This window comes from Variovorax sp. Soil_C_17, from assembly GCF_057657265.1.
Genome location: NZ_JBDGIT010000005.1, coordinates 111,227 through 223,580 on the forward strand (window position 1 = coordinate 111,227; position 112,354 = coordinate 223,580).

At 66.3% G+C, this 112,354-nt stretch carries 99 protein-coding genes and 3 pseudogenes (2 of these 102 cut by a window edge); 37 read left to right on the forward strand and 65 right to left on the reverse strand.

Annotation, left to right across the window (positions count from 1 at the left end):
* The 5 genes in view from AC3A6Y_RS23350 to AC3A6Y_RS23370 are tightly spaced (at most 13 nt apart) and all read right to left on the reverse strand, a layout consistent with a single transcriptional unit that may run on beyond the window.
* A protein-coding gene (locus AC3A6Y_RS23350; RefSeq protein WP_487870627.1) for an ABC transporter substrate-binding protein crosses the window boundary here: on the reverse strand, positions 1–697 show its 5' portion. Its footprint begins 500 nt before the window's first position; 697 of the gene's 1,197 nt are visible here — the first part of the coding sequence; it begins with the start codon at positions 695–697; its stop codon lies beyond the left edge, outside the window.
* Between the two features lie 13 nt (positions 698–710).
* The gene (locus tag AC3A6Y_RS23355; RefSeq protein ID WP_487870628.1) at positions 711–1,493 is read right to left on the reverse strand and encodes an ABC transporter ATP-binding protein; all 783 of its coding nucleotides are present in this window, start codon (positions 1,491–1,493) and stop codon (positions 711–713) included.
* 4 nt (positions 1,494–1,497) lie between these two features.
* Positions 1,498–2,262: an ABC transporter ATP-binding protein gene (locus tag AC3A6Y_RS23360; RefSeq protein WP_487870629.1), complete on the reverse strand. Its 765-nt coding sequence runs from the start codon at positions 2,260–2,262 to the stop codon at positions 1,498–1,500.
* Positions 2,259–3,332 (reverse strand): branched-chain amino acid ABC transporter permease, encoded by a 1,074-nt coding sequence (locus AC3A6Y_RS23365; RefSeq protein WP_487870630.1) that lies wholly within the window; start codon positions 3,330–3,332, stop codon positions 2,259–2,261. The genes AC3A6Y_RS23360 and AC3A6Y_RS23365 overlap by 4 nt, the downstream gene beginning before the upstream one ends.
* Positions 3,333–3,336: 4 nt before the next feature.
* Entirely contained in the window at positions 3,337–4,209 is an 873-nt protein-coding gene (locus tag AC3A6Y_RS23370) for a branched-chain amino acid ABC transporter permease (protein WP_487870631.1), read from the reverse strand.
* Between the two features lie 207 nt (positions 4,210–4,416).
* Here AC3A6Y_RS23370 and AC3A6Y_RS23375 point away from each other — a divergent pair, with 207 nt between their 5' ends.
* Positions 4,417–5,007 carry a TetR/AcrR family transcriptional regulator gene (locus tag AC3A6Y_RS23375; protein WP_487870632.1) on the forward strand — a complete coding sequence of 197 codons (591 nt, stop codon included), beginning with the start codon at positions 4,417–4,419 and terminating at the stop codon, positions 5,005–5,007.
* An 89-nt stretch (positions 5,008–5,096) separates the two neighbouring features.
* On the opposite strand, the gene AC3A6Y_RS23380 is transcribed toward AC3A6Y_RS23375, so the two are convergent.
* Entirely contained in the window at positions 5,097–5,336 is a 240-nt protein-coding gene (locus AC3A6Y_RS23380) for an aconitase family protein (protein WP_487870633.1), read from the reverse strand.
* Between the two features lie 370 nt (positions 5,337–5,706).
* Here AC3A6Y_RS23380 and AC3A6Y_RS23385 point away from each other — a divergent pair, with 370 nt between their 5' ends.
* On the forward strand, positions 5,707–5,895 hold the full coding sequence (locus AC3A6Y_RS23385; RefSeq protein WP_487870634.1) for a hypothetical protein: 189 nt from the start codon (positions 5,707–5,709) through the stop codon (positions 5,893–5,895).
* A gap of 128 nt (positions 5,896–6,023) precedes the next feature.
* Here the strand turns inward: AC3A6Y_RS23385 and AC3A6Y_RS23390 are convergent, their stop codons facing one another.
* On the reverse strand, positions 6,024–6,476 hold the full coding sequence (locus tag AC3A6Y_RS23390; RefSeq protein ID WP_487870635.1) for a cupin domain-containing protein: 453 nt from the start codon (positions 6,474–6,476) through the stop codon (positions 6,024–6,026).
* A 9-nt stretch (positions 6,477–6,485) separates the two neighbouring features.
* On the reverse strand, positions 6,486–6,884 hold the full coding sequence (locus AC3A6Y_RS23395) for a tautomerase family protein (RefSeq protein ID WP_487870636.1): 399 nt from the start codon (positions 6,882–6,884) through the stop codon (positions 6,486–6,488).
* Positions 6,885–6,995: 111 nt separating this feature from the next.
* Between AC3A6Y_RS23395 and AC3A6Y_RS23400 the strand changes: the two genes are divergently transcribed.
* Positions 6,996–7,940, forward strand: a complete 945-nt coding sequence (locus AC3A6Y_RS23400) for a LysR family transcriptional regulator (RefSeq protein ID WP_487870637.1) — start codon at positions 6,996–6,998, stop codon at positions 7,938–7,940.
* 46 nt (positions 7,941–7,986) lie between these two features.
* Here the strand turns inward: AC3A6Y_RS23400 and AC3A6Y_RS23405 are convergent, their stop codons facing one another.
* The 6 genes from AC3A6Y_RS23405 to AC3A6Y_RS23430 are packed head-to-tail and all read right to left on the reverse strand — an operon-like array spanning position 7,987 to position 14,482.
* On the reverse strand, positions 7,987–11,295 hold the full coding sequence (locus AC3A6Y_RS23405; RefSeq protein ID WP_487870638.1) for a pilus assembly protein: 3,309 nt from the start codon (positions 11,293–11,295) through the stop codon (positions 7,987–7,989).
* Positions 11,296–11,314: 19 nt separating this feature from the next.
* Entirely contained in the window at positions 11,315–11,854 is a 540-nt protein-coding gene (locus AC3A6Y_RS23410; protein ID WP_487870639.1) for a pilus assembly PilX family protein, read from the reverse strand.
* Entirely contained in the window at positions 11,851–12,918 is a 1,068-nt protein-coding gene (locus AC3A6Y_RS23415; RefSeq protein ID WP_487870640.1) for a PilW family protein, read from the reverse strand. Before AC3A6Y_RS23415 ends, AC3A6Y_RS23410 begins: the two co-directional genes overlap by 4 nt.
* A complete protein-coding gene (pilV, locus tag AC3A6Y_RS23420; RefSeq protein WP_487870641.1) occupies positions 12,915–13,523 on the reverse strand; it encodes a type IV pilus modification protein PilV in 609 nt (202 codons plus the stop codon). Before pilV ends, AC3A6Y_RS23415 begins: the two co-directional genes overlap by 4 nt.
* A complete protein-coding gene (locus tag AC3A6Y_RS23425) occupies positions 13,524–13,973 on the reverse strand; it encodes a GspH/FimT family pseudopilin (protein ID WP_487870642.1) in 450 nt (149 codons plus the stop codon).
* Between the two features lie 23 nt (positions 13,974–13,996).
* A complete protein-coding gene (locus AC3A6Y_RS23430; RefSeq protein WP_487870892.1) occupies positions 13,997–14,482 on the reverse strand; it encodes a type IV pilin protein in 486 nt (161 codons plus the stop codon).
* 292 nt (positions 14,483–14,774) lie between these two features.
* On the opposite strand from AC3A6Y_RS23430, the gene AC3A6Y_RS23435 reads away from it, so the two are divergent.
* Positions 14,775–15,014, forward strand: a complete 240-nt coding sequence (locus tag AC3A6Y_RS23435; protein ID WP_487870643.1) for a hypothetical protein — start codon at positions 14,775–14,777, stop codon at positions 15,012–15,014.
* Positions 15,015–15,183: 169 nt separating this feature from the next.
* On the forward strand, positions 15,184–15,510 hold the full coding sequence (locus AC3A6Y_RS23440) for a GYD domain-containing protein (protein ID WP_487870644.1): 327 nt from the start codon (positions 15,184–15,186) through the stop codon (positions 15,508–15,510).
* Positions 15,511–15,606: 96 nt separating this feature from the next.
* On the opposite strand, the gene AC3A6Y_RS23445 is transcribed toward AC3A6Y_RS23440, so the two are convergent.
* From AC3A6Y_RS23445 to AC3A6Y_RS23490, 10 genes are all read right to left on the reverse strand, one after another.
* A complete protein-coding gene (locus tag AC3A6Y_RS23445; RefSeq protein ID WP_487870645.1) occupies positions 15,607–16,230 on the reverse strand; it encodes a hypothetical protein in 624 nt (207 codons plus the stop codon).
* Between the two features lie 189 nt (positions 16,231–16,419).
* Positions 16,420–18,090 carry a putative bifunctional diguanylate cyclase/phosphodiesterase gene (locus tag AC3A6Y_RS23450; RefSeq protein ID WP_487870646.1) on the reverse strand — a complete coding sequence of 557 codons (1,671 nt, stop codon included), beginning with the start codon at positions 18,088–18,090 and terminating at the stop codon, positions 16,420–16,422.
* Between the two features lie 88 nt (positions 18,091–18,178).
* Positions 18,179–19,636, reverse strand: coding sequence for a sensor domain-containing diguanylate cyclase (locus AC3A6Y_RS23455; RefSeq protein ID WP_487870647.1), 1,458 nt, complete (start codon positions 19,634–19,636; stop codon positions 18,179–18,181).
* Positions 19,637–19,744: 108 nt separating this feature from the next.
* Positions 19,745–22,810, reverse strand: coding sequence for a cellulose biosynthesis protein BcsC (locus AC3A6Y_RS23460; protein ID WP_487870648.1), 3,066 nt, complete (start codon positions 22,808–22,810; stop codon positions 19,745–19,747).
* Complete coding sequence (bcsZ, locus tag AC3A6Y_RS23465; RefSeq protein ID WP_487870649.1) at positions 22,786–23,997, reverse strand: cellulose synthase complex periplasmic endoglucanase BcsZ; 1,212 nt, start codon at positions 23,995–23,997, stop codon at positions 22,786–22,788. The genes AC3A6Y_RS23460 and bcsZ overlap by 25 nt, the downstream gene beginning before the upstream one ends.
* Entirely contained in the window at positions 23,994–26,312 is a 2,319-nt protein-coding gene (bcsB, locus tag AC3A6Y_RS23470; RefSeq protein WP_487870650.1) for a cellulose biosynthesis cyclic di-GMP-binding regulatory protein BcsB, read from the reverse strand. Before bcsB ends, bcsZ begins: the two co-directional genes overlap by 4 nt.
* Positions 26,312–28,630 carry a UDP-forming cellulose synthase catalytic subunit gene (bcsA, locus tag AC3A6Y_RS23475; protein ID WP_487870651.1) on the reverse strand — a complete coding sequence of 773 codons (2,319 nt, stop codon included), beginning with the start codon at positions 28,628–28,630 and terminating at the stop codon, positions 26,312–26,314. The genes bcsB and bcsA overlap by 1 nt, the downstream gene beginning before the upstream one ends.
* A 519-nt stretch (positions 28,631–29,149) precedes the next feature.
* Positions 29,150–29,470 carry an RES family NAD+ phosphorylase gene (locus AC3A6Y_RS23480; protein WP_487870652.1) on the reverse strand — a complete coding sequence of 107 codons (321 nt, stop codon included), beginning with the start codon at positions 29,468–29,470 and terminating at the stop codon, positions 29,150–29,152.
* A gap of 35 nt (positions 29,471–29,505) precedes the next feature.
* Complete coding sequence (locus AC3A6Y_RS23485) at positions 29,506–29,691, reverse strand: RES domain-containing protein (protein ID WP_487870653.1); 186 nt, start codon at positions 29,689–29,691, stop codon at positions 29,506–29,508.
* Complete coding sequence (locus tag AC3A6Y_RS23490) at positions 29,669–30,103, reverse strand: DUF2384 domain-containing protein (RefSeq protein ID WP_487870654.1); 435 nt, start codon at positions 30,101–30,103, stop codon at positions 29,669–29,671. The genes AC3A6Y_RS23485 and AC3A6Y_RS23490 overlap by 23 nt, the downstream gene beginning before the upstream one ends.
* 223 nt (positions 30,104–30,326) lie before the next feature.
* Here AC3A6Y_RS23490 and AC3A6Y_RS23495 point away from each other — a divergent pair, with 223 nt between their 5' ends.
* The 3 genes from AC3A6Y_RS23495 to AC3A6Y_RS23505 all read left to right on the forward strand — a co-directional run bounded on the left by AC3A6Y_RS23495 (position 30,327) and on the right by AC3A6Y_RS23505 (position 33,026).
* The gene (locus AC3A6Y_RS23495; protein ID WP_487870655.1) at positions 30,327–31,151 is read left to right on the forward strand and encodes an alpha/beta fold hydrolase; all 825 of its coding nucleotides are present in this window, start codon (positions 30,327–30,329) and stop codon (positions 31,149–31,151) included.
* A 16-nt stretch (positions 31,152–31,167) separates the two neighbouring features.
* A complete protein-coding gene (locus AC3A6Y_RS23500) occupies positions 31,168–32,556 on the forward strand; it encodes a tetratricopeptide repeat protein (protein WP_487870656.1) in 1,389 nt (462 codons plus the stop codon).
* Positions 32,557–32,651: 95 nt separating this feature from the next.
* Positions 32,652–33,026 carry a helicase SNF2 gene (locus tag AC3A6Y_RS23505; RefSeq protein WP_487870657.1) on the forward strand — a complete coding sequence of 125 codons (375 nt, stop codon included), beginning with the start codon at positions 32,652–32,654 and terminating at the stop codon, positions 33,024–33,026.
* Here AC3A6Y_RS23505 and AC3A6Y_RS23510 read toward each other — a convergent pair.
* A complete protein-coding gene (locus AC3A6Y_RS23510) occupies positions 32,927–33,649 on the reverse strand; it encodes a DMT family transporter (RefSeq protein WP_487870658.1) in 723 nt (240 codons plus the stop codon). The two genes, AC3A6Y_RS23505 and AC3A6Y_RS23510, sit on opposite strands and share 100 nt — an antisense overlap.
* Positions 33,650–33,672: 23 nt before the next feature.
* Positions 33,673–34,671: an SLAC1 anion channel family protein gene (locus tag AC3A6Y_RS23515; protein WP_487870659.1), complete on the reverse strand. Its 999-nt coding sequence runs from the start codon at positions 34,669–34,671 to the stop codon at positions 33,673–33,675.
* Between the two features lie 108 nt (positions 34,672–34,779).
* Here AC3A6Y_RS23515 and AC3A6Y_RS23520 point away from each other — a divergent pair, with 108 nt between their 5' ends.
* A complete protein-coding gene (locus AC3A6Y_RS23520; protein ID WP_487870660.1) occupies positions 34,780–35,733 on the forward strand; it encodes a GlxA family transcriptional regulator in 954 nt (317 codons plus the stop codon).
* A 40-nt stretch (positions 35,734–35,773) separates the two neighbouring features.
* On the opposite strand, the gene AC3A6Y_RS23525 is transcribed toward AC3A6Y_RS23520, so the two are convergent.
* Together AC3A6Y_RS23525 and AC3A6Y_RS23530 are read right to left on the reverse strand one after the other, a co-directional pair.
* Positions 35,774–37,552, reverse strand: coding sequence for a Rieske (2Fe-2S) protein (locus AC3A6Y_RS23525; protein ID WP_487870661.1), 1,779 nt, complete (start codon positions 37,550–37,552; stop codon positions 35,774–35,776).
* 104 nt (positions 37,553–37,656) lie between these two features.
* A complete protein-coding gene (locus tag AC3A6Y_RS23530; RefSeq protein WP_487870662.1) occupies positions 37,657–38,949 on the reverse strand; it encodes a flavin-containing monooxygenase in 1,293 nt (430 codons plus the stop codon).
* 193 nt (positions 38,950–39,142) lie between these two features.
* Between AC3A6Y_RS23530 and AC3A6Y_RS23535 the strand changes: the two genes are divergently transcribed.
* On the forward strand, positions 39,143–39,517 hold the full coding sequence (locus tag AC3A6Y_RS23535) for a hypothetical protein (protein WP_487870663.1): 375 nt from the start codon (positions 39,143–39,145) through the stop codon (positions 39,515–39,517).
* Between the two features lie 29 nt (positions 39,518–39,546).
* Here AC3A6Y_RS23535 and AC3A6Y_RS23540 read toward each other — a convergent pair whose 3' ends face one another.
* From AC3A6Y_RS23540 to AC3A6Y_RS23550, 3 genes are all read right to left on the reverse strand, one after another.
* Positions 39,547–40,968, reverse strand: a complete 1,422-nt coding sequence (locus AC3A6Y_RS23540) for an FAD-binding oxidoreductase (RefSeq protein ID WP_487870664.1) — start codon at positions 40,966–40,968, stop codon at positions 39,547–39,549.
* A 312-nt stretch (positions 40,969–41,280) separates the two neighbouring features.
* Positions 41,281–41,592: a polyhydroxyalkanoic acid system family protein gene (locus AC3A6Y_RS23545; RefSeq protein WP_487870665.1), complete on the reverse strand. Its 312-nt coding sequence runs from the start codon at positions 41,590–41,592 to the stop codon at positions 41,281–41,283.
* A 214-nt stretch (positions 41,593–41,806) separates the two neighbouring features.
* A complete protein-coding gene (locus AC3A6Y_RS23550; protein WP_487870666.1) occupies positions 41,807–43,327 on the reverse strand; it encodes a GMC family oxidoreductase in 1,521 nt (506 codons plus the stop codon).
* 330 nt (positions 43,328–43,657) lie between these two features.
* Between AC3A6Y_RS23550 and AC3A6Y_RS23555 the strand changes: the two genes are divergently transcribed.
* The gene (locus tag AC3A6Y_RS23555) at positions 43,658–45,244 is read left to right on the forward strand and encodes a sialidase family protein (RefSeq protein ID WP_487870667.1); all 1,587 of its coding nucleotides are present in this window, start codon (positions 43,658–43,660) and stop codon (positions 45,242–45,244) included.
* Positions 45,245–45,377: 133 nt separating this feature from the next.
* On the opposite strand, the gene AC3A6Y_RS23560 is transcribed toward AC3A6Y_RS23555, so the two are convergent.
* The 3 genes from AC3A6Y_RS23560 to AC3A6Y_RS23570 form a co-directional block, all read right to left on the reverse strand.
* The gene (locus AC3A6Y_RS23560) at positions 45,378–46,073 is read right to left on the reverse strand and encodes a hypothetical protein (RefSeq protein WP_487870668.1); all 696 of its coding nucleotides are present in this window, start codon (positions 46,071–46,073) and stop codon (positions 45,378–45,380) included.
* A gap of 178 nt (positions 46,074–46,251) precedes the next feature.
* The gene (locus AC3A6Y_RS23565) at positions 46,252–46,737 is read right to left on the reverse strand and encodes a RidA family protein (RefSeq protein WP_487870669.1); all 486 of its coding nucleotides are present in this window, start codon (positions 46,735–46,737) and stop codon (positions 46,252–46,254) included.
* Positions 46,738–46,757: 20 nt separating this feature from the next.
* Positions 46,758–47,180: a cupin domain-containing protein gene (locus AC3A6Y_RS23570; protein ID WP_487870670.1), complete on the reverse strand. Its 423-nt coding sequence runs from the start codon at positions 47,178–47,180 to the stop codon at positions 46,758–46,760.
* 130 nt (positions 47,181–47,310) lie between these two features.
* Here AC3A6Y_RS23570 and AC3A6Y_RS23575 point away from each other — a divergent pair, with 130 nt between their 5' ends.
* A complete protein-coding gene (locus AC3A6Y_RS23575) occupies positions 47,311–48,855 on the forward strand; it encodes a winged helix-turn-helix domain-containing tetratricopeptide repeat protein (protein ID WP_487870671.1) in 1,545 nt (514 codons plus the stop codon).
* A gap of 1,096 nt (positions 48,856–49,951) precedes the next feature.
* On the forward strand, positions 49,952–50,248 hold the full coding sequence (locus tag AC3A6Y_RS23580; RefSeq protein ID WP_487870672.1) for a hypothetical protein: 297 nt from the start codon (positions 49,952–49,954) through the stop codon (positions 50,246–50,248).
* A 671-nt stretch (positions 50,249–50,919) separates the two neighbouring features.
* Here AC3A6Y_RS23580 and AC3A6Y_RS23585 read toward each other — a convergent pair.
* A complete protein-coding gene (locus AC3A6Y_RS23585) occupies positions 50,920–51,810 on the reverse strand; it encodes a LysR family transcriptional regulator (RefSeq protein ID WP_487870673.1) in 891 nt (296 codons plus the stop codon).
* Positions 51,811–51,912: 102 nt separating this feature from the next.
* Here AC3A6Y_RS23585 and AC3A6Y_RS23590 point away from each other — a divergent pair, with 102 nt between their 5' ends.
* Both AC3A6Y_RS23590 and AC3A6Y_RS23595 read left to right on the forward strand, forming a co-directional pair.
* On the forward strand, positions 51,913–52,890 hold the full coding sequence (locus AC3A6Y_RS23590; RefSeq protein WP_487870674.1) for a Bug family tripartite tricarboxylate transporter substrate binding protein: 978 nt from the start codon (positions 51,913–51,915) through the stop codon (positions 52,888–52,890).
* A 30-nt stretch (positions 52,891–52,920) separates the two neighbouring features.
* Complete coding sequence (locus tag AC3A6Y_RS23595) at positions 52,921–54,246, forward strand: MmgE/PrpD family protein (protein ID WP_487870675.1); 1,326 nt, start codon at positions 52,921–52,923, stop codon at positions 54,244–54,246.
* 696 nt (positions 54,247–54,942) lie between these two features.
* Here AC3A6Y_RS23595 and AC3A6Y_RS23600 read toward each other — a convergent pair.
* Positions 54,943–55,950: an NAD(P)H-dependent flavin oxidoreductase gene (locus AC3A6Y_RS23600; RefSeq protein ID WP_487870676.1), complete on the reverse strand. Its 1,008-nt coding sequence runs from the start codon at positions 55,948–55,950 to the stop codon at positions 54,943–54,945.
* 115 nt (positions 55,951–56,065) lie between these two features.
* Here AC3A6Y_RS23600 and AC3A6Y_RS23605 point away from each other — a divergent pair, with 115 nt between their 5' ends.
* Positions 56,066–56,950: a LysR substrate-binding domain-containing protein gene (locus AC3A6Y_RS23605; protein ID WP_487870677.1), complete on the forward strand. Its 885-nt coding sequence runs from the start codon at positions 56,066–56,068 to the stop codon at positions 56,948–56,950.
* Between the two features lie 189 nt (positions 56,951–57,139).
* On the opposite strand, the gene AC3A6Y_RS23610 is transcribed toward AC3A6Y_RS23605, so the two are convergent.
* Positions 57,140–59,311 carry a TonB-dependent receptor gene (locus tag AC3A6Y_RS23610; RefSeq protein WP_487870678.1) on the reverse strand — a complete coding sequence of 724 codons (2,172 nt, stop codon included), beginning with the start codon at positions 59,309–59,311 and terminating at the stop codon, positions 57,140–57,142.
* 559 nt (positions 59,312–59,870) lie between these two features.
* On the opposite strand from AC3A6Y_RS23610, the pseudogene AC3A6Y_RS23615 reads away from it, so the two are divergent.
* Positions 59,871–59,975: pseudogene (locus AC3A6Y_RS23615) on the forward strand (ESPR-type extended signal peptide-containing protein); the annotation flags it as partial.
* A 136-nt stretch (positions 59,976–60,111) separates the two neighbouring features.
* Here the strand turns inward: AC3A6Y_RS23615 and AC3A6Y_RS23620 are convergent.
* Complete coding sequence (locus AC3A6Y_RS23620; RefSeq protein ID WP_487870899.1) at positions 60,112–60,552, reverse strand: hypothetical protein; 441 nt, start codon at positions 60,550–60,552, stop codon at positions 60,112–60,114.
* A gap of 20 nt (positions 60,553–60,572) precedes the next feature.
* Here AC3A6Y_RS23620 and AC3A6Y_RS23625 point away from each other — a divergent pair.
* Positions 60,573–61,583: pseudogene (locus tag AC3A6Y_RS23625) on the forward strand (autotransporter family protein); the annotation flags it as partial.
* A gap of 20 nt (positions 61,584–61,603) precedes the next feature.
* Here AC3A6Y_RS23625 and AC3A6Y_RS23630 read toward each other — a convergent pair.
* The gene (locus tag AC3A6Y_RS23630; RefSeq protein ID WP_487870679.1) at positions 61,604–64,669 is read right to left on the reverse strand and encodes a PAS domain-containing protein; all 3,066 of its coding nucleotides are present in this window, start codon (positions 64,667–64,669) and stop codon (positions 61,604–61,606) included.
* Positions 64,670–64,900: 231 nt separating this feature from the next.
* Between AC3A6Y_RS23630 and AC3A6Y_RS23635 the strand changes: the two genes are divergently transcribed.
* The 4 genes from AC3A6Y_RS23635 to hmpA all read left to right on the forward strand — a co-directional run bounded on the left by AC3A6Y_RS23635 (position 64,901) and on the right by hmpA (position 70,900).
* The gene (locus AC3A6Y_RS23635; protein WP_487870680.1) at positions 64,901–65,989 is read left to right on the forward strand and encodes a TRAP transporter substrate-binding protein; all 1,089 of its coding nucleotides are present in this window, start codon (positions 64,901–64,903) and stop codon (positions 65,987–65,989) included.
* Positions 65,986–68,964 (forward strand): bifunctional diguanylate cyclase/phosphodiesterase, encoded by a 2,979-nt coding sequence (locus AC3A6Y_RS23640; protein ID WP_487870681.1) that lies wholly within the window; start codon positions 65,986–65,988, stop codon positions 68,962–68,964. The genes AC3A6Y_RS23635 and AC3A6Y_RS23640 overlap by 4 nt, the downstream gene beginning before the upstream one ends.
* Positions 68,965–69,162: 198 nt before the next feature.
* Positions 69,163–69,375: a hypothetical protein gene (locus tag AC3A6Y_RS23645; RefSeq protein WP_487870682.1), complete on the forward strand. Its 213-nt coding sequence runs from the start codon at positions 69,163–69,165 to the stop codon at positions 69,373–69,375.
* Between the two features lie 310 nt (positions 69,376–69,685).
* On the forward strand, positions 69,686–70,900 hold the full coding sequence (gene hmpA, locus AC3A6Y_RS23650) for an NO-inducible flavohemoprotein (RefSeq protein WP_487870893.1): 1,215 nt from the start codon (positions 69,686–69,688) through the stop codon (positions 70,898–70,900).
* Positions 70,901–70,919: 19 nt separating this feature from the next.
* Here the strand turns inward: hmpA and AC3A6Y_RS23655 are convergent, their stop codons facing one another.
* The 7 genes from AC3A6Y_RS23655 to AC3A6Y_RS23685 form a co-directional block, all read right to left on the reverse strand.
* Entirely contained in the window at positions 70,920–71,390 is a 471-nt protein-coding gene (locus AC3A6Y_RS23655; protein WP_487870683.1) for a DM13 domain-containing protein, read from the reverse strand.
* A 195-nt stretch (positions 71,391–71,585) separates the two neighbouring features.
* Positions 71,586–71,969: a cupin domain-containing protein gene (locus AC3A6Y_RS23660; protein ID WP_487870684.1), complete on the reverse strand. Its 384-nt coding sequence runs from the start codon at positions 71,967–71,969 to the stop codon at positions 71,586–71,588.
* Between the two features lie 53 nt (positions 71,970–72,022).
* A complete protein-coding gene (locus tag AC3A6Y_RS23665) occupies positions 72,023–72,838 on the reverse strand; it encodes an alpha/beta fold hydrolase (RefSeq protein WP_487870685.1) in 816 nt (271 codons plus the stop codon).
* A 359-nt stretch (positions 72,839–73,197) separates the two neighbouring features.
* Positions 73,198–74,169, reverse strand: a complete 972-nt coding sequence (locus AC3A6Y_RS23670) for an enoyl-CoA hydratase/isomerase family protein (protein WP_487870686.1) — start codon at positions 74,167–74,169, stop codon at positions 73,198–73,200.
* 120 nt (positions 74,170–74,289) lie between these two features.
* Positions 74,290–74,526, reverse strand: a complete 237-nt coding sequence (locus tag AC3A6Y_RS23675) for a tautomerase family protein (RefSeq protein WP_487870687.1) — start codon at positions 74,524–74,526, stop codon at positions 74,290–74,292.
* Between the two features lie 26 nt (positions 74,527–74,552).
* Entirely contained in the window at positions 74,553–75,263 is a 711-nt protein-coding gene (locus AC3A6Y_RS23680; protein WP_487870688.1) for an SDR family NAD(P)-dependent oxidoreductase, read from the reverse strand.
* A gap of 114 nt (positions 75,264–75,377) precedes the next feature.
* Positions 75,378–76,523 (reverse strand): alpha/beta fold hydrolase, encoded by a 1,146-nt coding sequence (locus AC3A6Y_RS23685; protein ID WP_487870689.1) that lies wholly within the window; start codon positions 76,521–76,523, stop codon positions 75,378–75,380.
* Between the two features lie 493 nt (positions 76,524–77,016).
* Here AC3A6Y_RS23685 and AC3A6Y_RS23690 point away from each other — a divergent pair, with 493 nt between their 5' ends.
* Positions 77,017–77,622, forward strand: a complete 606-nt coding sequence (locus tag AC3A6Y_RS23690; protein ID WP_487870690.1) for a DUF6130 family protein — start codon at positions 77,017–77,019, stop codon at positions 77,620–77,622.
* A 32-nt stretch (positions 77,623–77,654) separates the two neighbouring features.
* The gene (locus tag AC3A6Y_RS23695) at positions 77,655–78,308 is read left to right on the forward strand and encodes a VOC family protein (RefSeq protein WP_487870691.1); all 654 of its coding nucleotides are present in this window, start codon (positions 77,655–77,657) and stop codon (positions 78,306–78,308) included.
* Between the two features lie 23 nt (positions 78,309–78,331).
* Here AC3A6Y_RS23695 and AC3A6Y_RS23700 read toward each other — a convergent pair whose 3' ends face one another.
* The 5 genes from AC3A6Y_RS23700 to AC3A6Y_RS23720 form a co-directional block, all read right to left on the reverse strand.
* Positions 78,332–79,030 (reverse strand): LuxR C-terminal-related transcriptional regulator, encoded by a 699-nt coding sequence (locus AC3A6Y_RS23700; protein ID WP_487870692.1) that lies wholly within the window; start codon positions 79,028–79,030, stop codon positions 78,332–78,334.
* Between the two features lie 178 nt (positions 79,031–79,208).
* The gene (locus AC3A6Y_RS23705) at positions 79,209–82,010 is read right to left on the reverse strand and encodes an ATP-binding protein (protein WP_487870693.1); all 2,802 of its coding nucleotides are present in this window, start codon (positions 82,008–82,010) and stop codon (positions 79,209–79,211) included.
* Between the two features lie 62 nt (positions 82,011–82,072).
* A complete protein-coding gene (locus tag AC3A6Y_RS23710) occupies positions 82,073–83,047 on the reverse strand; it encodes a LysR family transcriptional regulator (RefSeq protein ID WP_487870694.1) in 975 nt (324 codons plus the stop codon).
* Between the two features lie 13 nt (positions 83,048–83,060).
* A complete protein-coding gene (locus AC3A6Y_RS23715) occupies positions 83,061–84,287 on the reverse strand; it encodes an FAD-dependent monooxygenase (protein ID WP_487870695.1) in 1,227 nt (408 codons plus the stop codon).
* Position 84,288: 1 nt separating this feature from the next.
* Entirely contained in the window at positions 84,289–85,038 is a 750-nt protein-coding gene (locus AC3A6Y_RS23720) for a glutathione S-transferase family protein (RefSeq protein ID WP_487870696.1), read from the reverse strand.
* Between the two features lie 327 nt (positions 85,039–85,365).
* Between AC3A6Y_RS23720 and gorA the strand changes: the two genes are divergently transcribed.
* From gorA to AC3A6Y_RS23735, 3 genes are all read left to right on the forward strand, one after another.
* On the forward strand, positions 85,366–86,724 hold the full coding sequence (gorA, locus tag AC3A6Y_RS23725; protein ID WP_487870697.1) for a glutathione-disulfide reductase: 1,359 nt from the start codon (positions 85,366–85,368) through the stop codon (positions 86,722–86,724).
* Between the two features lie 66 nt (positions 86,725–86,790).
* On the forward strand, positions 86,791–87,699 hold the full coding sequence (locus AC3A6Y_RS23730; protein ID WP_487870698.1) for a LysR family transcriptional regulator: 909 nt from the start codon (positions 86,791–86,793) through the stop codon (positions 87,697–87,699).
* On the forward strand, positions 87,696–88,451 hold the full coding sequence (locus tag AC3A6Y_RS23735; RefSeq protein WP_487870699.1) for an IclR family transcriptional regulator domain-containing protein: 756 nt from the start codon (positions 87,696–87,698) through the stop codon (positions 88,449–88,451). Before AC3A6Y_RS23730 ends, AC3A6Y_RS23735 begins: the two co-directional genes overlap by 4 nt.
* Here AC3A6Y_RS23735 and AC3A6Y_RS23740 read toward each other — a convergent pair.
* Entirely contained in the window at positions 88,445–89,629 is a 1,185-nt protein-coding gene (locus tag AC3A6Y_RS23740; protein ID WP_487870700.1) for a Bug family tripartite tricarboxylate transporter substrate binding protein, read from the reverse strand. The two genes, AC3A6Y_RS23735 and AC3A6Y_RS23740, sit on opposite strands and share 7 nt — an antisense overlap.
* Positions 89,630–90,091: 462 nt before the next feature.
* Between AC3A6Y_RS23740 and AC3A6Y_RS23745 the strand changes: the two genes are divergently transcribed.
* Both AC3A6Y_RS23745 and AC3A6Y_RS23750 read left to right on the forward strand, forming a co-directional pair.
* A complete protein-coding gene (locus AC3A6Y_RS23745; RefSeq protein ID WP_487870701.1) occupies positions 90,092–90,265 on the forward strand; it encodes a hypothetical protein in 174 nt (57 codons plus the stop codon).
* Positions 90,266–90,268: 3 nt separating this feature from the next.
* Positions 90,269–90,622: a cytochrome C gene (locus AC3A6Y_RS23750; protein WP_487870702.1), complete on the forward strand. Its 354-nt coding sequence runs from the start codon at positions 90,269–90,271 to the stop codon at positions 90,620–90,622.
* 249 nt (positions 90,623–90,871) lie between these two features.
* Here the strand turns inward: AC3A6Y_RS23750 and AC3A6Y_RS23755 are convergent, their stop codons facing one another.
* From AC3A6Y_RS23755 to AC3A6Y_RS23795, 9 genes are all read right to left on the reverse strand, one after another.
* Positions 90,872–91,327 carry a universal stress protein gene (locus tag AC3A6Y_RS23755; RefSeq protein WP_487870703.1) on the reverse strand — a complete coding sequence of 152 codons (456 nt, stop codon included), beginning with the start codon at positions 91,325–91,327 and terminating at the stop codon, positions 90,872–90,874.
* Positions 91,328–91,384: 57 nt separating this feature from the next.
* Positions 91,385–92,134 (reverse strand): EthD family reductase, encoded by a 750-nt coding sequence (locus AC3A6Y_RS23760; protein WP_487870704.1) that lies wholly within the window; start codon positions 92,132–92,134, stop codon positions 91,385–91,387.
* Between the two features lie 10 nt (positions 92,135–92,144).
* A complete protein-coding gene (locus tag AC3A6Y_RS23765; RefSeq protein WP_487870705.1) occupies positions 92,145–92,954 on the reverse strand; it encodes an SDR family NAD(P)-dependent oxidoreductase in 810 nt (269 codons plus the stop codon).
* Positions 92,951–93,970, reverse strand: coding sequence for an NADP-dependent oxidoreductase (locus tag AC3A6Y_RS23770; RefSeq protein WP_487870706.1), 1,020 nt, complete (start codon positions 93,968–93,970; stop codon positions 92,951–92,953). Before AC3A6Y_RS23770 ends, AC3A6Y_RS23765 begins: the two co-directional genes overlap by 4 nt.
* Before the next feature lie 19 nt (positions 93,971–93,989).
* The gene (locus tag AC3A6Y_RS23775) at positions 93,990–95,180 is read right to left on the reverse strand and encodes a serine hydrolase domain-containing protein (protein ID WP_487870707.1); all 1,191 of its coding nucleotides are present in this window, start codon (positions 95,178–95,180) and stop codon (positions 93,990–93,992) included.
* A gap of 71 nt (positions 95,181–95,251) precedes the next feature.
* A complete protein-coding gene (locus AC3A6Y_RS23780; RefSeq protein WP_487870708.1) occupies positions 95,252–96,238 on the reverse strand; it encodes a Bug family tripartite tricarboxylate transporter substrate binding protein in 987 nt (328 codons plus the stop codon).
* Positions 96,239–96,317: 79 nt separating this feature from the next.
* Positions 96,318–97,166: a TauD/TfdA dioxygenase family protein gene (locus AC3A6Y_RS23785; protein ID WP_487870894.1), complete on the reverse strand. Its 849-nt coding sequence runs from the start codon at positions 97,164–97,166 to the stop codon at positions 96,318–96,320.
* A gap of 88 nt (positions 97,167–97,254) precedes the next feature.
* Positions 97,255–99,954 carry a winged helix-turn-helix domain-containing protein gene (locus tag AC3A6Y_RS23790; RefSeq protein ID WP_487870709.1) on the reverse strand — a complete coding sequence of 900 codons (2,700 nt, stop codon included), beginning with the start codon at positions 99,952–99,954 and terminating at the stop codon, positions 97,255–97,257.
* A gap of 136 nt (positions 99,955–100,090) precedes the next feature.
* Complete coding sequence (locus AC3A6Y_RS23795) at positions 100,091–101,158, reverse strand: beta-keto acid cleavage family enzyme (RefSeq protein WP_487870710.1); 1,068 nt, start codon at positions 101,156–101,158, stop codon at positions 100,091–100,093.
* 331 nt (positions 101,159–101,489) lie between these two features.
* Between AC3A6Y_RS23795 and AC3A6Y_RS23800 the strand changes: the two genes are divergently transcribed.
* The 3 genes and pseudogenes from AC3A6Y_RS23800 to AC3A6Y_RS23810 form a co-directional block, all read left to right on the forward strand.
* Complete coding sequence (locus AC3A6Y_RS23800; RefSeq protein ID WP_487870711.1) at positions 101,490–102,092, forward strand: RBBP9/YdeN family alpha/beta hydrolase; 603 nt, start codon at positions 101,490–101,492, stop codon at positions 102,090–102,092.
* Between the two features lie 11 nt (positions 102,093–102,103).
* Positions 102,104–103,075: a quinone oxidoreductase family protein gene (locus AC3A6Y_RS23805; protein WP_487870712.1), complete on the forward strand. Its 972-nt coding sequence runs from the start codon at positions 102,104–102,106 to the stop codon at positions 103,073–103,075.
* Positions 103,076–103,086: 11 nt separating this feature from the next.
* A pseudogene (locus tag AC3A6Y_RS23810) lies at positions 103,087–104,339 on the forward strand (AMP-binding protein); the annotation flags it as partial.
* Positions 104,340–104,381: 42 nt separating this feature from the next.
* Here the strand turns inward: AC3A6Y_RS23810 and AC3A6Y_RS23815 are convergent.
* From AC3A6Y_RS23815 to AC3A6Y_RS23825, 3 genes are all read right to left on the reverse strand, one after another.
* Positions 104,382–105,626 carry a porin gene (locus tag AC3A6Y_RS23815; RefSeq protein WP_487870713.1) on the reverse strand — a complete coding sequence of 415 codons (1,245 nt, stop codon included), beginning with the start codon at positions 105,624–105,626 and terminating at the stop codon, positions 104,382–104,384.
* A 6-nt stretch (positions 105,627–105,632) separates the two neighbouring features.
* A complete protein-coding gene (locus AC3A6Y_RS23820; protein ID WP_487870714.1) occupies positions 105,633–105,764 on the reverse strand; it encodes a hypothetical protein in 132 nt (43 codons plus the stop codon).
* A gap of 208 nt (positions 105,765–105,972) precedes the next feature.
* Positions 105,973–106,887: a LysR family transcriptional regulator gene (locus AC3A6Y_RS23825; RefSeq protein WP_487870715.1), complete on the reverse strand. Its 915-nt coding sequence runs from the start codon at positions 106,885–106,887 to the stop codon at positions 105,973–105,975.
* A gap of 225 nt (positions 106,888–107,112) precedes the next feature.
* On the opposite strand from AC3A6Y_RS23825, the gene AC3A6Y_RS23830 reads away from it, so the two are divergent.
* The 5 genes from AC3A6Y_RS23830 (at position 107,113) to AC3A6Y_RS23850 (ending at position 111,810) form a co-directional block, all read left to right on the forward strand.
* Positions 107,113–107,766, forward strand: coding sequence for a hydrolase (locus tag AC3A6Y_RS23830; protein ID WP_487870716.1), 654 nt, complete (start codon positions 107,113–107,115; stop codon positions 107,764–107,766).
* A gap of 23 nt (positions 107,767–107,789) precedes the next feature.
* Complete coding sequence (locus tag AC3A6Y_RS23835) at positions 107,790–108,068, forward strand: DUF1427 family protein (RefSeq protein WP_487870717.1); 279 nt, start codon at positions 107,790–107,792, stop codon at positions 108,066–108,068.
* Positions 108,069–108,168: 100 nt separating this feature from the next.
* Positions 108,169–110,058 (forward strand): amidohydrolase, encoded by a 1,890-nt coding sequence (locus tag AC3A6Y_RS23840; RefSeq protein ID WP_487870718.1) that lies wholly within the window; start codon positions 108,169–108,171, stop codon positions 110,056–110,058.
* Positions 110,059–110,063: 5 nt separating this feature from the next.
* Entirely contained in the window at positions 110,064–110,225 is a 162-nt protein-coding gene (locus tag AC3A6Y_RS23845; RefSeq protein WP_487870719.1) for a hypothetical protein, read from the forward strand.
* Complete coding sequence (locus AC3A6Y_RS23850) at positions 110,218–111,810, forward strand: MFS transporter (RefSeq protein ID WP_487870720.1); 1,593 nt, start codon at positions 110,218–110,220, stop codon at positions 111,808–111,810. The genes AC3A6Y_RS23845 and AC3A6Y_RS23850 overlap by 8 nt, the downstream gene beginning before the upstream one ends.
* Positions 111,811–111,892: 82 nt before the next feature.
* Here the strand turns inward: AC3A6Y_RS23850 and AC3A6Y_RS23855 are convergent, their stop codons facing one another.
* Positions 111,893–112,354: the 3' portion of an NAD-dependent protein deacetylase gene (locus AC3A6Y_RS23855; RefSeq protein WP_487870721.1), read on the reverse strand. It continues 369 nt past the right edge of the window; only the last 462 of its 831 coding nucleotides appear in the window; its start codon lies beyond the right edge, outside the window; the stop codon is at positions 111,893–111,895.

Consider the following 112,354-nt stretch of genomic DNA (forward strand, 5'->3'; position numbering starts at 1 on the left):
TGAGATCCACGCCCGCGGCCTGCATGCGTGCGACGTGCGAGGAGAAATCGAGATCGCCGACCTTGTAGCTGGCTTCGGCGGCGAGCGGCGCGCCCTTGGTCGCGAGCGCGGCCTTCACGCCCTTGCCGACCAGGTCGCCGAAGGGGCCCTCCTGGTAGATGAAGCCGACCTTCTTGCTGCCCAGGTTGCCGGTCGCCCACTTCACGGCGGCCGATGTCGTGCTGTCGTAGTTCAGGTTGGTCGTGAACAGAAGCGGCGTCTGGCCGGCCGCCTGGCGCACGAGACCGGAGGCCGCATAGGGCGCGAAACAGATCACGCCGGCGTCCACCGCCTTCTTGACCGTGGCCACGTTCGGTCCCGAGCCGAAGGGGCAGAGCAGGGCGAAGACCTCGTCCCTGCGGATCAGCTTGTCCACGGCGCGCACGGCCTGCGAGGGCTGGCTCGCGTTGTCCTCGATGACCAGCCGGAGCTTGCGGCCATTGATGCCGCCGGCCTCGTTGGCCTCGTCGATGCGCATCTGGATGCCATTGCGGATCACCGGCATGGCGATGGCCACCGGTCCGGAAAGGTCGAGATGGGTGCCCAGGACCAGTTCTTTGTCGCCCACACCCGCTGCGTGCGCGGATGTGGTCCACAGGGCGCCCGGCGCCGCGGCGGCAAGGGATGTCTTCAGGATCGTTCGACGATTGAGTGGCATGGCAGTCCTTTTCTCAGTTCCAGGAAGGGCGTCGCCGCGCCGGTCGGATCCCGCCAGCGACACCTTGCGGCAGGTGGTGCGATGCGCCACCCAGGTAAAACTCCTTGATGTCTTCGCGCTGGGAGAGGGCCTCGCAGCTCCCGGCCGCAGCCACGCGTCCCAGTTCGATGACATAGCCGTGGTCGGCGGTGGCCAGCGCGATGGCCGCGTTCTGCTCCACAACGAGTACGGCGGTTTGGGTCTGCTCGCGGATGCGCTTGATGATGGCGAAGATGTCCTTGGTGAACAGCGGCGACAAACCCAGTGACGGCTCGTCCAGCAATAGCAGGCGAGGCCGTCCCATGAGCGCGCGGCTGATCGCCAGCATCTGCTGCTCGCCGCCGGAAAGCAGGCCCGCCTGCTGCCGCTGGCGTTCGCGCAAGCGCGGGAACCAGTCGTACATCTGGTCCATGTCTCGCGCGATGTCCGCATCCCGCCTTGCGAACGCACCCATGCGCAGGTTCTCCGCAATGGTGAGGAAGGGAAATATCTGGCGGCCTTCGGGCACCAGCACCACGCCGCCGCGAGCAACGTCATCGGCGTCTTGGCCGCCGATCGGCCGGCCCTCGAATTCGACGGTTCCGTTGGAAGGTGCGAGCACGCCGGCAATGGTGTTGAGCAGCGTCGTCTTGCCGGCACCGTTGGCGCCCAGCACGGTGACGATCTGCGCGGCATGCACTTCGAGGGTCACGCCGTGCAGCGCACGCACGGGGCCATACCATGTCTCGAGATTGCGGACAGACAGCAGCGGAGTCATGAGATCAGGTCCCCAGATAAGCCGCGATCACGCGCGGGTCGGCTTGCACCTGTGCCGGCGTGCCATCGGTCAGTACCTGTCCCTGGTCCATCACCACCACGCGATTGGCCACGGCGGCAACCAGCGACATGTCGTGTTCCACCATGACCACCGTGACGCCGAGTTCGGCCTGGATGTCTTCGAGCCAGTACGCGAGGCGGCGCGTCTCCTCGGGGTTCAATCCGGAGGCGGGCTCGTCAAGAAGCAGCAGACTGGGCTGCGCTGCAAGTGCGCGGCCGAGCTCGACGACCTTGCGCACGCCGTAGGGCAGTTCCGCCACGGGCCGATGTCGGAACGGGGCGAGATCGAGCAGGCGCACGACATCTTCGACGCGCTCGCGCGAGAGGGCTTCCGCGCGCTGTACGGCCGGCAGGTTGAACATCTGAGAGAAGAAGTTGCCGTGGTTCGCGCGATGGCGGCCGAGCAGCAGGTTCTCCAGCACCGTCGCGCCTTCGAACAGTTCGATGTTCTGGAACGTGCGCGCAATGCCCTGGCGCACCACGTCGTGCCGTGCCAGTCGCGAAATGTCGTTCCCGTTGAAGCGGATGCTGCCGCTGGTGGGATCGAACACGCGCGTGATGAGGTTCAGCAGCGATGTCTTGCCCGCGCCGTTCGGACCGATCACCGCGAGAATCTCTCCCGCGCGGATCGAGAAGCTCACGTCGCGAACAGCCTTGACGCCGCCGAACGACAGGCTCAGCCGCTCCGCCTCGAAGAATGCCGCGCTCATCGGTAGCGCTCCGATTTCATGTAGACCTTGGTCGTGTGAACGCTGCTCTTGCGCACCCAAGGGAACTCGGCCAGGACCTTGCGGATGCGAACCCAGCGGGAGTTCAGTCCGCCCGGCTCGAGCAGGACGAAGAAGCTCAGCACGGCGCCGTAGACGAAAAGCTCCAGGCCGAATTGCGCGCCCAGCCTGGCGGGCAGCGCCTCTTTCAGCGATGAGATGAACGAGGGCAGGAGGCCGATCAGAATCGCGCCGAGGATGGCTCCGCGCAGGCTGCCCAGTCCGCCAATGAACACCATCAACACGAGTTGCAGCGACAGCGCCAGGCCAAACGCTTCGGGCGTGATGTGCTGCATCTGGTGGGCGAGCAATGCACCGGCGAGCCCCGAACACGCCGCTGAAACACTGAAGGCAAGCACCTTGGTGCGCGCGACGTCGATGCCCAGGCCCTGCGCCGCCGCCTCGGAGTCGCGAATGCCGATGAAGGCGCGGCCGGTGGCGGACCGCATCAGGTTGACCAACAGGATCAACACCACTGCCAGCACCACCAGACAAAGAAGGTAGAAAGCGCGTGGGCCGCCAAGGCTGAGCCCGAAAAGGGCAGGGTCCGGGACGGCCATCCCGCTGTGGCCCCCGGTGACGCTTTTCCATCGGCCGAGCACGTGTTCGCACACGATGGCAAATGCCATGGTCACCATCGCCAGATGCAGCCCTGACACGCGAATGGCCGGCATTCCCACGAGCAGCCCGCCGAGCGCAGCGCCCATGGTGGTGAGCAGCAGCGACGCCGGCAGCGGCACGCCCTGGGTCAGCAGGATGGTGTGGATGTAAGCGCCGATGGCGACGAATGCCGACTGGCCGAGCGACACCTGTCCGGTGAAACCGGTCAGTATCATGAGGCCGAGGCTCGCGACGCACATGATGAGGATGAATGTCGCCTCGCCGATGTGATAGGCCGGCAGCACCCATGGTGCGACCACCAGGGCCAATGCAAGCAGGCCGTATGCAAGCCGCTCGTGCTTGCCGCGCAGCAGGCGCCGCCCGGCGTCGAATCCGGTTTCGTAGCGTGCCATGGGATCAGACCCTCCGGCCGTGGCTTTCGCCGAGAATCCCGCGCGGATACAGGATGAGAACCGCGATGAGCACCAGGTAAGGCGCCACATCCTTGACGCCGTCCGCCAGGTAGACGCCCGCGAACTGTTCGATGAGGCCGATGAGGAGTCCGCCGATGACGGCGCCCGGCGCGCTGCCGAAGCCGCCGAGAACCAAGGCCGCCAGCGCCTTGAGCATGACGAACCACAGGCCCAGGTCGACCAGCGTGATGGGGGCGAGCAGCAGGCCGCACAGTGCGGCGATCGCACCGGAGATGGCCCACACCAGGGAGTTCAGACGCTTCACGCGCACCCCGCAAAGGTAGGCAGCGAGCTGGTTCTGTGAACTCGCATGAATGGCAATGCCGAGCGTGGTGCGGCGCAGGAAGTAATAGAGGAGTGCCGTTACGCCCATTGCGGCGCCGACGATCACCAGGTTGAGTTCGGCCACCACGCTGCTGCCGAGCTGCATGGATCGGCCTGTCCACGGCGTGGGATAGCTGCGCGACTCCGGCCCGAAGAACATGCTCACGCCGCCGCGGATCATGAAACCGATCCCGATGGTGAGCATGACGCCCGAGAACTGGGGGCGGCCGACGATCCTGCGCATGATCTTGGCTTCCAGCAGAAAGCAGAGGGCGGCCGAGATGCACAGCACAACGACGAAGCTGAGCCAGAAAGGCAGGCCGGCGGCAACGACGAGACCCCAGCCGAGGAATGCGGAAAGCATCACCACGTCGCCCTGGGCAAAGTTGAGGACCTCGGTCGCCTTGTAGCTGAGAACGAGGCCGAGCGCGACGAGCCCATAGATTGCACCGCTGGAGATGCCTTGCACGATCAGCTGGGTCAGTTGCGTCATTACATCATCCGCTTGGCGTTAAATAACGTTCGTTTGGTAAACGGTGGTGAACTATAGGTTTGCAAGGACGGCAGCGTCAACACGCTGAACGGGCTTTGCAGCAGGGAGAAACCCTCGCCCAAAGGTTGATTGGCTGATGGAAGCACAGCCGTTTACCAAACGATCGAAATGCTATGATGGTTGCTCCACGTTCTGTAGAGGCCATTCATGCGCTATCCGGCAAACCACAAAGAGGAAACCCGCAAGAAGCTGCTCGCGAATGCCCGTGCAATCGCCAAGAAGGGCGGCTTCGGTACAACCGGGGTCGATGACCTGATGGCGAGCATCGGCCTGAGCGGGGGCGCCTTCTACGGCCATTTCCCATCCAAGGAAGCGCTGTTCGCCGAGCTCGTCGAGCTCGAAGTCTCGAACAGCGCCGAGATGCTCGGCGGCGACCGCGAGTCGCCGCCGGATCATGTCGCGAAGCGGTTGCGAAGCTATCTCAGTTCGTATCACGCGCTGCATCCGGAAACCGGGTGCGTCTTGCCGGCACTTGGGCCGGAGATCGCAAGGGCGGCGCCCGAAGTGCGTGCGGCCGTCGAGGACGGACTGAAGCGCTTGCAGAAGAGCTGGAGCTCGCGCATTGGCGACCCGGATGCGGCGTGGGCGCTGATTGCGCAATGCGTCGGCGCACTGGTGCTGTCCCGCGCGGTCGAATCCGAGCGCACCCGCAAGGAAATTCTGGCCTCCAGTCGCCGCTTTATCGACCAGACGCACGCACTGGACGAAGCCCCCGCAAGGCCGTCCAAGGCGTCCTGACAGCATGGCTGCTGCAACGCCGGCAAGGTGCGGCGGTGCGGCTGCGTTCTTGGATTTTCTGGCGAGCCGGCTCACGGCGAGCCAAACAGTCATCTCTCGTCTTTAAGTCTCGAGAACGAAACGACGTAGCCCGCCAGAGCGCTTGCTGCCACGGTAGAGGGACTGCCCAGCCACAACGACCCTGGGCTTGAACGGCCTGGGAAATTGCGGTTGATGGCGCTGATGGTGACCTGCTCTGCCCGACTCGATGCGCCCGGGCCTGCGTTGATGCAAGCACCGCAGCCAGGTTCGACAAGCTGGACGCCCATTTGCCGAGAGACCTCTGTCATTCCTGCGCGATCGCTGCGTTCCCGCACGTCCTGGCTGCCGAACCGCCATAGGCGATGTCGATCGCCACTCTCTCGGACAACTCAGATACGGCTACGCCCCTGCCAGGGCGGTCGCCGGGTCGCGCGACCACCGGTTCCAAGGTCGAGCAAGCGAGTACAACACCACGTCCTTGGCATTGACGTCCGGCCGCAGCTGGCCATTGAGACGCACCCGGCACGCCTTGAGCGGCGCGACCCTCACGCGGCATCGCCGACACACATTCGCTTCGCAGATAAATGAAAAGATCACAAAAGCGAGACCTGTTGTCCATCTTTCAGTACTACAAATGGCTACACTTTCCGCAACACAACCATCCCACCATCCGCAGCCATGGCAAAGAGATTCAGCGATCACAACCGTTTTGCGGCAGCTTTAGACACCGGCCCCACCCAGCTCCAGGAGCTGTCGGACTTTGATCAAGAGCAGGGCAAACCACATGCGAGGGGCGGGCGCCGCCATCTGTTCTTCATCGCGCTGGCCATCGTCATGGCGGTGGGGGCCATGGTCGTACTGTGGTGAAGAGCGTCCCCGGCATCGCCTCAAGCCCGTAAGGGGGCGGCCGATCGTCGGGCGGATCACGCAGGCGCAGCGCACGGCAATGCGCGCGTGGAGGCGGTGGACGATTTCGGCAATCCTGGCACCGCGGGCTAATCCAGCTTGCGAGGCTCGACGCCCATTGCTGCGCATGCTCTGCGGTAGTCCGCGATGCGGTCGGCGGCGGTGATCCGCTGCAGCACGCTGCGGTGTGGCCCGAGATACTCGACGCTGCCCTTGACGACCACGTGCACAAGGAGCTCCTCGTCCCCGATGGCTTCCCACCAGTCCACGTTGCCGGCAGGCTCGTGAATGTAGTCGCCGGCGTGGACGGTGCGGCCGTCATTCAGGCGGCGTACGCCCGCCAATGTCAGCGCATGAACCTCGCCGGTGTGCCGGTGCAAGCCCAATCGAACCCCGGGCTTGAGGCGCATAAGCTCAACCCATCCGGCGCCCTCGGGGAGGAACTGAAGCGGGAGCGACCATTTGCACTCGCCTTCAGCGATCCAGGAGTCGAGACCGGCACGGCGCATTGCCGTGGCCACGATGATGTTTGCCAGTTCCATGGTGACCTCTCATTGATCGGGATGCTGGTGGCGGAACTCCTGGGTCTTGCCGCCGTAGCCGTAGGCCGAGGCTCGGACATCCTGCACGTACACGTAGCTCTCAGGGTGCAGTTCCCCGAGGAGCCGCCCGAACGCCTCGAAGGCCTCGGCCACATAGCGGGCCTTCTCCGCCTTGGTGTTGGTCTCGTCGACCACCTTGACGTCGAAGTAGAAGCTCGCCTTCTTCAACTCTGCCAACGACTTGCCGCCGACAAACCAGTCGCTCGGGTCGACATAATCGATCGCCACCGCCGTCAGGTCGCGCCGCTTGCCGAGCACACGGCTGGTCAGTTCAAGCAGAGTTTCGGTGATGCGGCCGGACAGTTCGGCTGAGCGATGTGCCGAGACCTTGACGTTGAGAATGGGCATGGCTGCTTCCTTGGGTGTTGAGTGAGTGTCTTGACTTTAGAAAAGGCGCCTCCGCCCGGAAACGACTCGGCGCAATAATCGGTTTTGCTCCCCACGCAAAGGCGCCCGCGAATGAGTCACTTCCTCCCAGACCCCTCCGACTTGCGTTGGCTCGTCCGCTCGCTCGACCTGGGTTCGTTCTCCGCGGCGGCGCGCGAGCTGGGTGTTGCAGTTTCGGTCGTGACGCGTGGCGTGGGTCGTCTGGAGGCCGGCTATGGAATCACATTGCTGCGTCGCTCGACCCATAGCTTGTCGGCGACACCGGAAGGTTTCGAGTTGGCGCAGGAAGCGCGTGCGCTGCTGGCCCAGTTGGAGGACATTTCCGCCGCGCTGTCGAAGCAGCGAAGTCGCGTGAGTGGCACGCTGCGCCTGGCCTCCAGCCAGGAGATCTGCGAAGAGCTTCTGGTGCCGCGTCTGGCCCAGCTACGAACGCAGCACCCGGCATTGCGGATCGAACTGGTGGCCGAGGATCGCGTCGTTGACCTGGTGACAGAGGGCATCGACGTGGCCTTGCGCACCACGATCGGCAACAGCGAATCGGTGGTCGCTCGCCCCCTGGGGTCGTTTGGGCGGCGCCTGTACGCCTCGCCGGGCTACCTGCGCCTCCATGGCGAGCCGGCCTCCCCTCATGAGTTGCACCAGCACCAGACCGTTACCCATACCGCGCAGGGACCTGCCGTGACCTGGGCGTTCTGCAAAGCCGGCAGGCCGGTAGACGTCACGGTCAGGCCGCAGCTCGCCGCCAATACCTCGGCCCTGGTGCATCGCGCAATCCTGGCCGGAGCGGGGATCGGAGTACTGTCGCGTCCCCTGGCGGCGGCCGATGTGGCCAAGGGCAACTTGGTGGAAGTTCTGGCGCCGTTTGCTTCCACCGCGACGTACACGATGTACGCTGTTTCGTTGCCGAGCCGTCGCAACGCGGTCCGGGTGCGCGCCGTGATCGACTTTCTCGAAGAAGCCGCCCGTGAGCAGTGGGCCTTGGCCTCGCCCGAGCGCCGCCGCACTGCGCGGCTGTGAGCGATGCGTGCAGGAAACCGAAGTCCTGCGCTGGGTGTCCGCTTCCTCAGCGGTCGGTCTCCCGGTACCAGTAGGTTCTCTTGCGGATGTTTTTGGTGGGGATGACCGGCTTTTGCGCCCCCAGGCCGGACCTGCCGTCTGCCCCGGAGCCGCCGCCGCCGCCGATCAGGAAGGGCACCTGGCGATCGGTGCCGCCCACGTTGACCGTGACGATGCCGAACACGGGCGACGGCACCAGCCCGCCGCCATCGAGCTGGCGGATGTTCGAAGCGCCGGTGAGGAAGTGGACCGAATAGCTGCGCGCCGTACCGAGGTTTGCCTGGCAACTGGTAGTGCTGGGGACGATGGGTTGGTTGGTGCCGAAGTAGACCAGGCCGCCGACGGTGGTCGGCGCGTTCACGCCTTTTTCGCCGGCGCCGGCCAGGGTGACGTAGAAGCCGCTCAGTGAACCGTCGTACGGAATCGTGTTGGTGGCCCTGAACAACGACGTGGGCACGAGGTCCGCGCTGCTGCTGGTGTCGTCGCGCACGGGCGTCCAGCCGGTCGCGCTCATGCCGACCTTGGTGTCCTTGATCATGTAGAAGCGGTTCACGATGCTTCGGGACTGGTGGGTTAGGAGCGGATGCTCCCGGTCCCCGGTGATGTCCAGCACGACGTCGTAAGTCTTGGTCAGAACCACGTCCGGCGGGAAGAAGAACTTGCGCCGGGTGGCACCGCTTCCGCCCAGGGCTGCAAGCTGGGTCGCCTGCCAGGTGCTGACGTCGCCACTGCCGGTGGGCTGAAGGTCCACGCGCCAGATATTGCCGCCGGTGTCGGCCGCATACAGCCGGTCGATGCTGCCGTCGAAGTCGCGATCCACCAGCGTGATGTCGGCCGGGATCGAATAGGTCATTTCGGCCAGTCTGCATGGATTGCCGGTGCAGCTGCTGCCCGTGCCGCCGGGGCCGGCCTGCCAGAGCATGTCGCCGGTCACTGCGTCGAGGATGAAGATTCCCCGGCCCATGGTGTCGGCATTGGGTGGCTCGGCATCTTCGTTGGTGTCGTAGCCGGCACCGAAGATCAGCACGGGGTTGGCATGGCCCTTGATCATCGCCACCTTGGGCTGCGACCAGGTTTGCCCGAGTTCCGCGAAGCCGCTGTCTGCATTGCTGCGCTTCCACATGAACTTGGGTTGCGTGGGATCGCTCACGTCGAGCGCATAGAGCAGGCGTCCGCCGCGGCGCGCGGACAGGAAGAGATAAGCCCTCCCTGTCGCGCTGTTGTGATAGACGCTGGGCGCGCCGTCGAAGAAATAGGTCTTCGGGCTTCCGGTGGTCAGGGTACCGAGCTTGAGGCTCGGACTGTTCTGATACAGCCTTTGCAGCCCCGGATAGAACTCCGGCGGGACGAAGCTCCACAACTCGCCGCCGGGTGGAACGCTGGTGTTGGCACCGGTGGCGTCCTTGATGCTGAGGGAGCAGGTCGACGAGACCGTGCAGTTGCCCTTGGGCTTGCTGCTGTCGGTGGGGTTGTTCGGCTGGTTGCCGTTGACGGCTCGCAACAGGCCGTCGTTGGCGCCGTAGAACACCACCACGCCGGTGGTTCCCCCATAGTTGATCACCGCCGGGCGGGAATGCAGCACGTCGCCATGCACGGAGCCGCGGATCGTGATGCTGGCGTCGGGCGGGCTGCTCGATTCCCGGCCCGCGGCCCCATCGCCTGCCGCGTAGGTGTCTTGCCCGCGCACCCAATTGATCAGGTTGGCCGCGGTCATCGTGCTGGACGTGATGCCCAGGTCCGTCGAGCTCAGGTTGCCGGCCTTGAATGGCATCGTGCTCAAAGCAGCGTTGGCGCTACAGCCGCTGCCGAAGCAGGTGAACACATTGCGCGTGGTGGCGGTGGCTGTCGTGGTTGCCGCGCTGGCCGGGTAGCTGTTGGTGAGGTGCTTGAGGCGAATCTGTTGCGCGACGCCGCCCTTCTCCACGATCTGCCCATCCGCCCAGTCAAAGCCGTCGGCGGCGCCCTGGGCCTTGAACGCATTGAGCCAGAAGCCGCCCTGGGAATCGGGCAGGGAGCCGGTGGCCTTGGAGGTCCAGAAGCTCACGGCCGAGGGCGAGATGAAGCCGGTGCCCGCTGCGCTTAGCGCACGGTTGGCGTTGGTGCCGATCGAGTACGTGCCCCAGGACGCGTCGGCGAGGAACAGCTGCGGCGCGGATGGGTCGGTGATGTCGACGCCGAACTGGTACTGCTTGAGGTTGCCCATCCAGCGCGGGTTGACGTCGCTGTCGGGGCGGAACATGCCCATGTAGATCTGGTTCAGGTAGGTGCCCTGCGTGTTGGCGCTCACCGGCAGCACGGGCGCCGCGAACACGCTGTTGACCGCCTGCACATCGGTGAAAACCTTGCCGATGGCGTCGATCAGGGCCTGGACGTCCCCGAGCCGGACCATGAAGTACTGGCCGCCACCCTGGTTGGCCATGCTGACCATGAGCTGCTCGTAATCCGGATTGCTGCCGTCGCTCAGGATGATGGTGTAGGTGGTGATGCCCGGGTACGTGGTCGCCAGGCTGGGCGAGCTGCCGGTGTACATGAAGTTCGCCCACTCGTCGGAGTAGTCGCTGCGGTACTTGGCCGAGGCCGTGCTGTTGGGCGAGAGGGGCGACTTCCAGTTCGGCAATGTCACTTGCGCCGGCAGTGCGCTCAGGCCTGCTGCGGCCTGCAAGGAGGTGCCGCCCAGGTTGGCGCCGTCCTGGGGCTTCTGATTGTTGGTCGCGAGCGTGATGTAGAGAACGAAATTCCGGCCGCAGGCCTGCTGGTTCGCCAGGCCCGGGTAACGGGTCCCGGAGAGGCCGGTCTTCCCCTGGTAGAAGGCCCAGGCTTCCTGCATTGCCTGTGCAATCTGGTTGTTGTTGCCCTTGTCCTGACTGAGACTGATCGACTCGATGCGCCGGAGCATCTTGCCCACGCCCTTGCTGTCATCGTTGCTGTTGCCGTCCATGAGCAGCAGCGAGTCGGGCGCCGGCGAGGCAGCGGGCAGGACGAAGGTGCCTCCGTCGGTGGGGCCGCCCGGAAAGTACATCAGGCCCAGGTTGATGTTGCCATTGAGGGCGGCGTTGGTCCCGATGGCGGAGACGGCGCCGTGCAGGCCGCATTGCTCGAACCCCAGGTTCTTGCTGGGATCGTTGACCGTCAACCCTGGGCACGAGAAGCTTGAACTCGCGCTGGCCGCTGCCGCATTGTCCAGAATGATCAGCATGTTCGGGGCCGCGCCGGTGGTTGTGCCCTGATAGATGTCGATGTCCTCGGCTTGCACTGCGGTGCCGGTCAGCGCCAGAAGGGCTGCGGCGCCTAGTCGGAAAAGGTAGGGGGGGCGCATCTGTCCTGCTCCTGATTGATCAGCACGCGGCGCCAACGGCCACGCGTACGGCAATGCCCTGGTGCACGGTCGGTGTCGGATCGCTGGCGGGCGGCGTGGCGGTGGCATTGACTTCCCAGTTCGAGTTCGAGCACAGCGAATTGCCGCTCGTGCCCGAGCCGACGATGCCCGTGTTCTGCGCGGCGCCGCTGGCATAGCAGGGCTGGTCGTCCGCGTTGGTGGCGTCCAGCTCGCTCAGCTTGATCGCCTTGATGCCGGTGCAAACCGGCGCCGGCACGGCAACGGTGTAGGCCGAGACGGCCTGTCCGTTGTCTATCGCCCAGGTGCTCGGTGTCGGCAGCGCAGTGAAGTCGCTGCTGATTGCTCTCTCGATCGCCTGCTGCGCCGCCGCGTCGGCCTCCTTCTGGGTCTGCATGTTGCCGACCAGCTTGGTGTTGACATTGACGGTCTTGATGGACGAGGTGACGATCAGCGTGATCACCGCCAGGAAGATCATCGCAACCAGCAAGGTGGCGCCTGCCTGCTCGCGCGGCGCGGTGCCGCGACCCAACGCCTTCATGGTGTTTCCCTCTGGCCCGAGCTGTTGTAGAGCCGCGCGACCGTGCTGTAGACGTGGCGCTTGATGTTGTCGTTGAAGGGGCCCGCGTCCGTGGCCAGCCCCATGGCATAGGTCCTGGCGTCCGTCCAGCCGCCGCTGCCGGCGGTATTGCGCGCCAGCACATGAATGCGCACGGCCATGACGTTGGTCCAGTTGGTCATCGCAGCGGTCCAGTCGTAGGGCGGCGTGGTTTGCGGGCACACCGCAGCGGCAATCTGCGCGGCCGGCGGGCTGCCTGGGTTGCTCGTGTAGCAGTCCGGGGACCCATTGCCGTCCATGTCGACTCCATAGTCCAGCTGCAGGTTCTCGATGCCCTCGACCAGCGGCGTGATCACCATCTCGCCGTTCAGATACTCGGCCATCTTGAGCGTGGGAATGGTGTCGGTCCCGCACGCATTGCAGGTGCTCACGAAGTACACGCGTTGCATGATCTTGCGCAGCGGCGCGAGATTGCTCGACAGGCAGTTCTTCTGCATCAGCGGGAAACTCGCGGCCGACGCGCCGGAGGCCGCCGCGAACGGCAGGGTGTCGTTTGCACAGGTGGAGACCTGCAGGTAGGCCTCGGTCGCGACCGCCGCCGCAGGACTTACGACGTTGGTGTTGACGCGCGTGAGGACCAGCATGGCGGTGCCCGCCATGACATTGCTGATACAGGCCGGCGTGCTGTTCAAGCCGTAGATCGGCAAGGGAACGGTGGACGTGCCCGGGCTCGTCATTGCAAAGTAGCCCAGCGCGGCGACGTTCGTGGGACAGGCCACAGGCGCGACGGTCGCGAAGGTGGTGCTCGAAGACGCACCGACGAAGCCGGCCATCTGGATGTCTTCACTGAGCAGCTGGAGCGCGTAGCGTCCGTTCTCTATCTGGCGCCCGGTCTTGTCGAGCTCGGAGCGCGAGTTCACGGTCGAGACCAGCAAGCTGATCAGGCCGATCATCAGGAACAGGCTCAGCACGATGGCCACCATCAGCTCGATCAGCGTGAAGCCGAGGCTGTGCACAGGACGGCGCAATTGTTGGTGCGCTCTCATGACAGGGCCCCGATGCGAACCTTGGTGGAGACGACCCGGTGCAGCTTTTCATCGCCGTAGGCGCCGCTGCCGCAGGGAAATGCGGTGCTGCCATCTGTCAGCGTGGGCGCCACTGTCTTGTGCAGGCCTTGCCAGGACACGGCGATCAGGTAGACATTGTTGGCGGCGTCGTCGAGGGTCACGCAGCCGATGGCGCCGATCATGGCGCCGAGCTTCGTGCCCGACTGCGTTTCGGCTTGGCCACTGATTAAATCCTTCCAGGCTGCGAGATCGGCAATCGCCTGCGTTTGCTGTTGCACGTTGCCGGCAGTGCAGGTGGTTGGGGTGGTGCTGCTCAGGCTCAGTTCCACGCCGATGGTGCCATTTGAATAGCAGCTCGCGACCTTGCGGTTCGCGTTCAGCCGATCGGCCATGTCCTGCAACAGCTGCAGAGCCTGGATTCGCTGGTAGGCTTCCATCTCGGCGAGACTGGCGCGGCTGCTCACGCCTGCCAGCCCGAGCAAACCGAAGAGCAGGATCACCAGCGTGACCAGGACTTCAATGAGTGCGATGCCCCGCAGAGAGGCTGCCCCACGACGCACGCGAACCGGGACACGCCGCGCCATCTAGCAAGCTCCCATGCTGCTGCTCGGCAGCCCGTTCAGGCCGACCGAAATGCAGCGCGAGCTGACACCTGCGATGGCGGTCGTGGGCGCGATGGTGAATTTGGTGCTCGTGGTCACGGTGCGACCGTCCTTGCCATAGGTGATCACGCCGAGGCCGCTGGAGTCGCTGATAGCGAGATCCTTGTAGGCTTCCTGGCTGTGGAATGTGCGGGTGCCTTCTTCCACCGTCCAGCCGCGGTCCCATGAAGTACCGCTCCTCTTCAGGTCGACACTGCGGTTGCGCGTCACGGCTTCGCTGCGCGCGAGCGTAAGTGCGGCCATCAGGTCGAAGGACCCGTTGCGAATGCGCTGGTTCGCAACGAAGGCGCGGAACGAGGGGAGCGCGAGGGTTGCGAGGACACCCATGACCGTGATCGCAGCAACCAGTTCGATGAGGGTGAAGCCGCGCACACGGCGCCCGGCGCTGCGACGACTTACCAGCATCCTGACGCTCCGCTGGTGCCGGACGCACTCTTGGCGCCCGCTTCGTCGATGCTCAGCGTCGCGCAGGCGGTGTCCCGGGCAAGTTGATTGCCGATGGGCGTGGCCGTGATCGTGAAGCCAGGCAGTGTCGTCCCGGTCTTCAGGGCCGTTGCGATGGTGTAGTTGGACTGCACATTCGCTGGTACGGTCCAATTCAAGGCCGCAACGTTGGCCGCGTAGGTCCTCGCGTCCAGCAGATGGCGCTGCTGCAAGTTGCTGAGCTCGAGCATGACCCCCTGCGCCGCCGAGCGGTTCGAGCGAACGATGTAGTTGGTGTACGACGGATAGGCGACGGCGGCCAGGATACCGATGATGGCCACGGTGATCATCAATTCGATCAAGGTGAAGCCACGTGATGGCCCTCGCCTGCCGTAGCAGCGCGCCCGCGAGTTCACGGGCGTGAAGCCGGGCGGCGGTTGGTACGGAAGCTGATACATCGGAAGCGAGTCCTTTTCACCGGACAGCAATCTTCAGACTGCTGCTAATAGTGACGATATGTTACCTGTGAAGAAATCACATTCTCAAGAAGTTGTGGTCGGCCATGGGCATTTCGGCACAAATTCGCGGCTGCGAACACCCCTTGGGAAACGTGCGCGGCAATGAGTGAGGCGAAAAGTACTCACGCGTATCCGCCTGGCGCGAGTCGGCGAGCAAACCAGAGCCATCCATCAAGTTAAACAGAACTCAGCCTGAGCTTGCTGCAACTCAGTGTCAGACAAGGAGAACGACATGGAAGACGACCATCGCCCCGTGACCGTCATTCGTGCTGAACTGGTTCGCGCGATTGATCAGCTTGCCGCTTCGGGCCCCAACCCCGAGAGCACCGCCCATGGCTTTGCCCGTCACCGCGTCATGAGCCTGTCCGAGGAACTCCGCGCTGCGGAGGGCGCAGCCGAAAGCCTGGCAGAGACGGTTGCATTGAAGTGGATCTGTCGCTATGCCGTCCTGCCCTCAGCAAGCACATTTTGAACAGCGAGGGCAGCGCTCAGGCAATCGCATCCCGTGCAGCCGTTGCCGGACCAGCCCTGGTTCAGCGCGTCAGACGCCCAGTGACCTATCGCTACCCAGCCGGCGGGGCTAGACTCTTCATGCTCGCGCATTGCGAGCGGTACGAGACGCTGGAAGGAGGGTTGTGGCCATGGCCTTTTATCTGACGCGCTTCAGCTATTCGCCCGAAACCTGGGCTCGCTTGATGAAGAAGCCCGAGGACCGCCGCGAAGCCGCGCGCAAGTACATCGAGTCGGTCGGCGGCAAGTTGCACGGCTTCTGGTACGGCTTCGGCACCTACGACGGCTTCAATCTCTGGGAGGCGCCTGACAACGTCTCCATGGCCGCGGTGGCCATTGCGATAGGCGGGGGCGGTGCGTTGTCGAAAATCGAGACGACGCCGCTCCTCACCGTCGAGGAAACCCTGGAGGCTCTCAAGCGGGCGCAGGCGGTCGCCTACCGGCCCCCCGGAGCCTAGCGTCGGCGTCCCCGCTTCAGCCAGGCGTCTGGCCGGAAGCGCCACAAGCAGCTTTGAATCGGGCGTCCCATCGCTCAGGCAAGGCCTCACGGCGATCTACCTGACCGGTGCAGCAATGAACTGTTCCCGGGCAACCGCCAGGGGACTGCGATGTCCGTCCGTCTCGAGCCGCTCGATGGCACATCGGGCAATTTCGTCGGGATCGATCTTGCCGTCCGCCAGCCGCCGCAATTCCTCCGAGAAGGCGAGCAGCCAAGCTTCGTCCGGTGTCGGCGTTCGCGGATCCCAGGCGGGCCCCTCGGGTGCTGGATGGGGCCGTTGCCCCACACCGCCCGAATCCCGGACGGCAAAGGCTCGGACCGAAGCGGCGAATGCCCAAGCCTCCCGTTGGTCCTCATCGAGCGTGGATGGTGCCGGGGTCCCTTCGTCGCGTTGACTGGCGGCAATCGCTTCCAGATCAGCCGAAGTCAGGGCACCGACCCCGTGCGCACGAACCGTGAGCGCCACCTCCAGCGCAAAGCCCCAGTTGGATGGCACCAGCGGATCCTTGCGAAGCATTCGTGAAGCCAGCTTTGCCGCCTTGGGGCTCAGCAGTTGGACCTTCTCGTAGCATTCGTTCCATCGCATATCCGAACCTCCTCTGTCGTCTTCAGCCAGGGCAATCGGCGTGCCCGATACGAGCCGGGGCAGCAGCGTCGGGCTGAGCAACAGGAAGTCCATGCGCAAGCCTGCGTTGCGCCTGAATGCGGGCTTGCGCGTCGGTGTGATCCCCGGGCAGGCCGCGGCGCCGTTCCCGAGGCGTGGCACCGCGAGCGAGTCAGCCCAGGTAAATGTTGCCGCAACCCTGCGAGTCGGCGGCGGTCATCCAGCATTGGAGAAAGAATTGGCCGAAGAAGGCGTGGCCCTGGTTCAACCAGCGGCCGTCCTGCCCCAGTGAGGCGAGCGCTCGAACCCGGCAATCCATTCCGGGACCTGATCCGCCGGCAAAGGCTTTGCGATGCCGTAGCCCTGGCCGAGCGTGCAGCCGAGCGCCATGAGCGCGTCGCCGTGGCCGACCGACTCCACGCCCTCGGCGATGGCTTTGCGTCCCAGGCCTTGGGCCATTACCAGGATGCCCTCGACGATGGCTCGATCTTCTGCGTCATCGAGCATGCCGCGCACGAAGGACTGGTCCAGCTTGAGCGCCGCCACGGGCAGTTGACGCAGGTAAGTGAGCGAGGAGTAGCCGGTACCGAAGTCGTCCATGGTGACCGGCACGCCGAGCGCCTTGCAGGCCCCGATGAACTCGGCGACCGCAGCGAAGTCCTTGATCGCGGTGGTTTCCAGGATCTCCAGTTCGAGCACACCGGCATGCAGCTGTGGAAAAAGCCTGAGGTGGAGTTTCAACCGCTCGATGAAATCGGGACGCAACAGGTGGCGCGGACTGATGTTGACGCTGACCGAGGTCTTGACGCCCGCCGCCAGCCAGGCCGCTGCCTGGCGAACCGCCTCGCCGATGGCCCAGTCCCCGAGCTGTTCCACCAGTTCGTGGTCCTCGATCAAGGGCACGAACGCGGCCGGCTGCAACAGACCTCGTTCGGGGTGCTGCCAGCGGATGAGCGCTTCGACGCCGATGACCAGGCCGCGGCGCATGTCCACCTTGGGCTGGTAGGCCAGGATGAACTCGTTTTGCACCAGTCCTTCCTTGATGCGCTGCCGGATCAGCTGCTCCTGCTGCTCCTCCAGGGCCTGCGCGGCATCGAAGAAGTGCACCTGGCTGCCACCGGCGCGCTTGGCAAAGAAGACCGCGTGCTGGGCGTGCTGCAGCATCACCTCCGTCGGCTGTTCGCCCTGCGTCATGAGAGCCGCGCCCACGCTGATGTGCAGGCGCGCCGATCGATTCTGCAGCCGATAGGGATGGGCCAGGCGCGCGAGAAGTTGCTGCAGCAGTTCCTCGCACTGCTGCCTGCTGGTGACGGGCAGTACGAGCGCGAACTCGTCGCCGCCGACCCGTGCTGCCACGGCGTCGTGCGGCAGCGCCGTCTTGAGACGCCGGGCCACTTCGCGCAGCACCGCGTCGCCCCCGATGGGGCCGAAGGTGTCGTTGATGTCCCGGAGTCGATCGATGTCCAGATAGAAGACCGCCAGCAGGCGGTCTGGATCACCGGCGTGCGCGTAGGGCGTCTGATTCAGCTCGTCGAGCGTGGGAATGCGGTTCGGCAGCCGTGTGAGGGCGTCATGCCGGGAGAGCGCGTCGAGCCGCTCGCCCCGAACGCCTCGCGCCGTCAGGCCGAAGGTCCACAGGATGCAGCGGTCGTCCATGCGCTCGCCGCGCATGTCGACCTGGATGCTGCGCTCGTGGTGGGCGCGCAGCTGGACCCGGTGGACGTCGATGGCGCCACGCGCGGGCACCTGCATGTCACCGGTCGCAGAAGCCTCGGGATCCACCTTCGAGCCCGGCCGCAGTGCGAGCACGTCTTCGAAGGGCATGTCGGTCAATGCGCCGAGCGGGTAACCGAGCAGGTGGTGCGCATCTTCGTCGGCCCAGAGGATCAGTCCATCGCAAATCTTGAGATGGCCGGCAAGCGTGCGAGCGGGCATGGTAATAGTTGTCGGAAGGGCAAAAGAGGCGCAGCCGCGTACATTCGGATACGCCGCTATTGTTCACTGAAACGAGGGCCGCTGCGCTTCAACGTTGGCGGCGCTCGCCGCCCAGGTCGCGGTAGTAGCTGGCCTTGTTCTCGTACATGGCCCTGTCCGCGCGCTGCAGCGCGCCATCCAGCTGATCGCCGGGACCGCAGGTTGCGAGGCCGATCGCCAGCTTCAGGACATGCCCGCTCTGCCCGGCATAGAACTGATTGTTCAGCTCCAGCATCGACACGATTCGGTCTCGTACTGCCTCGGCGCCGCGCTCGTCGGTCTTCGGGAGCACGACGGCGAATTCGTCCCCGCCGATGCGCGCAGGCCAGCCGGGCTCATCGACTGCCTTGCTCAGCACCTCGCCCACTCGGCGCAGCAGCGCATCGCCGGCGGCATGGCCTTCCTCGTCATTCACGGGCTTCAGGCCGTTCAGGTCGATCACCAGCACCGACACCGGCCACGGGCCCTTGCGCGACAGCCGGTTCAGTTCTTCCGTGAAGAAGCTGCGGTTGCGCAGCTGCGTCAGCACGTCGTGCTTGCCCAGGTATTCGAGGTAGGTCTCAGCCTTCTTCCTGGCGGTGATGTCGATCAGCGAGACCAGCACGAGGTCCCAGGTGGCGAGCCGGTCTTCCAGCACGGCAAACTGCATGTGGATGTTGATCGGGTCGCCCGAGAGCGAGTAGTTGACGACCTCTCGCTGCTGCTGCGTCCTGCCTTCCCAGAGATCCTGCAGCTGCTCGGCGAAGGAGTCGTGCATTTCGTCGCGAAAGATGTGCGAAACGTTCTCCAGCAACATGTCCTTGTCGGTCGCTCCGAACATGCGCAGGGTTTCGCCGTTGACATCGATCACGCGAATTTCCTTCATGCAGCGCGACACGAACTCGGGATGCACCTTGATGAAGGTCGTGAAATCCCGGATGCCTCGCGCGCGTATGTCGTCGAGCAAGGCCTTGACCGAACTGAAATCCTCCACCCACAGCGACACCGGCGAATGATCGAACAGGCCGCGCGCATAGCGCTCGCTCTCCCGGCGCAACTGCTCGGCGCGTACGCGCTCCGTGATGTCGTCCAGCGAGACCAGCACACGGTCCCAGGTCTTTTCATGGCCGGGCAGCACCTGAACGCGCACCTGGACGTCCAGCCGCCGGCCGTCCAGGGCGTAGTTGACGGTTTGGTTCTCGAAGAAGAGATTGCCGCGCCAGAGTTGGTCAAGCTCACGGATGACCGGTGCGGCCATGTCGTCGCGAAAGATGCTGTCGAGCCGGGACAGCAGTTCGGCCTGGCTTTGTGCACCGAACAGCGTGAGCGTGCTCTGGTTGACGCTCAGCACCCGCCACTGTGCCATGCATTCGCGTACATGCTGCGGATCGGCAGTCAGGTGCTCCACCAGATCCAAGACACCGTCCCGACGCCATCTATCGAACAGCTGTTTGAGGCCGCTGTAGTCCTCCAGCCAGAGAGAGATAGGCGCGAAATCGAACATCGATTCGAAATCGGTGGAGGACATGAGCTCTTCTCCTTTGTCATTGGTTTTCCGTCTTGCCATCCCGCAACACGGCGGGCGACACCGCCTCTCCGAAAAGAGCCGGTCGCGGCGCGCCTCTTCGTCTCCGACCTACAACAGCGGCGTGTACGGCGAGCTGAACGGCCTGAGCGTCACCCCGCCGGCGGGCGCGCCCTTGGAGCCGGGACTGCCGAACACATAGCGCAGATAGGCGTTGCCCGTGAACTGCCGATAGTCGCGCGCGTTGCTGAATCCGAGCGCGCCGCCCAGAAAGAGCTGCGGCGCGATCTGGTACTCGATGATCGCGGCGACGTTGTAGGCCACGCCGGTGCGGCGGTTGCCCGGAGCCGCGAGCAGCGGTGTGCCGCCCGCGGCGGAGTCGGTGACGGGATCTTCCCTGAAGGACTGCACGCCGATCGATGCGTTCAGCCGCCACGACAGCCGCCGGTCGCGGCCGCTCCAGTCGAGCGGGAAGGTGAGGCTGGCATAGCGCTGGGGGCTGAAGTAGCCGCCTTGTCCATGCGTGAACCGGCTCAGGTTCTTGTCGTAGGAGAGTAGGTCCAGGTTCACGCCCATGGTCAATGCGGAGTCCGCGCTTCGCAATACGGGCACGTACGTGCCCGCACCGAGCTCGTAGCGGGTGTTGCTCGTCACGTTCTTGCCGGTGATCGAATGGGCCGAGCCGTAGCCGTAGATGCCGTGCGACCCGAAGTCGCGGGCCAGGTCCAGGCGGCCGCCGGTGGCGACCACACCGCCCCACTCGATGCCGGTGCGCGGATCGCGCGTGCCGGCGAAAGACAGCAGGCTGTCGGTCACCGGACGGCGCGACAGATCCGCCTTCAACGAGACGTCGTTGGCGAATTGGCCGCTGTAGGTGACATTGCCGATGACGTTGGTCACTGCGAAGCCGATGGGCGTGGTCCCGATGCGGGCATCGAGCTGATCGCTTGCAAAGCCGACGCCGAGCCCGACCCCGCGCGCGTTCTGCGCGCCCGGCGGGGCGACAGCGCCGAGCGACTGCCGCTGCGCGGCGGGCGCTCCGCCGCCGAAGCGACTGGCGCTCGTGGGGTCGGTTGCCAACGTGCCGGCATCGAGCTCGGTCGGCGTCACGCCCAGCACGAGCCGGCCTTCGCCCAGGGGAATGCGCGCTTCGATGGGTATCTGCTTGTCCGACAGCCGCCCGAGTCCCGCCTCGCCGCTGCGGCGTCGATACACCGCGCCGGCCATGAGGGTGGCGCCGCGCTCGGCCTCGACGCTCGCGGCCGCCGGCCGGGCATGGGCTTGGCGCGCCTCCTGGCCGATGCGCAGGGCGTCGAAGTCCTGGCGCTGCGCGCCTGTCATGTCGGCCGCCTGCAGCCGGTCCAGCACCGCCGCCAGCTCGCCGTCCTCACGGGCCTTGAACAGCAGGGACGCGTGGAGCAACTGGTCGGCCGTGGAGGGCGGCCCGTCGCTCGCCACCAGCCGTCGGCTCAAGGTCAACGCGCGCGTCAGGTCGCCCGCATCGCTCCAGGCCAGCGCGAGCGGGCCCAGCGCCGGGCGCGGAAGATCGGCACCGAGCGTCGACTCGGTACTCGCCAGCAGCACGCGTGCCGCGTCGACCTGCCCCTGGCGCACCAGATCGACAGCCCGCCGCGTCCGGTCGAGCGTCCACAGGCGGCGTTGCAGCGCCGTCGTGTCCGGCGTTCGCGCTTCTGCGGGCAGGCGTTCGAGGTACTGCAAACCCTCCGCCGGTTCCCCGGCATCCGCTGCCAGCAGCGCGCGCGCATGGAGCTCATCCGGCGTACCGCCCTGCGCGGCCGGCAAGCCGTCCATGGCATCGCGCGACTTCGCGGCCAGTCCCTGGCGGCGATATTCGAGCGCGAGGTCATGGCGGATCCAGACGCTGTCCGGATCGGCGGCCAGGGCCTCTTCGAGTGTGCGGCGCGCGTCGGCGGGCCGGTCCGCCTCGCGCTGCCGCCGGGCTTGCGCACGCGCTTGGTCAATGCGGTCCTGCCGCAGCTGCGCCAGTGCAGATCGGCCCGCGGCCTCGCCGGGATCGAGCTGCACGGCGCGTTCCAACAGGCTGCGAGCGGTGGCCGGATCGTTCCTGCCACGCGCAGTGTTCGCCTGTCCCAGCAAGTTCCAATAGGTGGCGCTTCGAAGCGCGGAAGCCCACTTTCGGGCGCCCCCCTTCGAAGCCTGCTGCAGAAGATCCTGGGCTTGCGCGAAACGCTGCTGGCGCAGGCGAACGAGGCCGAGTCCGCCCAACGCGTCGGTGTGGCCGGGCCGCAGCCGCAGTGCGTCGCGAAAGCGCCGCTCGGCCGCGGAGAGATCGCCGCGCTCGAGGGCCGCGAAGCCCGGGCCCGTCGGGTCGGTCGCAGGGGGCGCAGCGGCCGCGGGCCGTGCATCGGCCAAGCCCTCCAGGCGCTGGGCCAGCACGGTATCGGCTTGCAGCGCGAGAAAATCGCGGTAGAGCGACGCATCCGCGGCGCGCGCATCGAGCCAGAGCAGTGCCTGGCGCCAGCTGGCGCGCGCCGCGGCAGCAGTGGCGGGCTGCTTCGAGAGATCCGCGAGGCTGCGGATGCCCTGGCGCCGGGTCGGTTCCCGGTAGGTCTGGAGCTGTGCGAGCGCGAGCCTGTAGTCGAGGTTGTCCGGCTTGCGCCGCACGAGTTGCTCGAGCCCCGTGAGGGCCTCGTCCCATCCGTGCGGACTGCCGCCGAGCAACTGGTAGAACTCGGCCGCGAGCGGCTCGGGCGGCGGCCGGTTGCCGAACATCGCGCGATACAGCTGCAGCGCCTCGGCGGTGCGTCCCGCGCGGGCGGCCGAGCGCGCGGCTTGCAGGTCGGTAGTCTGCCCGCCGGGCTGGCGCAAGCGCGCTTCGAACCGACCTGCCCTGGCGTCGCCGGGATGCGCCGCGCGCAAGCGGGCGATCCAGCCGCGCGCTGCCTCCGTGTTGCCCCGCGCCAGCTCGACCTGCGACATGCCGTACATCGCATCGGCCGACCGAGGATCGGCACTGAGCAGCTTGCGCCAGCTTGCTTCGGCGAGCTCGAGGCGACCCAGGCTCAGCCAGTAGACGCCCTGTTCGGCCAGGGCGGACCTGGCGTCGATCTGGGCGGCGGCCGGTCCTGCCGCAGCGAGCACACCCAGCGCGGCCTGGCACGCCAGCCGTCTCAGGCGAGTTGCGTCGAAGGGCACAAAAGCCTCCAGTTCGGCTGCAGTTCGCCAGCTCGGTCGAACGCATAGCGGCCGTCGAGCCATGCCTGGCCGAACAGCAGCAGCATTCGCTCGTAGTAGGGCAGCGGCGCCGAGGCGGGCTGGGCCGGGCTCGGCGCGCGTTCGCGAATCCGCGCGATCTGCGTGCCGAGCGGGCCTTGCAGCCCCTGCGCCTTGAGGTAGGGCAGGAGGGCGCCTGCAAAGCCGACGGGTGCCCTGCCGCGTGCCGCGCCAGTGTCCGTGTCCACGAATTCGGGCAGCGGCTTGCTCTGCAAGAGCAGCGTGCGAGGGCCGTGCAGCGCTCTCAACAGTTGGGGGCGCGCCGGATCCTGCGCATGCAGCATGCCGGCCCAAAGGTAGACGCGAATGGCGTCGTAGCCGCCCACGGTGCTCTTCTCAGGGTCGGCCACGAAGGTCTGTTCCTTCTCGGACCACGCACACCAGTCGGGAGCGAAGCCGCGCGGCGCGACGACGCCCAGCATCCGAACCGTGTTGTCCGCCATCTCGCGCCAAGGCCCATGGGCGTCCTCCTGCTGGAAGCGGCGCATCAATTGCAGCGGCAGGTAGCTCGGATTGAGGCGCCACAGCGGCCCGTGGGCGATCGAGCGCGGCCAGGGCAAGAGCATTCGGCCCAGCCCGGGCAGCGAAACGATCTCCTCGCGCGTCGCGTTCGAGAGCACGCTGCGTCCCAATGCCTTGTAGCCCGGTTCATTCCAGAGGCGCCCGGCCTCGAGCAGCGCATAGGCGATCCAGAGGTCGGCATCGGATGCCGGGTTTTCGTCGAGCACACCCCAGCCGCCATCGGCCTTGCGGCCCCATCGCCAGGCAGGCAGGCGCTGCGCGAGCTTGCCGGCAGCGAGATTGAGGTCGGTCCACCGGAGAACCCGATCGAAGGTGGAACGGTCGTTGTGCACCAGCGCGAGGAAGAGGCCATAGGACTGTCCTTCCGACGTCGAGTGCTGCTCGGCCGTGTCGAAGTCGATGACCCGGCCGTCTCGCTGGATATGGCGCTCCACGAAGCTGGTCCAGTCCGTCACGGCGAGGCATGCGCTGGCGTTCGCATGCGCCAGGGCCGGCATGCCGGCCAGGAGAGGCGAGAGCGAGAGCGCGGTGAGCAGGCGGCGCCGCCGGGCGTGAGGCGCGGTCGAAGGGCGCTGGAGCCGCGTCATTGGTGATTCACGATGTCCGTTCGCCAGCGCAGTCGTCGCCGCGCGCGCAGCTGCAGGCTGAGATACGCCGCGCCGGCGCCAACGAAGGCGAGCGCCACGATCAGGGCGGCCAGCAGCAGCGGGCTGCGCGAGAGATTCCACTGCAGCCAGGCGATGGGCGGCAGATGGCCGACATAGTAGGTCTCTCCCGCGAGCAGGCTGTGGACCTGTGCGTCTCGCACGATCGACGTGCTGCCCTGGATGCCCTTCAGCAGCTCGGGCGACATCAGCGCGTTCAGCAGCGCCCGCTGGGAGCCGGCATTGGCAACCACCGCCACCACGCTGCGTCCCGGTTCGAGCGGCGATTCGAACCCTGACAGCACGGCGTCGCTGCCGTCGCTCGCGACGGTCATCTGCGTGCTGGACGGCAGATCCTCGCGCTGGCGCGTGCCGGCGACGAACTTCAGCGTGTCCTCGAGCCAAGGTCCCAGGCGGAATTCGCGCGCGCCGTCGGCGCGTTTGAGCGGCATCCGATCTGCCCACTGGGCGAAGAGCGGCTGGCTCTGGAGACCGCCGATGACCAGCAGGTCCTTGTTCGCCCACTGCGACACTTTCGAGGCACCGCCGACCGCAACCCTGAGCGCCGGATAGCCGGTGGCGTTGCCGAGCTGTCCCATCAGCGCAAGGTAGGTCTCCAGCTCCGTCGACGCCGGCTGGTCGGGCAGCACCACCGCGGTTTCGGCCAGATCGGCGAGGCGCGTGAAGGGAAACCCGCCGTTGGCGAAGGCCGCCAGCTCGGGCATCGCGAGATAGTGTGGGAGCTTCGAGATGTCGATGGTCGAATTCGCCTCGATCCCGCCGCGCACGTTGTCGAGCAGCGGCTTGCAAGGGGCCGACGCGGGTTGGAAGTAATAGTGCATGCGCAACTGGCTGCGCGAGCCCAGCGCGAGCGGCGGCAGGAGGATCGTCTTGCGCTCGCCGACCGATCCATCCGGCAGCAGCCGACGCGCGAGCGGGTTCCACCAGCGGTCCTCGGCCGGGTTCGCAGCCCGTAGCGGCAGCGAGCTGACGAAGGTATTGCCGAGGCTGAGATTCAGCGTCGACTGATCCGCCTGCACGCGCGGCGTGTAGCGGTAACCCAGATCGAGCGGAATGCCGCGCGCGCGCCAGGTGAAGAGATCGGGTGGCAACTGCAGATTGACCTTGACCACATCCGGCGTGTAGCCGGCGACCGTGAGATCTTCCGGCGCGGCCAATTCGCCGAGCTGAACCGGGCGGTCGCTCGCGACCCAGCGCGGCGCGTCGTAGGGTCGGCGTGCGGCAGGCTCCCGGAAGCTCGTGATGGCGGCAGAAGCGCCGGTGAGTGCGCGGCTATTGAGGGCCAGCGCCGAACTCGCGGTACGCAAATCGGCCGCGTTGCGGCCCATGACCAGCAGAAGCCTGTGTCGCGCGTCGCCGGGGTGGTCGACGACGGCAAGCGCCGGGCCATTGATCGGAGGGAGCGCAAGACCGGCGACAGAGGTGCCGGGCAAGGCAAACACGACGGCGTTGGTCCCGGGCGGAAGCGCGCCGCTCGATACCGGGAAGACGGCGCCGCGGTAGCCCGCGAGCGCGCCGAACCACGAGGACACGATCCCTGCGGCCTCCAGCGTGGAAAAAGCCGCGTCGTTGCCGAATACGAAGGGCAGTTGGAGCCGGCGCACGTCGCGCGGGTCGAAGAAGGGCTGCGGCAATGTCGCGAGATCGGCATGCACCTTGAAGGGTTCGACCGTGAGGCGCAGCGTGCTCGACGCATCCACCTTGGCCCACAGGCTGGTGTGCGCCGGATCCTCGCATTCGCGCGTGTAGTGCCCGACCAGCTCGATGTTGATGCGGTTGAAGTCGGTCACCAGCCGCCGGTCGATGGGGATCAGGGCGCTTTGCGGCTTGCCCGCGCCGGCGCTCGGCACCGGCAAGGTGGACACGACCACATCGTTGACGCTCACGTTGAGATGCGACAGCTCGGGAATGAGCGTCGGCGAATAGGAATAGTCGAGCTTGAGCGACGCGGCCGTGACCAGCTCGTCGCCACGCACGCTGAACGGTATGCCCACCGTCGCGCTGGTCCCGCGCAGGGTGATGGCGTAGTCGATGCCCAGCTGGGTGAGGTTCATCTCGCGCACGCTGACGCTCTGGCTGGGTGCGGATGGCGTGCCGGAGGGCAGCGCAGAGGGGCCCACCACCGCAGCGCTTGCAGGCGCTGCGGGCGTGGGCTCGCGCAGTCCCTGCGCCGAGCCGCCGCCGCAGGCCCAGGCCAGGAAGAATGCGGCGAGCCGCCCTGGATGGATCGCCCGCATCAGGTGGATTCCCCGCTGCGAGGAGCGCTCGCGACGGCCGTTGAAGGACGCAGCCTGCGCGCGATGGCTCGGCCATAGTGGCCAAACATGTCCTTGAATCCGACCGCGCTGATGCGGGCAATGTGCAAGAGCACCTGATGTGCGGCGACACGAGGGTGTTTGCCCCAGCGCTCTGCCCAGATGTCAGGGCGCGAGATCGTGCATTGCACGAGGGCCTGTTCCTGGGCCAGCGTGAGCGCTTCGAAGCGCAGGCCCAGCCGCTTGCCGCGGCTGAAGCGGACCGTGGCCGGAAGACGATGTTCGACGTCGCCTTGGAACAGCGACACCTCGAGCGGCGTGGCATGCGCACAGCGCATTTCGTTCGGCAGGTCGACGCCCAGACCGCCGGCGGAAAAGTCGAAGGTTTGGCAAGGAATCGATGGCTGGCCAGCAAAATGCAAAGTGGCCGGCATGCGCAGGTCGACCCGGTGAGCGGTGCGCATCTGGCGCGACTCGTTGGCCGCGGCGACGCAGGCGCCGAGGATCACGAGATTGTAGAGCGTCCACGCCAGGTTGAGCCAGACGGTGGCGATGCGCTCTTCATCCACCCAGGTGAGCCGCCACAGGCCGAAGCCGACGCCGATGAAGTTGAACAGCAGCAGGAGCAGGCTGGCCTTGGCGATTTGCGTGTCGAAGTACTTCTTTTCGATCAACCCGCCCTTGGCCGTGACGTTGAAGGCGCCCAGCTTGGGATTGATCAGCGCCACGAGCGTCGGGCGGAAGATGTGCCAGGCGAGCACGGCTTCGTACACCTCGTTCCAGAACAGGTAGCGAAAGCGCCCCTGGATCCGGCTGTTGGTCAGGTTGGCGTGGAGGATGTGCGGCAGTGCGTAGGCGAAGATCATCGCGGCCGAGGCGTGGATCACGCTCGCCCCGAACACGAGGTAGGCCAACGGCGCCGTGAGATAGATCAGGCGCGGCAGGCCGTAGAGGAAGTGCAGCATCGCGTTGAGGTAGCACAACCGCTGCGCCCAGCTCAGCCCGCGGCCCAGCAGCGGGTTGTCGGTGCGGAAGATCTGGGTCATGCCGCGCGCCCACCGGATGCGCTGGCCGACATGGCCCGACAGGCTCTCGGTGGCGAGGCCTGCTGCCTGCGGAAGTGCCAGGTAGGCGGTGGTGTAGCCGGCGCGGTGCATCTTGAGGGCCGTGTGCGCATCCTCGGTCACCGTCTCCACCGCGATGCCGCCGATCTCTTCGCAGGCGGTGCGACGAAGCACCGCGCACGAGCCGCAGAAGAAAGTGGCGTTCCACAGGTCGTTGCCGTCCTGGATCAGGCCGTAGAACAATTCGCCCTCGTTCGGCACCGTGCCGAAGGTGCCGAGATTCTTCTCGAACGGATCGGCCGAGTAGAAGTGGTGTGGCGTCTGCACCATGGCAAGCTTCTGATCGCGGCCGAACCAGCCCATGGTGACTTGCAGGAACGATCGCGTCGGCGTGTGGTCGCAGTCGAAGATCGCGATGAACTCGCCGCTTGTGTTCTTCAGCGCCGCGTTGATGTTGCCGGCCTTCGCATGCCGGTTGTTGTCGCGCGTCACGTGCGCCACGCCGGCCTGTTCGCAGAATTCCCGGAACTGCTCGCGGCGGCCGTCGTCGAGCACGAAGATGTTGATCTTGTCGCGTGGCCAGTCGATCGACAGCGCGGCCAGCACGGTCGGGCGAACCACCGACAGCGGCTCGTTGTACGTGGGAATCAGGATGTCGACCGTCGGCCACAGCGCCCGATCGGCAGGCAACGCAAGCGGCTTGCGCTCGAGCGGCCAGGCGGTTTGCACATAGCCCAGCAGCAGCACCACGAATGCGTAGATCTCCGCCATCAGCAGTCCCGACGCCAGCACGAGATCCAACACATTGCTCATGTACATCGTGTCGGTGATGCGCCAGTACAGGTAGCGCGACGACACCACGACAGACAGGAAGATCAGCGCCAGCGTGGGAAAGCGGCCGGGAAAGCGGTTGATGAACAGGGCGGCGATGAAGATCACGACCGACAGCGTGAGCTGCTGGTGCAGCGTCATCGGCGTGATGATCAGAATCGGCAGCGCTGCCAGCGTGACGACCCAAGTCACTGCGCGGAACACCACAGGTCCCGCGGCAGTGGAGGCTGAACGCTCGGGGTGCTTCGGCTTGCTCACCAGAGAGGCGGGGGCGCAGCCGCCGCGATGCGAAGGGCGGTGGGTTGAACCGGGCGCGCCGCGCTTTGGCGGGGGGCGGCGTGATAGGGGGACGCTTTGTTGTCTTTCATCGGAGCTCGCGACGATTGTGGCGGCGCCAAGTTTCATTGACAATCCATAAGCGCATCGCTGTGGCGCGGATGTGATGGAGAGATCGTCAATGCACCCACGCGAAACCTCTTTCAGCCACGGGCGAGGGCGGTAGGAACTGCATGCAAGAGGCGTTTAGTTTGCGTTTTTCTTGTTAGTACAAACCACCTACCATCGCTCCCATCATGAGGTGCTTGCCAATGAAGCGCCTTCACTCCGGCGCCATGTGCAAGACGCCAGGTCCGCGTGCTGCTGGAGCCAAGCTTCGCGGTGACGAGACTTCTACCACGTCCAGGACGTCTCCAACTCGGAGGCTGCCGCAGGAGCCGGGGAGGTCGCGGATCACCGCAGCAATCGTTGAAAGCAGCGAGGGGCCGAGCCGGTTGCGAGTCGAGCGAAGACGCTGAAGTGCGCTCCACTACACGGTCGGTGATAGGTCACGCACAGACAGAGCGCGAGGCTGCGGGATGACTGCACAGTTGTAAAAGGCTGCTAGTCACGTTGCCGCACTGGCGCGAAGACGCGGCGGTCTCCTTGCTATGTCGTATTCCGGGACGATTGATCGACAGGAAGATCGCGACCGGGATCATTGACCTTCAGTGTGTCGCTCGGCGCCACGCTGGCGCTGTAGATCACGAGATGGATCCCGCCCGGGTGCGCTACGGAGGGAAACAGGACGCCTTTTGCGCCCGCATCCAGCACGAGGTCAGAGAGCACCCAGCTCGGCGGTTCAACGTAGTCCGCGATCGCCAGCTTACGCCAGTCGCAGAAGAAGTCCTCCCACGACGGATCCCACTGGCCGGGCACATAGCCCCCGGTGAAGTCCACCACCGGTTGCAGGGCCACGTCGTAGCTCACGATCGTGCCCGGTGGCAGCAGGGATGAAACTGCTGCTACTCGGCCAGCGCGGTCTGTGCGTCCGCAGCCAGGTACAGCGCGTGCGTGCCGGGACGGTTCAGACGTCCCCCTGCCTGGCAGCGCCAGCGCCGCTGAGTGGTTGGAATGCCCAGCTCGGTTTGTGAACCCTGAAGTAGGTGCCGTTTGCCTGGCCGACCCTCATCCAGCGGCACCTGCGTCATAGGACTGCAGCAACCGGATCACGTCGTCTGCGCGGCCATCGGCCACCAAGGTCTCCGCCGTCTTGTACTCAAACTCCCGCAGCGGCTCGTTCCTGAACCAGAAGATGGCGCGCTTGATATCCCCGGCAGCCACGTCGCTGGCGGCGCGCAGCACCCTCAGGTTGTCGCGGATGTGCCCTTGAACGCCCGGTGATGTCGGCGCCCGAGCCACCGTGTTGCGATGGACCTTCGCATTCCGCGCGAAGGTGCCGACGTCAAGATGCATCACCTCGATGAATTTCGTCGGCGACAGGTGGTCGTCCTCGCGGAGCTCGTCCAGGAGCGCGAACGTGCCCCAGAGGCCGCCCCCGGCGGCACCCACGGGATGCTGGGGGGCCTTGCCCCGGCTCTTCAGCTGAGATGTTCGTTCCATCCTGACATGCTACTCTTTTGGCACTTTCTATGCACCATTTAAGCATCTGGTAGCTGTCTTTAGTTCGGGCGCCCAGGGTCGCCGGTCGCCGCGTTGCGGCCTACACGTTGACAACAATCAGAGAACAAAGTCCGGCGGCCCCGAAACATGCGCGATACGCCCGCGGACGAGACTTTCGGCATGGACTTCTCCTCTCAACACCGCCGCTCCTGAGGACCCCACGATGAAACTCACCCTTCGCCAGATCCAGCTCCCCGGTCGCGTGCGGCTCGAATTCGCGGAACAGGGCTCCCGCTCCGGCACGCCGGTGATCGCCCTGCACGGCGTCACCGACTCGTGGCGCTCCTTCGAGCCGGTGTTGCCCCACCTACCATCCGACCTGCGGGTGATGGCGCTCACCCAACGCGGCCATGGCGACAGCGACAAGCCGGCCGGTGGATACCGGCCGGCCGACTTCGCCGCCGACGTGGCGGCCTTCATGGACGTGATGGAGATCGAGCGGGCCGTGATCGTCGGCCACTCGATGGGGAGCATCAACGCGATGCACTTCGCGACCCACCACCCGTCCCGGGTCTCTGGCCTGGTGCTGGCCGGCACGATGCCGTGGTTCGGCCGGCCGCCCGAGCTGGTGGCGTACTACCGAGAGCAGATCGTGCCGCTCGCCGATCCGGTGCCCGGCGCCTTCGCCCGCGACTTCCAGCAGAGCACGCTGGCCCGGCCGATCGCCGCCTTGATGCTCGACCGTTTCGTCGCCGAGAGCCTGAAGGTCCCGGCGCGCGTCTGGCGTGCCGCCTTCGCCGGCTTCATCGGCGACGACTTCTCGCCGCGCCTGCGCGAGATCGAGGTGCCCACGCTGATCGCCTGGGGTCGGCACGATGCGTTCTGCTCGGCCGCGGACCAGGAGGCGATGCTGGGCCTGATCCGCACCGCCCGGCTCGTGGAGTACACCGACGCCGGGCACGCGATGCACTGGGAGGAGCCGCAACGCTTCGCCCGCGACCTGAGCCGCTTCGTCGCCTCGGTCGCCACCGGCACGGCGATCGCCTGACCTCGGAGGATCGACGATGACCGCTCTGATCGACACCCTGGGACATCCGGTGAGCGGTGCCACCGCCGCCGCGATCGACCACTACGATCAGGCCGCGCACGAGATGCGCTGCCTGATCGGCGACCCGCTCGCGACGATCGACCGTGTGCTCGCCGAGGCGCCGGGCATGTCGATCGCGCACACGCTGCGGGCCTGGTTGCATCTGCTCGGGACCGAGGCGCCGGCGATCGCGACCGCGCGAGAGGCGGCTGAGGCCGCGGCGCGCCACGCCGGAACCGACCGCGAGCGGATGCATGCGCGCTCCGCCGCGCTCATCGCCGCCGGCCGCTGGCGCGACGGCGCGCGCTTGCTGGAGGACCTGTCGGCGCAGCACCCGCGCGACCTGCTCGCGCTGCAGGCCGGCCACCAGGTGGATTTCTTCACCGGCGATTCGCGCATGCTGCGCGACCGCATCGCGCGCGTGCGGCCCCACTGGAACGATGCGATGCCGGGCCACCATGCGGTGCTCGGCATGCACGCCTTCGGGCTCGAAGAGACCGGCGACTACACGCAGGCCGAGCGCACAGGACACCGGGCGATCGAGTTGCAGCCGCGCGACACCTGGGCCTGGCATGCCGTGGCGCATGTGCACGAGATGCGCAATGCACCGGAGCACGGCATCGCCTGGCTCGAGCCGAATGCGGCGCATTGGTCGCGCGACAGCTTCTTCGCCGTGCACAACTGGTGGCACCTGGCGCTGTTCAAGCTCGAGCAGGATCGGCACGACGAGGTGCTCACGATGTACGACACGTCGATCGGCGGGCCAGGCTCGGGAGTCGTGCTCGACATGATCGACCAAAGCGCACTGCTGTGGCGCCTGGCGCTGCGCGGCGTGCATGTCGGCGACCGCTGGCGGCCGCTGGCCGAACGCTGGGCGCCGCATGCCATGGGGGGCAACTATGCCTTCAACGACCTGCACGCGATGATGGCCTTCGCGAGCGCCGGGCGCAGCGATCTCGCCGCGCAGCTGCGCGAGACCCAGCGCGCCGTGCTTGCCGGCGACGGCGACACCCGCGCCTTCGCCGCCGAGGTCGGCGAGGCAGCGACATGTGCCGTGCAGGCCTTCGTGGCGGGCGACCACGCGACGGTCGTCGCGCTGCTGCGGCCGATTCGCTCGATTGCGCATCGCTTCGGCGGCAGCCATGCCCAGCGCGACCTGCTCGACCTGACGCTGATCGAGTCGGCGCTGCGCAGCGGCGATCGGCCACTCGCCGCGGCGTTGTCGGCCGAGCGAGCCGCGATGCGACCGGCAAGCCCGCTCGCTCAGCGCTTCGTCGCGCGCGCCGCGGCGGCGGAACCGGAATGCGGCCGCACGCGATCCGTTGGCGGCAAGCGCTTGAAGGGCCGGATTGTTTCCACGACATGAACGCCGAGGTGCGAAAACGCACATCCGCGAGACCCCTTGCCGGCGCAAACTTCATCCCACAGCAACCCATTCAACCCGTTGAAAGGACTCCGACAATGAACACCGCTTCCAAGCTCCTCTCCGGCTTTGCGCTCGCGATCCTCGCTGCCGCAGGCGTTCAGGCAGAAACCTATCACGGCGTGGCCAAGGTCACATCGACCCAGAGCCGTGCCGCAGTCCGCGCTGAAGGCGTCGTGGCGGCACGCAGCGGCGACCCGTTCAGCGACGTGGCCGGGCAGGGCGTCACCCGTATCGCCGGCTCGATCGAGCGCGCTTCGGTTCGTTCGCAAGGCATTCTGGCTGCTCGCAGTGCGAACCCCTATGCCGAAGGCTACGGCCAAGGCGTGACGCGCATCGAATCGCCTGTCGACCGTGCCAGCGTGCGCGTCCAGGCCCGCGCAGCGGCGCGCGGCGATCGCCTCGCGATCTGAAGCGCGGTGCTCCAGAAAGAGCCGGGCTGAGCCCGGCTTTTTGTCGTGTGTTTCTGTGCGCCGGGCGAAGGCCTGCGTCCAAGCGATGCCGCCTCGGCATCCAATGCCCGGAGTTGGCCGGGTTCGTCTGGAAATGGACCCACAGCGCAGCGGGCGCACGCCCGGCCCAATCGCTTCGCCACGAAGGGGCACCGCGCACTTTGTGGGCGCCCAGGCTGCCGAGATCGAATGCAACAGCCTCGGCATGGCGTTGGTGAATCTGGCGGACGGCGGTTCAAGATGCAACAGGAGCGAACTAGCCCGCCATCTGCAAACCGATCACACCGCCGACGATCGCCGCGATGCATGCCAGGCGCGTCGCCGTGACCGGATCGCCGAGCAAGACGATGCCCCGCGAGCGCTGTGCCGGCCGCACCGATCCCGGTCCAGACCGCGTAGGCGGTTCCGATCGGGAGTTGCCGCAGCGCCGTTGAAAGCAGGACCAGGCTGCCGAGCAACGCGGCGCCCGTTGCCAGGGCTACCCAGGGCCGCTGGAGGCCGTTCGAATGCTTCAGGCCGATCGCGAAGACGATCTCGAGCAGGCCGGCGGCAGCCACCAAGACCCAGGACATTCCGAGGCTCATGACAGCGATTCCGTGCGTCGTGCTCAGGCATGGAGCAGCTTGCCGTTGAGCGCGATGCGCACCGTGCGCACGGTGAGCACCGCCAGCGCGACGCTCAGCACTCCCAGCAGCAGCGCAGCGATCATCCACAGCGGGCCGGTGGCGCGGTCATCCGCGTACTTCAGGGCCGCATTGACCAGCGCCGCCATCGGGAAGCCGATGGCCCACCATGCAGGGGAGAACTTGACGCTGCGCCGGAACACCTTTGGCGCGATCACGACGAACATGAAGAGCGCAAAGTAAAAAAGCAAGGCCGCAAAACGGTCGACGCCGCCCGCGATGTTCGTATACGCCAGGAAACCGACGGCAAAGGGGGCCACCAGGATCATCAGCGAGGGCGTCATGCCCTGCGCCAGCGGTTCGTGGTGCACCAGCCGCCCGATGATCAGCACGAAGAGAACCAGGGCGAGCACCGCGCCGACCGCGCCCGCGAGCAGGTTGATCTCGGCCGCCCAGGCCATGGGCATCTGCGCACCGGTCACGACGATGTCCAGGGTGGCGACGCCCGGTATCAACCAGGCCGGCACCGCATGCGTGGCGTCTACCCGCCCCTTCAACAGGCGTGAGACCACCACGAAGCTGAGCAAGAAGGTCGCGAGCACGCCAACCGTCCACACTGCGCGCCCCGCCATCGCGCTGTACGGTGCCACCACAGCCGACAGCAGCAGGATCGAGATGGCGATCGTCCCGAAGAAGTTGCCGGCCACGGGATGCCGGAACTCTGCGCTCACGGCGTCGGGATGCCGGGCGAACTTGACCAGATAGCCGAGTGCAATCAGCACGAAGACGCCCAGCGCAAACGCGCCGATGGCTTCGCCGACGAGGGCTGGCGCGCCCAGGGCGCCGTGCGCCAGGCGCCACGCCAGCGCCAGTCCGGACAGGCCCATCACCGAGCCGAAGAGGTTGACGGGCAGATTGCGCACGGAGACTTCGTCGGGCGGCGAGAAGACCGGAAAGGTGGTGTTTAAGGGCACAAATTGCATGAATGATTCCTTGGCCGAATGTGTAGATATGGCGATTTTCAGCCATACTCTTTGCGCCGTTCACCCCGTGGTGCGGCGTTTTCTGCCAATGAATGAGCCCTCACAGCCATGCGTGTCGCCATCCTTGCCTTTCCCCGTGTCCAATTGCTCGACGTGGTCGGTCCCGCGGACGTATTTGCCGAGGCTTCGCGCCAGCTGGGCCAACCGCGCGCGTACCAGACCCAGTTGATCGGCACGGTGCCAGGAGTGCTCAAGAGCAGCAGCGGCCTGCGGCTCGCGGTGGATGCCACGGTCGCCGAACAGCGCGGGCCGATCGACACCTTGCTCGTGGCCGGCAGCCCCGACGTGGAGGACGTCGCGAAGGACACGCAACTGCACCAATGGCTCCGACGCCAGTCACGCACGGTCCGCAGGCTCGGTTCCGTCTGCAGCGGCGCCTTCGTCCTCGCGGCCGCGGGCCTGCTGGACGGCAAACGCGTGGTCACCCACTGGAACTCCGTCGAACGCCTGGCAGCGCAGTATCCGAAGGCCCAGGTCGAGCCGGATGCCATCTACGTCAAGGACGGCAAGCTCTTCACGTCCGCGGGCGTGACGGCCGGCATGGACCTGGCGCTCGCGATGGTGGAAGAGGACCACGGACGCGAGCTCGCCCTGCGCGTGGCGCGGGAGCTGGTGATGTTCCTGAAGCGGCCTGGCGGACAGAGCCAGTTCAGTGCGCATCTGGCGGCACAGACCTCCGAACGCTCGAGCGTCCGGCTGGTGCAGGACCATGTGCTCTCGCATCTGAAAGACGACCTCTCCATCCCCGCGCTGGCATCCCGTGCCGGCATGAGCGAGCGCAACTTCGCGCGGATCTTCAGAAGCGAGACCGGCACGACGCCAGCCGAGTTCGTCGAGAATGCCCGCATCGACGCCGCCCGCCGCCTGGCCGAAGAATCCGACCTGCCCCTGAAGCGCTTGGCCGATGAGGTCGGTTACGCGAACGTCGACGCTTTCCGACGTGCCTTCGGCCGGCGACTCGGTGTGAGCCCGGGAGAATATCGCCGGCGCTTCGCAACGTAAGGGCGGAGCCGCTCTACATGCGTAGAGCAAGCGCGCTGCACTAGTACAGCTTCTCGCCACGCGCCAGCTTGCGCGCGACCTCAGCGGTCTGCAGGTCGGCCCGCTCCGTCGGCGAGTGGGCGGCGAGGTAGCGCGCGGCGGCGTAAAGAATCCGTCGTCCTTCAGGCGTGGGGCCCCAGTCGCGGAACTGCGCAATGCTGGCCTCGAGCATCTGGTAGCTGTGGAAGCCCGCATCCTCCCGCAGCACCGCCCGTACCAGCGTAGCAAGGAGCGCTTCGGCATCGTGGCCGAGGGTGAGGTGGCGGGCCAGGTAACGCGCAGCCATCTCTACCCCGCCGTGCCGGTCGAGCGCGTCGAGGAATCCGCGCTCGAGCGCGTCGTTGTCGGTGGGCAGATCGTCGAGCCGGTCCTCGCCTTCGCCAGGCAAGCGCGCGGGTGGCACGTTGAGAAAACGCAGCAGATAGACGTGCATTGCACCGTGCAACACCGCGCGAAGGCTTTCAGCGGCCGGTGGGCCACCGCCGCGCGCAAGGCGCGCCAGCATGCGCTGGGTCGCATGCGCGTAAGTGAAAGCGTGATGTGCCGCTTCCCAGTCCGAGTGCTCGTTCGAGGTTCCAAAGCGGGCAAGCCGCAACGCCGCAGCGTAGGCGAGGGCGCGGCCGAGGTCGGGTGGCGCGGCACCTTCGGCGATCGCGTCGATCATCGCCTGCCCAATGGCGCCGGGAGTGTCTCCGAGGAATGCCTCGGCAAGTGCAATGGTGCCCGCCCACCGGTGGGCGCTGCGTGCGCCGATCGCAATCGCCGACGGGAACTCGGCCGCCACATCGGCTGCAAGCGAAACGAGATCGACCGGATGGCGCCAGGCGGTCGACTCCTCCGCGCCTCGGGCGCTCGCGAGATGCTCGACCACCGTGGGCAGTACAGCGGCTGCGTGCGCCCAGCCGATCAGATCCAGGAGCTCGAAGGCCTTGTTGATGAAGTCCAGTGTGTGGCCGCCGTCGGCAAACACGCGGTCGGTGGCGGCGGCGAGCAGCATCTCGGCGAGGGCGGCGGGAGCCAGCCGAGCCGAGATGCCCGCGAGAACGGTTCGCTCGATCGCATCGCGGTGACGCACTGCAGTCCAATGGCGCAGCCACCGCGCCAGCGTCTGGGCCGGCGGCGGCGGCTCCAGCGGCTGGCCTGGGCGCCTTGCGGGCCGCCCCGCACAATCCTCGGCGACTTTCGCGATGCCCTTGTAGAGCGCGAGATAGCTCGATTCTTCCGACAGCTCGGGCAAGAGATTGCCGAGCGCAGTGAGCACCGTGAGCCCCGCTCCCCAATCCGCACGTCCGCGCGCTCCGAAGAGCGCCGCTTCGCGGATCAGGTCGAGCGGCGGCACGCCTTGCGCGCGCAAGCCGAGGATCGCCTTGGCGATCACCAGGCCGAGATCGTGCGCCATTCCGTCACGCAGCCGATTGCGCCAGTGCGCCTGCCCGTCGGCATGGCGCAAACAGGTCGACACCCATACGTCGCCGTCACGCACCTCGACCGCGGCGGTCGGCAGGTCGTCCGCCCACAAGTCGAAGCCGCCTCCGCTCGCGACATCGAAGCGCGCATGATGCCAATGACAGGTGAGGATGCCGTCTTCGAGCGTCCCACGCTGGAGCGGAAAGCCCAGATGCGGGCAGCGGTTGTCCACGGCGTAGCACCGCGAACCGTCCGCGATCACGAGGAGCGGCGTATGAGCGCCGCTCACGATGGTCATACGCCGCGCGGCGAGCTCCTCGAGTGTGCCGACGCGGACGAACCGGTCACCCTCTTTGGTCTCGGCTTCATTCATCGCTCGTACCTCCGGCGGTCCAGCCGTCCGAGTCGTCAGCTTGCCTCATGCCAGTTGAAGAGGCAATTCCGATTTGCCGTCGAGCTTTCCCTGCCGCCCGGATTTCAGAGCAAGGGGTACGGCTGGTCGTCCGGCGCACTCAGTGCCAGGTCGCGATAGAAGTTCCAATCCCGTTCTCCGCCGTACGTGCCCGAATCCCGTTCGGCGAGATGGCGCACGATGTCGAAGTGGTTGAGCCTGCAGGCGAGGGGCTCCATGTCCAGCTGCGCCGTGCCGCGGATGTGCGACATGACGGTCCGGGCCATCAGCATGAAGGCCCACGGCGCGGAGCCGATGCCATCCAGCCCCACGCCTGGGAAATACAGGTCGGGCGCATCCAGGCTGCGGAAGATGCACGCGCAGCGCGAGGCCAGTTCGCCGACGGTGCGGATGCTCGCGATGCGCGGCTCTTCGAAGTACGAGAGGTCGGTCTGGTAGCCCGTGCCCCACAGGAGAACATCCACCGCCAAACGCGTGCCATCCGACAGCATCACGTCGCGCCCCTCGATGGTCTCGACGGTGCCCGAATGCCGCTCCAGCTCGCCGAAGCTGGCCAGCATGCGAGCGCGGCCCGGAATGAGTTGGTCTTGCCGCACATCCAGCGCTTGTCGGGGCCGGATCGACTGGATGCCGAACTTTTCGTAGCGGGCCAGCAGGTCGGCGCCGATCATCGCGTTCTGCTGCGCGACGGTCATGCCGTTGACCTGCATCTTCGCGTAGGGCCGCACGCTGCCGGCGATGGTCTTCGGCTTGCCGGTCGGGGTGAACCAGCGCAAGCCCCGGTACGCCCAGACGATCCGGCGCGCCTTGTACTCGAGGCACAGGTCCAGCAAGTCGAAGGCCGAGGCGCCCCCGCCGACCACCAGCACCTCGCGCCCGGTCAGTTCGGCCGGATTGCGCAGGGCGCTGGAATGCAGTTCCCGCACCGCGCTTTCGTGCCGACGCACATCTGGAATCGCAGGCGTGTTGTGGCCCCCGGTGGCCGCCACCAGATGACGGGCGAGCACCGGGCCCTGGAGCGTTTCGAGTTCCCAGCATGCGCCGGTATGACGCGCGCGAGACACCGGGGTGCCGAGGCGGATGCGCTCAGCCAGGCCGAAGCGCTCGACCCAGGCCTCGATGTTGGCGAGGATGTGGGGCTGCTTCGGGCCGCCCAGCGGCAGATCGCCAAGGGCCCAGTCTGCCGGGCTGATCTGGATGTCCTGCCACTGCGGAAGCTGGCGCCACAGGCCACCGACGCCGCCCTGTTTTTCGAGTAGCAGCGCATCCAGGCCGGATCGTCGCGCGTAGTGCAGGTGAATGACGCCGGCAACACCTGCGCCAATGATGGCGAGGTCGAGCAAGGGGGGCGGTTGCATGGGTGCTCCTTCGCATTGGCAAGGCCCGGGGCAAGGCGACGGACCCCCGCGCCCCTTCGCCAGGGCCGCGGTGAATTGGGGTGCTTTTCCTACCTCTTGCCACCGTTCGACAGGTCAGATTTGCGTGTTTTGGGCAACTCTCCAAACTCGAGAAAGGCCACACATGTTGTCAACGTTCAGCCTTGATTCATCCATGCTTGCGACCCTGGGCGGCGCCTTTTATCCCGACGGGTATTCCATGGTGATGTTCCCGGATGAGGCCAGCGCCATCGACGTCGCCAAGGCCCTGAGCCTGCAGAAGCCGGAGGTCCAGATCTTTCACCTGCCGCCCGCCTCGATCCTCTCCCAAATCACGCCCACCGTGGCCGATTCGGACAACCCGCTGCCATCGGCAGGCTCCGAGGGTGCCACGGTGCGGGCCTATACCAAGCTGGCCCGGGAAGGCCACCATGGGCTGTTGGTCGAGACGCCGGACGGGGAATCGGCCGAATGGCTCATGAGCGCCGTACGCAAGGTGCCGTATTCCATGGCGCAGCGCTATCGCAAGCTCGTGATCGAAGACCTCTGACCCGCCGTGCGCGCCTGCTTCACGATGGCTCAGGCCTGGGGCCGGATGTTCTGGTTCTGGCTGAACAGGTTTGCCGGGTCGTACCTTGCCTTCAGCGCGGCCAGCCGGGCATAGTTGGCGCCATAAGCGCCGGCCGCCACGCGCTGCATCTCGTCGTCCGACATGAAGTTCACGTAGACGCCGCCGGTGGCGTGTGGCGTCAGCGCATCGAACAGTGCACGCGCCCATTCGATGCACTTGCGATCGTCGCCCCCGTCGCGCCAGCGCGTATGCACGTTGACAACAAACTCGGCGTCGCGGTGCGGGTAGGCCGTGTCTGCGGCCTTCACCCGATTGATCTGGCCGCCGAGCTGGCCGATGAAGGTCTCGCACTCGTCGCCCGGCAGCTGGGTGGTGGCGTCGCACACGATACGCTCGACATCGGCGTTCAGCGTGTTGAAATCGTGCGACTTCCAGTAGTTGCGCGCGCCCGGCTGCAGCAGCGGGTCGAAGGCGGTCTGCCAGCCGGCGAAGGGCATCGGCCCGACGTGCTCGCCCGCGGGCGTGCCCCAACTGCGCAGCGACCTGGCGAGCGCCTCGCCCTGGCCGAGCTCGCCGATCCAGCAGAAGGCAATCACGACCACCTCCTTGCCATGCATGTCCGGCGGCAGGAACGGCAGCGGGGGCGCCTTGCGCAGCACCATCCAGGCCGTCATCTCGTCGCTCGCCTCGGCGGTGAACTTGCGGTAGCCGTCGAACACCTGCTTCGCCTGGGCGAGCGGATAGACGATCAACCCGGCCAACACTTCGGGGCCGAGGGGGTGCAGCCGATACTCGAACGAGGTGACCACGCCGAAGTTGCCGCCGCCGCCGCGCACCGCCCAGAACAGGTCGGCGTTCTGCGTTGCGCTCGCCTGCACGAACTCGCCGGAAGCGAGCACCACATCGACGCCCGTCAGGTTGTCGATGGTCAGCCCGTGCTTGCGGCTTTGCCAGCCGAAGCCGCCGCCGAGCGTGAGCCCGGCCATGCCGGTGGTCGAGTTGATGCCGGTGGGGGTGGTCAACCCGAAGGCCTGCGTCTCGCGATCGAAGTCGGACAGCAGCGCGCCGGGTTCCACGCGCGCGACGCGGGCCATCGGGTCCACACGCACCGATTTCATCGCCGACAGATCGATCATCAGGCCGCCATCGCAGGCCGCCTTGCCGGCGATGTTGTGGCCACCGCCCTTGACCGCCAGCAGGAGCTGGTGCTCGCGCGCAAAGTTCACGGCCCGGATGACGTCGGCTGCGCCGGCGGCGCGCACGATCGCGGCCGGCCGGCGGTCGATCATGCCGTTCCATAACGTGCGCGATACGTCGTAGCCGGCATCGGCGGGCAGCAGCAAGGCGCCGCGCAGCGCCGCGCGCAGCGTTGCGATGGGCTCGTCGGCGACGCCGATCGTGCCTCCTTGGGAGGTGCGAAAGTCAGGCATGGAACGGTTCTCCTCGAGGTCCGGCCGGGAGAGGGTGCGTCCATCGCACAGCGTCCGGCCGCGCTGGCGAAGCGGCAGGAGCGCCGCCGATCGGACGTATCCAGGTCTGCGCCGGGCGGGCGGATGGCGGCCCACCGACGGCGTGAAGCGAAGTCTGCGAGGGATTGGTATTCACCGAATGTCGCGGCGCCGCGCCTTTGTATCGGACAGGTATCCGCCGGTGGGGGTCTCGGCCGGCGGCCGACATGCTGCGGCGCCTCCTCCACCATGCGGCGGCGGGGCTTCGCAGACGCCGATGATTCTGATCCGGCGCTATTTTTTTGTCAGCAGCAATTGCCCCATTCTCTGCAGCCTTCCCTTGAGACCGCCGGCGATCACGCCGAGCACACCGGGCAGCTCGATTTCCATCGTGACTGCGGCGTCGAGCACTTCGATGACACCGGAGACCGTCTGACCCATCGCCGCGACGCTGAAGATGAGTCGGTCGCCGTCCCAGCGCTCGCTGGAGGCCCCGCTGCTGCCCGGCAACAGGTTGATGATTTTTGCAAAACCGGTTTCGATGCGACGGCGCGCCTCGGCGCGGCCGAGCTGATGTGGAATGCTGATGACGATGGGCGCCGCCATGCACATAGGGTGCCGCGAATCCGCGCAGCGGGCAAGGGTCTGCGGAGGGGAGAAACGGCTTCCGAGCGGCGCGTGCGCTGAACCATTCGGCGGGCAGCAATGGGCCCCTGGACCGGTCCTTCACCAACGTGGGCTTCCTGCATCGTGTTTCTCGAGCAGCTCGCGCAGCTGTGGGAGCGGGCGCTGTGATTGTCTCTGCCCGTTCACCCATTCGCTAGCCCCGAATCAAGTCAGCCGCCTTCTCGGCAATCATGATGGTCGGAGCGTTGGTGTTGCCGGATGTGATCTGCGGCATCACCGAGGCGTCTGCGATCCGAAGCCCGAGCAGCCCGTGCACCCGCAAGTCGGCATCGACCACCGCATCGGAGCCGGGGCCCATCCGGCAGGTGCCGACCGGGTGAAAGACGCCAGCGCCGGTGTTGCGCGCGTGGCGCTCCAGTTCCGCATCGGTCTGTGCGCCGAGGCCGGGTATCGACTCGCCATTCAGCTGCCCTGCCAGCGGCTCCGCCGCCGCGATGCGCCGCGCCTCGCGCAGTCCCTCGATCAGCAGGGCGAGGTCTGCGGACTCCGTCATGTAGGCTGGGTCGATGATCGGCGCGTCCAGCGGGTCGGCTGACCGCAACGCGACACTGCCCCGGCTGAGGGGGCGACAAGCGAGGACGTTGATGCTCATCAATGGCGTTGCCCCCTGTGCCGCCGCCACGAGCGGCGCCTGCGGCAGGACATGGAATTGGATGTCCGCCGCATACTCGTCGCTCGAAGCGACGCTCTTCATGAACAGGCCGGCCTCCGCGAGGTTGCTGTTGGCGTGGGCTGGCACTGGGGCCTTCAGTGCCAGAACAAGGCCGGCCGTCGGGTGGTCGCACAGGTGTTGGCCGACCGAGGGCAACGCATGCTTCACGCCGATGCCATGCGAGCGCAAAACTTGGGGCGCGCCGATACCGGACAACATCAGCAGCTTGGGCGAATCGATGGCGCCGGCGCATACCAGCACTTCGCGCGCTGCGGCGATGCGTCGCACCTGCGCTCCATCGAAGATGTCCACCCCGACCGCCCTGTCGTGGTCGAGCACGATGCGCAGGGCCCGCGCCTTCGTGATCACGTTCAGATTGCGCCGCGCCATCGCCGGCCGCAGATAGGCATCCGCGGTGTTGCAGCGAACACCGTCGCGGATCGACAGGTGGTACAGGCCGGCACCGTCGCGCCGCTCGCCGTTGAAGTCCTGGTTGCGGTGGTGTCCGCAAGCCACTGCAGCGTCGACGAATGCGCACGCAATGGGGTTCGGAACCTCCGGCGGCATCACTGCGAGAGGCCCGCGCGCCCCATGCCATGCGGACCCGCCGAGGACATGGTCCTCCGATCGGATGAAGTAGGGCAACACGTCGCGCCAGCCCCAGCCTGGGTTGCCGAGATTGCGCCAGTGGTCGAAGTCGTGCGGGTCGCCCCGTATGACGATCATGGCGTTGATCGCGCTCGATCCACCCAGACCCTTGCCGCGTTGGCAGAGAATGCTGCGCAGCGCGTAGCCGGGCTGCACTGCGGTCGAGTAGGCCCAGTTCACCTCGCTGTCCCAGAGCAGCGGCCACTTGTTCGGCTGGCGTACCACGGTCGAATTGGCATCGCCACCGGCCTCGATCAGCATCACCCGGCAGCTCGAGTCTTCCGACAGCCGGGCGGCCAGCACGCAGCCGGCAGAGCCCGCACCGACAATCACGATGTCCGACTCGCTGGCCATTGCGTTCTCCCGCGGCGGAGACGCGCGCGACCGTCGTCCGCGTTGCGCTCCGGCACGGTGCATTTGACTCCCGCAAATACCTGAACGCAAACGACGATGAACGGCTGCCGAGGCCCTGTCGCCGCCGAAGCCGGCTCTGAGCAGCTCCTCGTAGATCACCGAGCAGTTCGCCGCTTCGCCCATGTCGAGCAGGCGCTCGGTCGCGGCGCGTTCGCAGCGCAGGGAGGCCCGAACAGGGTGAGCTGCGGGCCCCCAGGGGCAAGCCATCGGCTGCCCGCACCGCCTACGCGGCACCGTGGCTTGACATGGCTTTCGAGGCGAGCGCACGATGTGGCCTCCTTCGACAAGGCAGGAGGAAGGTATGTCACAGCTTCCTTGGCTTGGGCGCGGATCGACATTCCTGGGCGCGGCAGTGCTCGGTTTGATGCTCGCCGGCGTGCCCGACGCGGCGCGCGCGCAGTGGCGATCAGCGGGCTGAGTTCCAACCCCGACAGCGGCAACCCGAACGACCCACTTGCAGTCACCGCGTGCAATGGCGCGCCGCAGCTCGGCGTCGTCTATCGCAACAGCGAGACCGAACCCCACCTGGCGGTCAACCCGCACAATCCGAGCAACATGATCGCCGGCTGGCACCAGGACCGCTGGAGCACGGGCGGTGCGCAAAGCCTGGGCGCCGCGTACACATTCAACGGCGGGGCGACCTGGCAACAGGTGACCATCCCGTTCACGCGCTGCTCCGGAGCGGCGCGCGGCTCGGCCGGCGATTACGAGCGCGGCAGCGATCCGTGGATCAGCTTCAGCCCGAACGGCACCGCGCACTTCATGGCACTGGTCGACGATACGTCGGTCAACGAGAACGCAATGATCGTCGCCCGTTCGACCAACGGCGGCATGACGTGGTCTCCCCCGATCGTCATCGCGCGCAATGCGGGCCGGGACCCGGTGTTGCGCTCGCTGTTCCACGACAAGAACACGCTCACCGCCGATCCCTTCGATTCCCAGCTCGTGTACGCGAGCTGGACGCTGTTCAGAACCGGGATCAGCTCGCTCGTTTTCGCACGCTCGGTCGACGGCGGGCAGACGTGGTCGCCGGCGATCCCGATCGCCACGATGGGCAATGCAGCGCCTGCGGAGCAGGCCGTGTTCCGCCAGGGCGCGCAGATCGTCGTGCTGCCGGACCGCACGCTCGTGAATGCGTTCTACCGCCTCCTTTTCGACGAGACCACGGCTCGGCTCACGTACGAGCAGGCGATTCTCCGCTCGACGGATCAGGGCCGGCATTGGACACGGGTCGACACGCGGGTCGCCTCATTCGCAAGCGTCACGGCGGTGGACCCCGAACTGGGCATTCCGGTGCGCGACGCGCAGGAGCTGCCGACGATTGCCGTCAACCGGGCAACCGGCCAGCTCTACATGACCTGGCAGGACGGCAACGCCAACAGCGGCGGCCGCGCCGGCATCGTCGTGGCGCGCTCGAACGACGGCGGCACCACCTGGTCGACGCCGGTGCGCGTCAACCAGGGGACGGCGGCCGACGTGCAGGCGTTCCTGCCGGTCGTTGCGGTCGATGCGCAAGGGCGGGTCGGCGTGCTCTTCTACGACTGGCGCAACGACGTGCTCGGCGACCCGGGCTTGAGTACCGACGTGTGGTTGTCGCTGTTCGACGCCGACCTGAACTACCTCGGCGAGCGCCGGCTCACGCCGCAATCGTTCGACATGCGGCAGATGGTCATCACCGGTCCGCGAGGCTTCTTCCCCGGCGACTACGTTGGGCTTTCGACCGTGGGCACCGATTTCGTCGCCGCCTTCACCGTCGCCAACAACCTGGGCCTGCCGGTGGTCTTCCCGCAGAACAACGACGGCGTGTTCGTCGACAGCCACGACCGCCAGAGCATCGTCTTCGTCCGGCAGCCCTGACGAGGGCCGCTTGCGAACGGTCCGGGCTGTCCTTTCGATCGGGGCGCAGCGGCAGCAGACCCGCATCGTGAATCGGGCGAATGGACCCTGCGCGCTCTTCGATCAAGTGGCATCTCGGATGCCGTCTCGAATCTCAGCGCCGATTGGCCAGCAGGCAACCGGCTGCGAGCCCGATGGCGAATGCGCCATACATGGCAGCCATGGCAGGCCTCGACAGCCGGTGCTCGAAGCCGGGTCTGAGCCGTTCCGGCGTGACGGTGTAGTCGACCACGCAGGAGACCGCGGCCGCTGCCGTGGCGCCCGCCAGTGCAGCAGGAACTGACTGCGCCTTCGGACGGTTGCCGTACAACCACGCATACAGAATTGCCCAGAAGGTGGCAGCAAGATGGTGCGTCACGTAACCCACAGCGGTGTGACGAAGGCTCGCGCGATCCGCAACGAGGGACTCTCGACCCCATAGCCAGTGACTGGTCGCATTGGTCGGCGCAAAAACACTGCCGGTCTGGCGTCGACCTGCCAGCATCAAGACCGCCGTGGACAGCACACTCGCGCCGGCTCCGGCCATGAGACCGGTACGCAGCGCTGGCCGCCATCGCGAATCCTCGAATCGCCGGGAAGCGGGCTGCGAATCTGCCGGGCGGCCGCTCGCGCGGGGCGCGGACCTGCTCACGCTGACGGACACCGGATCACTGGCGGGAAAGGATTCCTCGACGCCATGATCCAGCGCCGATTCGGTCGGCTGCTGTTCCAAGTAGTCTTCCACGCGGGAGCGTGTGTCATGGTTGTCGGCCGTAGGAAACCGGAACGGCTCGGGAGGACTTTGTGCCATGCTCGGACTCCTTTTCAGAGTTGCCAAGGTTGCGCGCACATGCGGCCCGGATGTGTGAGGCGTAACGACCTTCTGCGTAAGGTTTTTTCGATGATTGCTCGGGGCTGCCGGGGCTGCGCCTTTTCAAGGGCCGGAGGCGAATCAAGAGTCGCCCACGACCGGACGCTGTTCGCAGCTTTTATCCCCCGTCGATCTCCACCTCTGCCTCGCAATTCACCGGCGCATTGAGCGGAATCATCATCCCTATGGAAGAACGGGCGTGCGCGCCGACATCCGGTCCGTAGAGCTCGAGAATGAGGTCCGAGTAGCCGTTGGTCACGCGCGGCGTCTCGTTGAAATCCGGGGCGACGTTGACCATCGCGAACACTCTCAGCCAGGCGGTCACGCGATCGAGGTCGCCCAGCTCGCGCTTCAGGCTGGCCAGGTGGGCCAGCGCGACGAGCCTGGCCGCTTGATAGCCCGCTTCGGGCGAGACCTCGGCGCCCACCTTGCCGAGCGGCTTCGCGATGCTGCCGTCCAATTCGAGGGGGATGTGCCCGGAGATGAAGGCCCGCCGCCCCCGCACCCGGACCCATGCGAAAGGCAAGCGGATGTTCGGCGGTGCCTGCAAGGGCTGCGGAAGCGCCAGACCCATCTGCGCGAGACGTGCTTCAATTTTTGCCATGAACGATCTCCTTCGTTTCGTTAAGGGACGAGGCCATCGAGATCAGGTCGCATCATGACGCTTTCCTGCGCGGTCGGCTCGTTTCGCGATCCGATGAACACCGCGGGCTGCGAGCCGCTGCGGTTGACCGCCACATGCGGCACGCCGGCCGGAATGAACAGGTAGTCTCCGGGCTGCGCCACCGCTCGCTCCTGCAAGCGATCGCCCGTCCACAGCTCCACCTCCTCACCGCTCATCATGTAGAAGGCGGATTCATGCCGTGCGTGGACATGCGCCTTCGTCCGCTCTCCAGCGGGGAGCGTCACCCGTCCCAGGAAGAGCGCCGCGGATCCCACTGTTTCGGCGCAGATCCCGGGTGCGTAGACCGTCCCCTGAGCGCTCGTGTAGGGCTGCGAACCACGAACGACGTGTCGTGAGCCCGTGCCTGTTGTCGTCGTGTTCATGTCAGCTCTCCAGAGATCAGAGATGGCCTGCTTGGATGCCTTGCCACCATGCATCAAATGGCCTTGACAGTCACTGAACCCCGTCCGAAAAATTGCGAAATACTCCAAACGGCCACCAGGCCATCGTTCGATGGGAACGCGATTCGCTTTCGGCCCCCTGCTCCTCGATGCCAGGCTGGGCACCCTGTCGCATGACGGTCGCGTCCTCCCCGTCGGCCAGCGCGGTCTGCTGATCCTGCAGACGCTGCTCGAGGCGCGCGGCGAGGTGGTGGCCAAGTCGACCCTGATGGCTGCGGCCTGGCCGGGTCTGGTGGTCGAAGACAGCAACCTCTCGGTTCAGATCGCGGCGCTTCGGAAGTTGTTAGGCACGACCTCTGAAGGCGCGCAATGGATCCTTACCGTGCCGCGCGCGGGCTATCGCCTCGTGGAAGCGATTGCAGTGGACGACGCCGCGCCGCCTGTGCCGGCGGACGCAGCCGGTGCGGATGGCGGCACGCGACCGTCCATCGCGGTGCTGCCTTTCGTCAATCTCAGCGACGACGCGGCGCAAGAGTACTTCGCCGACGGCGTCACCGAGGACGTCATTGCCGCGCTCACGCGATTCCGGTGGTTCTCGGTCACGGGCCGCAACACCAGCTTCGTCTACAAGGCCAAGGGCGTCGAGCCGAAGGCAGCCGCGCGCGAACTCGGCGTGCGCTACCTGCTGGCCGGCGCCGTGCGCAGATCCGGCGACAGGATCCGCATCTCGGCAGAACTCGTGGACGCCTGCGACAACCGCTGCATCTGGGCTGGGCACCACGATTTCGCCCTCCTGGAAATGTTCGAAGTGCAGGACACGATCGCGCAGCAGGTCGCAGGCTCGATCGAGCCCGAGCTGCTCAGGAGCGAGGCCGGCCTGGCCGCCCGAAGGCAGCGCTCAGGCAGCGTGACGGGCTGGGATCTCGTCGCGCGGGGCTCATGGTTCTTTCATCAACTGACCGGGCCGACGCACCTGAAAGCGCGCGCGTTGTTCCGCCAAGCCCGCCAGCTCGATGCCGGATTGCCGGAAGCGAAAATGTGGCTCGGCCGCGTCGATGCCGGCCTGGTCGCGTATGGCTGGAGCGAGGATGCGGATGCAGACCTCGCCGAAGGCTTGGAGGCTGCCTTGCAGGCGGTGCAGATGGACGAGAAGAGTCCGTATGCGCACTATGCACTGGCGATCGTCAGCGTGTACATGGATGCCTTTGCGCTGGCGATCCGGGCCGCGGAGAAGGCGGTGGAGCTCAGCCCCGGCTTCGCGCTCGGCCATCTCGTGCTCGGCATGGCGCGTCTTTTTTCGGGCGATGCCGGCAAGGCAGTCGAGTCGCTGGAGTGCGGGCTCCATCTAAACCGATACGACCCGCAGAACTTCATCTGGTACCACGTCCTGTCCCTGGCCTACCTGTTCAGCGGCGATGCAAGCGAGGCGCTGCAACGCGCAGCAGCCGCGCTGAAAGTGCGGCCGACATGGCGTTCCGCCATGGAAACAGCCGCCGCCTGCTGCGCAGCTTTGGGCCGCACCGATGCGGCGCGCCAATGGATCGACCAGATGACCAAGCTGCCGAGGCCCTCCGGGGACGCCCTGCAGCCCTTGTGGCGATCCCAACCCCGCTGGGCCTGCCAGATGCAGTTGCTGTTGGATACAGCGACCGGCTAGGTGCATCGCCGCAGTCTTGCGATGAACCCGATGCGAACGGCGCGGGGCAAGCGCGCTTCCTGATGGATGGCATCGAACACTGGACAAATCATTTGAAACTAATACCATTGCATTACATGCAAAATTCACACGTGCTCACCGCGGAAAACGACGGGCTTCCGTCGGCAGCGCCGCGCGCGGGACGCTGAACGCAATGGCAAGTCGCCCAAACGAAGCCATCGAGACTGATGCACGTGAGGCGTGGCTTGCCGCGGCTCGGGCCCGAAACGCGATACAGAATCGAATCGTTCTGGCCTTCAGGAAGCAGATCCAGGGGACAGGGCGGGGGCCTGCCGAGTCCGATCTGATGCTGTTCGCGAAGGCTGCGGCTGCGGAGCGAAGATTGCGTTGCCGCCTCGCTCATCCCACCTCCCCGGGCGGGGGTGGCTGGGACCAGAAAGGCACCCAGCTGCCGAGGGCCCTCGGCGAGACGACGAGTTGAGCGCAGCCTGTTCCATGAAGCCAAGAGAACGTGACACAAAGAAGTCGTCAGCAATACCTGAAGACACAAGCGTTCCCGGCTCCCAGGAGGTCGTAGTCCTTTCGCGCGCAGCCTGTGAAGTCCTGGCCGAGCGTACCGGCGTGCTCGCGCCGGGGACGCCGCTGTCGGACGAACTCATGGCATTTGCCGAGGCGGTCGCCAGGATGGCCGTGCATGGCGGCCATGGTGAAGGTGGCACGGGGTAGGGGACCTGCAGATGTCAAGCGTGCCGGCCGTGAGGTGCCGCATCGCCTTGCCGGATGCGTGCCGGATGAGGCAACAGCCAGAAAAATTCTGGCCATGAAGGCACGCACTTCGTCAAGCCTTGGCCCCGTACCGGTGAGCAATCGCTCGAGACAGCACAGCTAGTTCGTTCAGGTTATTGACGCCGGCGGCTCAGTGCCTAGTATGCAACGGCAGAGGCGTTCGAGCCGACCCGAACATCCCATGGACTTTCGGTGCCGCTCTCAAGCTGTTGCCATCGCGGTTCAACATCTTCCCTGGCGCCTTGCGATTGGAACGTTGGCTAGGAGGTGGACCGTGCATGCAGACCGACGCGTTTCGATCCTTGCCGCCATGTTGCAGCTCGTCTTCGCGGCATCGGTGGCATCTGCTCAGACGGGCACCGGCACACTCGCTGCGTTGCCGATCGATCAACTCAAGCGGATCTACCTGGCGTGTGATCTGGCGGCATCGCGCCAGGTGCTCGACATGACCTCGGCAGCCTATTGCTCGTCCGTGGGCGAGACATTGCAGCAGCGCGCCTTCGACGGCAGCTTCGATCGCCTGCTGACATGGTGGCGCACAGAGAAACTGTACGCCGTGTCCGCTTCCCAGGCCTCTGCGCAACCCAAGACATGCGAAGGTTGTTGAGTTCGGACCGACTAGGCCGTTCAGAATATTGTCTTGGCTGAAGCTCTCCATAAGATGATGAATGCGTCGAAAGCTGCGATCGACGCTGCCAGGGCACTGGCTCTGGCGAAGTCTGCATGCAGCCCCAACAATCGCCGTCTTGCGAGATTGCCAAGCGGCAACAAGGGGCCGTTCACGCCTTGATCCTCAAGGCGTCGACCTCTACGAAGCCATCGCCGGGTTCGACAGGCTGCAGGAGGCCTTCAGCCCGGCAGACTGACTGCGCGTCGTGGCGCAGTACCGCGCGCAATGTGTCGTGCTTTGGCAATCGGGTGTGCGCTCTGGGCGGATGACGTCCTGCCCAGTCGCGTCGCTGCCGCTTCATCCAAACTTTCCGGCATCGCCATTGCCGAGGAGGTCGTCATGCACCTACTCAGGGTCATTCATGCATTGCAGCTCGTGTGCGTTGGAGTCGCCGTTTCTGCCTGCTACCAGCACAGCAGGCAGTCGCTCGAGACTTCGAGAGCCGTTGAAAAGATTCAGGCCGTGGACGCGCAGCCAGCCGAAGAGCGCCTCGACGCCTTCTTTGGCGATCGGTTCTCGGAGGTGCAGAAGGCACTCGCTTCCAGGCCCCCGGAGCCGGATGTCCCCAGCTTCTGAGGGCAAGGCCCGAAGCGACCTGACAGATGCGACTACTCGGCCGCCATCGTCCTGAGCAGCTGGATCAGCCGCAGAGCGGCAGGAGACCGATAGGAATCCTTTCGATAGATCACGCCGAAGGCACGACGCCACTTCAGGTGCTCAACCGGAAGTTCCTTGACCCGCAAACGCGGTCCGGCAAGTTCCAGAGATCGTCGGGCGTTGAAGCTGAGCAGACGCGTCGATGCACAGATCTGAAGGCGCAGGCGCAGCGGCCGCGCTTCGATTGCTACCCGCGGCGGCGGCAGGCCGCTTGCCTGCAACGTGCGATGAAGGAATTGCACGTTGAGCACGGAAGGAACCGAGAGCGTCCACAGTTCGTCGGCGAGGTCGGCCATCGCCAGGCGTCTGCGCTTGGCCAGAGGGTGGTCGGCGGCTGAGCAGACGACAAACACATCTTCGAAAAGACGCTCCTGTACACACCCGGCATACGGCGAATCGGGGAGCACATTGAAGATCAGGTCGAGGTCCCCGTTGGCCAGCGCTGGCACCATCACGTCGTTGTCGGCGACGGTGATCTGCACGCTCAGGGCGGGGGCTTGCTGCAAGAGAGGAGCACAGCAGTGCGGCAGGTCCTCGACCGTGGTGGCGCCCACGCCGAGGCGCAGGTGGCCTGCGCGGCCTTCTGTGAGGTCTTCCGCTTCGCGCCGGATGTCCATCAAGGTGACGCGGAGCCGATGGACCTGCGCCAGCAGTGCCGCCCCGACCGAAGTCAACGCCACACCTGTGGGCGTCCTCTCGACCAGCTTCGCATGCATCGACTCCTCCAGCCGGCGCAAGCTCTTGCTCAGCGCGCCGGGGCTCAACCCCAGTGCTTCAGCGGCGCGCCGAACGCTGCGGTGTTCCGCAATGACGGCAAAGTATTCGATGTCCCTCAGCTCCACGTGTTTCCTGAGATTCAACGATCGATCAAAACCAGATAGTTGCAGGAACCCCTACCCAGGGTCAAGATGCAAACCAGGTTCTCGTCAGAAGGGGGAAGCACCATGCGATACATCGTTCAGGCGTTCGCCCTCGCGCTTTGTTTGTCGTGTGACGCGGCGGGCCTCGCGTTCGCACAAGCCTATCCGGCCAAGCCGGTGCGGATGATCGTGCCCTTCCCGCCGGGGGGCGCTGCCGACTTGATCGGCCGCGTCCTTGCACAAAGGCTGTCAGATCATGTGGGGCAGCCGGTGATTGTCGAAAACCGTGCCGGCGCCAGCGGCAACATCGGCGCCGAGGCCGTAGCCAAAGCGCAAGGCGACGGCTACACGATCTTGATGGGCGCCCTCACGTCGCACTCGATCAACCACACCTTGGAGCGAAAGGTTCTGCGGTACGACTTGGAACGGGACCTGAGCCCCGTGATGATCGTGGCCACGGTGCCTTACGTGTTGGTGGTGCATCCGTCTGTCCCGGCCCGGTCGATGCAGGAGTTCATTGCCCATGCACGGGCGAAGCCGGGCCACTTGACCTACGGATCCTCGGGTGCCGGCGCGCCGCAGCGGCTGGCGGCCGAGATGTTCAAGTCGAGAGCCGGCATCGACATGCTCCACGTACCGTACAAGGGCAGCGGCCAGGTCATCAACGACCTCGTCGGCGGCCAGGTGCTTGCGGCCTTCGAGTCCGTGCCGGCGGCCCTGCCGCACATCCGCGGGGGAAGACTGCGTGCCCTCGCCGTCACGACGACCCGGCGCATCCCCATGCTCCCCGATGTCCCGACCGTCGAAGAGACCGAATCGTTCACCTTCGAAGCGAGCTCGACCTTCGGCATCCTGGTGCCGGCCGGAACACCCGCCGCCGTCATCGAGCGTCTGCACTCGGCGCTCGCCGACACCGTGCAGCTTCCCGACGTGAAGGAAAGGCTGCTTCAGCAAGGCGCGTTCGCCGAGTCGACGACAGCTGAAGAGGCGGCCCGGCGAATCCGGTCGGAGATCGCGATGTGGGCCAAAGTGATCAACGAAGCCCACATCAAGGCCGACTGAAGCCGTCCGCACCGGCTTGGAGGAGCGTCGATGGCTGCCACCGAAGTCTTTGCGCGCCACGCTGCGCGCTTTCGCCATCAACCGCTCCGCCAGGACGTGCTGCACCACGCCAAGCGCGCCGTCATTGATTGGCATGCATCGGTGTTCACGGGGCTCGATGCGCCGGCCGTGCAGGCACTCGAAGGCGTGCTCGCCGACGACCTGGGCCATGGTGCAGCCCGCCTCGCTTGTGGACGTGCTGCCACGGCACGTGCGGCAGCGTTGATTCACGGCACCGCTGCGCATGCGACGGAGGTGGACGACAGCTTCCGCGATGCCATGCTTCACCCTGGCGCCGCGACCATCGCCGCTGCGCTCGCGGCCGCGCATGTCGCAGGTGCCGATGGCTTCGGCTTCCTGCGCGCGGTGGTGTTGGGCTATGAGGTCTCCATACGCATTGGCCTCACGATGGGCCGAGCGCACTACAAGTACTGGCACAACACCGGCACGATGGGCAGTTTCGGCGCTGCGGCCGCTGCCGGTGCCTTGCTGGGCTTGGACGAGCCGGCCTTTGCCCATGCGCTTGCCATCGCAGGCACCTTCACCGCGGGTCTTCAGCAGGCGTTCCGCCTCGAAGCCATGGCCAAGCCACTGCACGCGGGTCGTGCTGCCGAAGCCGGGCTGCTGGCGGCGCAGCTCGCGGCCGGGGGACTGCGCTGCTCGCTCGACGTGCTGGACGGTGAAGCCGGCTTGGGTCGTGCGATGAGCGCCGGTCCGGACTGGTCGCAGGTCGGCGCGACGCTGGGGCAGGACTTCCACATCATGCGACTCACGTTCAAGAACCACATCGGCTGCGGCCACACCTTTGCGGCGATCGACGGCGTGTTGGAGCTTCAGCGCCGGCATGGCTTCACGCACGCCGATGTCGAACGGCTGCAGGTCGCAACGTACAAGCCGGCGCTAGAGATTGCCTGTCGTGCGCGGCCGCGCAGCGCCGCCGAGGCACGCTTCAGCTTGCACTATGTCGTTGCGACCGCGCTCGTGCACGGCAGCGTGCGCCTGGCCGCCTATGAGCCGGCCAGGCTCGAAGATCCAGCCACCCGGGCATTGATGTCGCGGATCGCCGTGGTGGTGGACCCCGAGATCGACGCCGGCTTCCCGGACCGCCGCGCCGCGCGCGTAGAGGTTGTCTTGCGCGACGGCCGCCGCTTCACCCAGTTCCAGCCTCACCGCAAGGGCGACCCGGAACTGCCGCTGTCCGACGCAGAACTCAGCGACAAACTGTTGGAACTGACGGCACCGGTGATCGGGAATGGCGCGGCGCGTGCGCTGCTCGACAGGCTGTGGATTCTGGACACCTGCGATGAGCCGCCGTGAGCCGCCTGGCGGACGTCTTGCCGTTCGGAAGTACTTGGCGCAGCAGTCAAGACCCAACTGGTCGAGGCACGAGCCCTCTCAATCGGTGTTCTTCCTACAAGCTCTCGCAGCTGTGACCCACGGCCTGCGGCGCACCAGGTCAGCGACATTTGGCGCCCCACCATTCAAAGGATTCCAGATGAAACTCCAGCGACGGTCCATTGCGCCTGCTCTACTTGCCCTTGTCCTTGGCGCCGGCATCGCGCCTTCGATCTACGCAGCCGGTGGGGGAGGAGGTGGCGGCGGCGCAGGTGGCGGGGGCGGTGGCTCTGGTGGTGGGGCCGGTGGCGGAGGCGCCGGCGCATCTGGCGGCGGCGCTGGATCCGCCTCGTCCTCTGGAAGCGGCCCCGGCAACTCATCGAGCTCCAATGCGAGCGCCACCGGAACAGCCAACGCGGCGACGCCCGCCACGCCGGCAACCCCGGCGACTCCTGCGACAGCGACTTCCCCAGCAGTGCCCGCCACGCCTGCGACCCCGGCCACCCCCTCAGCCGCATCGACGAAGAAATAGTGCTGTGGTTCCTGGTGGGCTTTCGATTCAGTACGTCGCGCGGGGCCTGCAACATTGGTGCCCAGCTCGTCGCCAAGGCCCGTGCGGAAGGCTACACCTGGGGCTTCAGCGAATGGCTACCAACATGCGCATGCACGGCAACTTCGCTATCCGTGCGGCGACTCACGGCCGGAAGCCCGGCACAAGTGATTGGCTCCGCTGCAGAGCAACTCGCTCGCTGTGCTGATCATCCGCGTGATGACGTCGGCCGCGTTGGGGATGTCGTGGATGAGTGCCGCCGCTTCGCCTGCAATCACCGCCGCGGTCCCGAAGTCACCAGCTGCGCGTGCCGCAGCGTACCGTGGACCTTCAATGTCGATCGAGCGCATCAAGTCCAGCTCTCGGCCGGACCAGCGCTTCAGATGCTCGTTGAGCAGACATCGACCCGTGAACGGCGTGGGCCACACATTCCTGCGGGAGATGTCGAACACAACGCTTCGCATGCTGTCGTCTCCAGTGGCTCCGACGATGCGCTGCTTGGCTGCCTGGAACCCAGCGGCTTCGACCGTCGCATAGAAGCGCGTGCCCAGCGCGACGCCTGCAGCGCCGAGCATCAGGCATGCCGCCAGTCCGCGTCCGTCGGCAATGCCACCCGCTGCCACCACCGGCACGTGCGGGCCAGCAAGGTCTGCGACGGCCGGCACGAGCGTCAACGTGCCTCGACTGACACCGTGACCGCCAGCCTCCGCGCCCTGCGCAACGAGGATGTCGGCCCCCGCATCGAGGCAAGCTTTCGCCATCGCCTCCGTCTGCACTTGGCACACCAGCTTCGCACCCGCCGCCTTGATCTGCGGCGCGAACGGCGCCGGGTCACCGAAAGAGAGCCAGATCGCGCCCGCGCCTTGTTCGAGCGCGATATCCAGCAGAGCCGGGTTGCGCGCGAGGCTCCAGGTGATGAAGCCGACACCAAAGGGAAGTTTCCGCTCGCGGGCGGCGCCGGCGAGGTCGGCGAGTTCCCGACTCAGCCATGCTTCGTCGCCATAGCCCCCACCCAGGAAGCCGAAGCCGCCGGCGTCCGCGACTGCCAGCGTCAGGCGTGCGTCTGCGACGATGTCCATCGGCGCCAACAAGATCGGATGCTCGACTCGGAGCATCGCATTGAGCGTGGTTTGCATTGCCATGGTGACCTCTGCCGAGGGTGATGACGAGGGCATCACTTTCGGCTTTCGCTGGCATCTAGAAAAGCGAATATTTAAGATGTCTGCGTTCAGGAATTCAGATGGGGGCAGCATGGACGCGACCGCTCTCGCAACTTTTCTCGCCCTGGCCCGGCAGGGCTCCGTCACCGGCGCTGCACTCGAGCTCCACACCGTTCAGTCGAACGTCACGGTGCGCATGAAACAGCTCGAAGCAGACTTCGATGTCCCGCTGTTCGTGCGACACAGCCGTGGCGTGACGCTCACGCCGGCCGGAGCGCGGCTGCTGGTGTACGCCGAGCGCCTCCAGGCGCTTGCGGCCGAAGCCCGTGCGGTGGTCTCCGATGTCGGCGTGGTCCAGGGTAACCTGCGCATCGGCTCCATGGAGACCACTGCCGCTGTCCGGTTGCCCAAGTTGCTGGCCGACTTCTACCAGGCCTATCCCGAAGTGCAGATCGAGGTCCGCACCGGTCCGACCACCGAATTGCTGGAGCATGTCCTGGCCCATCGCCTGGATGGTGCCTTGGTCGCGGGGCCGATCGATCACCCGGATCTCGTGACCCGGTCTGCCTTTCGCGAAGAGCTCGTGTTGGTGACTGCGCGGGGCACGACCACCATAAGAGAACGGCTCGCACAGGGTGGATTGACGGTCATCACGTTCCGGCAGGGCTGTTCCTATCGCCGACGCCTGGACGCAGAGTTCATCACGCGCGGATGGCTGCCTTATCGGCGGCTGGAAATGGGCACCGTGGAAGGCATTCTGGGATGTGTCGGCGGCAACGTCGGTGTAACTGTGCTGCCGCGTAGCGTCGTCGAGGCCAGTCAGAGCCGTTGTGCGCTGCGCATGGAGGCGTTTGTGCCGGAACCGCTCTTCGTCGAAACCCTGTTCGTGAGGCGGAGTGGTACCCCGGCGGGCACGACGGTGTCCGCCTTCGAAAAGCGACTGTGTGCATCCGACGCTCTCGCACATCAGGCTTGATCTTTGAGGACCGAGACGGGGTCGCGCTGGTCGTCGGAATTTGGGCTGTGATCTTGGCCACGGCCGAGATCTCCGCACGCGAGAACGACCGCGAGCCCGAACTCGCAAAATCACTTGGCAAGAATCGCCGCACGTTGCCCAGGACACCTGCGCGCAGTCATCCTGCGGATGCAAGCGCCCAGGTTCAGCCTAGAACTTCGCGCGCAGTGTGAGCTGCAGTTCGCGCCCAGGCCCCGGCAAGATCAGGTTGTCCACGGTGCCGTGGGCCGAGAGGTAGTGCTTGCGGTTGGTGATGTTCTTCAGGTTCAGCGCGATCTCGTAGCGATCGGTCTTGTAGCCGGCCGCGAGGTCGGCCGTGAGGTACGAAGGCAGTGTCACCAGATTGCTCAGCGAGGCGTACCGGGCGCCAACGTAGTTCAGCCCGCCGCCGGCGCTGAAACCGTGACCCAGGTCCTTCATGGCCCAGATGAAGGCGGAGTGGCGCGGCGTGAGGGCGGCGGTCTTGCCCTGGACCGGGATCGGAGCACCCACCGGCAGTTGCAGCGAACTCACGGTGGCCACGGACTTCACCATCTCGGCATCCAGGTAGGCGTAGCCGCCGCTCACGTCCCAGCGCCCCTGCAGGCGGCCGTTGAGCGCGATCTCCAGCCCATTGGTGCGCTGCGTGCCCACGTTGATCTGGCGGCGCGGATTGTTCGGGTCGGTGTTCTTGATGCCGGAGCGCTCGAGATTGAACAGCGCGGTCGTCAGATTCAGTGCCCCATCCAGCAGATCGAACTTGGCGCCGATCTCTTTGTTGACCGTGATCTCCGGCTCGTTGTCGATGTTGCCGGTGGACAGCGCGAAGTTCTCGCCCGAAGGTTGGAAAGAGCGGCTGTATGACACGTAGTAGGACTGCACCGAGTCCGGCTGCCACACCAGACCGGCACGCGGGCTGAACTTGCGGTCGGTTCGCTCCAGCGCCGAAAGCTTGCGCTCGAAGCTGGTGTCCTGCTTGAACACGTCGTAACGCGCGCCGACGAGCGCCTTCCATTGCGGCGCCAGCGTGATCTGGTCCTGCAGGTAGAGCGCGGCAGTCTTGAATTCGCTGTTGCTCGGGATCGCGCTGTCCGCGAGGTAACTCGCGGCCGGAATCGGCAACGGGTCCGCCACGGGGTTGAAGATGTTCACCCGCTGATAGCCGACGGCCGAGGACACCGAATAGAGGCGTTTGCGCTGCACGCCGAGCTCGGTGCCGATCAGCCACTCCTGCTGCAACCCCCCGAGCTGGTTGCGATAGGTGAGGTCGGTCTGGTTGAACCAGCCGCTTTCGTCGCGGTCGACGAAGCCGCGGGTGCGGCCTACGGTCAGGCGCACGGGGTCGGTGGTGCCGCTGGGCAACGTGTTGAAGCGATCCAGATGGTAGCTGGCGTAGCGCGTGGTGTTGCGCAGGCTGAATGCGTCGCTGAAACGGTGGTTCAAGGTCGCGGTGAAGGTCTGGACCCTGCTGGTCACGGTGTCGTCGCGCCGCGCATGCGCCGAGCCGTAGTAGGTGCCGACAGGCACGTCCACGGGTCGGCCGTTGAGCGCCGGGATGCCGAAGTCGGTCAGGCGTTGGTCGCGAAGGTTCGTGTACTGCAGCAGGAGGTCGGTCTGCGGGCTGAACTTGATCGCGAGCGAGGGCGCGATGTTGTAGCGGTCGGTGAACTGCTGGTCGCGGTAGCTGTCGGACTTCTCGCGCGCGACGTTGAGGCGAAACGCCATCGCTTCGCCGATAGGCGTGTTCAGATCGGCCGTGGCGCGCTTGTAGCTATTGCTGCCGAGGCCCAGCGAGACCTCGCCGAACTGCGCGCCGAACACCGGCTTCTTGGTCACGCGGTTGATCAGCCCACCCGAGGAGCCCCGGCCGTAGAGCACCGCGGCCGGCCCCTTGAGCACTTCGATGCGCTCGGTGTCCGACAGGTCGCGGAAATACAGCGCGTCGTCACGCACGCCGTCGACGAACCAATCGGAGAGAGCGCTGAAACCGCGGATCACCACCTGGTCGCGCTGACCGTCGCCGTGATTGAAGCTCACGCCCGGCACGTTGCGCAGTGCGTCCTGCATCGAGGTGGCGCCCTGGTCGCGCAGGAGTTGCTCGGGCAGCACGTTGATGGCCTGCGGAATATCGCGAAGCGGTGCGCTGCTCTTGGTGGCGGTGCTGGCGGCGGCCGGGGCGTAGCCCTTGTCCGTCTCTGCGCTGACTGTGACCTCCTTCAGGGTCGAACTGCCCCCGACCGCCGCGTCCTGCGCCAAGGCGGCGCAGGGCAGCGAAGCGAGCACGGCGCCGGCGAGGAGGGAAAGGGGAGACAAGGAGCGCGGGGGGGTCGGAGAGGGTTTCATGCTGGACGGTATGGGTTGAGCGGATGCCGCGCAGGGCGGCCGCACATGCCGAGTGCGTTCGCGCTGAGAGGCGAACGTTGGGCATGCCCTGCCTTGAAACTGCTCTGGGTGGGGCGTTTGGCGCGCGCAGACCGAAGCGCCGCTCGCGCGGGTTCGCTGACGCCACCAATGACGGCCGCTGGACGCGGCGGGCGAATTGTAAAGACCAAATCCGACCCGTTGAACGTGTTGGCTGGTTGCCACGCGCAAAGAAGGTCGACGGCTTGACCTCGACATGAATCGGCACGGCGCGATTTTTCGGCTCTGGCGCGTGCTGTGCCCGACCTGCTGGGGTTCGCGCGCCGGACCTCTCCGCAAGACTAATTCCTGTCGCATTTTTCGCGATGTAAAAATGCCTGGGCGGCCCCGGTGGCGCGCGTCGTCCGCTATGAAAAGCATAGCGCTCTGCAAAATGAAACCAAATGTGTTAACTCTTTCCTTAGTTATATGAGTACCTCGGTTCTACATTCGAAAGTATTCATTTGCCGTTTCGGCGGCTTCAACAAGAGGAAGGAAAGACATGAACCGCGTTTTCAGGATCATCTGGAGTGCATCGAAAGGCTCGTGGGCCGTGGCCTCGGAGCTCGCCAATGGCGTGGCCCGTTCCGCGGCCGATGACAGTGCCCGGTCCGAGTCGCAAGAGCGGATGCCTGGACGCGCGGGGGCGTTGGGGACGCAAGCTTGCATAGCCATGGCACTTCTCTCCCTGGCGAGCGCCGCCCCGGCAGCGAACTGCGGCAACGACAAGGATGTTGGTAAAGCTACCTGCTCGGCGCCTGCACCGGCACCTGCACCCGCACCCGCACCCGCACCGGCACCCGCACCCGCACCGGCACCCGCACCCGCACCCGCACCCGCACCTGCACCTGCACCTGCACCGGCACCTGCACCCGCACCTGCACCCGCACCCGCACCGGCACCTGCACCTGCACCTGCACCTGCACCCGCACCCGCACCGGCACCTGCACCCGCACCTGCACCTGCACCTGCACCCGCACCCGCACCGGCACCGGCACCCGCACCCGCACCTGCACCTGCACCGGCACCTGCACCGGCACCGGCACCTGCACCGGCACCGGCACCTGCACCGGCACCTGCACCCGCACCCGCACCCGCACCGGCGGCGGCACCTGCACCCGCGGCGGCACCGGCGGCGGCACCTGCACCCGCGGCGGCACCTGCACCTGCATCCGCAGAAGCACCTGCCTCCTCGGCAGCCGCCGAAACACCGAAGGAGACCGAGGTCCCCACCGAGGCGCCGAGTGCCGTCGCGCCAGCCGTCGTCCTCCCGGTCTATCGCAGCGAGATGCCCCTCTTTGCTGCCCTACCCGCCCAGCTTCGCCAGGGCGATCTCGCAATGCTCGGCAACCTGCACAGCCGTCTCGACGACAGCGGCACCGGCCTGGACCGCCGGGCCTGGGTGCGCGCGGTGCACAAAGACCTCGACATCCGGCAGAGCGGCAACACTTTCGCTCACAGTGACGGCCATCTCAGCGGCCTGCAGGCCGGCAGCGACCTGCTCGTCAGCGGCAATTGGCGATTCGGCCTCTATGTCGGCGGCTTGGATGGCAGTGTCGATGTGAGCGGCTTCGCGAACAGCACCATCGGCCGAGTTGGCAGCACCGATCTGCGCTCGCGCTACCTCGGCGGCTATGCGAGCTGGCGGAACGCCGAGAGCGGCTGGTACGTCGATACCGTGCTGCAGGCGGGCAGCCACCGCTACACCGTGCGCCCGGACGCCAGCTTCGCGGTGTCGGGCAAGGCGCGCAGCGTCTCGGCATCGGTGGAAACGGGCAAGTCCTTTGCACTGGCGGAGGGCTGGAGCATCGAGCCGCAGGTCCAGCTGATCCATCAGCGCATCAACCTCGACGATGTGACGATCGCCGGCGCACGCGTCCGCCAGGATGCCGATGGCGGATGGATCGGCCGGGTTGGCCTGCGCATCAAGGGCAGCATCGGCACCGGCTTGGGCCGCTTGCAGCCCTATGCGCGGGTCAACGTCTACCGCGCGAGCTCCGGTGCCGACCTGGTCGATTTCGTAGGCCCGGCAGTTGTCACGCGCATCGCCAGTGCCGGCGGCTACACGGCGACGGAGGTGGCCGGCGGCTTGTCGCTGGCGCTGACGCCGGCCATGACGCTGTACGGCGAAGTCGGGCGCACCGTTAGCAACGGCGGCGAGGCTCGGGTGAAGTCATCGGTGCAGGGGACGATCGGCGTGCGGGTGAGCTGGTAGGGCCGAAGCGGGCGCATGACTCAGTGCGCCGACTCGCCGACAACTGCCTGGATGCTGAACCTGTTGCGCCCTTGGCCCTTGGCTGCATAGAGCTGCTCATCGGCCCGGGAGAGCAGATTCTTGGGTGTCGTGCCCTGTTCTCCACAGTACAGGGCAACTCCGATGCTGGTGGTGATGCGCAGGGACTCGCCTTCGAGCAGGAAGGGGGATTGCATCGCCTTGATCAGGTTCGATGCCACGGTCCTTGCGTCCTCAGCGCTTTCCAGGCTCTCGATGAGAATGGTGAACTCGTCGCCACCGAGCCGGGTGACCACATCCCCGTTGCGGAGCGCCTGCGTCAGGCGGACTGCGAAACCCTTGAGAAGCAGATCGCCGACGTGGTGACCGTGGTGGTCGTTGACCTGTTTGAAACGATCGATATCGAGATACATGAGCGCCAGCATGCTGCCTTCGTTGCAGCTGCGAGCCATTGCATCACTCAGCCTGCGCTCGAAGCTGGCGCGATTGTGCAGGCCAGTGAGGCTGTCGTGCTCGCTGAGCTGCACCAGGCGCTGTTCCTCGAGCTTGTCCTTGGTCACATCGGCAATGATGGCCACAAAGCCCAGCACGGTCGTTCCGTCGTCGCCGAACTGCGGGATGTAGTGGACCTTGTCGCAACGGTAGTGCTCCGGTGTGCCGAACTCGCGCTCGTAGTGGACGGTTTCCCCCCGAAGCACTTGACGGACGCGCGGCTCGAGCGCCAGGTAGTGTCGCTCGCCCAATGCTTCTCTCATCGTCATGCCGTACAACATTTCGCGATTCATCTTGAGGGCGTTGCCATAGGCCAGATTGCAGAACTGGTACCGCTCGTGCGGGTCGATGTAGGCCACGCGCATCGGCAGAATGTCCGTAACGCTACGAAGGCGCTGCTCGCTGTGGCGAATCGACCGTTCTGCCTGCAGGCGCACTGTGATGTCGCTGACCAGCGTGTAGATGCCGACGACCCGGCCTGCCTCGTCGCGATGGGGGACCAGATAGGCCTGAACCCGGCGGGTGCCCGCCGGCGTCGTCAGATCGTGTTCGCAGACCACCTCTTGTCCTGCCAGGGACTCTCCCAAATACGGCCAGACTTCGGCAAAGATCGGATCGCCATAGAGCTCGCGAAGGTGCTTCCCAATCAGCTGTGCCGGCTCGAAATCCAGCCAATCCTTGTACTCCCGGTTGGCGAAGCGGAACCTGAGATCGGTATCGAGTTCGGCAATAAGCGCTGGAAGATTGTCCGTGATCGTGCGCAGCCGGGCCTCGCTCTCCTTCAGCGCCTGTTCCACCGCCTTCGCGGCGGAGATGTCGCGCATGATGCCGGAGAAGTGCTCGAGTCGGCCATCTTGATCGCGGTGGGCGATGACCATGTGGTTCACAGGCATTTCGTTGCGCTGGGCATCGTAGACGGCCGTATCGCCGATCCACACCCCATGCCTCACCGCCGCGGGGATGACCTCTTGCTGCAGCCGTTGGAGAACCCATGGGGGCATGAACTGCGCGGCACTCTTGCCCCGAAGGGGCTCGTCGAGCGCCAGGCCCGATTGACGCCGTGCGGCCGGATTCATGTAGGTCATGCGTCCGTCGGGACGGCTCTGAATGACGAAGTCGGGTGTGGCCTCGAACACGGCCGTGAGTGTTCGAAGGGCTTTTTCGCTCGCTGCGCTCTCGGTGATGTCGCTGATGGTGCAGGCGCGGCCCACGACCTTGCCTTGAATCGTAATGGGCGCAGTTCGCACCGAGACCAGGACGGCAGTGCCATCGCCCCGGTGCAGGCGGATCACGCCGCCGAAAGGTTCGGTGCTGCCGGCAGCCTGGAGCCAATCATGCCGCACCTTCTCCCGCACCGCGGGACGCACCAAGTCGATCCAGCCGTCGGGCGATTGGTCTGCGCCGATTCCATTGATGCGCCTCCAGGCCTCATTGACGTACGTGATCCTTCCTTCCCTGTCGCACCGAAAGAGGCCCAGCGGCGATGCGTCCTGGACAGCGAGGAGCTCTGCCTGATGAACACGAACCTCTTGCATCAGCCGCGTGAAATCCCGCGCCAGATCGCCGATTTCGTCATTGAAGGTGTGCGGTAGCGCAAGCTCGGAGGAGGGCGCCCGGCGCAGCTGCGCCACCGCGCGCTGCAGGCGCTCGAGCGGCTTCAACTGCCAGGCCGTCACGGCCCAGACCAGCGCCCCTGCCAGCAGCGCCGCCAGCGCTGCGCCAAGGAGTAGCTTGTCCCGGGCCACGCGCAAGGGCGCAAAGGCTTCCTGTGCAGGCAGGACGGCACTGAGCACCCAATCGGTGGAGCGCACCCCCTTGCTCGTCACGATGGCGGCGTGCGATCGGTCCATGGCCGACAACATCTCGCTGTCGGCTCGGTCATTCAGTTCCAGGCCGCCATGGTCGACCGGCTGCATCACCTTGCTCGCATCGCGATGCGCAAGATAGACGGGCTGCTCGCCACGACTGGTCAGGAGAAAGTGACCGCTGTTCCCCACCCTTTCGTGCCGCAGCGTTCCGAGCACGTTCAGCTTCAGCAACTCGAGCCCGCCGGCGACCATGCCGATGATCTCGCCCTTGGCGTTTCGCACGGGAGCCAGCATGATGACCGAAGGCTGCTGGCTGGTGCGCGCATTCAATGGTTCAGAGATGACAGGCCTGCCCGATTCCAGTGCGCGCTTGAAGTAGGCTCGGTCCGCGATATTGGTCGGGGTGCCGCTCTGGGCGCCCGTGGCGTCGCTTGCTATCACTGTGCCGTCCAGCAGGACGAAGCCCAGTTCTGTGAAGAGGGACCTGACGCCTGTCAGACGCTCGAACAACTGTCGCTGATGCTCGGCTTGCTGCAAGCTTTCCTCGTCGACGGAACCTGCCAACTGGACGAGCGCCATCAGTCGAAGTTCCACCTGTTCGCTCAGTCCATCGGCCTTGGCGTCCACGAGCACGCTCTGCTGCTTTCGCAGGACCTTGAGGAAGTCCCGCCCCAGTTGCCGGTGCTCCAATGAACCTGCGATGGCGATGATCAGGATCATTACGAAGCTGACCGACAGCGCAATCTTGGACTTGAGGTTCAGACGCACGTTAGAACTTTCTCGTGATCAGGAATCCCAACTTCGCCTCGATGCCGAAGGATCCGTGCGCCCATCGGCAAGCTCGTTTTGGCTGAGCGTTGGACACATTGTCAGCACTGCACCGCTCCAGAACAACAAAAGCCCGGTCACGTCGCTTCGCTGTGTGGACTTCTGCAAAAAAAGCACGCCTGCTAGGCAAGAAGGCTGTCCCACGGACGTCATTTGCACCATGATTTCACCATGAACTCCTGCAATCGCCCGTGGTGGCGGCGCCGAATCCTTTCGACTTACATCGGCGCTTTCATGCTGATCGGCGCAACTGCGAGCGCCCTGGCCCAGGCCGTGCCCGCGCCTGCGCAACGACTTCGCATCGTCGGCGGATTGGCGAGTGTGAGCCAGTACACGCTGCACGAGGAACGCTTCTGGAGCCAGGAGCTCGCACGCCTGAGCGGCGGCAAGTACAGCGCGAGCATCGTTCCCTTCAACCAGGCCGGCGTTCCCGGACCGGAGATGCTCAACCTGATGAAGCTGGGCGTGGTCCCCTTCGGCACGGCGCTCCTGAGCCAGATCTCCAACGACCACCCCGAGTTGGGCGCGCCAGACCTGGCGGGCCTGAATCCGGACATGGCTTCTCTGCGGCGTGTCGTCAACGCGTTCCGTCCCTACCTGGAGCGCACGCTGCGCGAGCGTCACGATGTAGAACTGCTCGCGATCTATGTCTATCCGGCACAGGTCGTTTTCTGCAAGCAGCCGATGAAGCGTTTGTCCGACCTGGCGGGACGGCGCATCCGCATCTCGGGTGCGGCGCAGGCCGACTTCGTCCGGGCCCTCGACGGCACGCCGGTCTTCACCGAGTTCGCGGAACTCATGTCCAACATGAGTGCAGGCAACACGGACTGCGCGATCACGGGCGCGATGTCGGGCAACACCTTGGGCCTGCATCGGGTCACCAGCTCGATCTATACGATGCCCATCAACTGGGGGCTCGCGGTGTTCGGTGCGAACAAGGATGCCTGGCACGCACTGCCGGCGGAGCTGAAGACACTGCTGCGAAGCGAGCTTCCCAAGCTCGAGACTGCCGTGTGGGCCGAGTCGGAACGCGAAACCAGTGAAGGCGTAGCGTGCAACACGGGTACCGCCGGATGCACACGCGACAGAAAAGGCTCGATGGTGGAGGCGCGGCCTTCTGCAGAAGACCAGAAGCTCGGGCGGGAGATCTTCGCGACCAAGGTGCTGGCCGGGTGGCTGCAGCGCTGCGGGGCTTCCTGCACGCCGGTGTGGAATCAGACCCTCGGCCCCGCAACCGGCATCAAGGCGGCAGCACGGTGAACAAGCGCCTGCCCCGCCGCACCACCGCGTTCATCTACGGTGTGGCAGGGCTGTTTCTACTCGGCGTTCTCGCGAGCGCCACCGTCATGACCTGGGAGATCCGCAAGAACGCAATTTCCGACAGCGAGAGCCTGACGATGCGCTTCGTGAGCGGCTCGGAAGCCGCGCTCAATCGCAGTCTGCTCAGCATCGATATGGTGCTCGCGGCCCAAGGACACGCGTTACAGTCCTCCACGGCGGCATCGGTCGCCGCCGATGCGCTCAGACCGGAGACCCTGCAGCTGCTTGACGCGGTCGTGCGCCAGAACCTGCTGGTGCGACACATCGCCTTCCTGCGACAGGACGGCGCCGTGCTGTCGTCCTCCGACCGGCGCCGTGACCAGCTCGCCGTCCAACTGCCGCCCGATTTTCTGGAGCGCGTTGCTGCGCAGCCGGTTTCGACGCTGGCCATCAGCCTGCCTTCCGTCAGTCAGTCCAGCTCGCAGAAGGTGCTCTACTTTGCGCGTACCGTGCGGCTGGTCGACGACAGCAGGATCGTGGCGGTCGCGGAAGTGCCGATTACTCCGCTCACGACGATCCTCACGCAGGGTGCAGACATCAAGGGGCTGGAGGTCACCCTAGAGCGCGATGCCGGACCGATCTTGGCCAGCGTGCCTGCGCGCGACGATCTGTCGGGTCGCACCATCCTGCCGGCGCTGAGCGAGCAGACCAGCAATGGGCGCGCCGTGCGGATGGCCGCGCGCCTGAGCGGCGAGCCGGCCATCGTCGTCGCGCGCCCGACCTTGCACCGCAACCTGTTGATCGTCGCGAGCATCCCCTTGAACTTCGTGTTGCAAGACTGGCGCAAGCAACGCATGTTCATCTTGGGCGTGGCATCGAGCTTTGCGCTGATGATCGTGCTGGTCAGCTGCTTCGCCCACCTGCAGTTGCGGCGCCAGTGGCGCTCCCGGGCCGAGCTGCTGCGCTCGAAGGCGACCCTGGACCAGGCGTTGGAATCCATGGTGGATGGTTTCGTACTGCTCAATGCGCAGGATCGGATCGTGACCTGGAACAGGCGCTTCCTGGAACTCTTTCCCCGAGCCGCCGCCACGATCGCGCCGCACGTGCCGTTTCGGCGCATCATCGAACAGGCGGAGCCCGCGCTGCACAATCCGGCAGAGGGGGAGCATGAGCTCGCCCTTCCGGGCGGCCAAATCATCGTCTGCATGAGGAGCCGCACACCGGATGGTGGACTCGTCTGCGTGTTCCGCGACGTCACCGAAAAAAGACGGCACACTGCCGCGATCGTGGAAGGCAAGGCGCAATTGCAGGCGACCCTGGATGCGCTGCCGGATCTGCTGCTCGAGGTCGGGCTGGAAGGGCGGTGCCATCACTTCCATGCGCCGCGCGCCGCAGTTTCCTTGCTCGCAGACAAGGACCCTATCGGCAAGCTGCTCACCGAGCTGCTGCCCTTGGAGAGCGCCACAGAGTTGATGGCAGCGCTTGAAGAAGCCCATGCGGTCGGCTTTTCGCGGGGTCGCCAGTTCGAGCATTCCGACGTGAACGGACCGACGTGGTTCGAGATCTCGGTTTCGCGCAAATACTTCGACCAGGAGCTGGAACCGCGGTTCATCGTCATCCTGCGCAACATCACCGATACCAAGCTGGCAGTCAAGGAGATCGAGCACCTCGCCTTCTATGATGTTCTCACCGGGCTGTCCAATCGCAGGCTCCTGCTGCAGAGGCTCCAAAGCGTCATCGAAACCAATGCCAGCCATGCCTGGCGAGGCGCTTTGCTATTCCTGGACCTTGATAAGTTCAAGGCAGTCAACGACGCACATGGCCATGACATGGGCAATGTTCTGCTCAAGCATGTGGCGGCGCGGTTGCAAGCCAATCTGCCCCAGGGGGATACCGTGGCCCGTCTCGGAGGCGACGAGTTCGTGGTGTTGCTGCGCAACCTCGGCACGGACCCGGCCGCGGCGCTGCGGCAGACTGCCGCCATCGGCGAAGCATTGCTGGCCGAGCTCGGCCAACCCTACGTGCTTGGCACGCAGCAATATCACGGGACCTGCAGCATGGGTGCCACGCTCTTCGACGGGCAGCCGCAATCGCTCGAGGCGCTGCTGAAGCAGGCCGACATCGCCAAGTACTACGCGAAGAGCGCGGGCGGCAATGCCATGCGCTTCTTCGAGGCGGCCATGCAAGCAACGATCACGGCACGCGCGACGATGGAGAGCGAGTTGCGCGCCGCACTTGCAGGGGACCAGTTCCTGCTGCACTACCAGAGCCAGGTGACCACGAAAGGGCAGATCGTGGGCGCGGAGGCCTTGCTGCGTTGGCAGCACCCGACGCGAGGCATGGTGCCGCCGCTTGCGTTTATCGAACTGGCCGAAGAGACTGGCCTGATCGTGCCCCTCGGCCTGTGGGTGCTGGAGGCCGCATGCAGGCAGCTGGAACGCTGGAGGCATCAGCCAGAGCGCAGAGACCTGCAGCTGGCCGTCAACGTCAGTGCGCGACAGTTTCGGGAAGGCGATTTCGTGCCGCAGGTTCGAGAGGTGTTGGCTCGGACCGGCGCCGACCCGACGCGGCTCAAGCTCGAGCTGACCGAAAGTCTGTTGCAGGACAACGTCACGGACACGGTGGAGAAGATGAAATCGCTCGCTGCGATGGGCATCCGCTTCTCGATGGACGATTTCGGCACGGGCTACTCGTCGCTTTCCTACATGACGCAATTGCCGCTGCACCAGATCAAGATAGACAAGTCGTTCGTCCAGAAGCTCGGTGCCGATCCCAAGGTCGAGCTGATCGTCCAAACCATCATTGGCATGGCGCGCAACCTGGGGCTGGAGGTCGTAGCTGAAGGCGTCGAAACGCGACAGCAGCTCTCCTTTCTCGAGAAGCATCGTTGCACGCTGTGCCAGGGCTATCTCTTCAGCAAACCAGTGCCGCCGCTGGAATTCGAGGCTCAGCTCGACCTCGAGACGGCTTCCTGAGCCTCGGATGCAGACGACGGCCTGGCACCAAGTTGCGCCCCCTCGTGCTTGCCATTGCGTCCGCCCTCGGCTTGATCTGCTCGGTCTGCCTGGTCTGCGCAGCAGATTGACCTATCCATCGGGTTGTCCCTTGCGCTGAATCAAGAAGTCCAAACTGCCCCCATGCGAAGCTGCGGACGACCTTACCGGAGAATCGTCATGACCGAATCCGCCCCCGTCCCTTCGCTTCGCGACGGACATCTCAACTTGGCTTTCGAATGGCAAGCTGCGGCCATCGGGACGCTGCTGCAGGCGCAGCAGCGCCAGGCCGGAATACTCCTGATGTGGCAGAAATCGATGGCCGCAGTGGGCCAGGACCTGTGGGACCGATGGGTCTGCCGCTTCGGCGGGGGCGTGCCGCTCGACGGCTAGCCATTTGCACGCGAGAATTGACTTGGCGATGCGACTGCGCCGGCAGCCGCCGAAAGAGCGGCTTTGTCTCCGATTGCAGGGTTGACGCTCGCATTCACAGGAATAACATGGATCCATGCTTGGCTGGTGTGCTCGCCTCTACCAGATCAGATGCGCGTGACACGCGCAGCACGGACTTGGCGATGCTCGATGCAGCGACCGGCGGGATGACGCGTGCGACCGCGTGTCTGTCTATCGGAACCGGCGCCCGTGTGAGCTGAACGCATTACGAAGATCGCCATCGCGGCCTTCACAGAGTCAAGGACCACAGATGCTCAATCCATCCAAGATCGCTACCGTCAAGGCGACCGCGCCGGTTCTCGCCGCTCAGGGCTACACCATCATCCAGCGCTTCTACGAGCGCCTCTTCGAAGCCCATCCGGAGTTGAAGAACATCTTCAACATGCGGCACCAGGAACGTGGCGAGCAGCAGCGGGCGCTGGCCGCGGCGGTGCTGGCCTATGCCACCCACATAGACAACCTGTCGGCGCTGGGCCCAGCGGTCGAACGGATCACGCACAAGCATGCGAGTCTGAATGTGCAGCCCGCCCAATACGCGGTCGTGGGCGAGCATCTGCTGGCAGCGATCAAGGAGGTTCTTGGCGAAGCTGCAACGGATGACATCATTTCCGCGTGGGCTGAGGCTTATCAAGCCTTGGCGGACATCATGATCGCCGCCGAGGAGGCGCTCTATGCAGAGGCGCAGCGGCGTGCCGGCGGATGGCGGGGCTGGCGCAACTTCGTGGTGCGGCACAAGCGGCCCGAGAGCGAAGTCATCACCTCCTTCTTTCTTGAAGCCGAAGACGGCCGGGCGATCGCCGATTTCGAGCCCGGCCAGTACATCAGCATCGTGGTCGATGTTCCTCGTCTGGGCCTGCAGCAGGTCCGCCAGTACAGCCTGTCGGATGCGCCGAACGGCAAGTATTACCGAATCTCGGTCAAACGCGAGAGCGAGGGCGGGCCACATACCGCCGGATACGTGTCGAACCTTCTGCACGACTATGTCAATCCGGGCGACGTGGTGCGCATCACCCCGCCTTTCGGGCCTTTCCATGTCGACATGAACGCCACCACGCCGGTGGTGCTGATCAGCGGGGGAGTGGGCCTGACGCCCCTTGTCAGCATGCTGAAGGCGGTCCTGAAGAACACGGACCGCGAGGTCGTGTTCGTGCACGGCGCCCGCAATGGGGCGGTCCACGCGATGAAGGACCGCTTGAAGGCGTCTGCCGACACGAACCGGCGGCTGACCAACATCGTGTTCTACGATGCGCCGCTGCCCAGCGACGTCCTCGGCTACGACTACGATCACCAGGGACTGGTGGACCTGCGGCGCATTTCGGCATCAGCCCTCAAGGCCGATGCCGACTACTACATCTGCGGTCCGATGCCCTTCATGCGCGCGCAGGTGGAAACGCTCAAGGCACTGGGCGTTCCCGAGGGGCGTGTGCACTACGAGGTTTTCGGGACCGACGTGTTCGAAGAGTAGAAGGGTGGCCCGCCGGGCATCATCGGTACTGGGCCGCCGTAATGAACTGGCCGAATGATTCGCACCAGACGATGACCGTGTTGTAGGCCGTCGGATCGGCCGATGCCGGCATCGGCACGACGAAGTTCTCGAACGTTCTCACGTCGCCCACGCGCAGCATCTTCGCCCTCAGCCGCAGGAAGTCGGCCTCGGTCTGCACGAACTCCGGCGAGAGGTAGAGCTTGTAGTCGGGTCCGGGCGCGATTCTGCCTTGCAGCGACACCGCGCTCCGGCTCACCGACACCGCGCCTTCACCCCAATGCAGAGCATCGCTGTCTGTCAGATCGCGCCTGAACCGGCCCGTGAACTGCGCTTGGGCGGCCAGTGCAGTCACCTCGCCCTGCGAGGGTGCGGTCGGCGCCGTGAGGATGGGCAAGACATAGACACCCGCGCCGAAGCCCAGGGCTGCGACGGTCAAGTGCGAAACGACAAGGAAGAGGATCTTCTTCACGGCGGGTAAGGACAGGCGCGCGGACAGGGGTTACACACCTCGCCAACTCGCCACGGGCCGGGTAGTTTCTCCTCTCGGGGCACTTGCCAGGCATGCGGAGCGCGCCGGCGATGACGGGGCGTCAGGTTCGCAATTTGACACAGATCAAGCCCGTGTGCAGCACGGGAGCGACCCTGGCAGGCGCGCGGTCCGTCCTCACGGGGCCGGCACGAATGCGGGCTTGCCTTTCTCCACGATGTAGGTGGCCAGTTCCGATGCCTTGCCGGGGCCGACATTCCTTGCTGTGTGAACTGCGCCGTTGGGAATGAACAAGGCGTCTCCCGTCTTGAGAATCGTGGGCGGCTTGCCATCGATCTGATACTCGATCGTGCCTTCGAGAACATAGGCCACTTCCACGCCCGGATGCGAGTGCCTCGGTGCCACCACCCCGGGAGCGAAGTCCACCCGAACCTGGACGACCTCGCGTCCGGAGGCGTCGAGATCCTGCTTCAGGATGTCGGTCCGTCCAAGCCCGGTGGGCTGCGCCAGTGCGAGCTGTGCGGCCAGGCCGCTTCCGACGAACAGCATCGCTGCGGCCATGGTTCGTATCGTGTGCATTGAATTTCCTTTTCGTGATGTTGGAAGAATGTCCTCTAACTGCCGCCTGCGGCGGAAGCGCGAACTTCGTTGACGGTCTGCCGGGGATTCTGGAGATGCGGGTAGTGACCGATGTTGGGGAGTACCATGATCGGCAGCTTGGCCTTCTGCGCGAGATCGAGGCCCATTTCCTTCTTGATGTAGAAGTCCTTCTCTCCCCACACGACCTTGACGGGCGTCCGAAGGCTTCCAAGATTGGCTTCGAAGTACTCCTGGTCGCGTGTGAAGTGGGCGTAGTAGTGATAGAAGGCGTCGGCAGTGGTGAGGCTGCCGTGGTTCCAGCCGCGGAGCATGTCGTCCTTCAACGCCTGCGAAAGCTCGAACTGTTCGTTCTTGGCCAAACCCCGTTTGAACGCGTTCTCCAGGATCTCGTCCCGGTTCTTGTTCAACGCGGCGCGCACCGCGTCCGAGGAGGACTTCGTCTTCAGCGCCTGCAGGTTGTCCACCATGTACTGCGGCCTGTTCAGCGGCGCGAAGTCGCCCACGATGATGGCCTTGGCGATGCCCGGCTCCTCTAGCGCGAGCAGGAGCGCAGGCAGGGCTCCAATGTCGGTGGCGTAGATGGTCAGCGTGGAAGTATCGATGTTCGCCTTCCTGATGTAGGCCTTCAGAACACGTGCGTAGTCGCTGGGCGCGTAGGAAAACTCGTCCGCCGGCGGCCGCGTCGAGAGTCCGAAGCCCGGCCAGTCGAAAGCATGCACTTCGTAGTCTTCGGCGAGCACGGACGCGATGTTCTTCCAGGCATAGAGGGTTTCGGGAAAGCCGTGCAGGAAAAGAACGCTGCCCTTGGGCTTGGCGCTTCGAACGACCATCCTTCTGAGTTGAATCCCGGAATCGATCTCGAGGAAGCCGACTTCTTCCCGCGGGCTTCGATGGCCGAGGTGTGTGCATGACGCCAGCACGGCGACTCCGAGCAGGAGGGCGGACATGAAGAGCCTTCGAACGGTCAGCTGGGCCATCGGGACAATGCTTTCTTGATGAACTCGGGCTCGGACATCCACGCAGTTGGAGCCGGCGCTGGGCGCTCGCCACAGGGCGGGCCATGGGCTCGATTAGAGAAGGCGCTCGTATCGGCGGTGTGTCGAGCAACGGCCGATTTGCATTCCGCTGTGTTCGCGCGCCGCTTGGACACACTGGCGTACAAATCGACCCCCATGCGCATGCGTGGGTGTCACTTTCCATAGTCGGCGAGGTGGCGGCCCAGGTGCCGCTCCGCATCGCTGGGGCGCTGCAGGCCCTTGTCGATCAAGGCCTTCAGCCTGGCCTGTGCGGCGGGCCGCTGTACCGAGGCAATGAATGCATCCCAGCTCGCCTGCAGTTCCGCGTCCGTCGGCAGGTTGGCCGCGTTGACCAGCTTCTTGGTGTCGATCACGGCCTGGCGGTCGAAGGACGCAATGCGCATCGCCAACTCGTCCACGAACGAATCGAGCTTCGCGTCGGGCAATGACCGGTTCACATACCCGTATCGCTCGGCGATGTCGCCGTTGATGTCGTCCGCGCCCACCATGATCTCCATCGCTCGGCCGCGCCCCACCAGCCGTGTCAGGTGGGCCATGGGAGCGCCGCCGGCGACGAATCCGGCGCCCACCTCGAACTGGGAAAGCACCGCCTTCTCACGGCTGGCGTAGCGCATGTCGCACGCCAGGACGATTTCGCTGCCGATGCCGGTCGCCCTTCCCCGCACGGAAGCGATCGTCACGACCGGCATTCGGCTCAGGCGGGCGATGATGTCCGGGACAGCAGGCATACCGGTGGGCCCGGGACTCAGCCTCGTGGTATCGGAGAGGGGCGACAGCAGATCGTAGTGCGCTGAAAAGTACCCGGGTACGGCGCTGTCGAAGACCACCACCTGGACCTGCGGGTCGGCTTCGATCTGGTCGAGCGCAGCGGCAAGATCCTTGATCACGCCTGCACCGATGATGTTGAGCGGAGGATTGTCCAGCGTGACCCGCCAGTAGGCGGCGGTGCGCTTCGTGATGCGCACCTTGGCGGGCTGGTCCGACTGCCCCGCCGGAGGCGGCGCCGACCTCGCGCTTGCGGTGCCTGGCTTGGGCACGGCGGTCGTCTGGGCATGCGCGATGCCACATGTGACGAGTGCGAGGGCGAGTGCCAGCGCATAGCTCGATCTGGCGATGCCGGCCAAGGCCATCGCGCCTGCGCCGGCGAACATCGTGCGGGATTGATTCATGGTGTTTCCTCGTTCGGGAAGTGGAAGGGTCCAGCGCGGGCGTGACGCGCACGACCCGGGCAAGCAAGTGGATGGCTAACTCGGTTTCGTGGCTTGCTGCCGACGGTACTCGAGGGCCGGCAGGCCGCCCCATCCCCAGTTGTCGGTCTCCACCTCTTCGATGATGACGAAGGTACTTTCGAGTGGCTTGTTCAGTAGGTCGCGAAGCATCTCGCTGACCCCCTTGATCAAGGCGGCCTTTTGCGCAGCGGTGACCGCGCTGGTTCCCGGTTGGGTACCTTCGCGGGTGACCTGGATGGTGACGATCGGCATGATCGGGGTCCTCTGGCCTGGTGCGATCAGTGGCCCGCGCTCTGGCCACCGTCGACATGCAGGATCTCGCCCGTCACAAACGCCGCCGACTCCAGGTAGAGCACAGCTTCGACGATGTCGCGGATCTCGCCCATGCGGCCGACGGGATGCAATGCCGCCATGGCAGCATGGGTCTGGGGAGCATGGAGCGGCGTCTTGATGATGCCCGGCGACACCGCGTTGAACCGTAGGCCCTTTGCAGCGTATTCGATGGCGAGTGACCTGGTTGCCGCGTTCAAGCCACCCTTCGTGAGCGATGCCAGAACGGAGGGGACGTTGACGTTGGCATGGTCCACCAGGCTGGTGGTGATGCTCACGACGTGCCCGGTGCCATTGCGTTCCATCACCTCGACGACAGCCTGGGTGATGTGAAAGAAGCCAGCGACGTTGGTGGCGATCTTCTGCAGAAAGTCGGCCTGCGTGTATTGCGTGAATGGCTTCGCGATGAAGATTCCCGCGTTGTTGACGAGGCTGTCGATACGCCCGAAGCGTTCGAGGCCTTGTGAAACGACGCGCTGCGCTGTATCGGCTGAGCCGATGTCACCGGCAACCGTCAGGATGTCGGGGTCATCGGATGCCTGGATGGTTCGCGACGTCGCGATGACGCGGTAATTTCGATCGCGAAAGCCCTTGACGAGGCCGGCACCGATGCCTTGGGATGCACCGGTGACGAGGGCGACTTTTTGCTGAGCGTTCATGGTTTGATCCTTTCGGTTGACAAAAGAGTGACGGATGCCCTGTGCCTTGCTTGGATGCGCAGGAACGAATCTGTCGGAAGCAGTGGACGCTTCTGTTGCGCCATGGTCTTGGGCCTACCTGGTCGTCGCCACGGCTGGAAGCCGCGCCACGTCCATGACTGCCGTCGCGAAGGCTTCGGGCGCCTCCTGGGGCAGGTTGTGCCCGGTGCCGCCGGTGATGAGCCGGTGTTCGTAGGGTCCCGAGAACTTCTTTGCATAGGCGCTCGCCGGCGGGTGTGGCGCGCCGTTGGCATCTCCTTCCAGGGTGATGGTCGGCACGCCGATCACCGGCGCCGCTGCGAGCCTCGCCTCCAGATCGCGGTACTTCGCTTCGCCTTCCGCCAGGCCGAGCCGCCAGCGATAGTTGTGGACCACGATGTCCACGTGATCCGGGTTGTCGAAGGCATGCGCGCTGCGTTCGAAGGTGGCGGCATCGAAGGCCCATTTCGGTGAGGCGGTCTGCCAGATCAGCTTCGCAAACGCCTGGCGATTCTTCTCGTAGCCGAGGCGACCGCGCTCGGTCGCGAAGTAGTACTGGTACCACCACTGCAGCTCGGCCTCCGGCGGCAAGGGGATCTTGCCGGCTTCCTGGCTGCCGATCAGGTAGCCGCTCACCGAGACCAGCGCATTCACGCGCTGCGGCCAGAGCGCCGCCATGATGCAGGCCGTCCGCGCGCCCCAGTCGCAGCCTGCCACCGTGGCCTTGTCGATCTTCAGGGCGTCCATCAGCGCGATCATGTCGGCGGCGGCCGCGCTCGGCTGGCCGTTGCGCAGCGATGTGTCGGAGAGGAAACGGGTCTTGCCGTAGCCGCGCAGGTGCGGAACGATCACCCGATGACCGGCTGCGGCGAGCATCGGCGCGACGTCGACGTAGGTGTGGATGTCATAGGGCCAGCCGTGCAGCAGGATCACAGGCGTGCCGTTGGCCGGGCCGGCTTCGAAGTACTCCACGTCGAGCACGCCCGCCTCGATGTGCTCGAGCGGCTCGAGGCGCTTCGGCGACGCTGCGCGCCCCAGCTTCGGCGAACCGGCGGCCTCGGCGAAGGGGGCCGTGCTGCCGAGCTGGGCGGCGACGGCGCCGATCGCCGTGGAGCCGAGGAAGGAGCGCCTCTGCAACGAGGTCGCTTGCACCGGGACCGACGGAATCACCACATCGACGGCGTCCTCCGCGCGCCAGGGCATGCGAAGGATCGTCTTTCCGATTCGTTGGGCAGCGGTCATGTGGACGCCTGTAGGTTGCAGTTGCAAAACGGACTCAACGGGTGGTGGTTCAACCTCGGCGGTACAGAACAGGGTGTTCAGCCGAGGTGGAGCTTCGCCTGGCCGTACTTTGGCGCGATCTCGGCTCCGGCGTATCTGGCTTTGGGCAGACCGGTGCGCATTCCTTCGGCGGGAGGCTGCGTTGAAAGACGGCCTTGCAAATCGGTGCAACGACTTGCGCAACACCGTGCGCTGCCGCGGCGAACCATGAATGCTCGGCGTGGCCACGTGCGGCGCGCAACCGTGGTCAGGCCAACCTTCCCGCCGATGGAATGCGCCGGTGCCTACCCAAAGACGGATGTCTCGCTGCAGGGCTTGCGCCACAGTGGTCCCGGCATTCCCTCGGGCACCACGCTTCCGAGGATGCCATCCGGCCTCCATGAGCCGGACCGCGCGAACAGTCCGGCTGCACGTCAGCCGCATGTTTCATCGTGACCGTGGAAAGGACGTCCCCATGAAAGCAATTCGAAACCTGGCAACCGCTGCGACGCTCGTCCGGATCTGCATGGCAGGCAGGCCATCGGCGCAACGCATCCGAACTCGCCATCCCCGGGAAGGGCGGTTCGTTCGCGATGCCCGGGCGACATCGGCACACGCCACACGATTCACCTTCTGCCATCTCGCCTTCGCGGTCGGCCTCACGCTTTGCTGCACGGCGGGCTGGGCGCAGAAGACGGACGACATCGGCCGTCCTGCCGCAGTGATTCCGCTGTCCGACGAGGCGCCGCCCAGGCTCGTCGTCTACCCACCGTTGGTCGAGCCCCTGGCGCGAGGCGTCGTCATTCTTCAGTACCGGACCGAGAACATCCGCATCATCCCGGTCTTCGGCAACGGAGCGCTCGGTGTGTCACCACGGGTAGGCCACCTTCACGTGACGGTCGACGATCGGCCGGGCACATGGGCACACACGAGCGAAGATCCCATCATCGTGGTGGGCCTGCAGCCCGGCCTGCACAAGATGCGGATCGAAGTCGCCGACCCGGTGCACAAGATTCTGGTCACCGAAATCATCGCCGTCACCGTCCCCGGGCAGGCCGGCTCGGGTCCTCACAGGCACTGACGCGCCCACCAGGCACAACCAAGGAAGCTGCAATGAGCATGTCAGAAAGGCCCGGCGTACCGATGAAAGCGCCCGAACTGCTGCGAGCGGACCTCAAGCTCGAAGTGATCACGATCCCTGTCTCCGACGTCGAGCGAGCAAAGCGCTTCTACGAGCAGCTTGGCTGGCGCTTGGATGCCGACCTGGCAAATGGCGAGTCATTCCGCGCTCTCCAGTTCACGCCGCCGGGATCCTCGTGTTCGGTGCACATCGGAAAGGGCATCACGCCTGCGATCCCCGGATCCGCGCACGGGCTCCTTCTTGCGGTGACGGACATCGAAGCGGCCCGATCCGAACTGATGCAGCGTGGCATCGAGGTAGGAGAAATTTTCCATCGATTGCCGGGGGAAGCGCCCGCAGCGGGGCCGCATGCGGCCAGGCAGACGTACTGCTCTTACGCCGCATTCAGCGATCCGGACGGCAACGCGTGGCTGCTGCAGGAAGTCTCGTCCCGCCTGCCAGGCCGGGGCGATGCGAACCTCGTGCAATTCAACTCGCGGGCCGAGCTGGAGGCGGCGCTGCAGCGGACTGCCATCGCGCACGGCGAGCATGAAGAGCGCACGGGCACGGAGTACGATCCAAACTGGCCGCGATGGTATGCCGACTACCTTTTTGCGGAGCTGACCGGCGCGCCGCTGCCCACGTGATGGCGGGCGCCGGCGCATGCAGCCTAGCCGATCCTGATGAGTCCCCGGCGATTGGCTTCCAGGGTGGCCGCCATCCGAGAAGGCGCATCGAGCTTGCACATGATCGCTCTGACATGCGTCTTGACGGTACCTACTGCCACATCGAGCTCGTTGGCGATCGCCTTGTTGCACCGACCGAGTGACAGCAGGTCCAGGACCTGCATCTCGCGGCTGGTCAGATTCTCCAGTTCCAGCGACTCCGCCAGGTGGGCGGCGATATCCCCGGGAATGTGGCGCTGGCCGCTCGCCACCCTCTGCAAGGCACTGCGGATCTCGTCGATGCCGTCACTGGGCCTGACGAAGCCGAGAACGCCGCTCCTGAACGCCTCGCGCACGCTCAGCGGCCGGCAGCCGTCGGTGATGAGGACGATTCGCACCTGCTTGGCCCGGGAGACGAGCACGTCCATGAGCTGAGAGAGACTGCCGTCAGCCGACCAGCCGTCCGTCAGGGCGAGGCAGGGACCGACGCGTGTGCAAGCTTCCGCGAGCTCGCGCAGCGTGCTTGCCGAACCCGCCAGGCGCAGATCGGGCAGGGTGCCGATGACGCTCTCCAGGCCGAAGCGCAGCGCCGGGGAAGCGGTGCCGATCACGACTGCATCGAGACGCGCCGGGGCGGCCGGAGCCGAACGATCGCCCACGCGGGAACCGAGCATCGTGCCGATCGCATGGTAAGGAATGGGCATCTGGGATCTCCTCGTGGTCGGCAAAAAAGTGACTTGGGCGCATTGCATCCATGGTGGACCTCGGCCGCTGGAGGCGCCAGTGAATCGGTGTGAATAGGCGTCAAGCCCGCGGAACCGACAACGCCCGGGATGCGAACGGCGTCCGCCGCCTTCTGGCAAAGCCCGTTGCCTCGTGGTGCTAGGCCATTTCTTCAAGCAGGACGCGTGCCGTGCGAAGGTCGACATCCTCGAGGCCCTCGGTGAACCGTTGAAAGGGCGCACGAATGAGCTGAGCGGCCGCTGTCACGCGGCCGCTGGAACGCCACAGCCGCCCGAGGCTCATGGCGGCGCGCAGTTCCCAGGCGAGCGCCCCTTGTTTGCACGAGATCTCCAACGATCTCGTGAAGAAGGATTCCGCTTCTGAAACGGCCGCTTCCGTGCCGTGCTTCAGGATGCTTTCGCCATGACGGCGCAGCACCTCGGCGGCGCACCATCCCACACGGCCTTCCAGCACACGCCGGAGAACGACCTCTCCAGTGCGTTCTTCGAAGAGGGTCGCGATGCAATCTTGCACCATCACATTGCTGGTTTCCGGCAGCAACCCGGAAGACTGCGGATGCGCGGACGTTGCCTCGACCTTCTGGAAGGACAACACCGCGTGATAGCAGTGCCCCCAAGATTGCCAGTAGGCGGACGGGTGTCGCGCCGAATGCTCGATCAGCTTGTCCACGAGCTCGCGGGCGCGCGTCTCGTCGCCTCGCCACAGTGCGATCGGACACGCCGCCAGCGCAAGAGACTGGGTGAACGCGAAAGGGTTCGCGGCCGCATGCTGCATGCACTCGTCTGCCATCGCGAGGGCCTGATCCGCATTGCCCTGGAGCCACAGAATTCGCGCGAGCACGATGCGCATTGCAACAGAGTGAGGAACAGGGCTGACATATTCGAGCGGCAGCCTTCGAGATGGATCGAGAAGCACGCTGCGGGCATGGCCGAGAGCCTCGATGTGATCGCCCATGAAGTGGCCGGACTGCGCCAGCAGGCGCTGCGACAGCAGCAGCGCTTCCGGATCTGCTGCATCCTGCGCGCGCGCCTTCATCTTGCGCGCGACGGTGATGGCCGACGCGTAGTTGCCCTCGCGGAAGTGCTTGCCCCACAAGCCGTACAACGCAGTCACGTGGTACTTCGGCTTGCGCAGTCGGCGCGCCAGGGCCAGGTTGCGCGCGACCACGTCGGCCAAGGGCTGGCGCTGGTAGTCCAGGCGGCCTCCCGGGAAGAGGAGCGCCGCGTTGAGCCGCATCTCGATCTCCGGTTGCTCCGGTGACGGGAGGTGGATTCTTTGAAGGGCCTGATCGATCCGGCCGTAGTGTGCGTCCAGCAGCCCGAGCTCGTAGACCGGCAGCAATGCAGCCGCCGTGAGGCGCACGCCGACGCCGGCATGCGCGTCATTCGAGAAGCACCATCCGATGGCAGTCCAGACGTCTTCCATGCTCCCGCAATAGCTTTCGAGCCATGTGACGCGCGGCATGGACCTCCAGTCTTCCTCGGCACGTGTCAGCAGCTCAAGGAAGAAGAGGGCGTGGCGCGAGGAGGCATTTGCGCTGTCGATGCCGGCAACGAGTTGTTCAATGGCGTATGCGCGGGTCGTCTCCAGCTGTCGATACCGGATGACGCTGTCGCCTGTGAAGCTGGAGATCAGCGACTTGGAGACCAGGTTCATCACGCACTCCGCCACCTCGCCGCGAGAGATCCTGTCATCCGATGCCACGGCCTGAGCCGCGTCGAGCGTGAACGCTTCGACGAACACGGCGAGGCGGCTCAGCACGATCTGCTCTTGCATTGACAAGAGCTTGAAGCTCCAGTCGAGCGTCGCCTTCAGGGTCCGATGCCGCGGCAGATCGGTGCGGCGGCCGCGCGTCAGGAGGCGCAATCGGTCACTCAGATCGGCTGCCAAGCCGCGCACCCCGAGGCTGTCGACGCGTGCTGCCGCGAACTCGATGGCAAGCGGGATGCCATCGAGCTGCCGACACAGACGACCCAGCAGCGGCGCGTCGGTGTCGGAGAGCGTGTAGCCGTCGACGGCCGCACTGGCTCGCTGTGCAAACAGCCGAATGGCGGGAAACTCGAGGGCGCGGGCCGCGGTCAGGTCTTCCGACGGCGACGGCATCCGGAGCGGAGGCAGCCTGTAGACCCACTCCCCCTCGGCAAGCAGCGGTTCGCGACTGGTCGCCAGGATCGACAGGCGTGCGGCGCTCTTCAAAAGGCTCTCCGCCACGGTGGCCGCGGCGCCGATGACCTGCTCGCAGTTGTCCAGAACGACTAGAACCTTCTTGTCGCGCAGGAACGAGCACAAGGTGGGTAGCGCGTGTTCCGGCGTCGTGGAGATCTCCAGGGCGGTCGCGACAACATTCGCGACCCTCGATTCCTCCGCGATCGGTGCCAGGTCGACGAAGCGCACACCGTCGCCGAACACGCCGAACAATTGCTCCGCCACGGCCAGCGCCACGGTGGTCTTGCCCATGCCTCCGGGCCCTGCAATGGTCACGAAGCGTCGCTCGGACAACAGCGCGGCCAACTGTTCGACTGCGTCGGAACGGCCGATCATCGCAGTCAGATGAACAGGGAGGTTGTGCGAGGTGGGTACAGGGCAATGATGCTCATCGTGCGACGAAGGCGAGGCGGCAACGGGTGAAACGAAGCAATAGCCGCGACCGGGCACGTTGGTGATGAAGCGAGCTTCGTCATGTCCATCCCCCAGTACCTTTCGCAGCGCGGACACATGCACGCGAAGGCTGGTTTCCTCGACGACCGTGTCGGGCCACACCAGTGCCTCGAGCTCCCTGCGGCTGACAACCTGCCCGGCGCGCTCCACGAGCGCGACGAGCAGATCGTAGGCGCGGCTTCCCAGCCTCACGGGCCTGTCTCCCTCGAGCAGCACTTTGCGCCGGGGCGACAACAGGAAGGAGCCGAACCTCAGATCCGCTTCGGTGGTGTTCGTCGTCATTTGCGAATGCTCCGATGCTGGTGGCGAGATCACGAGAGGTTCTGTCGCACGGGCGCCGGCGCTCAGGACCTAATGTGGCTGAAGTCGGACGCCGAATCAACAGCGGCATGGTCGTTGTGCCAGCTTTCCCGAAACAGGCGCCGCATCAGGCCCCTCAGCCACACGGAGCCACCGTCGCGATGCACCCGCTCGTGCCAGTACTGCGCAATGGTCATCGTCGGCATGGTCACGGGCAAGGGGAGCACCTGAACCCGGTTGCCGCGTGCGCACAGCTCTGCGAGTGGCCGCGGGATGCATGCCACCAGGTCCGTGCGCGCGACCACCTCCGCCAGGCCGAGACCATGGCTGACCTCCAGCACCCTGCGCCGCGTCTTGGCGAACTGCGCGAGAAGTTCGAAGATCCGCTCGTCGATGGCGCGATGGCTGCCCACCGCCGGGCGGTAGACAAGATGGGGCGCGGCGGCGAGCTGCTCCAGCGTGCAACTGCCTTGGATCGAGGGATGGGCGGTGCTGGCGATGATGGCGTACGGCGACTCGAAGAGCGTGCTTCGATGGAGCGAGTCGTCGATGCTCAGGAAAAAGCCCGCTGCCAGATCGATGCCGCCCTCGGCCATCATCCGGTTGGCCTGCCGAATGTCGCACTGGCGGGTTCGGATCTCGACGCCGGGCGCCTCGCGTCGTACCACTTCCAGCAACGAAGGCAGAAACACGAGCTGCGCCGTGTCGCTCATGTAGAGCACGAAGCGACGCTCGCTGGTGGCCGGATCGAAGGCCTCGCGGGCTGCAAGGGCACCCTTGATCTGGGCAAGGCCGGCCTGAACCGGACCGGCCAGTTCCAGCGCGAGCGCCGTGGGCGCCATGCCCGATCCGCACTTCACGAAAAGCGGATCCTCGAGCGCCGTGCGCAGGCGCTTGAGCGCTCCGCTCATGGACGACTGGCGCATGCCGGTCTGTTCTGCAGCGACCGTGACGCTGCGCGTGCGCAGCAGCGCGTCGAAGACGAGCAGCAGGTTGAGATCCAGGCTGCGAATGTCCATGGCTGCCGCGCGATCAGGAAGACAGCGGTTCGCGTGCCCAGTCGCGAACGTAAGGTGGCGGCGTGAAGAGCCAGGCCAGCCGCTCATGCGACTCATCCGGCGATCGACCCTCCAGCATGGAATTGCGTACCAGCCGCTCCACGCCGCGCGCGTGATAGAGCCGGTCCAACATGGCCGACGAGATCTGCACACGGGCGCTTCGCACGATGCGTGATTCCTGGTAGCGCGCGAATGCCGTTTCATGGCAGCCATTGGCGGCGTCCAGTTCCGCAGCGAGACACAGTGCGTCCTCCAGGGCCATCGCCGCGCCCTGTGCTATGTACTGCACCATCGGATGCGCAGCATCTCCGAGCAGCGTGACCTTGCCTTCGGTCCAGTTGCCGACCGGCTCGCGGTGTCGGATGACGTAGCGCTGGTACTTCGAGGAAAGCGACAGGACGCGCTGGGGAACCTGCGTCCATTCGGCGAATGCGATCTCCGCTTCCTCACGGGATGCCTCTCCTTCCACGATGCCTGCCACTTCCCGATTGACGGTGGCACCCACGTTGAATTCCGTCCAGCCCCGCACGGGGTAGTAGATGAGATGCGCGTCGGGGCCGACCCACAGCGTCGCGCGCGGGTGCTGCAGGTCCGAAGGCATGCGTGCCGCCGGGACGAGCGCCCGATAGATGACAGCTCCGGCGCACACCGGATCGCCGTCATCGAGCATCTGTTGCCGAATGCGCGAGCGAACGCCGTCCGCGCCGATGAGCGCGGCGGCACGCAGCGTCTCGCCGTTGTCCGTCGACACGAGGACGCCACCGGCGTCCTGCTCATAGCGGGTGATGCGAGTGCCGGTGAGCAGTTGCACGCCATCGTGGGCCTCGCAGGCCCTCAGCAAGGCGCCGTGCACATCCGCCCGGTGGGCCACGGCGTACGGATTGCCGAAACGCTGCCGGAATCGCGCGTCGCAGGGAATGCGCAACACGGCCTCGCCGTTGGTTCCGTCCATCATGAGCATCTCTTCGAGCAGCACCGCCTGCTGCTTGATCGGCGCGCCGACGCCGAGCGCATCCAGCACCGACAGTGCATTCGGTGCCACCTGAAGGCCAGCGCCGACCTGGCCGAACTGGGGCGCCTGCTCGCACACGGTGACGCCGAAGCCCTTCTGCGCCAGCGCCAGTGCGCAGGCCAGCCCGCCGATGCCGCCGCCTGAGACGATGATGGGTTGGGGATTCCTGATCGTTGCCGAGCCGCGCATTTCAGCCTCCCACGTGCCGGTACGCGGCTACGAAGCGCTGCGAGTTGTCTGGAACGGCCGCCTGGTAGGCCGGGCGTGCCTTGGTGCGGTTGATCCAATCTTTCAGCGCGGGCCGCGTCTCCCACAGGCCCGAGAGGTTCAGCTCTTCGAGGCGGTCGATGAAGGGGGCGGCCGCGATATCGGCCAGCGAGTAGGTCGTGCCACCCAGCCAGGGCGCCCCGGTCAAACGTCGCTCGAGGCGGTCGAGCGCGGTTCGCATGGTGTGCCGGGCAGCTTCGACCTTGGCTTCATCCACCGGGCTGCGCGCGGCACGCACGAGTTCCTCGGCTCGCTGCTTGTTCGGATGTGCCTCGACCATGGCAGCCAGCTCATCGTCGGTTCGATCGGCCAGTTCGGGCGCCATCATCATTGCAAAGGTGGCCGGTCGGATCGCGGGGTGCAGCACGTCGTCCTCGTACTTCACCCAGAAGCGGGCGCGGGCTCGCTCCACCGGGTCCTCGGGCATGAGCGGCACGTCTGGGAATACCTCCTCCAGGTACTCGTTGATCAGCGTGCTCTCGTGGATCGGCACACCATCGTGCACGAGCGTGGGGACCAGGCCGTTCGGATTGATGGCAAGGTACTCGGGCCTGGTGTGTTCGAGCTTCATCAGGTCGACGTAGCGGCTCTCCCACGCCAGCTTCTTTTCCGCCATGCACAGGCGGACCTTGATCGAGCAGAACGAGCGCCAGTCGTGATACAGCTCCAGCATGATTTTTTCCTTCATCGTCGAAATGGTTGCGGGGAGTGCAGGTTAGAAAGACACGTGCCGGACGGTCAACGCTGCTCTGCCGAGTCGTCCGCGGTGCGGACAACCCAACGGTCGTGCAGCGGGCCGTCCGAACTTGAAGCTGATTCGCCTGACGAATGACGGTCTTGCACCGCATCGGCTTGCCAGGGCGCCGGCCCCCCGCAATAGTTGCTGCTCCACCGCAACGACCATCGGACCATCACTTGAACTACGGCTGCCTGCTTCCATGCGCCGACGCGCAGCACACCAGCGAGCCGCTCCGGCCGCCCAACCGGACGACGTGATCCAGTGACACAGTTTGATTTCGACCTGTATGTGATCGGAGGCGGCAGCGGCGGTGTGCGGGCAGCCCGGATGGCTGCCGCCCAAGGCGAAAGGGTGGGCTTGGCAGAGCCGAAGCCGCTGGGCGGCACATGCGTGAATGTCGGGTGCATTCCCAAGAAGCTGTACAGCTACGCGGCACACTATGCGGAAGCGTTCAAGGATTCCGCCGGCTTCGGCTGGACGCTGCCGCAGGCGCCGGTCTTCGATTGGGAGGTGCTCAAGCGCAACCGGGCTGCGGAAATTGCACGCCTCAACAGCGTCTATGGCGGCTTGCTGGAGAGTGCGGGCGTGCAGCTCCACAGGGGCCGCGCCGAGGTGCTGGATCCGCACACTGTGTACGTGGACGGCATCAGCTGGCGCGCGCGACACATCCTGGTTGCCACCGGCGGACGGCCAAGGCTGCCCGACATTCCCGGGAAGCAGCTGTTGCTGAGCTCGGACGACATGTTCGACCTTGCCTGCTTTCCCCGGACGCTCCTCGTACTGGGCGGCGGCTATATCGCGTGCGAGTTCGCATCGATCTTCGGCGGGCTGGGCGCACGCGTCACGCAGGTGCATCGCGGCGCCGCGGTGCTGAGTGGCTTCGACCAGGACGTGCGAAGCTTTGTCGCAGGTGAGATGCTCGAAGCCGGCATCGACCTGCGGCTCGGCCGCACCATGGTCGAGGTGGCATCTTGCGACGGCGGCTTCATCGCGCGGCTTTCAGACGGCTCCTGCGTGACGGCCGACGCTGTGCTCTGCGCCACAGGCAGGGAGCCGAATACGCGAGGCCTCGGGCTGGAGGCGGCCGGCGTCGTTCTGGCGGACAACGGTGCAATCCGAGTGGATGATCGCCAGCGCAGCTCGGTGCCCTCGATCCACGCGGTCGGTGACGTAAGCAGCCGGGTGCAGCTGACGCCGGTGGCGACGGCAGAAGCCATGGTCCTGGTCGACCAACTGTTCGGCCACGGCACCCGGCGCATGGACTACGACTCCATCCCCACGGCTGTCTTTACGCACCCCAACATCGCGACAGTCGGTTGGACCGAGGCCGAGGCGCGGCTGCGCTGCGGGGAGGTGTCGATTTATCGCAGCAGTTTCAAAGCCCTCAAACACACGCTGAGCGGACGCCCCAGCCGAACGTTGGTCAAGCTCGTGGTCGACACTCCAACCCAGCGCGTGGTCGGGCTGCACATGGTGGGCGAGGATGCCGGCGAGGTGGTGCAGGGCTTCGCCGTCGCGCTTCGGGCCGGTGCCACCAAGGCCCAATTCGATGCCACCCTCGGCATCCATCCGACGGTCGCCGAGGAGTTCGTCACGCTTCGGGTACCGGTGGCGGGCTGACGACAGCGCGGCAGCGGTAGTATGCAGGCCCCTCTTCCTGCCAAGCGGGCCACCGCCACTCGGAACATGGATCAGTTCGATCTGAACCTTCTGCGCACATTCGACGCCCTCTGGCGCCACCGCCACCTGGGACGCGCGGCCGAAGAACTGGGGATCAGCCAGCCGGCGTTGTCTCATGCGCTCAAGCGCTTGCGCGAACAACTGGGGGACCCCCTCTTCGTGAAGTCGCAAGGAGGCATGCAACCCTCGCCCAGGGCTGTGGAACTGGCGCCGGTCGTGCAGTCGCTGCTCGGCACGGTACGCGAGCATGTCCTCGTGGCGCCGGCCTTCGATGCAGCCGTGTCGAGCCGCACCTTCACGCTGGCCATGTCCGACATCGGCGAGGTGACCTTCCTGCCGAAACTGCTTGCGCAGCTGGCCCTCCGCGCGCCAGGCGTCGACGTGATCACGGTGTCGATGACGCCGCGCGAGCTGGCCGGCGCACTGCAGCGCAGCGAGGTCGATCTGGTGCTCGGCTTCTTCCCGGACCTCGACGGAACCGACGTCTTCCAGCAGCGGCTGTTCTCGCACGGTTTTGCGTGTCTGGTGAGTAGCAACAGCCCGGTTGCGGGAACCCCGTTGACAGCAGCGAATTTTGTCGATCTTCCGCACGCTGTGGTGAACACGGAAAGCCGCACGCACGACATCGTCGAACAGTACTTGCGCGACCATGGCATTCGTCGCCGGCAACTGCTGCGCTGCCCGCATTTTCTTGGCATCCCGCACGTCATCGCGGCCACGAACCTGGTCGCCACGGTCAGTGAATCGATCGCCGAGGTGCTCAGCGACAACCCGCTGCTGGCGGTGAAGCAAGCGCCATATCCCTTCCCGCAATATGACGTCAAGCAGCACTGGCACCGCTGCCAGCACGAGGACCCCGGCAACCGCTGGCTGCGCGGATTGGTCGCGCGGCTGTTCGGGCGGCCCGCGCCATGAGCGAGACGAGTCGCGGCGTGGCGCGCGCATTGACCGTGCTGCGCACGATCAACGCCCTACCGGGTGCCGGCATCTCGCGCATTGCGCAGGCGGCGGGCATCTCCCGGCCAGCCGTCTATCGCATCGTGCGCACCCTGGAGGAGGCCGGCTACCTGCGTTACGACTTGGCATCGGAATCTCTTCGCCTGACGCCTCTCGTTCAGCAGCTCAGCGCCGGCTACGACGAGGAAGCATGGATCACCGAGCTTGCAGGCCCGCTTCTCGACGAACTTCAACGTAAGGTGGTCTGGCCCACGGACCTGTTCTGCTTCTTCGATGACACGATGATCATGTGCCGGACCACCCGGCGCGTGAGCCCATGGACGTTCGACAAGGTGGCTGTCGGCCTGCGCATCCCGCTGCTCGTGACGGCCTGCGGCCGCGCCTATCTCGCGCACCGGGATGCTGCCGACCGCGATCAAGTGCTCGAACGACTGCTTCCGGGTGAAGGCAGGAATGCGCAGGAACGTCAGGACGCGCGCCGGATGCTGGAGCGCGTGCGCAACGACGGTTACGCGATGCGCGAGGTGGGTTTCATGCGCGAGACCAACAGCATCGCGGTGCCGGTGCTGTTGGACGGCGTTGCCCACTGCTGCATCGCGGTCACCTATATCGCATCGGCGTTGAAGCCCGAAGAGGTGATCGTTCGCTACGAGCCCCTATTGCGCGCCTGTGCCGCGAGCATCGCTGCGGTCCTGGCTCGACCTCACTGAGGCTGAACGCCCGCGGCTTTCAGGATGCGTCCGTAGCGCTCCAGTTCCGAAGCGATGATGGCGTGGTAGGCGGCGCCGTCCGCGGGGCGCCGCATCATGCCCAGCCCGTCGATGCGTTCCGAGAGCTTCGGGTCATTCAAGGCCGCAAGGAATGCTTCCTCCAGGATCTTCCGCCGATCGGCGGGCACGCCTGCGGGTGCGACGATGCCGATGGTCGGGGCCACTTCGAACCCGGCAATGCCTTGCTCCTGCATCGTCTTCACGTCGGGCAGCACAGCCGAGCGGTGCGCCGTGCTGACCGCAATGGCACGGAGCCTGCTGTCCTTGACGAAGGCGTGAACCGAGGGAATTCCGCTGAAGGCCACCTGCACATCGCCGTTCACGACCGCGGCCGCCAGCTCCGCGTTGCCTTTGTACGGGATATGCGTGAGCTTGATCCCCGCTGTCGCTGAGAGGACCTCGACGGCCAGGTGGTGGATGGAACCGACGCCGAGTGAGCCGTAGAGCAGATGCTCGGGGCGAGACTTCGCCTGCGCAACCAGGTCGCCGGGTGAGCTTGCACCGGAGCCTTGAGGGACGACCATCACGATGGGAACCGCCACGAGCCCGGCGACCGCGACAAAACTCTTGCCGGGGATGTAAGGGACCTTGGCATAAAGCCAGGGCGCGATGGCAAGCGGGCCCGAGTCCCCCACGAGCAAGGTGTAGCCATCGGGTTGGGCCTTGGCGCCGGCATCAGAGCCGAGCATGCCGCCGGCCCCGGGCTTGTTGTCGACGACGATGGGCTGCTTCAGTCGTGCAGCGGCCGATTCGGCCACCAGCCGCGCAAGGATGTCCGGATTGGAAGCCGGCGGAAAGGGGACGATGAGCCGGATCGGCTTGGATGGGAAAGCCTGCGCAAGCGCGACGTTGCACGTCATTGCCAGCACGGCAAAGGCCAGCAGCGCACGTTGGTGGATTGGCATGGTTCGTCTCCTCGTGATTTCGGGTGGGCGGGTGCATAGGACCGCCAACACGAATCTATCGCTTAGACGTCGGCGGGGAAAGCCGACCGCTGCGATGCGCAATATCGCGAAGCACGATGGCGATGCGCTCGATCTGTCGAGGGAGATCCACGACTTGAGATTGGCGGCCCATCCGGCGGAGGAGCATGCCGCTTCGTCCGCCCAGCGCTTCATCGGCGCGGAGATCCTTCCCTCCAGGATCTCCGAGCAAGATGCATCAGGCTGCTTGCGGAGACAGAATCACCGGCCGAACGACGGCCCCCGGCTCGATCGAGCTGCGCAGTGCTGTGCGGAAACCGTGCAGACGCGTGGCGAAGCTGCCATCGTCGAACTCTCGAACGGTGAATGCGGTAGTCAAGATGGGAGCAGGACCGATGATGCGGCCGATCTCCGCCGCTCGCATTGGGTGCGCCGCGGCCGCCCATGACCGATGCGACGGCCACTTTGGGCAAGCCGTCGCGCTATTTCGCCACGAAGCTGCGCATCGGACCAGCGAGTTGAAGTCCCCAGATGGGCGATACCAGCACCACCGACAAATTTTGATGCAGATCAACGGCGGCGCCCGATCCAGTGCTTAGCATCATCCAGATCCAAGCCACATCGCCGGCCCTCGGACAGCGTTCAGGAGAAGCTCAGATGGGAAGCAGATCTATTCTTGCAGGCGCATTGGCAGCCGCGCTGCTGGATGCATGCACTTCACCGCTGCCGCGTGAGCAGGCCGGAATGGTCGCAGGCGGCATCGTCGGCGTCGTAGGCTCGGAGATCGGTGGTCACGAACCACTGAAGGTCCGGCGCCAGATGCAGGAGTGAATCATGAAGACATCCTTGGCCTGCTACGGCTTCGCCGCGGCGCTCGCGCTCCTGGCGCCGAGCGCCCCGGCCCTGGCCCAGTCACGCGGCGCGCTGCTGTACGCCACCCACTGCATCGCCTGTCATACAGAGCAGGTTCATTGGCGACGGAAAAGGCTCGCCACGGACTGGACCACTCTCAAAGCGCAGGTCTGGCGATGGCAGTCGGACGCGGCGCTCGCTTGGAGCGACGATGACGTGGCGGAGGTCGCGAGGTACCTCAACGAGGAGTTCTATCGCTTTCCTCAGCCCGGTCGGGTGTCGTGCGAAGCTGGCAGTCGACCTCCCGGAAGACCGCTGCCGCGGTATGCGTGCTGAAGCGAAACCCGGCTTGTTGAGAAGCTGTGTCACACATCGACGTTGGGCGACTTCGCGTCCCCATGGTGAAAGATCAGATCGCAGGCGGGGGGCGTGCGTGCCAACGACGTGCTCGAGACCATGCGCGCCGTGCCTCGCGCGCTCTCCATGCCTCGGCTGATCTGAATGGCGCAAGCGTAGGCGTGTGGAGCGCGCGGTTTGAGGCACATCAAGACCGCGGCGGCAACGCGCGCCTCAGAACTCAGGCGGTCAGGACCGTTCCGGATCGTCACGCACCAGCAGGACAGGTACGGGGCTCTCGCGCACGACCAGATCGGCGTCGCTGCCGAGCGCCAAGCGGTTGAAGCCTCGTCGCCCATGCGTGCCCATCACGATCAGGTCGCAGCCCGAGCTGCGTGCCTCGTCGACCACGACCGTCGCGATGCGGCCGCGTGTCACCTCGCGCACGGCAGTCTCTGCCGTGACGCCCGCTGCGGTGGCTGCGGCCTGCGCCTTCGACAGCACGTTCTCGCCATACTCGCGCACCTCTCGCATCATGGCGTCGAAGCTGACGGCCGAGGACATTTCCATCAGCATGGGAAAGTCTTCGATCACGTGCAGCAGATGCAGCTTGGCCTTCTGCTCGGCGGCGAGCCGCAGTGCTTCGCGCAGCCCGCGTTCGGCGGTGGCACTGCCATCCAGGGGAACCAGAATATGTTGGTACATGGCATTTCCTCGTTTCGTCTTGAGCTCACCCGCCGCCGGCTTCGTCGACGAGCCGATTCATTCTTCGCTACCGGCGCCTCTTCGCATTTGCGCTGCATCAACATTTGCGCATGCGATCGCGCCGGCCTGCGCGGGCCAGACCTCGCGCTGCTCGTGCACGGCCAGCGTGAGGTTGTGCTCGACGGCCACGAAGTTCGCCTCGTCGGGCTTGATGCGTTCGCGAAACAGCGCCGAAGCGGCCAGTGCACCGAGCGCGGCATCGCTTTCAAGCCAGATCTGCGCGACGCCATCGAACGGCGACCCGTTGGCTTCGTCCGCGGCCACCGTGCTCTGCACGTAGCGGCGCACGCCGGGTGCCGATGCCGCCAGCGGCCCATGCTGGTGGCGCCAGTAGTGCAGCGCCTCGCCGCGCGTCGTGCCGGGCTTGTGCCGGAAGAAGGTCATGCGCTTGGGCAAGGTCTCGTCGCGCGCGATCGGCACGCCCGCGATCACCGCGTGGTCGCTCACCCGCAGGCGCAGCACCGCTTTCGTGTCGACGAAGTTCGACTCGTCGGCCAACGGACCCCGGCGCCACGCCTCGCTTGCGAACAGTTCGTCCGCGGCGCGCTCGTCATCGACCCAGAGCTCTTCCACACCCTGCCAGGGCTGTGACGGGGCAGCAACCGGCGCAATGACGTTGCGCACGTAGGCGCGCACCTGCGGCAGGGCGGCCACCAGCGGAGCGTGCCGCACCGTCCAGTGCTCCAGGAACCGGGCCCGACTCGTGTCGGGGCGGCTGCGAAACAGGAAGATCAGGTGCAGCGGCATCGCCACGCCCTCAGACCAGGGCCGGCACTTGTGCCAGCGCGTCGAGAATACGTTCGTGGCGCTGTTGCAGCCGCGGGGCCATACCGGTCGGCGTGAATACGAAGAAGTCGCCACGCGCCATGGCATCGAGCAGCATCTGCGCGACAGCGTCGGGCGGCGTGCCCGCCGCGATGCTGGCGCGCATCTGCGCGGTCGTATGGGTGGAGCGATCGGCAATGGGCGTGGCCACCGGCCCGGGGCACAGCACCGACACGCCGACCGGCGTGCCCGCCAGCTCGCGCTCCAGCGCCTCGCTGATCGCCACCACCGCGTACTTGGTGGCGGCGTACGCCCCCATGTCCACCGCGTCGTTCATCCAGAAGCCCGCGCCCGAAGCCGTGTTGACCACGTGCGCGCGCCGCCCGTGCCGCTGCAGCAGCGGCAGGAAGTGGCGCAGGCCGTGTACGACACCGAACACGTTGATGCCGAATGCGCGCTGCCAGTCGGCGAGCGTGAGCGCATCGAGCCGGCCGCTCATGTCGATGCCGGCGTTGCTGAACAGCAGGTGGATCGGTCCGAGCGCCGCGTCGAACTCGAGGGCGGCCGCGCGCACCTGCTCGTCGTCGGATACGTCGACCACACGCGTCACCACCCGACGCCCTTGCCCCGTCAGTTCCGCGCGCGCGGATTCGAGCCCGGCTGCGTCGACATCGGCCAGAGCCAGGTCGACGCCGCGTTGCGCAAGCGCACGTGCAATTGCCAGCCCGATGCCGGAAGCGCCTCCTGTCACGATGGCGGCGCCGCCGGACAGCGGCAGGGCGTCCATGCGAGAGGCGCTCACAGTGCAGGCTCCGGCGAAACGCGCACCAGCTGCTTGCCGTAGTTGGCGCCGGTGAACAAGCGCTGGAAGCCCTCGGGTGCCCGCTCGATGCCGTCCACGATGTCCACGCTGTAGCTCAGGCTGCCGTCGCGCACCCACTGCGCGAGCTGGGCAACGCCTTCTGCGAAGCGCGGCGCATAGTCGGCGATCAGGAAGCCCTGAATCGTCGCGCGCCGCATGATGACGTTGCGGAACATGCGCGGACTCCACCAGTCCCCCGTCGCGTTGTAGCTGGAGATCATGCCGCACATCGCGATGCGCGCGCCGACATTGATCTGCTCCAGCACCGCGTCCATCACGTCGCCGCCGACATTCTCGAAGTCCACGTCGATGCCGTTCGGGCATGCGGCACGCAGGTCCTGCGCCACACGCCCCGCTTTGTAGTCCACGCAGGCGTCGAGGCCGAACTTCTGCTGCACGTACTCGCACTTGCGCTCGCCGCCCGCCACGCCCACCACGCGGCAGCCGAGCAACTTGCCGATCTGCGCGGCGATCGAGCCCACGCCGCCGGCGGCGGCGGAGACGACGACCGTCTCGCCGGCACGGGGCCGCGCGACGTCGGTCATGCCGAAGTACGCCGTGAGGCCGGAGCTTCCCAGCACGCTGGCGAACGCCGACAGCGGCAAGCCTTGCTCGACCTGCACGCGGCGCACCTGTTTCGCAATGGAGTATTCCTCCCACGCCATGGGTCCTTCGACCAGGTCGCCCGGGCGAATCGCGGGGTTCCCGGACTCCACCACCACGCCCATCGTCATCCCGCGCATCGCGTCGCCGAGCCCCACCGGCGCCATGTACTGCTCGATATCGCTCATCCACACACGATTGGTGGGGGCGATCATCAGGTACACGTTGCGCACCAGGACTTCGCCATCGCGCGGCTTGGGCACCGGTGCCTCCACCAGTTCGAGGTCGTCGTTGCGCATCTCGCCCTCGGGGCGGCGGCGCAGTACCCAGCGGCGATTGATCAATTGGTTCATGGCATCTCCGAAAAGAGGTTCAATGGCTATCGGGCGCGGCATAGACCGCATGGCGCAGCAGTTCGCGGTAGCGCGCGCGCACCGCCATATCGTTGTCCTGCAGCATCAGCACCGCTACGAGCTGTTGGCGCGGGTCGGCCCAGAAGTAGGTGCCGAGCGCGCCGCCCCAGAAGAAGTCGCCCACCGATCCGGGAACGGGCGCGAGCTTCGGCTGACAGCGAACGCCGACGCCGAGCCCGTGCCCTTGCCCGAGCGCCGGTGTGGGCGCATTGATGCCCAGGCAGGGCGTCGAGGCACCGAAGGCGATGCCGGGCGGCAGGTGGTCGGCGAGCATCAGGTCCACGGATTCCCGCGACAGCACGCGCACGCCATCGAGCGTGCCGCCTTGGAGCAGCATCTCGCAGAAGCGCGCATAGTCAGCCGCGGTGGAGAGCAGCCCCGCACCGCCCGAACACCAGCGCGGTGGACGAGCGGGGTCGTAGTCGAACAGCACCGGCGGCGGTACGCCGGCGCCGCTGCGTGCCCGCGCGATGCCGGCGCCGCGGCGCGGGTTCACCCGGAAGCCGGTGTCGGTCAGGCCGAGCGGGCCGGTAACGTACTGCGCCACCAGTTCATCGAGTGCGCGGCCCGACACGACCTCCAGCACGCTGCCGAGCAGGTCGGTCGACATGCCGTATTCGAACTGCGCGCCGGGGTCGCATTGCAGTGGCAGCGCGGCGAGCTTTCTGGCCATCTGCGCGTTGTCCTGGTCGGCATCCATCACGCCGGCCGCGCGGTACATCCGCTGCACCAGCGAGTCGCCGAACATGCCGTAGGTGAGGCCCGAGGTGTGGCGCAGCAGGTCGAGCACGGTCATGGGCCGCACCGGCGGGCGCAAGGAGAGACTCCGCTCGCCGTTGGCATCTACCCGCTCCACGCCGACCTGAACGCGGGCGAATTCGGGCAGGTGATCGGCGACCGCATCGCCAAGGGCGAGCCAGCCCTCTTCGACCAGCGCGAGCGCCGTTACCGCGACGATCGGCCGGGTCATGGCGGCGATCCGGAACACGGAGTGCAGCTGCATGGGACAGGCCCGCGCCGGGTCTTCCAGACCGAATGCTTCATGCCAAGCGACCTGGCCGCGCCGCGTGACGAGCACGACGGCGCCCGCCAGCGCGCCGCACGCCGTGTCGGCTTGCAGGCGTTCGCGCAGCCGCTGCACTTCAGGCATGAGTCGCGTCCTGCCCGAGGCAACCGAGCGCGCCGGTGACAAGGAAGGTTTCAGCAGCCATGCGTTTGTCACTACTGGTTCAGCTTGATGCCGAACGCCTTGACGATCGCGCCGTTGCGTTCGTAGTCGGCCTTGAGCAACGCGGCGAGCTGCGCCGGCGTCTCCTCGATCGTGCCGTCGAAACCGGCGGCCAAGATGCGGTCCTTGAACTTCACGGTGGCAGCGGCCTTGCGCACTTCGGCGGCGATCTGGTCGGCGGCGGCGCCCGGCACGCCGGATGCCACGTAGACGCCGAACCAGTTGGTGAAATCGATCTCCGGATAGCCTTGTTCGGCAAACGTCGGCACGTTCGGCAGCAGCGGCGTGCGCGCGCCCGAAGCGACCCCGACCGCTTGCAGTTTGCCGCTGCGCACTTGCGGCAGCGAGGTGGACAGGCCGTCGAACATGATGTCGATCTGCCCGCCCATCACCTGCACGAGCGCGGGCGGCGAGCCCGCGAACGGCACGTGCTGAAGGTCGAGGCCGGCCTTCTGGTTGAATATCATGCCGGCGTAGTGGGAGACGGTGCCTGCGCTGTAGGTGGCGAAGCTGCCCGTGCCCGGCTTGGTCTTCAGGAAGGCGATGAGCTCCTTGATGTCCTTGGCGGGCAGCGCAGGGTTCGTCACCAGCACCATCGTGTTCTTGGCCACGGTCGCGAGCGGCCTGAAGTCCTTCAACGGGTCGAACGCAGGCTTCATCACGTGCGGGATTTCGGTGATCACGTTGTTCGCCGTGAGCATGAGGGTCTGGCCGTCGGCCGGCGCGGCAAGCAGAGCCTGCATCGCGATCTGCCCGCCTGCACCGGGCTTGTTGTCCACCATCACCGGCTGGCCGAGAGAGGCCGCCATCTGGTCGGCCAGCGAGCGCGCCACGATGTCCATGGCGCCGCCCGCGGGCGCGGGCACGAGCAGCTTCACCGGCTTGCCGGTCCAGGACCACGCGGGGGAGGCGAGGCCCACCGACATGGCGGCTGCGGCGGCGGCACACATGCGCATGGCCTGTCGACGAGAAATATTCATGTTTGATCTTCCAGGGGCACGGGTTGGGGGGGCGGCGCTCAGGTCGTGTAGCCGCCGTTGGGGCCGAGGATTCGGCCTTTCAGTACGTCGCCTCGCCGACGATTCCCGCGCGCTCCATCTTGCGTTCGCACGGCGGGTAGTCCATCACGGCGTAATGCTGGGTGCAGCGGTTGTCCCACATCGCCACGTCATTGGCGCGCCAGCGCCAGCGCACCTGGTATTCGGGAATGCAGGCCTGGTTGATCAGGTACTGCAACAGTGCCGAGGAGCCCTGCGTATAGTCCTGGCCGCATCGCACGTTCTCGGCGGTGTGGAAGTTGGTGAAGTGGGTCGTGAACGCATTGACGAAGAGGACCTTCTCGCCCGTTTCCGGGTGCGTGCGCACCACCGGGTGCTCGGCGTCCGGAAACTGTGCCTTGAGTGCGAGCCGCTTCTCCGTCGGCATCGCAGCACCGAAGCTGGCCTCGATGCTGTGGCGCGCGCGCAGCCCTGCGATCCGGTGCTTCACCTGCTGCGGCAGTTTCTCGTAGGCCAGCGCCATGTTCGCCCACATCGTGTCGCCGCCCACCGGCGGGCACTCCACGCACCGCAGCACGCAGCCGAAAGGCGGCCGCTCGCGCCAGGTGGAGTCGCAGTGCCACGAGTTCTCGTACCGGTCGTTCGGCTGCTCCGGCGACTTGTAGATGCGCACGAGGCCGGGATGGTCGGGGTCGCTGCCGGCCACGGGGTGGTCTTCCAGCTCACCGAAGTGGCGGGAGAACGCCACGTGCTGCGCTCGCGTAATGTCCTGGTCGCGGAAGAATAGAACTTTGTGCCGCAGCAGCAGCGCCCTGATGTCCGAAACGAGGGCGAGGTCGCGCGACGCCTCGCCGAGGTTCACGTCACCGATCTCCGCCCCGATGGAACAGGTGAGCGGCTGAACGCGGATGGCCATGGTGTCTCCTTGTGGAATGCAGCAAGGTTAGCCAGGGCGGTCGGCCCCCGGCCCCCCATCGCAGAGGGGGGCGCCGACCGAGCTAGGCGGCTTCGGTCAGCAGTCCGAGAATGCGCGCGCGCGACACCACCTGCTTGCGCGTTCCTGCGTCAAGCTTGGCAAACAGGTTCTTCACGTGCCACTTGATGGTTTCCTCGCCCGACTGCAGCGCGAGGCCGATCTCCTTGTTCGAGAAGTTGCGCGCGAGCAGTTCCAGCACCTCGCGCTCCTTGGGTGTGAGGGCCATGCTGGCCGTCGCCTTCCAGCCCACGGCGGGGCGCGGCGCCCGAGGCTCGGGCGGCTGCACCGCAGGCGCGGCCGGAGCCGCTGCCATGCCCTGCACGGTCGCCACCCATTCCCCGAGCGCCGGGTGAGCGTCGCCGAAGACGCGCTGCAGGCCATAGGCCGTCGCCAGATCCAGCGCCTCGCGCAGCAGCGGTTTCGCGTGCTCGCCGCAACGGTCGAGCGCGAATGCGCGCAGGCCGAGCAGCTCGATGCGCAGCCTGCCTTGCCGCGCCTCTCGCGCCATCGCGTCGGCCTGGGCCAGCGGCTGCAGCGCACCGCGCCAGTCCTGCGCCGAGATGGCGGCATACCCGTGCGCCAGCGCCTGCAGCAAGCGCACGCTGCGCTGCCACAGCGGCCCCTGCGGCAGCGCCGGGTCGGCCAGCAGTGCGTCCAGCTCCAGGCACAGGTCGGCGCAGGTGGCGCTGTGAAAGCGCCGGGCATGCATGCGGACCTGCTCGGCCAGGCTGGCGACGCGCAGCCGTGGCAGCTTGCGTGTCACGCCGACGGCGTCGAGTGAGCCCAGCAGTTCCGCCGCGCGGTGCTCGGACTGGGTAGCGGCGGCAATGCGGGCCAGGGTGCGGTAGGCGAGCAGGACGCTCTCCGGCAGCGCCGTCCGCTCGATGACATCGAGGCGGTTGGCCAGCACCGCCATCGCTTCCTCCGGCCGGTCGCATTCCCACAGCGCGGCCGCGCGCAGGCTGGCGAGCATGCACGCGAACGGATGGCGCCGGCCCATCTCCGCCTCGGTACTCGCCAGCACCGGCCGCAGCAGCTGGTCGGCCAGCAGCACCTGGCCTTCCCAAAGGTAGCTGAGCGCGATGATGAAGTCGCCCCAGCGGTCCAGGTAGTCGGGACCACCGTCGCGCGGGGCCTGCTGCTGCCGCAGGCGCGCGATCGCCGGTTCACCCGCCAGCAGCGCACGGAACGCCGTGCGGTTGGCGTGGATCTTTCGCACGAAGGCGCTCGCCAGCCGGGGCGGCTCGACCCACGGATCGTGCAGCGCCGCGAAGCGGTCGAAGTCGTCGGCGAAGTTGGCCGCGCTGCCGCGGATCAGCGCGCATTCGCAGCGCAGGCCCTCGTCCGTGTCGGGCTGGGCGAGCAGGCGCGCAACGAGCTGCTCCGCCTCGTCGTGTCGCTCGCCCGAGGCGAGCGACCAGGCCGCGGCGAGGAGCAGCCGGGGCCGCCGGTCAAGCTCCTGCGCGGGCAGCCGCTGCAACCACTCGAACACCGTGGCGCGCCGGCCCTGGGCCATCAGGGAGTCGTACAGGCTGCGCTCGGCGAGCTCGTAGGCCATCTGCTCGTGCCCCGCTGCAAGTGCATGGCCCGCCGCCTCATCCACCATGTCGTGCCCGGCCAGCCAACGGGCTGCCTGGGCGTGGATCGCCGCGCGCTCCCCGGCGGGAAGCTCGTCGAAACGCAGCCGCAGCACTTCGCGTGCGAGCGAGTGCATGCGCAGCCATTCGCCTTGTTCGACCGCAATGAACACGGGCGTGTCGCGCACCAGCTGGGCGAGCCGCGCCTGCGCGTCCTGCTCCGGAAGGAGCGCCTCGGCCAAGGCCGGGTGGAGCGGGTCGACGATGGAAACCCGAACCAGGAAAGCGAGGTCGGTCGGATCGAGGTTGCGCAGCAGCAGTCCCACGAACTGAGTGCGCAACGCACCGCCGCGCAGGTCCACGGTCGGCAGTTCGGGGCGGTCGCTGCCCGGCTCGGTGACCGACAGCGCGAGCTGCAAGCCGAGCGGCCACCCTTCGGTCATCTCGTGCAGGCGTGCCGCCTCGTCGCGGCTCACTGCGTCGCCGCGGCGCGTACGCGCCAGCGCCAGTGCTTCGTCGAACGTGAATCGCAACTGCTCCGCGCCGGCCAGCGCGCATTCACCGTAGAGCACGAGGTCCTGCATGCCGAGGTCGCAGTCGGTGCGCGCCGCCACCACGCAACGCAGGTTGGGGGGCATGTTGTGCAGCAGGTAGGCGAGCGATTCGCGTGTGGCGGCAGGCAGCCGGTCGGCTTCGTCCACCATCAGCACCAGGTCGAGCGCAGACTGGACCACCTCGGCGAGCCAGGCCGTGACCGCTTCCAGCCCGTCGCGCGGCGTGGCTTCGAGAAGCGAGTGGCCGAAGGTCGGACGGCCCGCCGCCACGCGCACCGCCAGCGCCAGGCTCTGCACGAAGCGCGGCGGATCGTCCTGCGGCTGCGCGGATACCCACGCGACCACGGCGCCGCGAGCGAGATGCTCGCGCCGCCATTGGCCCAGCAGCGACGTCTTGCCGAAGCCGGCAGGTGCCTGCACCAGCACCACGCGCTGATCGCGCCAGTGCGCCGCCTCCGAATGCATCCGGGGCCGCGCTACCTGGTGCCGGGGCACGCGAGGCGGCGTGACTTTGAGCAGCAGCTCGCCGGCATGGGTGACCACCGGCTGAGCGGCGCCGGATCGGGGGTGGGAAGCTGTGGACGCGGGCACGGTCGTTGGCGGTTGTGAAACCGCAACTTCTATCCTACTCCTGGGCAAGAGGAGCTTTCGGCGCCACCCGGTCGCAGACGGTTCATCGCGTGAGCAGCGCGCCGCTGGCCATCCGGCACGGCGGGCGCGGTGGCGATCAGGCGGTTTCCAGGGCGTGCTGCAGGAAGCCGCGTTGCCCGGCCTTGCGGTTCGGCGCAAAACCGTTCCTGGCCAGGGTCTCGTCCGCGTCCTTGTAGAACTCGCCCAGGCGGTAGATCTTGCGGGCTTCCGCGCAGGTGGCCACTTCGCGACCCATCTCGCGGCTGATGCGCACCAGTTGCTCGATCTGCCTGACGCTCGACATCTTGGCCGACTGGTCCTGCGTCCAGATGTTGTCCTCGATGCCGCAGCGCACGTGCAGGCCCATGGCAATGGCCATCACGTTGATAGGCAGGACGTTGACCATCGACGACTCCAGTGTCAACACCCCGCCATCGGGAGCAGCCCGCACGAAATTGGCGAGGTTGTAGATATTCGGCGCCTCGAAGCCGCCGCCGATGCTGATCCAGGTGAAGATCAATGGCACGTTGCAGACGCCGCGGCGCATCATGCGCTCCACGGTCTCGAGCTGCGTGATGTTGGCCAGTTGGAAGTGCGCCTGAATGCCGGCAGCCGACAGACGGCGCACGTGCTCTTCCAGCCAGCCGGGACCCGCGGGGATCGTCATTTCGCGATAGGCCTGGTAGAGCTCCGGACGGCTGATGGAGGTGCCGCGCAGGTCGGCCTCGGTCATCTGCTCCACGATGTTCATCTGGTTGGAATTGACAGCCACCGTCACCTGATCGGGCTTGGGCGTGAGCTCGGCCAGCATGTGACGCGTATCGTCCGCCAACCACTTTGCCGCTTCGCCTTCGCCTTCGGGCGAGAAGCTGATGGAGCCGCCGACCTGGATGATCATTTCCGGCACGCGCGCCCGGATGCCCGCGATCAGCTCGTTGAACTTGGACAGGCGCTTGCTGCCTTTGCCGTCTTCCTCGCGCACATGCAGGTGAAGCACGGTGGCGCCGGCGTTGTAGCAGTCGACTGCCTTCTGGATGTGTTCCTCCATGGTCACGGGGATGTCTTCCGGGAAGTCCTCGGGCTCCCATTCGGGCCCGTAGGGTGCCACGGTGATCACCAGCTTGTCCTGGTTGACCGGGTGAAGAGAGCCGTCGAGAAAGTTCATATCGAATCCTTGGATGTGGTGGGAAGGAAAAATGTCAGAACGGCGCGTCGCCGACGATCGTGGCGCGTTCCCTCTTCCTGACGCAGGGCGGGCAGCCCATCACCGCGTCGTGCTGCGTGGGGCGGGCGGCGCGCGAGGCCGAAGCTCCGCGCGGTCGGGCCCTTGGCCGGCTGCGTCGCGAGGAACATCGTCAGGGGCACCACGTCCTCGGGCTGCTTTTCCAGGGAGTGGAAGGGTGTTCATGGACCGCACTGTAGGCAGCGGGGACGCCGTGAGCCCCACCCATCAAGAGGGGGGGTGGCCCGCGGCGCGCTCCCTATTCTTCGCCTCCATGAACGAGCCCACCATCCTGATCATTCCCGGCCTGCGCGACCACGTGGAGCAGCACTGGCAGACCCTGCTGGAAAGAGAATTGCCGCGCGTCGCAAGCGTCCCCCCCATGGGTCGCACCGAGCTCGATTGCGCGGCGCGCGTGGCTGCGATCGAGCGCACCGCGCAATCGATCAGCGGCCCGCTGGTGATCGTGGCGCACAGCGGCGGCGTTGTGATGGCGATGCACTGGGCGCAGCACACACAGCGTCCCGTGCTGGGCGCACTGCTGGCGACGCCGCCGGACTTCGAATCGCCGATGCCTGCAGGCAACCCCTCGCTCGACGCGTTGCGCAAGGGCGGGTGGCTGCCCGTGCCGCGCGCCCGCCTGCCATTCCCGAGCATCGTCGCGGCAAGCCGAAACGATCCGCTCGCTTCGTTCGAACGCGCAACCGAGATGGCGCAGGCCTGGGGCAGCCGCCTGGTGGACCTGGGGGAGGTCGGTCACCTCAACCCGGCCTCGGGCTTCGGCCCCTGGCCGCAAGCCCGGCAGCTCATCGAGCAACTCGGCACCGAAGCGCAGGCCGCCGAGGCCGCGTGCTTGTCCCAACCCCAGCGCTACTGAGGAGATTCCATATGCCCAACGCCATCCGCTTTAGTGAGACCGGCAGCGCCGACGTGCTGCACTACGAGCGCGTTGAAGTCGGAGAGCCGGGCCCGGGCCAGGCGCGCGTGCGGCACAGCTACGTAGCGGTCAACTTCATCGACATCTACTTCCGCACGGGCCGCTACCCGCTCGCGTTGCCCAATGGGCTCGGCTCCGACGCCGTCGGCGTGGTGGAAGCGGTGGGCGCGGGGGTGCTCGACGTGAAGCCTGGCGACCGGGTCGGCTACCTGCTCGGACCGCAGGGCGCCTATGCCGACGTGCGCGTGATGCCCGCCGATGTGCTGATCCCGCTGCCGGACGGCGTGTCCGATGCCACAGCTTCGACGCTGATGATGAAGGGCATGACGGCGCAGTACCTGTTCCGGCAGGTCTTCCCTTTGCACGGCGGAGAAACCATTCTTTATCACGCGGCCGCCGGCGGCGTCGGCCTGATCGCCTGCCAGTGGGCGAAGGCACTCGGCGTGACCATGATCGGGACCGTGAGCACCGACGAGAAGGCCGAGATCGCCAAAGCGGCCGGCTGCACGCACGTGATCGTGACCGCGCGCGAGGACATCGCCAAGCGGGTGCGCGAGATCACCGACGGCAAGGGCGTGCCGGTCGTGTACGACTCGGTGGGCAAGGACACGCTGATGGCGTCGCTTGACAGCCTGCAGATGCGCGGCACGCTGGTGAGCAACGGCACCGCTTCCGGCCCGGTGAACATCGACACCACGCTGCTGGCAGCGAAGGGTTCGATCTGGGTGACGCGCCCGGCGATGATTCACTATGCGACGCCACGCCCGCAGATGCTGGCCATGGCGACCGAGCTGTTCGACCTGGTGCGCGCCGGCAAGATCGACAGCGAGCCGAGCCGCCGCTTCGCGCTGGCCGATGCGGCCGACGCGCATCGCGCGCTCGAGTCGCGCCAGACCACCGGCGCCACGGTGCTCGTTCCCTGAGACGTCCGCACATGTACGGGTCCATGATGCAGCAGCCGCTGCTGATCTCTTCGCTTCTCACCCATGCCGAGCGCCACCACGGCGACCAGGAAGTGGTCTCGAAGCGCGTCGAAGGCGACATCCACCGCTACACCTTCCGAGACCTTGCGGCGCGCGCGCGCCGCATGGCCAACGCACTTGCCGCGCACGGCGTGCGTCCGGGCGAGCGCGTGGCCACGCTCGCGTGGAACGGCTATCGCCACATGGAGCTGTACTACGCCGTGTCGGGGTCGGGCAGCGTGCTGCACACGCTCAACCCGCGCGCGCATCCTGACCAGGTCGTCTGGATCGCCGACCATGCCGAGGACCAGGTCCTGTTCTTCGACATCACATTCCTGCCGCTGGTCGAGGCCATTGCGCAACGCGTGAAGACGATCAAGGCCTTCGTGGCCATGACCGACCGCGCGCATATGCCCGCGCAATCGGCCGTGCCCAACCTGCTGTGCTACGAGGAGTTGGTGGAGGCGCACTCGCCCGAGTTCGCCTGGCCGGCGTTCGATGAGAACATGGCGAGCTCGCTGTGCTATACGTCGGGCACGACCGGCAACCCCAAGGGCGCGCTGTACAGCCACCGTTCCACGCTGCTGCACACCTACGCGATCGCGCTGCCGGACTCGCTGAACTGCTCGGCACGCGACACCGTCCTGCCGGTGGTTCCGATGTTCGACGTCAACGCCTGGGGCCTTCCGTACGCGGCCTGCATGGTCGGCGCCAAACTGGTGTTTCCCGGCCCGTTTCTGGACGGCAGTAGCCTGCACGATCTGTTCGAGTCCGAGGGCGTCACCCTGTCGGCGGGCGTTCCCACCGTCTGGCAGGGCCTGCTCACGCACGTCGAAGCCAACCACCTGAAGTTCAGCACAATGCGGCGCACCGTGATCGGCGGCTCCGCCTGCCCGCCCGCGATGATGGGCGCGTTCGAGCAACGTGACGTCGCGGTCCTGCACGCGTGGGGGATGACGGAGATGATGGTTACATGCAGATCACCGACCGCAGCAACGACGTGATCAAGTCCGGCGGGGAATGGATCGGGTCGATCGAGCTGGAGAACATCGCGATGGCGCACCCGGCGGTGGCGCTGGCCGCGTGCATCGCGAGCCACCATCCCAAGTGGGACGAGCGTCCGCTGCTGGTGATCGTGAAGAAGCCGGGCGCCGTGGTCACACGCGACGAACTGATCGCCTTCTACGACGGCCGGATCGCCAAGTGGTGGACGCCCGACGACGTGAGAGCGAAATGCCCGCATTGCGCGGGCGTTCACGCGGGCGCTTCAGAACGCGTGGCGGATCCCGAAGTCGTAGCCTAGCGCGCTGCGCGGCTGCAGCCCGCCGGTGCTCACGTAGGTGGGCTGCGGAAAAATGGCCGGCACGCTCAGCACCAGCGGCGTCACGCCCATCACGGCCGGGTTGTTGCGGCCGTTGGAGATATTGATGCGCGCCACCGTGGCGTACAGCGCAGTGCGCTTGGACAGGTTGTGCACGTAGCCCAGGGCCAGCTTGTTGACCGCGGCGTCGCCGTCGATCACATTGCGCCCGTTGTCGAAGCGCACCCGCGCATAGGACGCGCGGATCAGCCCCGGCCCCACCGGCACGGTGACGCCGGCCAGCCAGCCCGTGTAGCGATCGTTGATGTGCAACCAGACGGGCGCGCGGCGATCGTCCTGCACGTCGGTCACCCGCGACCATTCTCCGAAAACCTTGGCCACGCCGAAGTCATAGAGCGCGCCCACGTTCACCGTCTTGATCTTCTCGCTCCGGCTGAACTCGCTCGCCAGCGTGCTCTCGCCCCAGCCCACCGCTACATCGGCCGGGCCCTGGTTCCATCCGAAGCGCGCGCCGGCGTAGCGCCCGCGCTTGGACGGGCTGCCGATCGTGTTGCTGGTCTCCACGTTCTCGTGCAGGGCGTACTGCACCTGGCCGTAGAAGCCGCCCAGGTTGGGCGGCAGGAAATAGCTCACGGCATTGCTGGTGCGCAGGTAGCTGTCGGTGCCGGCCGAGAGGCCGCCGTTGAGCAGCCCGCCGGTTGCCAGCGCGCGCGTGGCGGCGATGTTGCTGTTGATCACCGCGATCAGGTTGGTGCCCACGCCGTTGGATGTCATGGGGTCGAAGACCGCGTCGTTGTAGAACGAGGGGGTGTAGTCACGGCCCAGGCGGACTTCGCCGAAGGTGCCCGACAGACTCACGGTGGAGCGCCGCCCGAAGTTGGCGATGGCGCCGGCACCGCTGTCGTTGGCTACCGGCGCTTCCAGCCAGAAGCTGGCCGCCAGGCCGCCGCCGAGGTCCTCGGTACCGCGGAAGCCGATTCGGCTGGAGGCATAGCCGGAGGGCGAAAGCACCTTCTGGCTCTGGCGCACCTCCCTCGGAAAGGCCGTCGGCGTCCAGGCGGTGCTCTTGGTGGTGTAGCGGCTTACGCCGGCGTCGACGACGCCGAACAATGTCAGCTGCGATTGGGCGGCGGCCACGCCGGCCACGCCGGATGCGGCGGCGGCAACAAGGCTGAGTGCGAAAACGTTCATTTTTGTCTACCTGGCGTCGTGCGAGGTTTCGCCGAGGCCCAGTTTGCCCAACTCGGCGCCGATCGCGCAAGTGACCTGCCGAACCTCGATGCGGCGGGTGAGGACCGCAGCCGCTGCGTTCGCGGGATTGGAATTCATGATCTCTCGTCTCCTTTTGTTTGGCGGCTGCACTGCCGCCGGGCATTGTTGTGCACGGACCGAAGACTAGGGGCTGACGTGCCCTGCACGCCCCCCTCTCGAAGGGGGGGCCGTGGGCGCAAGGGGGCGGCGGAAGAGGAAATCCAGAGGGCATCCGGGTTTGGTCCCGGGCGAGCTTGCCGGCTTCCGTTCGCGACGCCGGGCAGGCCTACGCCAGCATGGACCGCGGCAGCAGCGCCGGCACCAGGGTGCGGTTCAGGCGCTCGCGCCACCATTGCAGCGCCCGCCCTTCGGCGCCTGTCTTCCAGGCGAGCCAGAACGACTCGGCCGCGCGTGGCTCCTCGGTGGCCAACTCCACCAGCGTGCCGCGCGCCAGCTCGCCGCCGATGCAGGCGCGCGGCAGGTAGCCGTGGCCCAGGCCCTCGACCTGGCAGGCGATCTTGGCGGCCATGCTGGGCACGGTGATGCGCGGCTGCCCGGCGAGCAGACCCACGGTGCGGTCCGACAGGGTGCGGGCGCTGTCGCCCACCACGATGGCGTTGCAGTGGATGAGATCGCTGCGCTGCAGCGGCCGGCCTAACCGGGTGAGGGGATGGGTGGGCGCGACGCAGAAGGCGAAGTCGAGGCTGCCCACGGTCGCAGCCTGGTAGCCGCCGCCGGCAGGCCCCTCGCCGGCGGCGATGACGATGTCGGCACGGCCCTCGCGCAGTGCCTCCCAGGTGCCGGTCAGGGCTTCGCAGCCGATGCGCAGCCGGGTGCCGCAGCGCAGGTCCTCGAAGGCGCGGATGTCGCTCATCAGCGCCTGGGAGGGGATGAGCGAGTCGTGCACCAGCCGCAGCTCCGACTCGTAGCCGGTGGCGATCTGCCGCATGCGCGATTCGAGATCGCCCGCGGCCGTGAGCAGCCAGCGGCCTTCCTTCAGCATCTCCTCGCCCGCGGAGGTGAGGGTGACGCGCGGACCATTGCGCTCGAACAGCTGCATGCCGAGCTGCTCCTCGAGCCGGGCGATCGCATACGAGATGGTGGAGGGCACCTTGTTGAGCCGGGAGGCCGCGGCGGCGAAGGAGCCGTGGCGCGCGATGGCGTCGACGAGTTCGATCGCTTCGAGGGTGAGCTTGAGCATGCGTCTCCGGCCGGTGGTGGAAGCAATGTTCGAAAAGTTCGATGATTGGCGGCCAAAAGTTTCGCCAACAATCGGTCGACAGCTCGCCATGATTACGTCCATGCCGAGGGGAATGGATTCCCGGAGCAGATTGTGAATTCAATCGAATTCCAACGGAAGTCAAGGGGCTCACCAGTGGCCTGCTTCTTCCGCCCTTCAACGCAACTCAGTGAACAGGAGCCTTCCATGACCGTCAAAGCCACCCCGACGCCCGGCGCCAAGCTGCTCAAGTCGACCGACCACACGCTGGTGATGATCGACTTCCAGTCGCAGATGTCGTTCGCGACGCACTCGATCGATGCCGTGAACCTGCGCAACAACGCGGCGCTGGTGGCGCAGGCCGCCGCGGGCTTCAAGGTGCCGACCATCCTGACCACGGTCGCCGAGAAGAGCTTCTCCGGCCCGATGTTCAGCGAGATCACCGACGCCTTTCCGGGCCAGAAGCTGCTGGACCGCACCTCCATGAACACCTGGGAGGACGCGGCCGTGATCGAGGAGGTGAACCGCATCGGCAAGCCGCGCATCGTGCTGGCGGGCCTGTGGACCAGCGTGTGCATCGTCGGGCCGGCGCTGTCGGCACTCGACCAGGGCTTCGAGGTGTATGTGATCGCCGATGCCTGTGGCGACATCTCGGCCGAGGCGCACGACCGCGCGATGGATCGCATGGTGCAGGCCGGCGCGCGCCCCATGACCTCGCTGCAGTACTTGCTGGAGCTGCAGCGCGACTGGGCCCGCAGCGACACCTATGAACTGACGACCGGCATCGCCAAGAAGGTGGGCGGCGCCTACGGCCTGGGCATCACTTACGCCAAGACCATGTTCGGCGCGCACGAAGGCTGAGCTGCAGGACAGGAAGCGCCGCCATGAAGCCCTATCTCCTCTCCCTCGCGCTGGGCCTGCTGGTCGGCGTGATCTACGCGCTCTTCCAGGTGCGCTCGCCGGCACCGCCGGTGATCGCCCTGGTGGGTCTCCTGGGGATCTTGCTTGGCGAGCAGATCCCGCCGCTGGTGAAGCAGGTGTTCCTGCGCGAGACGGCGAGCACCTCGTGGCTGCACCACCAGGTGAAGCCGCACATGTTCGGCGAGCTGCCGAAGTGCGCGCAGATGCCGTCGTCGAGCACGTCCGAAGGGCGCGGCGCATGACATCATCCTTCGAGCCGGGGCGCCGCCGCTTTCTCGGCGCGCCCGGCGCCACGCTGGCCTCCCCGGCCCTCGCGCAAACCACTCGTTCGAGCCACCTGCCATGTCCGATACCCACACGCCCGACCTGATCCTGCGCAACGGCCGCATCACGACGCTGGACCGTGCCAACCCCACGGCCAGCGCGGTCGCGATCAAGGACGGCCGCTTCACCCACGTCGGCCGCGACGAGGACATCCTGCCGCTGGCCGCGGGCAACACGCGGCTCATCGACCTGCTCGGCAAGCCCGTGCTGCCGGGGCTGATCGACAACCACCTGCACATCATCCGCGGCGGCCTCAACTACAACCTCGAGCTGCGCTGGGACGGCGTGAGAAGCCTGGCCGACGCGATGGGCATGCTCAAGCGCCAAGTCGCCATCACTCCGGCGCCGCAGTGGGTGCGCGTGGTGGGCGGCTTCACCGAGCACCAGTTCGCCGAGAAGCGCCTGCCCACCATCGAGGAGCTCAACGCGGTGGCGCCCGACACGCCGGTGTTCATCCTCCACCTCTACGACCGCGCGCTGCTCAACGCCGCCGCGCTGCGGGCCGTGGGCTACGACAAGAACACGCTCGCGCCGCCCGGCGGCAAGATCGTGCGCGACGCCGGCGGCAACCCGACCGGCCTGCTGCTGGCCAAGCCCAATGCCGCGATCCTCTACGCGACGCTGGCCAAGGGCCCCAAGCTGCCGCCGGAGTACCAGCTCAACTCCACGCGCCACTTCATGCGCGAGCTCAACCGCCTGGGCGTGACGGGCGCCATCGATGCGGGCGGCGGCTTCCAGAACTACCCGGAGGACTACCAGATCATCCAGCAACTCGCCGATGCCGGCCAGCTCACCATCCGCCTGGCCTACAACCTCTTCACGCAGAAGCCCAAGCAGGAGAAGCAGGATTTCCTGAACTGGACGGCGAGCTCCAAGTACAAGCAGGGCGACGACTACTTCCGCCACAACGGCGCCGGCGAAATGCTGGTCTTCTCGGCCGCCGACTTCGAGGACTTTCGCCAGCCGCGGCCCGACATGGGGCCGGAGATGGAGGGCGAACTGGAGGGAGTGGTGCGCATCCTCGCGCAGAACCGCTGGCCCTGGCGCATGCACGCGACCTACGACGAGACCATCGGCCGCGCACTGGATGTCTTCGAGAAGGTGAACCAGGACGTTCCGCTGGCGGGCCTGAACTGGTTCTTCGACCACGCCGAGACGATCACCGAGAAGTCCATCGACCGCATCGCTGCGCTCGGCGGCGGCGTCGCCGTGCAGCACCGCATGGCCTACCAGGGCGAGTACTTCGTCGAGCGCTACGGCCCCGGCGCGGCCGAAGCCACGCCGCCGGTCAAGCGGATGCTGGAAAAGGGCGTCAAGCTCTCGGCCGGCACCGATGCCACGCGCGTCGCTTCCTACAACCCCTGGGTCTCGCTGTCGTGGCTCATCACTGGCAAGACCGTCGGCGGCCTGCAGATCACCCCGCAGCGCAACCTGCTCGATCGCGAATCCGCGCTGCGGATGTGGACCGAGAAGGTGACCTGGTTCTCCAACGAGGAAGGCAAGAAGGGGCAAATCGCCGTGGGCCAGTTGGCCGACCTCATCGTGCCGGACCGCGACTTCTTCGCCTGCCCCGAGTCGGAGATCGCCGATACGACCGCGCTGCTCACCATGGTGGGCGGCAAGGTGGTGTATGCGGCGGGCGAGTTGCAGCCGCACGACGAGGGAACGCTGCCGCCGGCCATGCCCGACTGGTCGCCGGTGCGCCGCCACGGCGGCTACGGGGCATGGGGCGAGAAGGAGGGCGCGCCGCTGCAGAAAGTGATGCGCCAGGCGGCGATGTCCTGTGGCTGCACCAACAGCTGCAACGTGCATGGCCACCAGCATGCGACGGCCTGGAGCAACCGGCTGCCGGTGTCCGACCTCAAGAGCTTCTGGGGCGCCCTCGGCTGCGCCTGCTGGGCGGTGTGACGAAGATGCGCCGGACCACTTCCCCCGCGCTGCGCTGGATCGCCTTGCTGCTGCTGTGCGCGGCCTATCTGCAGGGTGGACTGCAGAAGGCATTCGACATCCCCGTGGCGATCGGCGGCTTCCTGCTCGTTGCCTGGCAGGACCTGCGAGAGCGGGCCCATGTCTGAAGTCCGCCCCACGCCGGCTGCCCAGCCGGACGCCTTCGCCCCGCTGCGCCAGCGGATCTTCGCGGTGCTCTGGACCGCCACGGTGCTCGGCAACATCGGCAGCTTCATGCGCGACGTGGCGAGCGCCTGGCTGGTGACCGACCTGTCGGCCAGCCCGACCGCAGTGGCGCTGATCCAGACAGCGGCCACGCTGCCGATCTTCCTGCTGGCGATCCCTGCGGGCGTGCTGTCGGACATCCTCGACCGGCGCCGCTTCCTGATCTTCGTGCAGCTGGTGCTCGCCGCGGTGAGCGGAACGCTGCTGGTGCTCTCGCACACCGGCGCGCTGACGGTGCAGTACCTGATCGCGCTGACCTTCGTCGGCGGCATCGGCGCAGCGCTGATGGGCCCGACCTGGCAGGCCATCGTGCCCGAGCTGGTGCCGCGCGCGGACCTCAAGGGCGCCGTTGCATTGAACTCGCTGGGCATCAACATCGCGCGCTCGATCGGGCCGGCGGCAGGCGGGCTGATCCTCGCGACCTTCGGCGCTGCGGTCACCTACGGGCTGGATGTTCTGAGCTACGTGTTCGTCATCGCGGCCCTGCTTTGGTGGAAGCGGCCGGCCACCGCCGACAGCGCGCTCGCGGAGAACTTCTTCGGCGCTTTCCGCGCCGGGCTGCGCTACACCCGCGCCAGCCGCGAGCTGCACGTGGTGCTGCTGCGCGCGGCCATCTTCTTCGCGTTCGCGAGCTCGGTATGGGCGCTGCTGCCGCTGGTGGCGCGCCAGATGCTCGCCGGCGGCGCGGACTTCTACGGCGTGCTGCTGGGTGCGGTGGGCGCGGGTGCCATCGGCGGCGCGCTGGTGATGCCGCGGCTGCGCACCAGGCTCGATGCAGACGCCATGCTGCTGCTGGCGGCGCTGTTGGTGGCCGGCGTGATGGGCAGCCTGGTCTTCGCACCGCCAAGATGGCTGGCCGTCGCACTGCTGCTGTTGCTGGGCCTCGGCTGGATCGTGGCGCTGACCACGCTCAACGGCGTGGTCCAGTCGATCTTGCCCAACTGGGTGCGCGGCCGCGGGCTGGCGGTGTACCTCACCGTCTTCAACGGCGCGATGGCGGCGGGCAGCCTGGGCTGGGGCCTGGTCGCGCAGGCGATCGGCGTGCCGGGCACCCTCGTGGCCGGCGCGCTGGGCCTGGTGGCGGCCGGCCTGCTGTTTCACCGCGTCAAGCTGCCCAAGGGCGAGGCCGACCTGCAGCCCTCCAACCACTGGCCCGAACCGCTCCTGGACGAGCCGGTGGCGCATGACTGGGGACCGGTGATGATCCAGGTCGAGTACCGAATCCGCAAGGAGGACCACGCGGCCTTCCATGAGGTCATGAAGCACCTGTCGCTGGAGCGCCGCCGCGATGGCGCCTATGCCTGGGGACTCCAGGAGCACGCCTCCGACCCGGAGCGGGTCATGGAGTGGTTCCTCGTCGAGTCCTGGGCCGAGCACCTGCGCCAGCACCACCGGGTCTCGCAGGCCGATGCCGACCTGCAGGCCAAGGCGCTGCGCTTCCACATCGGGCCGGGCAAGCCCGAAGTGCATCACTTCCTGGCGCTCTGAGCGGGGCTCAGGCGGCGCAGATCGCCGCCGGGGTCGCTGCCTTGTGGCAGCGGTCGCCACGTCGATCGCTGAGCCTTGGCACTCAAGCTGCCAGTTGGTCGGCCAGATCCGTCAATGCCTCGCCCACCGGCTGTGCGACCTTCAGCGCCAACAGATCATCGGCACGCGTGCGTCCGAGGTTGACCGCTGCCACGGGCTTGCCCGCGGCCACGGCCGCCTGCACGAACCGGAAGCCCGAATACACCATCAGCGACGAGCCGGCGACCAACACGGCATCGGCTTCACTCAGCGCCGCATAGGCGGCTTGCACGCGCTCGCGCGGCACGCTCTCGCCGAAGAACACCACGTCCGGCTTGAGCATGCCGCCGCAGATCGAACAGGCCGGCACGTCGAAGCTGGCGAAATCCCGGTCATCGACGTCGGCATCGCCGTCCGGCGCGGCGCAGGCTTCCAGTGCGGCCCACGCGGGGTTGCGCGCAAGCAGCGACTGCTGCATTTCGGCACGCGGCGTGCGCGTCTCGCAGCCAAGGCAGCGCACGGTGTC

Bases quoted from the DNA above. Each gene is read 5' to 3' on its own strand.
- AC3A6Y_RS23825 (WP_487870715.1), bottom strand. From the start codon at position 106,887: ATGCTCAAGCTCACCCTCGAAGCGATCGAACTCGTCGACGCCATCGCG.
- AC3A6Y_RS23600 (WP_487870676.1), bottom strand. From the start codon at position 55,950: ATGCAAACCACGCTCAATGCGATGCTCCGAGTCGAGCATCCGATCTTG.
- hmpA (WP_487870893.1), top strand. From the start codon at position 69,686: ATGCTCAATCCATCCAAGATCGCTACCGTCAAGGCGACCGCGCCGGTT.
- AC3A6Y_RS23845 (WP_487870719.1), top strand. From the start codon at position 110,064: ATGCGCCGGACCACTTCCCCCGCGCTGCGCTGGATCGCCTTGCTGCTG.
- AC3A6Y_RS23770 (WP_487870706.1), bottom strand. From the start codon at position 93,970: ATGAACCAATTGATCAATCGCCGCTGGGTACTGCGCCGCCGCCCCGAG.
- AC3A6Y_RS23675 (WP_487870687.1), bottom strand. From the start codon at position 74,526: ATGCCGATCGTCACCATCCAGGTCACCCGCGAAGGTACCCAACCGGGA.
- AC3A6Y_RS23540 (WP_487870664.1), bottom strand. From the start codon at position 40,968: ATGCCTGACTTTCGCACCTCCCAAGGAGGCACGATCGGCGTCGCCGAC.
- AC3A6Y_RS23780 (WP_487870708.1), bottom strand. From the start codon at position 96,238: ATGAATATTTCTCGTCGACAGGCCATGCGCATGTGTGCCGCCGCCGCA.
- bcsA (WP_487870651.1), bottom strand. From the start codon at position 28,630: ATGAAACTTGGCGCCGCCACAATCGTCGCGAGCTCCGATGAAAGACAA.
- AC3A6Y_RS23695 (WP_487870691.1), top strand. From the start codon at position 77,655: ATGAGCATGTCAGAAAGGCCCGGCGTACCGATGAAAGCGCCCGAACTG.
- pilV (WP_487870641.1), bottom strand. From the start codon at position 13,523: ATGGCGCGGCGTGTCCCGGTTCGCGTGCGTCGTGGGGCAGCCTCTCTG.
- AC3A6Y_RS23380 (WP_487870633.1), bottom strand. From the start codon at position 5,336: ATGACAGAGGTCTCTCGGCAAATGGGCGTCCAGCTTGTCGAACCTGGC.
- AC3A6Y_RS23435 (WP_487870643.1), top strand. From the start codon at position 14,775: ATGGAAGACGACCATCGCCCCGTGACCGTCATTCGTGCTGAACTGGTT.
- AC3A6Y_RS23515 (WP_487870659.1), bottom strand. From the start codon at position 34,671: ATGCAATTTGTGCCCTTAAACACCACCTTTCCGGTCTTCTCGCCGCCC.
- AC3A6Y_RS23395 (WP_487870636.1), bottom strand. From the start codon at position 6,884: ATGCCCATTCTCAACGTCAAGGTCTCGGCACATCGCTCAGCCGAACTG.
- AC3A6Y_RS23830 (WP_487870716.1), top strand. From the start codon at position 107,113: ATGACCGTCAAAGCCACCCCGACGCCCGGCGCCAAGCTGCTCAAGTCG.
- AC3A6Y_RS23405 (WP_487870638.1), bottom strand. From the start codon at position 11,295: ATGCGCCCCCCCTACCTTTTCCGACTAGGCGCCGCAGCCCTTCTGGCG.
- AC3A6Y_RS23755 (WP_487870703.1), bottom strand. From the start codon at position 91,327: ATGTACCAACATATTCTGGTTCCCCTGGATGGCAGTGCCACCGCCGAA.
- AC3A6Y_RS23455 (WP_487870647.1), bottom strand. From the start codon at position 19,636: ATGTCCTCCACCGATTTCGAATCGATGTTCGATTTCGCGCCTATCTCT.
- AC3A6Y_RS23680 (WP_487870688.1), bottom strand. From the start codon at position 75,263: ATGAACGCTCAGCAAAAAGTCGCCCTCGTCACCGGTGCATCCCAAGGC.
- AC3A6Y_RS23850 (WP_487870720.1), top strand. From the start codon at position 110,218: ATGTCTGAAGTCCGCCCCACGCCGGCTGCCCAGCCGGACGCCTTCGCC.
- AC3A6Y_RS23710 (WP_487870694.1), bottom strand. From the start codon at position 83,047: ATGGACATTCGCAGCCTGGATCTCAACCTGCTGCTCGTCTTCGACGCG.
- AC3A6Y_RS23385 (WP_487870634.1), top strand. From the start codon at position 5,707: ATGGCAAAGAGATTCAGCGATCACAACCGTTTTGCGGCAGCTTTAGAC.
- AC3A6Y_RS23840 (WP_487870718.1), top strand. From the start codon at position 108,169: ATGTCCGATACCCACACGCCCGACCTGATCCTGCGCAACGGCCGCATC.
- bcsZ (WP_487870649.1), bottom strand. From the start codon at position 23,997: ATGACGCGGCTCCAGCGCCCTTCGACCGCGCCTCACGCCCGGCGGCGC.
- AC3A6Y_RS23685 (WP_487870689.1), bottom strand. From the start codon at position 76,523: ATGACCGCTGCCCAACGAATCGGAAAGACGATCCTTCGCATGCCCTGG.
- AC3A6Y_RS23820 (WP_487870714.1), bottom strand. From the start codon at position 105,764: ATGAATTCCAATCCCGCGAACGCAGCGGCTGCGGTCCTCACCCGCCGC.
- AC3A6Y_RS23375 (WP_487870632.1), top strand. From the start codon at position 4,417: ATGCGCTATCCGGCAAACCACAAAGAGGAAACCCGCAAGAAGCTGCTC.
- AC3A6Y_RS23485 (WP_487870653.1), bottom strand. From the start codon at position 29,691: ATGACGCAGGTGCCGCTGGATGAGGGTCGGCCAGGCAAACGGCACCTA.
- AC3A6Y_RS23660 (WP_487870684.1), bottom strand. From the start codon at position 71,969: ATGGCCGCAGCGATGCTGTTCGTCGGAAGCGGCCTGGCCGCACAGCTC.
- AC3A6Y_RS23440 (WP_487870644.1), top strand. From the start codon at position 15,184: ATGGCCTTTTATCTGACGCGCTTCAGCTATTCGCCCGAAACCTGGGCT.
- AC3A6Y_RS23700 (WP_487870692.1), bottom strand. From the start codon at position 79,030: ATGCCCATTCCTTACCATGCGATCGGCACGATGCTCGGTTCCCGCGTG.
- AC3A6Y_RS23795 (WP_487870710.1), bottom strand. From the start codon at position 101,158: ATGAACTTTCTCGACGGCTCTCTTCACCCGGTCAACCAGGACAAGCTG.
- AC3A6Y_RS23835 (WP_487870717.1), top strand. From the start codon at position 107,790: ATGAAGCCCTATCTCCTCTCCCTCGCGCTGGGCCTGCTGGTCGGCGTG.
- AC3A6Y_RS23815 (WP_487870713.1), bottom strand. From the start codon at position 105,626: ATGAACGTTTTCGCACTCAGCCTTGTTGCCGCCGCCGCATCCGGCGTG.
- AC3A6Y_RS23760 (WP_487870704.1), bottom strand. From the start codon at position 92,134: ATGCCGCTGCACCTGATCTTCCTGTTTCGCAGCCGCCCCGACACGAGT.
- AC3A6Y_RS23720 (WP_487870696.1), bottom strand. From the start codon at position 85,038: ATGCTGGAGCTGTATCACGACTGGCGCTCGTTCTGCTCGATCAAGGTC.
- AC3A6Y_RS23490 (WP_487870654.1), bottom strand. From the start codon at position 30,103: ATGGAACGAACATCTCAGCTGAAGAGCCGGGGCAAGGCCCCCCAGCAT.
- AC3A6Y_RS23580 (WP_487870672.1), top strand. From the start codon at position 49,952: ATGTTGCAGCTCGTCTTCGCGGCATCGGTGGCATCTGCTCAGACGGGC.
- AC3A6Y_RS23665 (WP_487870685.1), bottom strand. From the start codon at position 72,838: ATGGTCGTTCGAAGCGCCAAGCCCAAGGGCAGCGTTCTTTTCCTGCAC.
- AC3A6Y_RS23365 (WP_487870630.1), bottom strand. From the start codon at position 3,332: ATGGCACGCTACGAAACCGGATTCGACGCCGGGCGGCGCCTGCTGCGC.
- AC3A6Y_RS23570 (WP_487870670.1), bottom strand. From the start codon at position 47,180: ATGAACACGACGACAACAGGCACGGGCTCACGACACGTCGTTCGTGGT.
- AC3A6Y_RS23535 (WP_487870663.1), top strand. From the start codon at position 39,143: ATGCTTGCGACCCTGGGCGGCGCCTTTTATCCCGACGGGTATTCCATG.
- AC3A6Y_RS23400 (WP_487870637.1), top strand. From the start codon at position 6,996: ATGAGTCACTTCCTCCCAGACCCCTCCGACTTGCGTTGGCTCGTCCGC.
- AC3A6Y_RS23715 (WP_487870695.1), bottom strand. From the start codon at position 84,287: ATGCGCGGCTCGGCAACGATCAGGAATCCCCAACCCATCATCGTCTCA.
- AC3A6Y_RS23730 (WP_487870698.1), top strand. From the start codon at position 86,791: ATGGATCAGTTCGATCTGAACCTTCTGCGCACATTCGACGCCCTCTGG.
- AC3A6Y_RS23510 (WP_487870658.1), bottom strand. From the start codon at position 33,649: ATGAGCCTCGGAATGTCCTGGGTCTTGGTGGCTGCCGCCGGCCTGCTC.
- AC3A6Y_RS23635 (WP_487870680.1), top strand. From the start codon at position 64,901: ATGAACTCCTGCAATCGCCCGTGGTGGCGGCGCCGAATCCTTTCGACT.
- AC3A6Y_RS23430 (WP_487870892.1), bottom strand. From the start codon at position 14,482: ATGTATCAGCTTCCGTACCAACCGCCGCCCGGCTTCACGCCCGTGAAC.
- AC3A6Y_RS23565 (WP_487870669.1), bottom strand. From the start codon at position 46,737: ATGGCAAAAATTGAAGCACGTCTCGCGCAGATGGGTCTGGCGCTTCCG.
- AC3A6Y_RS23610 (WP_487870678.1), bottom strand. From the start codon at position 59,311: ATGAAACCCTCTCCGACCCCCCCGCGCTCCTTGTCTCCCCTTTCCCTC.
- AC3A6Y_RS23390 (WP_487870635.1), bottom strand. From the start codon at position 6,476: ATGGAACTGGCAAACATCATCGTGGCCACGGCAATGCGCCGTGCCGGT.
- AC3A6Y_RS23370 (WP_487870631.1), bottom strand. From the start codon at position 4,209: ATGACGCAACTGACCCAGCTGATCGTGCAAGGCATCTCCAGCGGTGCA.
- AC3A6Y_RS23495 (WP_487870655.1), top strand. From the start codon at position 30,327: ATGAAACTCACCCTTCGCCAGATCCAGCTCCCCGGTCGCGTGCGGCTC.
- AC3A6Y_RS23690 (WP_487870690.1), top strand. From the start codon at position 77,017: ATGAAAGCAATTCGAAACCTGGCAACCGCTGCGACGCTCGTCCGGATC.
- AC3A6Y_RS23410 (WP_487870639.1), bottom strand. From the start codon at position 11,854: ATGAAGGCGTTGGGTCGCGGCACCGCGCCGCGCGAGCAGGCAGGCGCC.
- AC3A6Y_RS23800 (WP_487870711.1), top strand. From the start codon at position 101,490: ATGAACGAGCCCACCATCCTGATCATTCCCGGCCTGCGCGACCACGTG.
- AC3A6Y_RS23360 (WP_487870629.1), bottom strand. From the start codon at position 2,262: ATGAGCGCGGCATTCTTCGAGGCGGAGCGGCTGAGCCTGTCGTTCGGC.
- AC3A6Y_RS23595 (WP_487870675.1), top strand. From the start codon at position 52,921: ATGGCTGCCACCGAAGTCTTTGCGCGCCACGCTGCGCGCTTTCGCCAT.
- AC3A6Y_RS23740 (WP_487870700.1), bottom strand. From the start codon at position 89,629: ATGAAGCGCTGGGCGGACGAAGCGGCATGCTCCTCCGCCGGATGGGCC.
- AC3A6Y_RS23705 (WP_487870693.1), bottom strand. From the start codon at position 82,010: ATGACGACGAACACCACCGAAGCGGATCTGAGGTTCGGCTCCTTCCTG.
- AC3A6Y_RS23445 (WP_487870645.1), bottom strand. From the start codon at position 16,230: ATGGACTTCCTGTTGCTCAGCCCGACGCTGCTGCCCCGGCTCGTATCG.
- AC3A6Y_RS23520 (WP_487870660.1), top strand. From the start codon at position 34,780: ATGCGTGTCGCCATCCTTGCCTTTCCCCGTGTCCAATTGCTCGACGTG.
- AC3A6Y_RS23415 (WP_487870640.1), bottom strand. From the start codon at position 12,918: ATGAGAGCGCACCAACAATTGCGCCGTCCTGTGCACAGCCTCGGCTTC.
- AC3A6Y_RS23450 (WP_487870646.1), bottom strand. From the start codon at position 18,090: ATGCCCGCTCGCACGCTTGCCGGCCATCTCAAGATTTGCGATGGACTG.
- AC3A6Y_RS23605 (WP_487870677.1), top strand. From the start codon at position 56,066: ATGGACGCGACCGCTCTCGCAACTTTTCTCGCCCTGGCCCGGCAGGGC.
- AC3A6Y_RS23550 (WP_487870666.1), bottom strand. From the start codon at position 43,327: ATGGCCAGCGAGTCGGACATCGTGATTGTCGGTGCGGGCTCTGCCGGC.
- AC3A6Y_RS23525 (WP_487870661.1), bottom strand. From the start codon at position 37,552: ATGAATGAAGCCGAGACCAAAGAGGGTGACCGGTTCGTCCGCGTCGGC.
- AC3A6Y_RS23355 (WP_487870628.1), bottom strand. From the start codon at position 1,493: ATGACTCCGCTGCTGTCTGTCCGCAATCTCGAGACATGGTATGGCCCC.
- AC3A6Y_RS23530 (WP_487870662.1), bottom strand. From the start codon at position 38,949: ATGCAACCGCCCCCCTTGCTCGACCTCGCCATCATTGGCGCAGGTGTT.
- AC3A6Y_RS23545 (WP_487870665.1), bottom strand. From the start codon at position 41,592: ATGGCGGCGCCCATCGTCATCAGCATTCCACATCAGCTCGGCCGCGCC.
- AC3A6Y_RS23645 (WP_487870682.1), top strand. From the start codon at position 69,163: ATGACCGAATCCGCCCCCGTCCCTTCGCTTCGCGACGGACATCTCAAC.
- AC3A6Y_RS23805 (WP_487870712.1), top strand. From the start codon at position 102,104: ATGCCCAACGCCATCCGCTTTAGTGAGACCGGCAGCGCCGACGTGCTG.
- AC3A6Y_RS23575 (WP_487870671.1), top strand. From the start codon at position 47,311: ATGGGAACGCGATTCGCTTTCGGCCCCCTGCTCCTCGATGCCAGGCTG.
- bcsB (WP_487870650.1), bottom strand. From the start codon at position 26,312: ATGCGGGCGATCCATCCAGGGCGGCTCGCCGCATTCTTCCTGGCCTGG.
- AC3A6Y_RS23775 (WP_487870707.1), bottom strand. From the start codon at position 95,180: ATGCCTGAAGTGCAGCGGCTGCGCGAACGCCTGCAAGCCGACACGGCG.
- AC3A6Y_RS23750 (WP_487870702.1), top strand. From the start codon at position 90,269: ATGAAGACATCCTTGGCCTGCTACGGCTTCGCCGCGGCGCTCGCGCTC.
- AC3A6Y_RS23500 (WP_487870656.1), top strand. From the start codon at position 31,168: ATGACCGCTCTGATCGACACCCTGGGACATCCGGTGAGCGGTGCCACC.
- AC3A6Y_RS23590 (WP_487870674.1), top strand. From the start codon at position 51,913: ATGCGATACATCGTTCAGGCGTTCGCCCTCGCGCTTTGTTTGTCGTGT.
- AC3A6Y_RS23505 (WP_487870657.1), top strand. From the start codon at position 32,652: ATGAACACCGCTTCCAAGCTCCTCTCCGGCTTTGCGCTCGCGATCCTC.
- AC3A6Y_RS23735 (WP_487870699.1), top strand. From the start codon at position 87,696: ATGAGCGAGACGAGTCGCGGCGTGGCGCGCGCATTGACCGTGCTGCGC.
- AC3A6Y_RS23745 (WP_487870701.1), top strand. From the start codon at position 90,092: ATGGGAAGCAGATCTATTCTTGCAGGCGCATTGGCAGCCGCGCTGCTG.
- AC3A6Y_RS23560 (WP_487870668.1), bottom strand. From the start codon at position 46,073: ATGGCACAAAGTCCTCCCGAGCCGTTCCGGTTTCCTACGGCCGACAAC.